General features: G+C 58.9%; 99 protein-coding genes and 3 pseudogenes (1 of these 102 running past the window's edge). 60 read left to right on the top strand and 42 right to left on the bottom strand.

Going from position 1 to position 115,343, the window contains the following annotated elements:
• The 3 genes from FNT36_RS24200 to FNT36_RS24190 form a co-directional block, all read right to left on the bottom strand.
• On the bottom strand, positions 1–131 hold the 5' portion of the coding sequence (locus tag FNT36_RS24200) for a helix-turn-helix transcriptional regulator (RefSeq protein WP_144853128.1). Its footprint begins 94 nt before the window's first position; 131 of the gene's 225 nt are visible here — the first part of the coding sequence; the start codon lies at positions 129–131; its stop codon lies beyond the left edge, outside the window.
• A 135-nt stretch (positions 132–266) separates the two neighbouring features.
• Positions 267–866, bottom strand: a complete 600-nt coding sequence (locus FNT36_RS24195) for a HipA domain-containing protein (RefSeq protein WP_144853126.1) — start codon at positions 864–866, stop codon at positions 267–269.
• Positions 867–918: 52 nt separating this feature from the next.
• On the bottom strand, positions 919–1,206 hold the full coding sequence (locus FNT36_RS24190) for a helix-turn-helix domain-containing protein (protein ID WP_144853125.1): 288 nt from the start codon (positions 1,204–1,206) through the stop codon (positions 919–921).
• A 428-nt stretch (positions 1,207–1,634) separates the two neighbouring features.
• Here FNT36_RS24190 and FNT36_RS24185 point away from each other — a divergent pair, with 428 nt between their 5' ends.
• The 4 genes from FNT36_RS24185 to FNT36_RS24170 all read left to right on the top strand — a co-directional run bounded on the left by FNT36_RS24185 (position 1,635) and on the right by FNT36_RS24170 (position 12,677).
• On the top strand, positions 1,635–3,083 hold the full coding sequence (locus FNT36_RS24185) for a phospholipase D-like domain-containing protein (RefSeq protein ID WP_144853123.1): 1,449 nt from the start codon (positions 1,635–1,637) through the stop codon (positions 3,081–3,083).
• 102 nt (positions 3,084–3,185) lie between these two features.
• Entirely contained in the window at positions 3,186–5,327 is a 2,142-nt protein-coding gene (locus FNT36_RS24180; RefSeq protein WP_144853121.1) for a KAP family P-loop NTPase fold protein, read from the top strand.
• Between the two features lie 257 nt (positions 5,328–5,584).
• Positions 5,585–12,064: an ATP-binding protein gene (locus FNT36_RS24175; protein WP_144853119.1), complete on the top strand. Its 6,480-nt coding sequence runs from the start codon at positions 5,585–5,587 to the stop codon at positions 12,062–12,064.
• Positions 12,006–12,677 (top strand): hypothetical protein, encoded by a 672-nt coding sequence (locus FNT36_RS24170; RefSeq protein ID WP_144853117.1) that lies wholly within the window; start codon positions 12,006–12,008, stop codon positions 12,675–12,677. The genes FNT36_RS24175 and FNT36_RS24170 overlap by 59 nt, the downstream gene beginning before the upstream one ends.
• Before the next feature lie 77 nt (positions 12,678–12,754).
• On the opposite strand, the gene FNT36_RS24165 is transcribed toward FNT36_RS24170, so the two are convergent.
• Positions 12,755–16,396 carry an NACHT domain-containing protein gene (locus tag FNT36_RS24165; RefSeq protein ID WP_144853115.1) on the bottom strand — a complete coding sequence of 1,214 codons (3,642 nt, stop codon included), beginning with the start codon at positions 16,394–16,396 and terminating at the stop codon, positions 12,755–12,757.
• A gap of 182 nt (positions 16,397–16,578) precedes the next feature.
• On the opposite strand from FNT36_RS24165, the gene FNT36_RS24160 reads away from it, so the two are divergent.
• Positions 16,579–17,742 carry an AlbA family DNA-binding domain-containing protein gene (locus FNT36_RS24160; protein WP_144853113.1) on the top strand — a complete coding sequence of 388 codons (1,164 nt, stop codon included), beginning with the start codon at positions 16,579–16,581 and terminating at the stop codon, positions 17,740–17,742.
• A 462-nt stretch (positions 17,743–18,204) separates the two neighbouring features.
• On the opposite strand, the gene FNT36_RS24155 is transcribed toward FNT36_RS24160, so the two are convergent.
• Positions 18,205–21,636, bottom strand: coding sequence for a class I SAM-dependent DNA methyltransferase (locus FNT36_RS24155; RefSeq protein WP_233636198.1), 3,432 nt, complete (start codon positions 21,634–21,636; stop codon positions 18,205–18,207).
• 151 nt (positions 21,637–21,787) lie between these two features.
• Between FNT36_RS24155 and FNT36_RS24150 the strand changes: the two genes are divergently transcribed.
• Both FNT36_RS24150 and FNT36_RS24145 read left to right on the top strand, forming a co-directional pair.
• The gene (locus FNT36_RS24150; RefSeq protein WP_144853109.1) at positions 21,788–23,533 is read left to right on the top strand and encodes a coiled-coil domain-containing protein; all 1,746 of its coding nucleotides are present in this window, start codon (positions 21,788–21,790) and stop codon (positions 23,531–23,533) included.
• A gap of 79 nt (positions 23,534–23,612) precedes the next feature.
• Positions 23,613–24,539, top strand: coding sequence for a hypothetical protein (locus tag FNT36_RS24145; RefSeq protein WP_144853107.1), 927 nt, complete (start codon positions 23,613–23,615; stop codon positions 24,537–24,539).
• Positions 24,540–24,697: 158 nt separating this feature from the next.
• Here FNT36_RS24145 and FNT36_RS24140 read toward each other — a convergent pair whose 3' ends face one another.
• The gene (locus FNT36_RS24140; RefSeq protein WP_144853105.1) at positions 24,698–25,750 is read right to left on the bottom strand and encodes a helix-turn-helix domain-containing protein; all 1,053 of its coding nucleotides are present in this window, start codon (positions 25,748–25,750) and stop codon (positions 24,698–24,700) included.
• Positions 25,751–26,178: 428 nt separating this feature from the next.
• Here FNT36_RS24140 and FNT36_RS24135 point away from each other — a divergent pair, with 428 nt between their 5' ends.
• The 10 genes from FNT36_RS24135 (at position 26,179) to FNT36_RS24090 (ending at position 38,292) form a co-directional block, all read left to right on the top strand.
• Positions 26,179–26,481, top strand: coding sequence for a hypothetical protein (locus FNT36_RS24135; RefSeq protein ID WP_144853103.1), 303 nt, complete (start codon positions 26,179–26,181; stop codon positions 26,479–26,481).
• A gap of 296 nt (positions 26,482–26,777) precedes the next feature.
• Positions 26,778–27,245 (top strand): Fic family protein, encoded by a 468-nt coding sequence (locus FNT36_RS24130; protein WP_144853101.1) that lies wholly within the window; start codon positions 26,778–26,780, stop codon positions 27,243–27,245.
• An 86-nt stretch (positions 27,246–27,331) separates the two neighbouring features.
• Positions 27,332–27,682, top strand: a complete 351-nt coding sequence (locus tag FNT36_RS24125; protein ID WP_144853099.1) for a DUF6660 family protein — start codon at positions 27,332–27,334, stop codon at positions 27,680–27,682.
• Positions 27,683–27,838: 156 nt separating this feature from the next.
• Positions 27,839–32,263, top strand: a complete 4,425-nt coding sequence (locus FNT36_RS24120; RefSeq protein WP_144853097.1) for a CusA/CzcA family heavy metal efflux RND transporter — start codon at positions 27,839–27,841, stop codon at positions 32,261–32,263.
• A 38-nt stretch (positions 32,264–32,301) separates the two neighbouring features.
• Positions 32,302–33,480: an efflux RND transporter periplasmic adaptor subunit gene (locus FNT36_RS24115; protein ID WP_144853095.1), complete on the top strand. Its 1,179-nt coding sequence runs from the start codon at positions 32,302–32,304 to the stop codon at positions 33,478–33,480.
• Between the two features lie 76 nt (positions 33,481–33,556).
• Positions 33,557–34,180: an HNH endonuclease gene (locus FNT36_RS24110; RefSeq protein WP_144853093.1), complete on the top strand. Its 624-nt coding sequence runs from the start codon at positions 33,557–33,559 to the stop codon at positions 34,178–34,180.
• Between the two features lie 53 nt (positions 34,181–34,233).
• Positions 34,234–36,336 (top strand): heavy metal translocating P-type ATPase, encoded by a 2,103-nt coding sequence (locus tag FNT36_RS24105; RefSeq protein ID WP_144853092.1) that lies wholly within the window; start codon positions 34,234–34,236, stop codon positions 36,334–36,336.
• A 19-nt stretch (positions 36,337–36,355) separates the two neighbouring features.
• Positions 36,356–37,201, top strand: coding sequence for a hypothetical protein (locus tag FNT36_RS24100; RefSeq protein ID WP_144853090.1), 846 nt, complete (start codon positions 36,356–36,358; stop codon positions 37,199–37,201).
• Positions 37,198–37,986, top strand: a complete 789-nt coding sequence (locus FNT36_RS24095) for a ZIP family metal transporter (protein ID WP_233636197.1) — start codon at positions 37,198–37,200, stop codon at positions 37,984–37,986. Before FNT36_RS24100 ends, FNT36_RS24095 begins: the two co-directional genes overlap by 4 nt.
• 39 nt (positions 37,987–38,025) lie before the next feature.
• Positions 38,026–38,292, top strand: coding sequence for a hypothetical protein (locus FNT36_RS24090; protein ID WP_144853088.1), 267 nt, complete (start codon positions 38,026–38,028; stop codon positions 38,290–38,292).
• Positions 38,293–38,325: 33 nt separating this feature from the next.
• Here FNT36_RS24090 and FNT36_RS24085 read toward each other — a convergent pair whose 3' ends face one another.
• The gene (locus tag FNT36_RS24085; protein WP_144853087.1) at positions 38,326–38,577 is read right to left on the bottom strand and encodes a hypothetical protein; all 252 of its coding nucleotides are present in this window, start codon (positions 38,575–38,577) and stop codon (positions 38,326–38,328) included.
• Positions 38,578–39,075: 498 nt separating this feature from the next.
• Between FNT36_RS24085 and FNT36_RS24080 the strand changes: the two genes are divergently transcribed.
• From FNT36_RS24080 to FNT36_RS24045, 8 genes and pseudogenes are all read left to right on the top strand, one after another.
• Entirely contained in the window at positions 39,076–39,411 is a 336-nt protein-coding gene (locus FNT36_RS24080) for a hypothetical protein (protein WP_144853085.1), read from the top strand.
• A gap of 351 nt (positions 39,412–39,762) precedes the next feature.
• The gene (locus tag FNT36_RS24075; protein ID WP_144853083.1) at positions 39,763–40,257 is read left to right on the top strand and encodes a hypothetical protein; all 495 of its coding nucleotides are present in this window, start codon (positions 39,763–39,765) and stop codon (positions 40,255–40,257) included.
• A gap of 685 nt (positions 40,258–40,942) precedes the next feature.
• A pseudogene (locus FNT36_RS26065) lies at positions 40,943–41,317 on the top strand (replication initiation protein); the annotation flags it as partial.
• A 31-nt stretch (positions 41,318–41,348) separates the two neighbouring features.
• Positions 41,349–42,122, top strand: coding sequence for a replication initiation protein (locus FNT36_RS24065; RefSeq protein ID WP_144853080.1), 774 nt, complete (start codon positions 41,349–41,351; stop codon positions 42,120–42,122).
• Between the two features lie 639 nt (positions 42,123–42,761).
• A complete protein-coding gene (locus tag FNT36_RS24060) occupies positions 42,762–43,814 on the top strand; it encodes a type II toxin-antitoxin system antitoxin SocA domain-containing protein (protein WP_144853078.1) in 1,053 nt (350 codons plus the stop codon).
• A 399-nt stretch (positions 43,815–44,213) separates the two neighbouring features.
• A complete protein-coding gene (locus FNT36_RS24055) occupies positions 44,214–45,428 on the top strand; it encodes a nucleotidyltransferase domain-containing protein (RefSeq protein WP_144853076.1) in 1,215 nt (404 codons plus the stop codon).
• 11 nt (positions 45,429–45,439) lie between these two features.
• A complete protein-coding gene (locus FNT36_RS24050; RefSeq protein WP_144853074.1) occupies positions 45,440–45,907 on the top strand; it encodes a hypothetical protein in 468 nt (155 codons plus the stop codon).
• On the top strand, positions 45,904–47,115 hold the full coding sequence (locus tag FNT36_RS24045) for an SAVED domain-containing protein (protein ID WP_144853072.1): 1,212 nt from the start codon (positions 45,904–45,906) through the stop codon (positions 47,113–47,115). The genes FNT36_RS24050 and FNT36_RS24045 overlap by 4 nt, the downstream gene beginning before the upstream one ends.
• 58 nt (positions 47,116–47,173) lie before the next feature.
• Here the strand turns inward: FNT36_RS24045 and FNT36_RS24040 are convergent, their stop codons facing one another.
• The 3 genes from FNT36_RS24040 to FNT36_RS24030 form a co-directional block, all read right to left on the bottom strand.
• Positions 47,174–48,016 (bottom strand): HNH endonuclease family protein, encoded by an 843-nt coding sequence (locus FNT36_RS24040; protein ID WP_144853070.1) that lies wholly within the window; start codon positions 48,014–48,016, stop codon positions 47,174–47,176.
• Between the two features lie 3 nt (positions 48,017–48,019).
• On the bottom strand, positions 48,020–49,282 hold the full coding sequence (locus FNT36_RS24035) for an AAA family ATPase (RefSeq protein ID WP_144853068.1): 1,263 nt from the start codon (positions 49,280–49,282) through the stop codon (positions 48,020–48,022).
• Between the two features lie 151 nt (positions 49,283–49,433).
• On the bottom strand, positions 49,434–50,456 hold the full coding sequence (locus FNT36_RS24030) for a DUF2235 domain-containing protein (RefSeq protein ID WP_144853066.1): 1,023 nt from the start codon (positions 50,454–50,456) through the stop codon (positions 49,434–49,436).
• A 50-nt stretch (positions 50,457–50,506) separates the two neighbouring features.
• Here FNT36_RS24030 and FNT36_RS24025 point away from each other — a divergent pair, with 50 nt between their 5' ends.
• From FNT36_RS24025 to FNT36_RS24005, 5 genes are all read left to right on the top strand, one after another.
• Positions 50,507–51,040, top strand: a complete 534-nt coding sequence (locus tag FNT36_RS24025; protein WP_144853064.1) for a hypothetical protein — start codon at positions 50,507–50,509, stop codon at positions 51,038–51,040.
• 240 nt (positions 51,041–51,280) lie between these two features.
• Positions 51,281–51,475: a YhhA family cyclophane-containing RiPP gene (gene yhhA / locus FNT36_RS24020; protein WP_144853062.1), complete on the top strand. Its 195-nt coding sequence runs from the start codon at positions 51,281–51,283 to the stop codon at positions 51,473–51,475.
• Positions 51,465–52,628, top strand: coding sequence for a cyclophane-forming radical SAM/SPASM peptide maturase YhhB (yhhB, locus tag FNT36_RS24015; RefSeq protein WP_233636196.1), 1,164 nt, complete (start codon positions 51,465–51,467; stop codon positions 52,626–52,628). The genes yhhA and yhhB overlap by 11 nt, the downstream gene beginning before the upstream one ends.
• Complete coding sequence (yhhC, locus tag FNT36_RS24010) at positions 52,606–53,199, top strand: cyclophane-containing peptide 2OG-Fe(II) oxygenase YhhC (protein ID WP_144853060.1); 594 nt, start codon at positions 52,606–52,608, stop codon at positions 53,197–53,199. Before yhhB ends, yhhC begins: the two co-directional genes overlap by 23 nt.
• 5 nt (positions 53,200–53,204) lie before the next feature.
• Positions 53,205–54,107 (top strand): aKG-HExxH-type peptide beta-hydroxylase, encoded by a 903-nt coding sequence (locus tag FNT36_RS24005; protein WP_144853058.1) that lies wholly within the window; start codon positions 53,205–53,207, stop codon positions 54,105–54,107.
• Here the strand turns inward: FNT36_RS24005 and FNT36_RS24000 are convergent.
• Positions 54,046–54,834 (bottom strand): HNH endonuclease family protein, encoded by a 789-nt coding sequence (locus FNT36_RS24000; RefSeq protein ID WP_144853056.1) that lies wholly within the window; start codon positions 54,832–54,834, stop codon positions 54,046–54,048. The genes FNT36_RS24005 and FNT36_RS24000 overlap by 62 nt on opposite strands.
• 10 nt (positions 54,835–54,844) lie before the next feature.
• Positions 54,845–56,230 carry an AAA family ATPase gene (locus tag FNT36_RS23995; RefSeq protein WP_144853054.1) on the bottom strand — a complete coding sequence of 462 codons (1,386 nt, stop codon included), beginning with the start codon at positions 56,228–56,230 and terminating at the stop codon, positions 54,845–54,847.
• 621 nt (positions 56,231–56,851) lie between these two features.
• Here FNT36_RS23995 and FNT36_RS26060 point away from each other — a divergent pair.
• Positions 56,852–57,343: pseudogene (locus tag FNT36_RS26060) on the top strand (DUF1016 N-terminal domain-containing protein).
• Here the strand turns inward: FNT36_RS26060 and FNT36_RS26055 are convergent.
• Both FNT36_RS26055 and FNT36_RS23975 read right to left on the bottom strand, forming a co-directional pair.
• Positions 57,333–57,587 (bottom strand): hypothetical protein, encoded by a 255-nt coding sequence (locus FNT36_RS26055; RefSeq protein ID WP_233636195.1) that lies wholly within the window; start codon positions 57,585–57,587, stop codon positions 57,333–57,335. The pseudogene FNT36_RS26060 and the gene FNT36_RS26055 sit on opposite strands and share 11 nt — an antisense overlap.
• Before the next feature lie 406 nt (positions 57,588–57,993).
• Entirely contained in the window at positions 57,994–58,110 is a 117-nt protein-coding gene (locus FNT36_RS23975) for a transposase (protein ID WP_144853044.1), read from the bottom strand.
• Positions 58,111–58,323: 213 nt separating this feature from the next.
• Between FNT36_RS23975 and FNT36_RS23970 the strand changes: the two genes are divergently transcribed.
• A complete protein-coding gene (locus FNT36_RS23970; protein WP_144853042.1) occupies positions 58,324–58,581 on the top strand; it encodes a ComEC/Rec2 family competence protein in 258 nt (85 codons plus the stop codon).
• A 76-nt stretch (positions 58,582–58,657) separates the two neighbouring features.
• Here FNT36_RS23970 and FNT36_RS25760 read toward each other — a convergent pair whose 3' ends face one another.
• A complete protein-coding gene (locus FNT36_RS25760; RefSeq protein ID WP_233636194.1) occupies positions 58,658–58,816 on the bottom strand; it encodes a hypothetical protein in 159 nt (52 codons plus the stop codon).
• Positions 58,817–59,023: 207 nt separating this feature from the next.
• Here FNT36_RS25760 and FNT36_RS23965 point away from each other — a divergent pair, with 207 nt between their 5' ends.
• The 5 genes from FNT36_RS23965 to FNT36_RS23945 all read left to right on the top strand — a co-directional run bounded on the left by FNT36_RS23965 (position 59,024) and on the right by FNT36_RS23945 (position 61,825).
• The gene (locus FNT36_RS23965) at positions 59,024–59,446 is read left to right on the top strand and encodes a hypothetical protein (RefSeq protein WP_144853040.1); all 423 of its coding nucleotides are present in this window, start codon (positions 59,024–59,026) and stop codon (positions 59,444–59,446) included.
• Between the two features lie 5 nt (positions 59,447–59,451).
• Positions 59,452–59,745: a hypothetical protein gene (locus FNT36_RS23960; RefSeq protein ID WP_144853038.1), complete on the top strand. Its 294-nt coding sequence runs from the start codon at positions 59,452–59,454 to the stop codon at positions 59,743–59,745.
• A 132-nt stretch (positions 59,746–59,877) separates the two neighbouring features.
• Entirely contained in the window at positions 59,878–60,384 is a 507-nt protein-coding gene (locus FNT36_RS23955; RefSeq protein WP_144853036.1) for a hypothetical protein, read from the top strand.
• Positions 60,385–60,498: 114 nt separating this feature from the next.
• Positions 60,499–61,437: a hypothetical protein gene (locus FNT36_RS23950; protein ID WP_144853034.1), complete on the top strand. Its 939-nt coding sequence runs from the start codon at positions 60,499–60,501 to the stop codon at positions 61,435–61,437.
• A 4-nt stretch (positions 61,438–61,441) separates the two neighbouring features.
• The gene (locus FNT36_RS23945; protein ID WP_144853032.1) at positions 61,442–61,825 is read left to right on the top strand and encodes a hypothetical protein; all 384 of its coding nucleotides are present in this window, start codon (positions 61,442–61,444) and stop codon (positions 61,823–61,825) included.
• Positions 61,826–61,929: 104 nt separating this feature from the next.
• Here FNT36_RS23945 and FNT36_RS23940 read toward each other — a convergent pair whose 3' ends face one another.
• The 3 genes from FNT36_RS23940 to FNT36_RS23925 form a co-directional block, all read right to left on the bottom strand.
• A complete protein-coding gene (locus FNT36_RS23940; protein ID WP_144853030.1) occupies positions 61,930–62,259 on the bottom strand; it encodes an STAS domain-containing protein in 330 nt (109 codons plus the stop codon).
• A gap of 151 nt (positions 62,260–62,410) precedes the next feature.
• Positions 62,411–62,638, bottom strand: coding sequence for a helix-turn-helix domain-containing protein (locus tag FNT36_RS23935; protein ID WP_144853028.1), 228 nt, complete (start codon positions 62,636–62,638; stop codon positions 62,411–62,413).
• 447 nt (positions 62,639–63,085) lie between these two features.
• On the bottom strand, positions 63,086–63,340 hold the full coding sequence (locus tag FNT36_RS23925; protein WP_233636193.1) for a helix-turn-helix domain-containing protein: 255 nt from the start codon (positions 63,338–63,340) through the stop codon (positions 63,086–63,088).
• Positions 63,341–63,450: 110 nt separating this feature from the next.
• Here FNT36_RS23925 and FNT36_RS23920 point away from each other — a divergent pair, with 110 nt between their 5' ends.
• Entirely contained in the window at positions 63,451–64,011 is a 561-nt protein-coding gene (locus tag FNT36_RS23920) for a hypothetical protein (RefSeq protein ID WP_144853024.1), read from the top strand.
• 75 nt (positions 64,012–64,086) lie between these two features.
• Complete coding sequence (locus tag FNT36_RS25755) at positions 64,087–64,254, top strand: hypothetical protein (protein ID WP_233636192.1); 168 nt, start codon at positions 64,087–64,089, stop codon at positions 64,252–64,254.
• A 175-nt stretch (positions 64,255–64,429) separates the two neighbouring features.
• Here the strand turns inward: FNT36_RS25755 and FNT36_RS23915 are convergent, their stop codons facing one another.
• A complete protein-coding gene (locus tag FNT36_RS23915) occupies positions 64,430–64,639 on the bottom strand; it encodes a helix-turn-helix domain-containing protein (protein ID WP_233636191.1) in 210 nt (69 codons plus the stop codon).
• Between FNT36_RS23915 and FNT36_RS23910 the strand changes: the two genes are divergently transcribed.
• The 3 genes from FNT36_RS23910 to FNT36_RS23900 all read left to right on the top strand — a co-directional run bounded on the left by FNT36_RS23910 (position 64,640) and on the right by FNT36_RS23900 (position 66,893).
• A complete protein-coding gene (locus tag FNT36_RS23910; protein WP_144853021.1) occupies positions 64,640–65,545 on the top strand; it encodes a hypothetical protein in 906 nt (301 codons plus the stop codon).
• 126 nt (positions 65,546–65,671) lie between these two features.
• Entirely contained in the window at positions 65,672–66,274 is a 603-nt protein-coding gene (locus tag FNT36_RS23905; RefSeq protein ID WP_144853019.1) for a hypothetical protein, read from the top strand.
• 70 nt (positions 66,275–66,344) lie between these two features.
• Positions 66,345–66,893 (top strand): SHOCT domain-containing protein, encoded by a 549-nt coding sequence (locus FNT36_RS23900; RefSeq protein WP_144853017.1) that lies wholly within the window; start codon positions 66,345–66,347, stop codon positions 66,891–66,893.
• Between the two features lie 169 nt (positions 66,894–67,062).
• Here FNT36_RS23900 and FNT36_RS25750 read toward each other — a convergent pair whose 3' ends face one another.
• On the bottom strand, positions 67,063–67,221 hold the full coding sequence (locus FNT36_RS25750; RefSeq protein ID WP_233636190.1) for a hypothetical protein: 159 nt from the start codon (positions 67,219–67,221) through the stop codon (positions 67,063–67,065).
• Between the two features lie 733 nt (positions 67,222–67,954).
• Here FNT36_RS25750 and FNT36_RS23895 point away from each other — a divergent pair.
• On the top strand, positions 67,955–69,046 hold the full coding sequence (locus tag FNT36_RS23895; RefSeq protein WP_144853015.1) for a TlpA family protein disulfide reductase: 1,092 nt from the start codon (positions 67,955–67,957) through the stop codon (positions 69,044–69,046).
• 390 nt (positions 69,047–69,436) lie between these two features.
• Here FNT36_RS23895 and mobV read toward each other — a convergent pair whose 3' ends face one another.
• The 3 genes from mobV to FNT36_RS23880 all read right to left on the bottom strand — a co-directional run bounded on the left by mobV (position 69,437) and on the right by FNT36_RS23880 (position 73,396).
• Positions 69,437–71,089: a MobV family relaxase gene (mobV, locus tag FNT36_RS23890; protein WP_144853014.1), complete on the bottom strand. Its 1,653-nt coding sequence runs from the start codon at positions 71,087–71,089 to the stop codon at positions 69,437–69,439.
• A 946-nt stretch (positions 71,090–72,035) separates the two neighbouring features.
• Positions 72,036–72,623, bottom strand: a complete 588-nt coding sequence (locus tag FNT36_RS23885; RefSeq protein WP_144853012.1) for a hypothetical protein — start codon at positions 72,621–72,623, stop codon at positions 72,036–72,038.
• A 29-nt stretch (positions 72,624–72,652) separates the two neighbouring features.
• The gene (locus tag FNT36_RS23880; protein ID WP_144853010.1) at positions 72,653–73,396 is read right to left on the bottom strand and encodes a ParA family protein; all 744 of its coding nucleotides are present in this window, start codon (positions 73,394–73,396) and stop codon (positions 72,653–72,655) included.
• 385 nt (positions 73,397–73,781) lie between these two features.
• Here FNT36_RS23880 and FNT36_RS23875 point away from each other — a divergent pair, with 385 nt between their 5' ends.
• From FNT36_RS23875 to FNT36_RS23855, 5 genes are all read left to right on the top strand, one after another.
• Positions 73,782–76,466: a hypothetical protein gene (locus FNT36_RS23875; protein ID WP_144853008.1), complete on the top strand. Its 2,685-nt coding sequence runs from the start codon at positions 73,782–73,784 to the stop codon at positions 76,464–76,466.
• A gap of 3 nt (positions 76,467–76,469) precedes the next feature.
• On the top strand, positions 76,470–78,026 hold the full coding sequence (locus FNT36_RS23870; protein WP_144853006.1) for a hypothetical protein: 1,557 nt from the start codon (positions 76,470–76,472) through the stop codon (positions 78,024–78,026).
• 488 nt (positions 78,027–78,514) lie between these two features.
• Complete coding sequence (locus tag FNT36_RS23865) at positions 78,515–79,732, top strand: DEAD/DEAH box helicase (RefSeq protein ID WP_233636189.1); 1,218 nt, start codon at positions 78,515–78,517, stop codon at positions 79,730–79,732.
• Positions 79,733–81,054: 1,322 nt separating this feature from the next.
• On the top strand, positions 81,055–81,888 hold the full coding sequence (locus FNT36_RS23860; RefSeq protein ID WP_144853002.1) for a ParA family protein: 834 nt from the start codon (positions 81,055–81,057) through the stop codon (positions 81,886–81,888).
• Positions 81,878–82,297, top strand: a complete 420-nt coding sequence (locus FNT36_RS23855) for a hypothetical protein (protein WP_144853000.1) — start codon at positions 81,878–81,880, stop codon at positions 82,295–82,297. Before FNT36_RS23860 ends, FNT36_RS23855 begins: the two co-directional genes overlap by 11 nt.
• A 113-nt stretch (positions 82,298–82,410) precedes the next feature.
• On the opposite strand, the gene FNT36_RS23850 is transcribed toward FNT36_RS23855, so the two are convergent.
• From FNT36_RS23850 to FNT36_RS23825, 6 genes are all read right to left on the bottom strand, one after another.
• The gene (locus FNT36_RS23850) at positions 82,411–82,896 is read right to left on the bottom strand and encodes a hypothetical protein (protein WP_144852998.1); all 486 of its coding nucleotides are present in this window, start codon (positions 82,894–82,896) and stop codon (positions 82,411–82,413) included.
• Complete coding sequence (locus tag FNT36_RS23845) at positions 82,889–84,145, bottom strand: AAA family ATPase (protein WP_144852996.1); 1,257 nt, start codon at positions 84,143–84,145, stop codon at positions 82,889–82,891. Before FNT36_RS23845 ends, FNT36_RS23850 begins: the two co-directional genes overlap by 8 nt.
• A 232-nt stretch (positions 84,146–84,377) precedes the next feature.
• Positions 84,378–84,857 carry a hypothetical protein gene (locus FNT36_RS23840; RefSeq protein ID WP_144852994.1) on the bottom strand — a complete coding sequence of 160 codons (480 nt, stop codon included), beginning with the start codon at positions 84,855–84,857 and terminating at the stop codon, positions 84,378–84,380.
• A 45-nt stretch (positions 84,858–84,902) separates the two neighbouring features.
• Positions 84,903–85,592, bottom strand: coding sequence for a hypothetical protein (locus FNT36_RS23835; protein WP_144852992.1), 690 nt, complete (start codon positions 85,590–85,592; stop codon positions 84,903–84,905).
• Positions 85,593–85,605: 13 nt separating this feature from the next.
• Positions 85,606–86,505, bottom strand: a complete 900-nt coding sequence (locus FNT36_RS23830; RefSeq protein WP_144852990.1) for a hypothetical protein — start codon at positions 86,503–86,505, stop codon at positions 85,606–85,608.
• A gap of 452 nt (positions 86,506–86,957) precedes the next feature.
• Complete coding sequence (locus FNT36_RS23825; RefSeq protein ID WP_233636188.1) at positions 86,958–88,160, bottom strand: replication initiation protein; 1,203 nt, start codon at positions 88,158–88,160, stop codon at positions 86,958–86,960.
• Between the two features lie 824 nt (positions 88,161–88,984).
• On the opposite strand from FNT36_RS23825, the gene FNT36_RS23820 reads away from it, so the two are divergent.
• Together FNT36_RS23820 and FNT36_RS23815 are read left to right on the top strand one after the other, a co-directional pair.
• Positions 88,985–90,076, top strand: coding sequence for an NHL repeat-containing protein (locus tag FNT36_RS23820; protein ID WP_144852986.1), 1,092 nt, complete (start codon positions 88,985–88,987; stop codon positions 90,074–90,076).
• Between the two features lie 970 nt (positions 90,077–91,046).
• Positions 91,047–92,171 carry a replication initiation protein gene (locus tag FNT36_RS23815; RefSeq protein ID WP_144852984.1) on the top strand — a complete coding sequence of 375 codons (1,125 nt, stop codon included), beginning with the start codon at positions 91,047–91,049 and terminating at the stop codon, positions 92,169–92,171.
• A 93-nt stretch (positions 92,172–92,264) separates the two neighbouring features.
• On the opposite strand, the gene tnpA is transcribed toward FNT36_RS23815, so the two are convergent.
• On the bottom strand, positions 92,265–92,693 hold the full coding sequence (gene tnpA, locus FNT36_RS23810; RefSeq protein WP_144852982.1) for an IS200/IS605 family transposase: 429 nt from the start codon (positions 92,691–92,693) through the stop codon (positions 92,265–92,267).
• Between the two features lie 821 nt (positions 92,694–93,514).
• Here tnpA and FNT36_RS23805 point away from each other — a divergent pair.
• The 6 genes from FNT36_RS23805 (at position 93,515) to FNT36_RS23780 (ending at position 99,449) form a co-directional block, all read left to right on the top strand.
• Positions 93,515–94,675 (top strand): replication initiation protein, encoded by a 1,161-nt coding sequence (locus FNT36_RS23805; protein WP_144852980.1) that lies wholly within the window; start codon positions 93,515–93,517, stop codon positions 94,673–94,675.
• A 276-nt stretch (positions 94,676–94,951) separates the two neighbouring features.
• Positions 94,952–95,629: a response regulator transcription factor gene (locus tag FNT36_RS23800; protein ID WP_144852978.1), complete on the top strand. Its 678-nt coding sequence runs from the start codon at positions 94,952–94,954 to the stop codon at positions 95,627–95,629.
• A gap of 8 nt (positions 95,630–95,637) precedes the next feature.
• Positions 95,638–96,909 carry a sensor histidine kinase gene (locus tag FNT36_RS23795; RefSeq protein WP_144852976.1) on the top strand — a complete coding sequence of 424 codons (1,272 nt, stop codon included), beginning with the start codon at positions 95,638–95,640 and terminating at the stop codon, positions 96,907–96,909.
• Between the two features lie 124 nt (positions 96,910–97,033).
• On the top strand, positions 97,034–97,762 hold the full coding sequence (locus tag FNT36_RS23790; RefSeq protein WP_144852975.1) for a phosphatase PAP2 family protein: 729 nt from the start codon (positions 97,034–97,036) through the stop codon (positions 97,760–97,762).
• 211 nt (positions 97,763–97,973) lie between these two features.
• Entirely contained in the window at positions 97,974–98,480 is a 507-nt protein-coding gene (locus FNT36_RS23785) for a PepSY-like domain-containing protein (RefSeq protein WP_144852974.1), read from the top strand.
• Positions 98,481–98,732: 252 nt separating this feature from the next.
• Positions 98,733–99,449 (top strand): sulfite exporter TauE/SafE family protein, encoded by a 717-nt coding sequence (locus FNT36_RS23780; RefSeq protein ID WP_144852973.1) that lies wholly within the window; start codon positions 98,733–98,735, stop codon positions 99,447–99,449.
• Positions 99,450–99,607: 158 nt separating this feature from the next.
• Here the strand turns inward: FNT36_RS23780 and FNT36_RS23775 are convergent, their stop codons facing one another.
• The 8 genes from FNT36_RS23775 to FNT36_RS23740 form a co-directional block, all read right to left on the bottom strand.
• Positions 99,608–100,225 (bottom strand): HEPN domain-containing protein, encoded by a 618-nt coding sequence (locus tag FNT36_RS23775; protein WP_144852972.1) that lies wholly within the window; start codon positions 100,223–100,225, stop codon positions 99,608–99,610.
• Positions 100,209–101,252, bottom strand: a complete 1,044-nt coding sequence (locus tag FNT36_RS23770) for a ParA family protein (protein WP_144852971.1) — start codon at positions 101,250–101,252, stop codon at positions 100,209–100,211. Before FNT36_RS23770 ends, FNT36_RS23775 begins: the two co-directional genes overlap by 17 nt.
• 84 nt (positions 101,253–101,336) lie before the next feature.
• The gene (locus tag FNT36_RS23765; protein ID WP_144852970.1) at positions 101,337–104,564 is read right to left on the bottom strand and encodes an efflux RND transporter permease subunit; all 3,228 of its coding nucleotides are present in this window, start codon (positions 104,562–104,564) and stop codon (positions 101,337–101,339) included.
• Positions 104,561–105,490, bottom strand: coding sequence for an efflux RND transporter periplasmic adaptor subunit (locus tag FNT36_RS23760; RefSeq protein ID WP_144852969.1), 930 nt, complete (start codon positions 105,488–105,490; stop codon positions 104,561–104,563). Before FNT36_RS23760 ends, FNT36_RS23765 begins: the two co-directional genes overlap by 4 nt.
• A gap of 28 nt (positions 105,491–105,518) precedes the next feature.
• A complete protein-coding gene (locus tag FNT36_RS23755; protein ID WP_144852968.1) occupies positions 105,519–106,871 on the bottom strand; it encodes a TolC family protein in 1,353 nt (450 codons plus the stop codon).
• 25 nt (positions 106,872–106,896) lie between these two features.
• Complete coding sequence (locus tag FNT36_RS23750; protein WP_144852967.1) at positions 106,897–107,112, bottom strand: hypothetical protein; 216 nt, start codon at positions 107,110–107,112, stop codon at positions 106,897–106,899.
• Between the two features lie 174 nt (positions 107,113–107,286).
• Positions 107,287–108,324, bottom strand: coding sequence for a sulfite exporter TauE/SafE family protein (locus FNT36_RS23745; protein ID WP_144852966.1), 1,038 nt, complete (start codon positions 108,322–108,324; stop codon positions 107,287–107,289).
• A 3-nt stretch (positions 108,325–108,327) separates the two neighbouring features.
• The gene (locus FNT36_RS23740; protein WP_144852965.1) at positions 108,328–110,742 is read right to left on the bottom strand and encodes an outer membrane beta-barrel family protein; all 2,415 of its coding nucleotides are present in this window, start codon (positions 110,740–110,742) and stop codon (positions 108,328–108,330) included.
• A 674-nt stretch (positions 110,743–111,416) separates the two neighbouring features.
• On the opposite strand from FNT36_RS23740, the gene FNT36_RS25745 reads away from it, so the two are divergent.
• Positions 111,417–111,596, top strand: coding sequence for a hypothetical protein (locus FNT36_RS25745; RefSeq protein WP_233636187.1), 180 nt, complete (start codon positions 111,417–111,419; stop codon positions 111,594–111,596).
• 69 nt (positions 111,597–111,665) lie between these two features.
• Here the strand turns inward: FNT36_RS25745 and FNT36_RS26050 are convergent, their stop codons facing one another.
• Positions 111,666–112,049, bottom strand: a complete 384-nt coding sequence (locus FNT36_RS26050; RefSeq protein ID WP_394343536.1) for a recombinase family protein — start codon at positions 112,047–112,049, stop codon at positions 111,666–111,668.
• Between the two features lie 75 nt (positions 112,050–112,124).
• Positions 112,125–112,280: a hypothetical protein gene (locus FNT36_RS26045; RefSeq protein WP_394340167.1), complete on the bottom strand. Its 156-nt coding sequence runs from the start codon at positions 112,278–112,280 to the stop codon at positions 112,125–112,127.
• A 174-nt stretch (positions 112,281–112,454) separates the two neighbouring features.
• Here FNT36_RS26045 and FNT36_RS26105 point away from each other — a divergent pair, with 174 nt between their 5' ends.
• The 3 genes from FNT36_RS26105 (at position 112,455) to FNT36_RS23725 (ending at position 113,960) form a co-directional block, all read left to right on the top strand.
• Complete coding sequence (locus FNT36_RS26105) at positions 112,455–112,649, top strand: transposase-like zinc-binding domain-containing protein (RefSeq protein WP_449404387.1); 195 nt, start codon at positions 112,455–112,457, stop codon at positions 112,647–112,649.
• Positions 112,650–112,821: 172 nt separating this feature from the next.
• On the top strand, positions 112,822–113,136 hold the full coding sequence (locus FNT36_RS26040; protein WP_449404386.1) for an IS1 family transposase: 315 nt from the start codon (positions 112,822–112,824) through the stop codon (positions 113,134–113,136).
• Positions 113,137–113,219: 83 nt separating this feature from the next.
• Positions 113,220–113,960, top strand: coding sequence for an SDR family oxidoreductase (locus FNT36_RS23725; protein WP_089334418.1), 741 nt, complete (start codon positions 113,220–113,222; stop codon positions 113,958–113,960).
• Between the two features lie 142 nt (positions 113,961–114,102).
• Here the strand turns inward: FNT36_RS23725 and FNT36_RS25870 are convergent, their stop codons facing one another.
• The gene (locus FNT36_RS25870; protein WP_262490745.1) at positions 114,103–114,231 is read right to left on the bottom strand and encodes a hypothetical protein; all 129 of its coding nucleotides are present in this window, start codon (positions 114,229–114,231) and stop codon (positions 114,103–114,105) included.
• Between the two features lie 182 nt (positions 114,232–114,413).
• A pseudogene (locus FNT36_RS23715) lies at positions 114,414–115,229 on the bottom strand (IS3 family transposase); the annotation flags it as partial.
• Positions 115,230–115,343 lie beyond the last annotated feature (114 nt).

Here is a 115,343-nt window from a genome sequence, read left to right as displayed (position 1 = left end):
AGGGTGGGCTTGCCCTGCTCCAGCTCGCGCAAAAAGCGCAGGCCCACCCCTGCTTTGGCCGCTAGGTCAGGTTGAGAAAGCTGTAATAGCTTGCGCCGCTGTTTGACGAAAGCAGAAAGAGAGTGCTGCATACGTTATACCCGTTCGGGTGCAATAAGAACTTAAGCGTAGTTTTAGTACCCGTTCGGGTGTAAATTTAGCTAACAAATCTTATAGTATACCTGAGCGGGTATAGCTATCAACTGCAAAGGCCTCGGCTAATACCGCTATGATTTGGTCAGGAGTGGCTTCCTGGCCCAATCAGACCGCGTGGCCATAGCCGCAGCGCCGCCTAGTGAGGAGCCGGACGCCACTAGCATAAATAGCCAGTTGAGATAGTCCAGGTCCTGGGGCGCATCCACCCGCTCCAGTTGCAGGCTGGCATGCTCCAACTCCCGCAGCGAGGTCCACGGCGGCGCAGTCATCGCCCGGTTGTCGTCGAGGAACGGACCCGCTAAGTCGGTCTTAAAACGCAACCAGCCCAGGCGGTGCCCGTCGAAGACGCCCAACAGGTAATCCGATTCCAGCAGCGGCCGCTCGCGGCGCTCCTGCTGCCGGGCCAGGGATGCGTCGCACCGACGCATGAGCAGTCGCCCCCAGCGGTCAGGTGAGAAGTCCAAAAAAAGGCCGAAATTGAACTGGTTTTCCGGTAAGTATTGGGGGCCGGCAAACAGCTGCAGCGAGGGGTCCAGGGCCTGGGCGTGCGGCTGGGCTAGCCACTGCGCATCGTAGGTGAAGGAAAGTACCTCTTTGCCCCGCACCGGCACGGCCGAAAGCATGCCCATCAGGTGCGGACCTTGGGGCAGGCCCTGCCAGTCGGCACACACTTACAGCTGGCGGCGTTCAAGGGTCTTGGCTATGAGACTACTAGGAGGGTGACTATTTAGGTGCCCGCGTGCTGACTAGCAGTTCGGCGTCCTGCAGCTTGCGCCCCAGCACGTCGTCGGCCGCTAGGTGCAGAATGGTCTTTTCCAGACCCAGCACGAACAAGACCTGTAAGTAAGCACCCAGACTCACCGTCGGCATACCTTGCTCGATGGCGTGCAGGGTATTGCGGCTAATCGCCGCCCGCTCCGCTACGCGGGTGGTGCTGAGCTTGCGGCATAGACGGGCCAGGCGAATATTTTCTCCTGCCTGCGCTAACAGCTGCCGTAACTGGGGCAGCATAACTACGGGGTATTTAGCCACAGTGCGCAATATATTACGCAACAATAGTAGCAAATGCTCAGCGTATTGCGCATTGAGTTACATCCTACATGAAAAAGTACCTCGGCACATTCCACTTATCTTACCTATCTAAGTTACCTGCTATACGCTAGGCTACTCGGTGGGTAAGGCGTTAACCTAGTGCCATCTCCGGAGCAACAATGCGGGCTAGCCGCCCATTAGCACATCAAAAAGCGCCCGGTAGTGAATGTCCTACGTTGCGTTGTAAAGTGACGCAGCTGGGACATTTTTATGCAAAAGGTCAGTGGCTACGCTTCTCTTGCGCAGCTTTTTGCAATTACAGTCTCGCCCGTTCGCCCGTGGTCAGCCTGCCCGACCACCTTCAGCGCTAGGCAGCTCGCCTCGCCGGGTGATACCTTGCTTACCCTATGCCCAACTCTACCCGCTTTTTTCCCAACTCCTGGTCCGATAGAAGCATCCACCACCAATTGGGGGCAACCATTTGCCGCGCGCAGGGGCTGTACGGGGCGGTAGCTTATTGGACGATAGGGCCCGAAGTGCTGCACGCCCAGCTGGTAGCCTTACTGAGCCAGCCCGAGTCGTTTTGCTGCGTGGACTTGCACCTGCCCACCGACGTGGACAAGCTGCACGCCTTCCATCGCCTGGGGGCGCGGCAGCTTTTTGTGCAGTGTCACGAAGTGCGCCAGCGCGGCGAACGCCATTTGCACCGCCACTTGCTGCATACCAAGCTGTTGTTGTTTGACCTGCCGCTCGGGCAGGCCGAAGTGTGGGTGGGCAGCTACAACTTCACCAAGCAGGCGCTCCTGGGAGCCAACCGCGAGGCCTCGGTAGTACTGACCACCACCCAGGGCTCGGACCTGTACCAGCAGGTGCGCGCCTACCTGGAAGCCATTCGGGCCGATGCGCACTGCCACCGCTTTGACCCAGCGCGGCTGGACGACTACAAAAAGCTGCAAGGCCTGCCCGACGATGAGCCCGAGCCCGAATGCCTGGTACTACCGGTGGCGTGGCACTCGGCCCGGATGCCCACACTGGCGCGCCAAACACTGCTGCTGCTAGGCCAGGCCCCCGACGAGCGCCGCGCCCTCGCCCAGGCCGATGCGGCGAATACGCCCGTGGTGCTGCGGGCCTACGACTTGTCTACCGGCCTTACTACCCACTACGGCGTTGTTATTCAAAACCAGGGCGCTATTGACCGGAACGTGCCCTCTTCCTACGACCTCTCGTTTGGCCAGCGGCACCTAGCCGTGCGCCCGCCCGAGACGCTGCCCTACGTGGCTCCCCAGCTCCATCCGCTGCCGCCGGCCGAGCTGCGCGAGTTCGGCTTCTGGGCCAGCCTGCTGGTGCTGGACAAGTTACCCACCTCCCTGCACCTGCTGCCCCGCGAACGCGATGACACCGCCCACTGGCAGCGCGATTGGGAAGCCACCGAGGAAGTACGTGCGCACTTGGAAGCTGCGCCGGAGGCCTTCAACCAGCAGCTTACCCTCCCTTTTGGGGAACGCCCCCCGGCCCCGGACATCCCCCGCGCGGTGCTGCCCGACCTGCCGGCCGAGCAGTGGCTAAGCTGGGCGATGGAAAGCTCGGTGCGCTACCGCCGCAAAGCCAAGCTGGGAAAGCTCGACGTATTCGGCGCCGCCTTCTGGGATGAGCGGGAGCCCGCCCCGCCCACCGCTTTCGAAGAGCTGGACAACCAGTTTTCTCCCTACAACCTGCGCTATCTGGCGGCGGCCTACGAACAGCCCCTGCGCCAGCGCTACTACGAGCCGGCCAGCATCGCCCAGCAACTAGCCCTGGATGGGGACCGGGTACCCCGGCTAAAAAAACTACTGGAGAAATACCGGCTCCGCTACTAATTTATTGATTATACCTGCCTGTTGCTCAACCGGTTGTTCATGGTGAAATGATTCTGTCATTCTGCCTCTGCAAGCGCTTCAGCAGCCAGTAAGCGCTTGCCCATGAATCAGTCTGACTTCTCGGCTGACCCGCCAGCCACCACCCAGGCCGAAGACTACTTCCAGCGCTATGGCTTCGCCAGCCGGATTGCGCAGGTGCTCCTCAACCGGCGGGAGAGCAGCAGCATTACCCTGGGCGTGTACGGGGCGTGGGGCGAAGGCAAGACTTCGGTCATGCGCTTCATCGAACAGGAGCTCGCGGCCCACAGCGACGCCATTGTCATCAACTTCAACCCGTGGCGCTTCTCCGATGAGCCGTCGCTGCTACTGGCTTTTTTCACCACGCTGGCCGAGCGCTTAAAGCCGCTGAGCCCAGATACGCGCTGGTACAAAACCCGCAAGGAAAGCATCGGGGAAGCCGTGCTCAAATACGCGAGTTACGCCACGGTGTTAAAGGCGACGCCCGCTTCCGGCCTGGCCGATGCGCTGCCGGGCCTGGGTAAGGCCCTGGCCGACGTGCCCCTGGAAAAGCTCAAGGCGCGCATCGAAGAATTTCTGCAAGCGGCTCAGCGTAAGATAGTCGTCATCATTGATGACATCGACCGCCTGGAGAAAACGGAGATTCACGCCGTATTTCGCCTTGTCCGGCTCACAGCTGACTTTCCCTATACGAGCTACATTTTGTGCTTCGACGACCGGGTAGTGGCCTCGTCCATCGGCGAGCGGTTTGCGGATGGCAGCCAGCAATCAGGGTACGAGTTTTTGGAAAAAATTATTCACGTGCCCCTGCGCCTACCCCAGGCCACGAAACGCGATTTGCGCGACTACCTATTTACCTCGCTGGCCAAAGCTATCGAGGAGGTCGGGGTAAACGTACCGACGGCCGACCTGGATAAATTCCGGGAAAGCTTTGGCAAATATTTTCTCGCCCGCTTCGCGACGCCCCGGCTGGCCAAGCGGTACGTCAACAGCCTGTCCTTCGTCTTGCCACTGCTGCAAAACGAAGTGAACTACCCCGATTTGCTGCTCATCGAGGCGACGAAGCTCTTCTACCCGAGCATCTACGCCCTTATCAGGGAGCATCCCGGGTATTTTCTGGGCAGCTTCGAAGTAAGGCACTGGTCGGCGCAGGATGAAAAAAAGCGCCATACGGTGTTTTTTGAGCAGCACTTGGGTTCTTTCTCGCCCGACAGCCAGGCTTCTGTAAAAGAGCTGCTGGCCGAGCTGTTTCCGAAGCTGGCCGAGTTGTGGCCGACCAGGTACCTCTACCCCGAGCACGAGGAGCTCTTCAACGAGAAGCGCATTGCCTCCGCGCACTATTTCGACCGTTACTTCTCCTACACTATTTTGAAGGGCGAAGTATCGGATGTGGTGTACGATGCCTTTTTCAACGCCCTCTCGGGCGACCGACTCAAAGCGGAGGAATTGTGGCGGCAGCTGCTCGCAGCTGGCAACCTGTGGGATTTACACTTTCGCTTCTACGCCAAACGCAACGAGTTTACCAGCGACCAGGCCAGCACTTTGATTTCCATATTAGCTGGCCACGAAGTGGAAATCAAGGCTAAAAAGCGGCCCGATGACTCATTTGACCACCACTTTGATACCGCCCGGCAAATAGCTTCGCTGCTTACTTTCAACGTGGCGGCGCCGCACCAGTTAGGGGTGCTCGAAGAAGTTTTTGCGGCTCCCGTCTCGTTTGAGTTGCTCTACCAAATGACGCACGAGCTACTCCGCCCGCAGCGGCGGGGGGAGCCGGTAAGCAAAGACCTCCAAACCCAGGCCAGCACGCGGCTCCTGGCGTGGGCCCTGCAGGAGGCCGGCCCGGTTTCGCTGGTTGCGCTGCACCAGACTGCCGTGCAGCTGCTATTTAAAATCTGGGCGGAGGTGGGCGAGGCCTCGCTAAGCGAGTATCTCCACCAGCACCTACCCGACGAGGCCAGCCTGCTGCAGTTGATTCGGGCATTCATCTATCCCACGAATAGCAGCTCGCAGCCAGCGCCTTATCTCAGTGATTTTGGCCAGCCGGAATTCACCTTCATGCAGTCGCTTTTCGACCCGGCGCCCTTCGCCCGGCTTTTATCGCCGGCTCACCAGCAGGTGCCGCCTACTTTTCCGAGCGCCGGCTACCGGCAGCCAGCCGCTGATGAGCTGCTGCTCCGCCAGTTTGCTTACTGGTGCCAGCATCCGCCAGCGTCAGCGAAATGAACTGGGGGTAAAGCGATAACTTGAGCCGGTTAAATAAAATGGACAGCGAAGGAGCGCGCCTTCCATTGCTACTATCCGACAAACCCTACCAGTAGCTTGCCGCTTATCCTTATAAAACATATCCCTACATTCAAGAAAGGCTGAGTGCGTGCGCCTAATGTAAGCTTTCAGTCTTTCTCCCCCGCAGTATGCCACCGCCGTCTCCTTCCAGGGCGCTTTCCAGTGTTCATTACTCCAACGCCGGCCATGATTTTCATGTGCTTTGGGCAACTCGACGCATCATCGAGCTTCTTAACCCTGCTAGCACCCTGCGGGCAGTTAAAATGGAGGGCGTTGCGGCAGAAGACATCGCCGCTCTTCCTGCGGATAAGGAACATTTTTTAGCCGCGGATTTAACCGAGTATTACGGCGGAGAGCATTTTGCCGCTGCTGACCGCGCTGTAATCGCCCAGTTAAAATACAGCACTCAGCATCCTGAAGAAGCATGGACAGCCGCTCGGCTGCGCGAAAGCAAAGGCAAAAACAACTCGGTTTTTGAGCGGCTGTTGGCCGCTTACCAGGACTTGCTGGCCGCGGGAAATTCCCGCGCCGCTGTACAGCGAAAAGCTACGATTCGGCTCATCAGCAACCAGCCGCTACATGTCAAGCTTCTGTCATTGTGGCGCGCTATTCAAGCAGCCCTACAGGCCGTAGGCTCCCCGCCGGTTACCTATTCCAAGCTGCTACGGCAGCTGCCACCCGAGCACCATGCCGAACTGGATAAGCTGTATGACCTGCTTGGGGTAGCAAGCAAGCAGGGCGCGAAAAGCAAGGAATTCACTGATTTCTGGCGAATACTCGACTTAAGCGGGTGCGGCGCTGATAGCCGGATGGGCCAGCAGTTGGCCTTAATGCAGGAATTAGCATCGTCTGTCCCGCACGGCGGGCGCGATGTTGCATTACAACTTACCGATTTGGTCCGCCAGCAGGCACTACCATCTGACGATGCCGGTGCCTCGCCTCGGCTGCTTACTCGTGCTAGCGTATTAGCGGCCCTCGGGATAGTTGACGAGAGTGAATTATTTCCAGAGCCATCGAAGATTAACGTTCCTGCTCAGCCAGTTCCTACGGCGGAGGCAGCGAAGCTCGCACAAGCCCTCTCAACCACTGACCAGCGGTTTTTAGCGCACGGCGAAGCTGGGGTTGGTAAAACTACTACGATTCAGCAATTATCATCGCACCTGCCCGCGAAGTCGGTGGTGCTGGTGTATGATTGCTACGGAGGGAATTACGGCGAGGGAGAATATATCAACCAAAGCAGTGGTCGCCATACGCTTCGGCGCGCTTTCTGGCAGCTGAGCAATGAGCTGGCGCTGGCCACTGGCCTACCTTTTCTCGTTGTCCCGCCTACTGATAAATATACCTTGCGCGACCATTTTCAGCGCCGGCTCACGGCGGCGGCGAAAGTAGTGGAAGCGGCGGGCGGGCTGCTGGTGCTGGTGGCGGATGCGGCCGACAACTCCGCGTTTAAAGCCCGCAAAGACCTGGGAAGCGACTGTTTTATTCCCTTTCTATGGGAGTTGGAGCTGCCCGTTAATTGCCGGCTGCTGATGACCGCCCGCACGCACCGCCTGGCCAGCCTGCAGGCCCCGGCCGGCACCCAAGAGATAGCGTTGACAGGGTTCGATTTGGCGGCTTCTACCCTTCGCTTGCGGCAGGTATTTCCTGCAGCAACTGCAACCCAGGCGGCCATATTTCACCAGCGCACCGGCGGCAACCCCCGGGTACAATACTATTGCCTGGACCCTAGTCCCCACGTACCCGGCTCCGAGGCAGCCCTCGCGCATACGCTGGCGCGGCCGGCTACCAGCGCCGCTACAATCATTGACGACATCCTCAACGCGGCCCTGGTAGAGGTAGCCGAGCCGGAGCAGGCCAAAGAACAGCTTGCCACCCTGGCAGCCCTGAATCCCCCCATCCCACTGGACATTTTTGCGGCAGCCTGTCGCATATCAGTAGCCCAGGCAACTACGTTTTGCAAATCATTGACCCCTGGTCTTCTGCTGCAAAACGGCTTTATCAGCTTTCAGGACGAAGATTTTGAAACCCAGCTAAGGGAGCGTAGCCGGGCCGATGGTCCGCTGCTGGCTACGCATCAACGACTCGGCGACTACTTTCGGCCCCTGGCAACTACCAGCGCTTACGCGGCCCAGGCCGTGGCCGAGCAGTATGCGGCCGCGGAGCGCCGCGAAGAGCTTATCGACCTGGCGCTGGAAAGCCCGCCCCTGACGTTCATTACGGACAGTGCGGAACGGGTGCGCATTGAACGGAAACGCCTGGAACTGGCGCTACAGGCGGCCGCTGAGTTGGGCGCTGACCTCGCCGGGGCCAAGCTGCTGGTACTAGCCGCCGAGCGGCTGCAGGCTAACCACGCGCTGAAGGCGCTGGTTACGGCCGACATCGCGTTAGCCGCGCACTTTGGCAACGTCGGCACCGTAACGGACTACTTCCGCGAGGGCACTGATGATGCCTGGCTGGGAACCGTGCATTATCAACTGGCTGCCTACTATGCCACTGACCCCGGGCAACGGGCGCGGGCCAAACACCACTTAATCAGCGGGCACAGCTGGGTCGACCGCTACTTCAGCGTTTCGGATTACGAGCGGCATAACTGGAAATTAGAAGCCTCGGATATTGCCTACGAGGCGGAAGCACACTACTGGCTAGGCGGCCCGGAGGCGGCCTGCCAGATGCTGCAGCGCTGGTCACCTGCTGAGTTTGCGGCGGAGGCGCTCTACTTGCTGCTACAGCGCCTGGCTAAGCGCGTAGCAGGGCCAGCGTTGGAAACGCAGCTGCGCTCCTTGCAGCTGCCCCTCATGGCGCAAGCGCTAGCCCAGGCAGCGCTGTGGGAAACGGGCTACGTAGTCAGCGAAGCCTGGAGCAGTGTCGTGGCCGCCCGTCTGCTACCGTTATTGCAGAAGCAGAAAATTAAATCCGCGCTTACCCACTGGTCAATGGGCTGGGAAGCCAGTGGCTGGCTACTCTGGCCTTTGCACTTAGCCGAACTGTTTACTCGCCGGCAGTTGGCGAAAGAAACTACGCTCCTGCTCCTGGGTTTGCTACCCTCCTTTTCGTTTCGGGAGGCATTCAAGGATTCAGGCTACGAAGAGATTGTAGCCCCTATCCGCATTGCCTGCCTGCAAGCCCATTTGCGTGCTCAGCCGCTTACGGGCCTGGACTTGTTGCCCCCGTTGAAACAGGGTGACTACCGATACAAAAGCTACGGTTATCACGAAGACGATTTGTACCGGCGAGACCTCGACCATTTTATTGCACTTTACACCCACTGGGCGCAATGGCTTAGCGAAGCGGTGCTGTCCGACGCCGTGCAGCAGCTGATTCGGACGCGCCTGCTCGACCTACGCCCCCCCCGCAGAACCTCCACGGCGGGCTTTCGGGGCCGGCAGGCGCAGTGGCTGCGCAGCGCTAGTTCGTTGCTGGTCCGGATTTCGGGTACCGAGGTCCTGCTTACCGCACTGATTGACCATGCTGCGCGCCTGACCAGTCGGCCTCTGGCGCGGAGACTTTGGGAGCACACCGCCTGCGAAATATTTCGTTTTTGGCCGGCTCCCGGGCTCGCGTTCCAGTGCCTGGAGCGGGTAGCTGCCGATGCCCGCGCCGACGAGCTGGCCGTGCATACCCGCTGGTCTATCCTGCTGAGCTGTGCGGCCATCAGCTTTCCGCACGACGAAGCCTTCAGCCGGGGCCTTTATACCGACGCTATTAATGCGGCCTATCAGGGCGTAGGCGACGATGTGGCTCATCGCCTGGCGGTGGGCGCGCAGGCGGCCACCCAGCTTGGTCACACTATGCCGCCGGCGGAGGGCCATGCTATTGCCACGCAGCTGGCTGGCCTCGTGGAAGCCTATCAGCCCTATTTGTCAGAAGACGATGCGCAGTTGCCCACGCACGCGGTACTGGCCGCGGCTACCACCCTGAGTTCGGCGGCGGGCGTGGCCCTGTGCCTGCGCTGGGATGCGCTGGATGTCGTTCGGCTACCGGAGGGCATCAGGCCGGCCGTGCAGGCCGCCACGGGGGCGCACTGCTGGCAGCCGGCGCAGGCACTCTGGCTCCTCAAGCTCCGGGGAGAATTTCTGGACATTTCCCACGACGCGCTAGAGGTACTAGCCAAGCTGCCCCATGCCACTGCGGCGCAGCGGCAGCAACTTGTCGGGCCATTGAGTGCGCTAGCTGATTGGGTAGCGCGGGATACGCCCCTGGCCCGCCGGCCGGCCGCGCTGCGACGGGTTGCCGCGTGGGCAGGCGACCGGCAACTCTCCCACCTGCCAGCCATTCGGGCCATTCAGCAAACCCTTGACTTTACCAACGCCCTGGCCCCTGCTGAGGATAGCGCTACGGCTGAAGAGCCGAGCTACTACGAACTAGAGCGCCAACAACGCCAGCAGCAATGGACCACTGCTGCTAAGCGGGGTGATGTTGCCGCTTTTGCCGAATGGCTGGCCACCAGCCATTCTTCTCAGGAAGCCATGGTACCGGCTTTGCTGCAACTAGGCTACGCCGTTCTGCCAGCTCGCCGGGTGGAAGTGCTTGATTTATTGCTGCGGGTGCGCAGCCACTGGGAAAGCCAGGGTTACGCCGTGCTGAATGCCCTCGCTGAACTGCTGGGCGCATGGCATACCCTTATTCCCGTGCGGGAATGGGCCGTGCGGGGCTTACCTGATTTCTACGGCGCTAATCTGGCGCGCCTGGTCGGCGACAGTGGTCAGCCCGCTCACCTGGAGCAGTTTTGCCAGTTGCCCTTGGTAAATCAATCGCGGGCGACCTTGCTGCTATCTGCTGTTGCCAAGCAATTAGACTCGCTCAGCTCGGCGGCCCTTTGCCAGGTTGCCACCACCCTCCTTAAGAATAGCCCCGCGACGGAGCTACTGTCCTTCATTCACTGGCTACTGGACCGGATGCAGGCGCAGTTGCAGGCTGAGAAAAAAGCGCTGCCCTTCGGCGAGTTACTGGCCTACCCGGACGCCGTAGTCTCACCGCCAGCCTTGCTTGCGCAGCTTATCTGGGCGGTGAGTGGCGACCCCGACAAACGGGTGCGCTGGCAAGCCGCCCACGCGGCCCGGCAGCTGATGAGCTTATCGGAAAATGACGATTTCAGTCAGCACTTCCTAGCCGAGCTGCTGGAGCTCACGCGCACCACTACCAGCTGGCTGCCCGCTACAGAAGAGTTTTACTGGCAAGGTGCGCGGGTGTGGGCCTTAGTAATAGTTGACCGCTTGGCCGACGAGCAGCCTAGTGCACTGGTGCCCCACGTGGCGATACTGAGGCACCATCTCTGCGACACCCAATTTCCGCACGCGCAGATTCGGGAGCTGGCCCGGCGCATTCTGCTTAAGGTCCACGTCTATGCCCCCACGGCGCTTTCACCCACCGATTTGGCGCGCGTGCAGGCGCGCAATCGCCCCGCCTCCTCACTGGTAAAACGCGGCTCATACGTGCAGGCACCCCCAGCTTTTCCGGAAGTGCATCGCACCAACCAGTTCAAGTTCAACGAGCTTGATACGGTTGACCACTGGTTTGAGTCGCTGGCCGAAACATTTGGCCAAACCACGGATAGGATAACTGCGCTGGTTGAGCATTGGATGCTGGAAAAATGGCATCGCACGGCGGCTGAGTGCGATGCAGACCGGCTCCAAGACCAGGACCGTTACCAATCGGGACTATTGTCGCACTACAAGATGGACGACACCACCGTGGATAGTCTTGAAATGCACCTGACGCATCACGCGCTAATGTGCGTGGCCGGTTCCTTGGTCGACAAGTACCCTATCCGGATGGATGATTATCCCGAGCCAACCTCTACCTGGGAAGAATGGCTGACGCGCTACCTGCCCCACAGCGGTTCGCCGGGCTGGCTGTCCGATTGGCGCGGGCCTGCTCCGCTGCGGCCCGAATGCTGGGGAGTACTGCCCAAGCCGTGGCGGCGGAAGCCCCTACGGCACTACCACGAAGCGCTGGGCTTCGGTGAGCCAAGCCGAACGGGATGGCTGGTGCTGCACGGGCGGCACAGTTTCAAGGAAGATGAATACGAAGGCGGTATCAGCGTGAGCAGCGTGGCCGTAACCGCTGAAGCTGCCCGGTCGCTGCTGGGGGCCTTGCAAACAGACTGGCGGTATGACTATGTATTTCCAACGTTCGGGCTTTCCGACAGAGAGCCTGAAATGCTGGATGATGTACCCGCGCTGTTTACCCTGACGCCGCTGTTGGATGAGGCAGTGGGCGGGGATGAACGAGGGGTGGAGCGCCACGACATGGCTGCTCGCAGCGTTTACACCTGCTATCCTACGTTGAGTGCTCATTTTGTCTCTCACGGCGGGCTTACGGCGGGCAAAGATGGCCAGTACTATCTTGACCCGGATGGGCAGCGGGCCGTTGAATACGAGGTCTGGGATGATAGTCTGCCCGGGGAGCGTAACAACCGTAGTGCCGAAGCCCATAGTTCTGGGCACCGCATCTGGGTGCGCCAGAACCTATTGTTGAGTTATCTGGCAGCTACCGGCCAGGTTCTCTTAACTCATGCCACCTTAGCACGTAACGTATCGCCCCGTGAGTATTCCCAAAAACAGCGCATCAGTGACCCCGGAACCCGACGCCTCGCCCTCCTCTACTCCGACGGCCGCTTTGAAACAGTGGCAGGACCATGTACGCCTCAGCCAACTGATAATTCGGGAGTTGGGTAACGAGGATAGAAACGGGGTGCTGGGGCGGTGGATGGCTCAGCGGGTAGCTGAGTTGCTGCGCCGGGCCGAAGCTTCCGTAGACCCGGTAGTGAAGGAAGCTGCCGAGCGCGAGTGCCAGGACTTAATCATTCGGCTATGGGAATCCCGAGAGAGCTGGCCAGCTGGCGGGCCGCTGGGGTCGATACTGCCCACCTTACAAACGCTACTCGCCGGCGAACCCGATTACCGGCCCTGGCGAAGCCGGCCAGCAGAAAACCAACTTATTGGCTGGATAACTAATCTCCTGCAGTTACAACGCAAGGAGCTGCGTTATTTCTGCCTGGCGATACGTGACCAAATTCCAGGCCTACTGCGGGAAGAGATGCGTCAGCTGCTCGTCGAACACCAGAGTGACTTATCCGAGGAGGAAGCTAATATTCTCTATTTCGTGACCAATGCCTCGCAATTGCCTTTCTTCAACCGAGAAGAAGCGGCGGAGATTGACGGGAATGAAATACCAGAAGAAACTACGCCCGCGTCCACGATGGAACCAGTTGACCGCCTAGCTGAATTTTTGGCATTTATTACGAGAGAACGGCAGCAGTTTTTCGCACGAGTTTCATCTACTAGCTAGCCCCCTGGCCGTATGTATCTCTGCTGACGGGCGCCCCTCAGCGTTGGGGCGCTCCCCAAACCTTCTGATGACGACGATTAATCAGTAGCCTGCCGAAGAAATCGAAAGAGCTGGGCGGGAGCCAGCGGCTCCCATTTACGCCGGCTATAGGTTTCGCGGGCCTCCTCCAGATGGTAGGTCAGCCAACTGGGGTATTCATATTCGTGGGCCAGCGCCGCCAGGGCCTCATAAGCCTCGGCAGTGGCGCGGCCAGCCAGTAGCTTGCTGAGCATGTTACGAAAAATGCGCAGCCGGTCAGCCCCCACCGGCCGACGCCCGTTTGGGGTCTTCGTTTCACTTACTCCGACCTCACCTATTACCCACCAAAGCAGGGAAACTACGTGCTCATCGGAAAGGTCGGGGGGCAGGGGCGTAATCCAACTTAGCCGACCAGACTGCCGCTCTATCAGGCTAACCCCTAACTCGGGGCTGAAGCTTAGCAGGTGTTGCCAGGTAGCCCACCAGGCCACGGTCGGTAGCTGCTTGACTACCGCTACGTTAAACAGCGACTCGTGGAACGTAGCAAACGTCGAAATGTGCCAGAACGGGGCCGCTGGCGACTGCGCAAACAGAAAATCGCGGAATAGCTCGGCGGACCTGAAACGCAGTGCCAGAAGCTTGCCCAGCGTTTCCTGGGCAAACAAACGGGGCCACCTGCCCGCCATCACGCCCTGCAACGCCCATCTCCAAAGCGCCTCATCGGGCACTTCGGTCAGTAGCTCACCCAATCGAGCGAGCCCATAGGCACTGGCTTGTAGCTGCTGCCAGTAATCGGACTGGGCAGCCAGGTACCGGAGCACAGCCCGCCGGTGATACCGCAAGGCAACCCCAAACAACTCGGTACGACGGGCCGCACTGACATGTCCAAACAACAGGGCTCGCAGCCACGGCTGCCACTGCTCCACCGTGAAGCTGGCAACCCGCTCGGGCTGCACATCCTGGCAGAACAACAACGCCGTGAGTGGAATGGAATCATCCTCGTAAAAGGTATTTATTGCCTGCCCGAACGCTATTTGCGGGGGCGCGGCCTCCACGGCCCGCCAGGCCAGCTCGCCTAGCCGCTGGCGCAACCGGGTTGAAGAGCGCAGCCAGGAAAGCCCCTTCCCTATTTCCGTTGTAATCCGCTCGCAATGGCCACTGCTGCTGCGAATAAGCAGTTTTCGGGCTATCAACCAGCTAGCCACCGGATTCGGTCGGGCGGGGTGCGAGAGGCGGATGAGCAGGCGGTAGGTGCGACTGTTCATCCGCCGCCGCAACTTGGCCTGCAGGCGCTGCTGCTGCCGCATTTCCCGCGTCTCACGGTAACTGGTGCCAGCGTAGCTGTCTACTTCACTAAGCCAGGCAAAGGCCGTATCCAGATGCCACCGTTGGCCCAACTCGTAGAGGATGGAGAACGTCAGTTGAAACCGGTCTTTTCGCCAGTGCCTACCGTCCTCAAATAGCAGCAGGGCCGTCCGGAAGAGGCTGGCTACAGTAGCTACGTGCGTAGTTGTGCATAGTAACGCGAGAATAAGCTCGAAGTCGGCAACATCTACCAGCGCCTGCCGGGGAATGCCTTGCTGGCCATACCGCTTCGGCTCGACTTGATAGGGCTGAATCAGCGCCGTTGGGCGAGGTAGCTGCCGGCGCTGCACCCAGCAGTTTAGCACGCGGTTCCGCAGGGCCGGGTCATGGGGGATATTGGGCACCTCCCCCCGCGTCAGCAACCGGCGCAGGGCGAATGCCAACCACGGCAGCACCGCTTCGTCATCAGTGTGTTGCCAGGCCCGGCTGATGACAATGTTCCGCACGAATTCGGCCATCTGTAAGTCGGTGCCATAATCCTGCCGGGGCCGGCGAACCAACCACCGCAGCAGCGCCGGCAAATGACTTACCGCCAGGCCATCCTGCAGGCCACCGGTATAAATCGGGTCAAGAAAGGAGTTGTAAGCACCAGTCAGGGAAGTTTTATTTTGCGGGGTAAGCAAAGGCAGCAACTCATCGGCCGCTAAGGCGCCTGGCCACAGGATGTGGAGCAGCGTCCCCCGAAACTCGTCGTCCGAGTCATCCGCCGGAATGGCCGTGCGCAATGGTCGCAGCTGCTGGTTGTCAGCGGCATTCCCCATAAATTGCAGCGTTTGCAGCGCCTCCACCCGAATAGCGGTAGCCAGGGTGGTATCCAGCGCCTGCTGCACCAGCAGGGGCGCCAGCGCGTGGACCACGCAGCTTACAGCCATCTTATGCGCCAACGCCCGGGCTTCGGGCGGCGCGCTGAAGTCCGCCAGAACCGGGGCCAACTGGCTGGCTAGGTGGGGGTGCGCCAGCCGGCTCATGTACGGTTCCGCCCGTTGCAGATACAGGTGGCGCTCCGTGGCGATAGCCAGCAGCTGGGCTACCAGGCTGGCCCGTTGGGCATCCGTCGCGGCCAGCACATCGGCGCGCATCGCGGTGAGCGGGTCTAGTTGCACCAGGATAGCTGCGAATTCCGGGGATAATGATGCCAGCCACACGGCCGCATCACGTAGTGCCGGCACCACGCCCGCTTCCGGCACGGCCGATTGAAAGAGCTTACGTAGCTGGGCGGGCGCGACTTCGGTTTTGTGCAACGCCCAGGCAGCCAGAAAATCAGCAAAAACCGGATGAGCCCACCGCACTTCCGTGACTAACCCATCTTTAGTCGATGGCACGAACAGCCCCGTATCCTGCACTACCTCCATCACTAATTCCTTGCTTAGCAACAAGTGGGGCTTATCCGGAAACAAGGTTAGAATGCCGGTCACGTCGCGCAGGGGCAGCCGCATTTCATCCTCATTCAGTTCATCAGCGGTGATTACCCGGCGGCGGCTGCATACCATGACGACGGCCAGCTGGGCGGCCACCCGCAGGCGCTGGTCGACATCGGGTAGCCGAAAGTGGCTCTGCTGCGGGTTCCAACCTTCTTCACACAGCAGCCGGCAGCCACTTTCCAGCAGGTTAATGCCTTTGCCGATAGCCGGCCCGAAGCGGCCAAACTCCCAAAGCTTGAACAGCAGGGCCAGCGTGACGGGCCGGGTGGCCAGGGGCACCGCCTCGGCCCGCTCCACCGCCGCAATCAAGGCGGCCGCGTCAATTTCTTTAATCTCGGCGGCCTGGGTTACCTGATACTTCGTGAGCGGGGCCAGTTGCAATACCAGCACCTGCTCCGGCTGCTCCGGCGACTGGCCGAAGTAGGCTTCGAGGTGTTCCGTAAATGAAACCGGCCAGGTGGCGGTGCGGCTCAAAATTCGCAGGTGCAGCCTCGCGCTAGGCCATTGTTCCAGCAAGCGGCCTATTGCATGCGCCAGCTTAGCCTCGTGCAGCAAAGCCTCGTCGAAGCTATCGAGCCAGAGCCAAAGCTCCTCTTCGCGCTGCCTTAACCAGCGCCGAATGCGTGGGTGGCCTGTCAGCTTGGCCTCTATTTCCTGCCAGCTGCCATACTCACCCAGGTTTAAGGATACGCTCATGCGGGGCGGCCCACTCAACTGCTGGTGAGTCCACTCGGCTGATTTTCCCATTCCCGGCTCGCCCAGCAAAATCAGGCACGGGGTCTGCTGCCACCGCTCCAGCGGCTCCGCCCCGGCAACACTGGTAAAGTAGTCGGGGTGGGTTAGGGCTTCGTCCACGGCCGGCCCCATGCCCGGCACCCACAAACGCTTCCAGGGATACTTTTGGTTATCAACCATACGTGGCTGGCAGTAGTCGAAACTACTTCCTAGAAAGATGAAGAAGAGGCGAAATAACGTCGCTCCCGGTTAGCTGAGTAGCTGAACTGCTTGGCTCAGCTGCGCTAACGCCCGCAGGAAGGGCTTGTTCCGCTGACCATCCGTTTATCTTTGGCCGGCGCACCTACACTTATATTTTCCGCATGAGTCCAGCCAGTTTGGAGCCCATTATCCGAGAGTTAATAGCCTCCAAGCGCGAGGGAGACTATTGGGATTTTAAAGCTAAACCGCACGAAAACAAGGGTAGCTTGCTGCATGACGTGCTATGCCTGGCCAATTCGCTCCATAAGGGCGACCGGTACCTGATTCTCGGCGTTGAAGACCCGATGAAGGGCGCTGCCATAGTAGGACTAGGCCCGACAGAAGCCGAGCGAAAAACTCAATCGAATTTCATTGATTTTTTGAGAGACCAGAAATTTGCCGGGGGCAACCGCCCGACAGTCAAGCTGGTAACGCTAAAGCTCGATGGCCTGGAGGTAGACGTGTTAGTAATAGCTGACGTGCCAGCTAAGCCTTACTGGCTGACGGAGAATTACACCGACGGGAAACGGCTGGGCCAGCAAGTATACACCCGCGTTGGCGACACGAATACCCCAGTTGATAAGTCGGCCGACGTCGCCTTAGTCGAAAAAATGTGGCGGCAGCGGTTTGGCCTAGACTTGTCGCCCACGGAGCGAATGAGGCAGTTGTTGCGCGAGCCTGCGGGCTGGGATGCTGACTTTGATACCAAACGCAACGCCTACCATCGGTCGTTTCCGGACTACCAGATTAAGCGTTCGGCTACCGAGCCTTTCTGGGAGCCCTACAGCCATTCTTTCCTTAACAAAAACTCCTTTCTGGGCACGGCTGAGTTCGTTTATAACTCCACCATTCTCTTTGAATTAGAGTATGTGTACTTGGATGAGATGCGGCTGTTGTTGCCAGCTCCTGAGACCGAGCAGATAGCCTTGCTGGGTCACGAAATGTATTACTATTATTATGACTTGAGTGAACCAGTCGGAGATTTTTTCACCTTTCTTACTTTCGAGAATCCCACGTTAGAGTCCCGAGGCTCGACAGCCCCTTTTCTGGTATTTCGCGACAAATCTGACCATCAGGCATTTAGAAACTATCTATTTACCAATCAAATGCAACTAGCTGATAGTGTTCCAGGCACGAGCGCGCAGTTGGCTGTCCAAGCGCTACAGCTAGATGGTCATTTCCCTTCCGTTGACTTACTCGAAATTGACCGCATCGGGCAGTTATATTCCGCCTGGCGCGGTAGCGCCTACCAGGTATATATTGATAATCAAATTTTTAGGGGGTAAAACGACGGTCATAGGTATTTTCATATTACCCCTATCCAGATAACCTAAAAGACGTGTGCTGGCGAAACTGAGCGGCACCCTTACTTACAAAGTCAACCCCTCAAACGCAGAAATCTTGCTACTTTCAATGAGCAACGATTTCTGTAGTGCTTATGTAACAGAACAAGCCGCTTAATCGGCCTACCCTGCGCTGACAGCTCAAAATCGGCTTTTCTTATGTAGCGCTTATGTAATAGTCGCCTTGGAGATAGGCTATTTTACTGGTGATTTCTTACCCCCATCCAGCTACACTATTAGCTTGTCATATTCCTGTTCTGAGCCTTTGCGGGTTTTCAATGCCGTCAGTATTTCACATTTAAATTGCTCTGATTACCCCTGGCGCTGTTTCAGCTCGGCAGCGTATGAGGTTGGAATTAAGAGCTTCGAGGACATCAAATAGCTCATTAGACACGGCTAGTCAAGTTAGGCGGCATATTTATTCTCCTCTTCCACAAACCGCACCAGCGCCATCAGGGCCAACGTATCGAGCAGGGGCTGCACTTTTTTGGCGCTGCTGCCCCTAAAGCGGGCTGCCACCTGGGTACTGCTCAGCGGCTGCCCGCCCTGCTGCACGAGGCCGCGCACGGCCTGCATTTGCTGGGCTAGGCCAACGGGCCAGGGCTGAAGGTCGGCAACGGTGGCCACGGCGGGCGCGGCAGCCGCCGAAGGGAGCGTGAGGGTGGCCTGCTGCTCATCGGGGGCCTGGTAGACGGGGCGCAGGTAGCGGATAGTACCAGCGGCTTCTTCCTGCTGGCGAGTGTGGTTAAGTTGTACCAACCGGGTGAGTAGGTCAGCCTCGGGCAGGTCGGCAGGCCAGCCATAAGCTTCGGCCACGGCCGCGTCGAGCTGCTGGTGCAGGCTGAGCACCACGGCGGCCAGGCCGTGCTCGTAAGTGGTTTGCTCCTTTGCGGTGAGGGGCTGACCAGCACGCAGCTTCTCCACCACGTTGTAGAGGTCGGTAAGGGTGAGGCTGGGGTGCTGGGCCTGCTGGCGCTTGCGGTGCGCGTCGAGGGCTTCGGCCAGCTCGCGGATGCGGGCTTGCTGGGCGCCGGTGGCGACGGGGAATGGGAAGGGCTGAAAACAACGTGAACTGTTGTAGCGCGAATCATTTCCTGCTCCCATCCTACCCCCAGCCGAGAATGCCCATACAGTATGGATTCTGCTAGACAAAACGCCCAGGTGCAATGCGTCATCTAAAGCCAGTGCCACAATCATATGGTCAGCCGCAGTGGTGGCGTCTAAAAACTGGAAAATCCGGTGCTTTGCCGTTTCAGGTGTTCCGATATAGCGCGTAAGACCTACCAATGCTTTGCGCAGCTCCTGGCGGGAGCGGCCATGCAGCCACCACCTTTCCCGTAGTGCTTTATCGCGGTTGCTATCACGCTCAGGCTTTACGCGAGTAAAAACCTGCTGATAAAGTGTCGGGAATCTGGCTATTACTTCTGCCTCGCTCAGCCCAAACAAGTCAATGACCATAACCCCGCGTGGCGTGGCGGCCAGGTCTTTGCCATTCCGGTAAGGCCGGATGTGCTGTTCGATTCCTGGAATGGAGCCTAAGCCCAACGCCTCCGCTTCAGCAGGCGTTACAATAAAACCAGCACCAGCCAGCATTAAGCCAAAGCTGCTGAGGCCTTCGTTGGCTCGCAACAGTTGCACCTGCGTCACATCGGCACCGACAGTCAGGTCTGCATTGATACGCCCCCTTCGTTCGGTCATTTCAACTGAAACAACCTCCTCCTCGGTAGTATCGCGGCTTTCGCTGATGACCAACGCCAGGGTTCCCTCCTCGCCTTTCGCCTTCTCGGCGGCGGTAAAGGCCACCCGGACAGCCGCACCAGTGGAGTTATCAGTCCATGGGTGGTCAGGGATGGCAAATATGACTTCCGCTGGCGCATCCGGCGCTTCCAAATGCGCTTGAATTACTCGGCGGTTAAAGGTTTGGGTGATGGAGTTCGTCGTGATAAAGCCAAAGCGTTGCGTAGCTCCGGTTCGCACTGCTTGAGCGGCTTTATCCCACCAATACAACACAAGGTCTACACTGTCCGGAATATGCGGATGGGCTTTGCGTAGGGCAGTAACATAGGCATCGCCGAGCGCTTCGCGAATGCGGCCCTTCCCAATAAACGGCGGATTGCCCACAATGAAATCAGCTTCCGGCCACACTGCCGGGCGGGCGTTGGCAAAGGCCGGCCCGTCATAACTCAGCACGGCATCCTGCTGCTGAATATTCTGGTAGTCGTCCAGCAGCGGCTCGCGCAGCTGGGTGAGGCCGTGGGTGCGCAGGTGCCACTGCAAGTAGCCGATACGCAGCACCACGTCGGCAATGGCGGCGGCGCGCGGGTTCAGCTCCAGGCCTAGTAGCTGGCGGGGGCCGACGGTGGTACCGTCACCCAGCTCTAGGCGGCCGCTCTGCCCGAGCTGGCCCAGGGCGGTCAGCACTTCGCCTTCGAGGCGCTTGAGGTGCTCCAGCGTCACGTACAGGAAGTTACCCGAGCCGCAGGCCGGGTCCAGGATGCGCACCGACGTGAGCCGTCGCAGGAAGCGTAGCAGTTCGGCGCGGGCTTCGTCCACGGCTTTTTTGCCTTTGCCTGCATCGAGCAGCTGGGTACTGGCGGCCTGGGCAGCTGCCCACTCCTGGCGCAGCGGCTCGATGACGGTGGGCAGCACCAAGCGCTCCACGTAGCGGCGCGGGGTGTAGTGTGCGCCCAGGCTGTGGCGCTCTTTAGGGTCCAGCGCCCGTTCGAGCAGGGTGCCGAAAATGGCGGGCTCCACCAGCGTCCAGTCGGCCGCGGCGGCCTGCTGCAGCAAGGCCACCTGGTCGGCGTTCAGCGGCAAAGCAGTGGCATCGTGAAAGAGCTTGCCGTTGAAGTGGCGCACTTTGGTGCGCAGGGCCGGCGAGAAGCCCCCCTTGTCCATGGTGGCCCACAGGCTGGCCAGGGCCTCGGGCAGGTAGGCGCGAGCCTCGGCCGTGTCGGCATATTCGGCCAGCAGCTTAGAAAACGATTTTTTGGGTATCAGCTCCACGTCCTCAGCAAACATGGTGAAGAGGCAGCGCATCAGGAACTGGGCCACTACGTCGGGGGCGTGGCCCGCCTTTTCGAGCTGGCTGCTGAGGCCGGCCAGGTGCCCCGCCAGCCGGCGCGTGACCTGGGCCGCCAGTCGGGCGGGGTCCAGCTGCTGCGGGTCGGTGAAAAGCAGCCGGAGCCGCACCCGCACCTCGGGGTCGGCCAGGGCAGGCAGCAGCACCCGGAACTTGCCCGAGTCCGGGAACGGCACGTAGCTGTCGCCCACCCCGGCAAAGTTGCTGTACAGGTCAATTGAGAATCCCACATCGACCACGACTACGAACGGCGGCCGCGGCTCGCTGGCGGGTAGGGCGCGCACGTAGCGCAGCGCCTGCTCGCGGGCGGCTTCTATCATCTGGCCCCACTTGGCGGTGCCGCGCACGGCGTGGCCCTTGCGAAGCACTCGGGCTGGTAAACCTAACTCAAGCCGTCGTGCGTCGTGCGTCGTGCGTCGTGCGTCGTGCGTCGTGCGTCGTGCGTCGTGCGTCGTGCGTCGTGCGTTTTTAATATCACCAGCAACTTCCCCTAAACGGGTAACGCCCTGTTTAGTTTCGAGCACGAAGCAGCCGCGCTTGTAGAGGTCGATGCGGCCGGTGCTGCGCTTGCCGGCCCCGTCGTCGAAGCTCACGCCGCGCTCGAACACGTAGGCATCCTGGGTGGGGTCGTCGGTGGTCGGGTCGGGCCGGGGCACCGCCAGCAGGTCGCACAAGTCTTGTAGGAAAAGGCCGTAGTTAGCGTGCTCGGCCCCGCCGGAGCGCACCCAGCGGGCTTCAAAATCGGGATAAGTCACGGAAATAGCGCGGGCCGGAAAATCAGCGTGGAAATTCAGCCTCGAACTTACTGCATTCTATCTCGGAACAGCGGGAGTTTGGCCGATAAATTGCCTTTAGCATAAAGGTTCCAAAAGGAGCCTGTTTTTTTATAGCGCACTTTTCTACTCAATGGCTGCCCGTATCAAGTTCGCGTTTGCCCACGATGCTCAGGGCAAGGTAGTGCGGGCCGACGAAGCCGACAAGCTCTGCCAGGCTTACACCTGCCGGGGCTGCGACAAGCCCGTTATCCTGTGCTACGGCGACATAAACCAGACCCGGCACTTTCGCCACAAGGTGCGCACGCTGGAGGAGCATTGCCGCTACCAGGACGAAACTCATGCTCACCGCCACGCCAAAGCGGTACTCCAGCAGCGGCAGTGGGTGCGGGTACCTCCCGTGGTGGCCCGGCGAGCGGAGGGTTACTACGGACCGGTACCCATCCTGCGGGAAGCCCGCACGGTGCGGGCCGTGCACGTCTACAACGAGCGTACCGTGTATGAAAATGTCGCGTGTGGCCTGGACTTCCAGCGGGAAGCGGGCAAGTTCGAGGCCGTGCCGGGGGAGCAGCGCGCGCTATACCGGCCCGACGTCATTTTCACCGATGCGGAAGACAAGCTGCTCCTACTCATCGAAATCCATGTTACGCACGAGGTAGACTACAAAAAACTCGTGGCCCTGCGCCGGGCACAGGTGGACACGATTGAAATTACCATTCCCTATTTCCTGTCGGCCCAGGAAATTGAAGATTTACTAGCCTCTCATGCCAGCACCGCATGGCTTTACAACCATGAGCGAGAAACTACTGACCCCATTGGACGTGATGCCGCCAGCCCTCCGGCACCTGGTGGAATCTATCCTGACGAAGCACCGGCCGACGAGCCAGAGTCCCTTGAATGCCAGCTCCACGAGATTAGAGAGGCAGCTCGCAGTCTTAGAAAGTTTGTGGGCGGAGCTGCAATGGCAGCCCTTCGTGACCGCTTTGCAGGCGCGGGAGCAGACCTTACGGCAGCGGAAGGCCGAGAGGACGACGCTTTTAGAGCAGCGCTTGCCGGCGCTGAGGCAGAAATATGCGCGTCGTTTGGAGAAGCAGCGGCAGAAATTGAGCGCGAAAAAGCTGAGCTGGTCGCAGAAAAAACAGACGTGGCGCGCATCTTTGAAAGCGAGCAAGCGCGACTTAGCGGCGAAATCAGCGCAGCTGACCTGGCCCTCGACGCAGCTTATCGAGCAGCAGCTCCTGACCTACGAAAACGAGTGGAAGAGCGCCGCACAGCGAATCGACGAACAATCCAGGCTCTTACAGCAAGCCGAGAACAGTTACGACGTAAGCTTGAAGCAGAAAAAGCAAACCTTGACCAGCGCTTTCAACGCGCTGCGGCAGAGCTTGAGCGACAGGCAGCAGCAAGCTCCACAGCTATTGACGCAGCTACGGCAGCAGAACACGCAGCGCAGGCGCGAATTGCCCGGCTTAGCAGCTACCTGGAAAGACGCAGCCACCGAGCGGGAGACGCGCTTGCACGACGAATTAGAAGCCTGGAAGACGAAACACCCGATATTATCCGGCGCAGTGCCGAGCTGGGACGATTTGAACGCGAGCTTGCAACAGCTGAGCGACTACGCGCAGAGCTTGAACGACTGGAGCCAGCAGTTGCAGCAGCGGAAGAGGCACTTGGCCAGCGCCGAGCAGACCATGCAAGCCGAGTGGCAGCGCGCGAACGCGAAGCCGAGCTTGTTGGCGCTGCACTGCGCCGAGCAGAGGCAGGACTGGCTGAAGAAGTCGCTGCCGCTACGACTTGTCTGGCGCGACTTACTCCCACTTATGAAGCGCTGCGCGCTGCTAAAGGTCGAGCTATTGACCGGCGGTTTTCTAGCCGCTGAAGCGTATTCAGAAGTGAACGTGCAGTGGGCCGAGGTTGACATTTACTAAAAAGCACACGCTACCGGCCAAGATTTATTCATGACAAAGGAAACAAAAGCAAAGCTACCGAAGCCCTTAGCTAACGCACAGTTAGCGCCATTGCTGGACCAGTATGCCGCTACCAATGCCTGCTGGTATCTTTCACCACGCTCGGACATTGGTGCTTCGCCAAAGCAGCCCATTAGCGCAGAACTAGTTGTTGAGCAAAATAACCAGGAGATAGGCCGGTGGCAGTTGAACCCCAGGACTTACGGCAGTATAGTGTTGCGGCACTTGCAGGCTCAGGAAGAGCTGTATGCGATTCCCCACATGCAGGGCTACGAATACGAAAACTACGAGCAGCTCAGAGTTTTGCAGCAGCAAGCGACGAGTCTGCTTATGAATCTCAAGTTCAAGCTTAATAAGCTGCTGTGGGCCCGTTATACCCTCGACGATACCGCAGGCATTGCTGTACAAGAAGCAGTAGCCTGGTGGGAACAGGCCGAACGAGTAGAAGCGGCTATTTCGCTGGATAAACTTTGGAAAGTGCTGCCAGGCGTTGGCTCTCCGCTTTTCAAAAGCCATTCCGACTACTTAGCCGAGCTGATAGTCCCGGTGCAAGCGGGCTACGAGGGATTAGTAGCCTTCATGGTGGAGTGCCCACCACCAACCAGAACGATACCTGCGGCTACTGAAGCCCTGACGGATGGGAAGGGCCAGCGCTACCAACAGCGCCACTGGTACACGAATGGTGAGTACGGAGATGGTCCCATTCTCTATAACTACTATTGCCCCTATAATGAATTAGAGCCTATTCCCGGGACTAAGGCGGGGGTTCGCGTGAAAGAGCAGTTTTATCCAAACGCGCCGGTTGATGCTGCAGAAGATGAGTTGGTGGACTATCCGCAAACTCAGGAATCACCCATTCGGGCGGAGCTTTTACACATCCGGCAACTTATTGACAACTTGCTTGGCCAGCTCGACTAGGGTAGCAAAAAGATGGGATGCGTTTCAGCAGAGTCCCACTTTTCTACAATAGCAAAAAAGCGCATGAAGCCGCTCACCAGCAATTGGTTGCGGCTTATTCGGTCACCAAATATTTCTGCTCAATCGCTCAGCCAGCCAGATTTCCGCTAGGGGCTTATCTAGCGGTAGGCCTCTCGATACCTGCTGGCAAATACCTCACAGGCGGCCTGAAACTCACGGGAGTATGGCTCGCCGGCCAGTTGCTTAGCCTCCTCCTGCAGCATGTCGATGGAGGTTACTGTTTCACTCGTGCTTTCTACTACCCACGCTAATCCCACCAGGCGAGCCAGGGTACGGGCGTATTCGGCAGGGTTGTGGCGCAGATGAGCAAACGCGGGGTTAGGGTTATAAAAAACCAGCTCTGCCAGCTCCCATGCCAGCAGGCGGGCATCCGAATCCTGAGAAATCTCCGTCCAGTTCACCGGTGGAAGCTTGCTGACCTGTTCCTGGATTTTCTCTTCTCCTTCAGCTTCTTCGGGGCCAAACAAGAGTGGCTCCGGCCAGGAGCTAATCATCGCAGCGTCGGCACCGGGTTCTGGCTCGGCGGCGAGCAGCGGCTTGGTTACCGCGCCAAACAGCTTGTCTTCGAACTCGAAGTAGGGCGCAGCTTTGGCTTTGAACACCTGCCAAAAGTCAAGGAGAAACGCTTCTTGAATGATGCCGTGCTCAAAAAGAGCGTAAATGCCTGGGTCACGTAAAATCTGCTCAAAAGCATGCTGACTGCTGCCAGCGACCGGCCGAGTAATGAGCCCATCAGTGGCCTCGTACTCTTCGCGGGTTTTAATCCCGCACAGGTCGAGGTAAACCCAGCAGTTTTCGTCTAGCTCGTCAAAGGGAATGTTTTCCTGAAAAGCCATGCCTGCGCGGATGTAAGCATCCAGTACGCTGTGTTCGGCAGCTGCCCGCAGGTATAATAGTTCTGCTGCGGGGCCACCAACTGCCGCCGGATTGGGCGTGGGCAAGGGTAGCAGCTCACTGACTGGAATAGCAAGAAATTGGGCAATTTGGCAGGCCCTTTTTACGGATAGCTCGGTCTGGTTGCGCTCCAGCTTACTATAGGCAGACCGGGTGATGTGTAGCACAGCAGCTAGCTGTTCCTGAGACTTCTGAGCGCGCTTGCGCAGTTCGCGGAGTGAGGTAAGGGGGGTGTACATCGGGCTGGCTTGCGGCATTCGACAAAGCTATTCGGGCACTTGCAGGCTAAAAAATAATGGTCTGAAAAGTCGCAAAAATCTGCTGGGTCGGTGCTTATGGTCTTCACGAAGGAGAAGTCCACAATCGCTCTGCATTGGTATATCTCGCACTACGCATTCGCCTGACGAGTATGTTCTGGCAACCCTAGCTACCTGGCTTCGCACCTGTGTTGCCAAGGCTCAGGCCGAGTTGGTGGCCGCCAACGCGGTCCTGATGCAGGGTTATGGGCAACCATTGGCTTCACTCATTTGACTACGACGCTACCCATAGCCGCAGAAATGAGAAGCTGCGTGGCAGTGAAGGCAGAGGGTTTACCCTAATTTATAACAAACCCAAACGACGGGTATCAGGGTAGATTTGTTACTTTTGGTTACTGTTCCAAGAGCTGGCCTTTCCCATTTTGCCCATGACCTCAGCCAGCCAAGCCGCTTACCAGGCGCTGCGGGACTACCTGAACTCGCTGCTCAGCCCCACCCACCCCGACCAGGCGCTGGCCGAAGTACCGGCGGCCCTACGGCCGGACCTGGAGGCCTTCATGCGCGGCAAAACAGAATATCAGGATGAGGCCGGCCGGCGCATGATTTACGCCTACGACCTGGCGGCCTGGGCCAGTGACCTGATTCACGGCGCGGGCCTGACCGCTCCCCTGCCCCTGGCCACGCTGAACGTGGCGGAGTTGCAGGCGGCCACCCTACGGCAGGCGGTATAACTGGGCCGAGCTTGAGCGCCTAACCTAGCAGGTGCGGCAGTTGCCGCCTGCTGGTAGCAGACCAGCCAGCAGTTGAGCCAGGTAATGGTGTCGGCCCACTCCACTAGGATAGAGGGTTCCGGAGTGACGGTGCCCGAAGCGATGAACTTCCTGCTCGGCGAAGCGCCGGCCCTGGGGCCGGGCAAGCCACTTGAAGGCTACGACATGCTCGGCGACCACGCCCGCGCCCTCGACCTGGTAGTGGCGCGGGCCGCCTGCCCGGCCCGGCCTTCCTGCGGGAACTGGCGGCGGCCGTCATGCGCAGCACCGGCCGGATTACGAATACGGCTTTGGGTACCGTAGACCCCACGCAAGGCGACCTGCGCCGCACCAACGTGTTTATCGTCAGGGCCACTTCGTTTCCCAATGCGCAAAAGGTGCCGGCGCTGGTGGCCGCCCTCGTCGGGGAGCTGCGCGAGCGAATGCCAACGGCTACCACGCTGCGTGAGCAGTTGGAACTGGCCTTCGAGGCGCACCAGCGGCTGGTAAGCATCCACCCCTTTAACGATGGCAACGGCCGTACCTCCCGCCTGCTTATGAACTATGTGCAGCGCTACTACGGCCAGCCGTTGACCATCGTGTTTCGCGAAGACCGGCAGGCCTATTTTGATGCTTTGGAGCAAAGTCGGGTAGCGGAAGATTTGACGGTATTTATGGATTTTATGCGGGGCCAGCACGGCAAGTCGCTAACGTATCAGCTTGCGGCGGCCTTACCCAGTCGTTAGCATTAGCAGCGGGTGGCGCGCAGGCCGCTGGTTACCCCCGGCAGCAAACTGCGCCTCTCATCTGAAATCCCTACCTTTGCCGGCACATGCGCCTGCTTGCCCTGTTTTTTGCCTGCTACTTCGCCTTCCTCTCGTGCCTCACCTGCACGGATGAGGCCCCCGTGTGCCAAGACCAGCAGCAGACCACTATCGGAGCTTCGCACTCGGACTGCGGAACCGGCACGCTGGGCGACTGGTGCTCCCCGCTCTGCCAGTGCCACTGCTGCGGCGGGGCCATTGTGCCGGCGGCCCTGACCGCGCAGGCAGCCTACCCCCCTGCCCACCGAGTGGGCAGCCAGCCCCCGCCACGCCCGCTTGGTCGTGGCCGCCCCCACGCGGGCACTCGGGGCCGTGTGGCAGCCGCCGCAGGCCTAACTCTTCCCCCTCTTTCCTGCTGACCCCCGCCGGGTGGCCGGGCGCTGCGTGCGCCCCAGCCACCTTCTTCGTGCGTTTCGCACGGGCCGGGTCATGTCGCTGCCGCTCCCGCCCGCCGGGCCGGGGCCGCCGCGCCGCAGGGTTTCTCGGAAGCGTTAGACCTAACCCCCAACCAGCGGATGTTCGACCGGCTGATTCATTTTTCTATTCATAACAAGCTCATTATCGGGCTGCTGACCCTAGCCCTGGTGGCCTGGGGCGGCTACTCGCTCAGCCAGCTCCCCATTGACGCGCTGCCCGACATCACCAGCAACCAGGTGGTGGTGTACACCGTGGCCCCCTCGCTGGCCGCCCAGGAGATTGAGCGCCTGGTGTCTTTTCCCGTCGAGCAGGCCATGGCCACCATCCCCAGCCAGACCGAAATCCGCTCGTTTTCGCGCTTTGGCCTCTCGGTGGTCACTGTCGTTTTTGAGGACAAAACTGACATCTACTGGGCTCGCACCCAGGTTTCGGAGCGGCTGAAAGAGGCCGAAAGCCAGATTCCGGCCGGCACCGGCCGCCCCGCGCTGGCCCCGCTCAGCACCGGCCTGGGCGAAGTGTACCAGTACCTGGTGCGCGCCAAGCCGGGCTACGAGAAGCAGTACGACGCCACCGCGCTGCGCACCATTCAGGACTGGCTAGTGCGTCGCCAGCTGCTGGGTACGCCCGGCGTGGCCGATGTGAGCAGCTTCGGCGGCCTGCTTAAGCAGTACGAGGTGGCCCTCGACCCCGAGCGCCTGCGCTCGCTGGGCGTCACGGTCAACGAGGTGTACCAGGCTGTGGCCGCCAACAACCAGAATGCCGGCGGAGCCTACCTCGACCAGAACCCCACGGCCGCCTTCATCCGCACCGAAGGGCTGGCCACAAGTCCGGCCGACATTGGCAACATCGTCATTCGCAGTACCCGCGCCGGCCTGCCCGTGCTGGTACGCGACGTGGCCGAGGTGCGCTACGGCGCGGCCGTGCGCTACGGGGCCATGACGCTCAACAACCAGGGCGAAGTAACCGGCGGGCTGGTGCTCATGCTCAAAGGGGCTAATGCCGCTGAGGTCATCAAGGACGTGAACACGCGCATGGCCACCATCCGCAAGACCCTGCCCGAGGGCGTAACCGTGGAGCCGTTTCTCGACCGCTCCAACCTAGTAGACCGTGCCATTCACACCGTTACCAAGAACCTGCTGGAAGGCGCGCTCATCGTAATTTTCGTGCTGGTGCTCTTTCTCGGCAACTGGCGGGCGGGGCTGGTGGTGGCTTCGGTCATTCCGCTGGCCATGCTCTTTGCGGTGAGTCTGATGCGCCTGTTCGGCGTGTCAGGCAACCTGATGAGCCTCGGGGCTATCGACTTCGGGCTGATTGTGGACGGGGCCGTGATTATCGTCGAGGCCATCATCCACCGCCTGCACGGCGGGCAGCTGCAAGTACCCGGCAACCGGCTGAATACCGCGCAGATGAACGACGAAACCTACCAGGCGGCCAGCAAAATCCGCTCGTCGGCCGCGTTCGGGGAAATCATCATCCTCATCGTGTACCTGCCGCTGCTGGCCCTAGCCGGCATCGAGGGCAAGATGTTCCGGCCGATGGCCGAAACCGTGGCCTTCGCCATTCTCGGGGCCTTCATCCTGAGCCTGACCTACGTGCCGATGATGTCGGCGCTGGCCCTGAGCCGGTCCACGGTGAACGAAAAGACGCTGTCCGACCGGATGATGGCCTTTTTCACGCGGGTTTATCATCCCCTGCTCAAGGGCGCGCTGCGCCACCAGGCCGTGGTATTGCTCACCGCCAGCGGCCTGCTGGTGGGTGGCTTCTTACTGTTTCGCACGCTGGGCGGTGAGTTTATCCCCACGCTCAGCGAAGGCGACTTTGCGGTCGAGATGCGCGTGCTCACCGGCTCCTCGCTGAGCTACACCATCGAGCAGGCCCAGCAGGCCGGGGCCATCATCAAAAAGCAATTCCCCGAAGTCAAGGAGGTGGTAGCCAAAATTGGGTCGGGCGAGATTCCCACCGACCCCATGCCGGTAGAGGCGGCCGACCTGATGATTATCCTCAAGGACCAAAAAGACTGGACCTCGGCCCCTGACCGCGAGGCGCTGGCCGACAAGATGGCCCAGGCCCTAAGCGTGATGCCCGGCGTCACCTTCAGCTTCCAGCAGCCCATCCAAATGCGTTTCAACGAGCTGATTTCCGGGGCCAAGCAGGACGTGGTGCTCAAAATCTACGGCGAGGACTTGCAGCAGCTGGCCGACTACGCCCAGCAGGCCGGCCGCCTCGTGCGGCAGGTTAAGGGGGCCGAAGACGTGTACGTGGAGCAGGTGACCGGCCTGCCCCAAATCGTGGTGCAGCTCGACCGCAACCGCCTCGCGCAGTTCGGCCTGAACGTGGCCGACGTCAACCGCACCGTGCAAACGGCCTTCGCGGGCGAAGTGGCCGGCCAGGTCTTCGAGCAGGAACGCCGCTTTGACCTCGTGCTGCGCCTGCGCCAGGATTTGCGCAAGGATATTAACAGCGTGCGCCGCATCTTCATAGCGGGTCCTAACGGCCGGCAGGTGCCCCTGGAGCAGGTCGCTAACGTGGAATTGCGCGAAGGGCCCAACCAGATTCAGCGCGACGATGCCAAGCGCCGCATCAGCGTGGCCTTCAACGTGCGGGGCCGCGACGTGGAAACGGTGGTGAAGGAGTTGCAAGGCAAAATTGATAAGCAGGTGAAGTTCGCTCCCGGCTACTACACCACCTACGGCGGCCAGTTTGAGAACCTGCGGCTGGCCACCGAGCGCCTCAGTATTGCGGTGCCGGTGGCGCTGGTGCTCATCTTCGTGCTGCTGTTCTTCACCTTTGGCTCGCTGAAGCAGTCGGTGATGATTTTCACGGCCATTCCGCTTTCGGCTATCGGCGGCATCGCGGCGCTGTGGCTGCGCGGGATGCCGTTCAGCATCTCGGCCGGGGTGGGCTTTATTGCCCTGTTTGGGGTGGCCGTGCTCAACGGCATCGTGCTCATTGGCTACTTCAACCAACTGAAAGCCGACGGGATTACCGACCTGAGCGAGCGCATCCTACGTGGCACTGAGGTACGCCTGCGCCCCGTGCTCATGACCGCTACCGTCGCCTCGCTAGGCTTCTTGCCGATGGCGCTGGCCACCTCGGCCGGGGCCGAAGTGCAGCGCCCGCTGGCCACCGTTGTTATCGGCGGGCTGGTGTCGGCCACGCTGCTCACCCTGCTGGTGCTGCCGGTGCTGTACGCGCTTTCGGAGCGAAAAAAGGCCGTGGAGCCCGCGCCCGAACCCCATGCGGCTTCAGCCAAAGCCCTGCCCGTGGCGACGCTATTCCTGCTACTCCTGCCGCTGCTAGGGCACGCCCAAGGCCCGCTTACCGCGCCCCAAGCTGTGACGCAGGCCTTGCAAACCAACGGCACGGTGCTGGCCGGCACTCGGGCGCTGGAAGCCCAGCAGGCCGTGCGCCGTACTGCCTACGACTACGGCCGCACCACTATCACCGGCAGCTATGGTCAGTATAATTCGCAGAACCGGGATAATCAGTTCACCATCACCCAGGCCCTGGCCCTGCCCGGCGTGTACCGCAGCGCCGCCAACCTGGCCGATGCCCGCATTGCTGGCCAGCAGGCCCAGCTGGCGCAGGTGCAGGCCGAGTTGCGCCGCCAGGTGCGCTTGAGCTACGAACAGGCCGTGCACGCCCGCCACCGCCTACGGGTGCTGCGCGGGCAGGATAGCGTGTATACCGAGTTTCTGCGCTCCGCAAATCTGCGCTTCAAAACCGGGGAGGCGGCCCGCCTGGAGCCCGCCACGGCCCTGGTGCAGCAGGGCGAAATCCGCACCCAATTACTGGCCGCCCGCACCGACTTCCGGGTGGCGCAGCGCCAGCTGCAAGCCCTGCTGCAAGTGCCCACCGCCATCGTTGTGGCCGATAGCTTGTTGCACCCGCTGGCCCTGCTGGGCGCGACGGCCCTAGCCGACACTATCGCCCCCGCCTTGGCCGATACGCTGCTGAGTCGCACCAATCCCCAGGCGCGGGTGCTGGCCCAGCGGGTAGTCGAGCGCCGGGCCGAAACCCGCGTGGCCCAGGCCGCCGGGCTGCCCGAGTTCACGGTCGGCTACTTCAACCAGAGTATCATTGGCTACCAGCGCCTCGACGCGGCCGGTACCGAAAGCTATTTCGGACCCGGCTCCCGCTTCCAGGGGGTGCAGGCCGGCGTGGCCGTCCCGCTGTGGCGACGGCCCCAAAAGGCGCGGGTGCAGGCCGCCCGCCTGCAAGAGCAGGTAGCCCAGGCCGGCTTCGACCGCTACCGCGCCGAAATAGCTGGCCGGCTCGATGAGCTGCTGGCCCGCCGTCGCGAGCAGCAGCAGCGCCTGGCCTACTTCGAGGCCACGGCCCTGCCGCAGGCGGCCGTGATTACCCGCCTGTCCACCATCGGCTACAAGGCGGGCGAAACCGGCTACTCCGAATACCTGCTCAACCTGGAACGCGCCCGCCGCCTGCGCCTCGACTACCTCGACGCGCTGCTGCAACACAACCAGACCGTTATCGAGCTGGAATACCTCCTAGGCGGGCAGTAGCCGACTGGCTATCCTGCCTCTCCCTCATCTTCAGAATCATGCGAATACTAGCAACTTATCTGGTGCTACTCAGCCTGCTGGCTGGCTGCGGCGCGAAAGAAGCCGCCACCGACAAGGAATCCGCCAACGCTGCGCCCGTCGGCGAAGCGGGCGAGCAAGCCGCCCCCGACCGCGTAACCCTCACCACGGCCGAGCAGCAGGTAGGCGGCGTGCGCCTGGGCACCCTCACCCAGCGCCCCATGAGTGGCGGCCTCAAAGTGAACGGCGTGCTGGACGTGCCGCCGGAAAACCTGGTGTCCGTCAGCGCCCCGCTCGGCGGCTTCGTGGACCGCACCGACCTGCTGCAAGGCTCGCGGGTGCGCGCCGGCCAGGTACTGGCCGTCATCCGCAACCCCGATTTCGTGCAGCTGCAACAGGACTACCAGGAGGCCCGCAGCCAGCTCAAGTACGCCCGCGCCGAGTACGAGCGGCAGGGCGAGCTGTACCGGCAGGAAGTCGCCCCGCAGAAAAACTACCAGCGCGCCCAGGCCGAGTACGAGGCCCTGCAAGTGAAAACCAACGCCCAGGCCGCCCGCCTGCGCCTGGCGGGCCTGCCCATCGGCGGGACCATCGTCAGCACGGCCACCCTGCGCGCTCCGCGCAGCGGCTTCGTGAAAGCGGTGAACGTGAGCATCGGCCAGAGCGTGACTCCCACCGACGTGCTGTTTGAAATCGTGAACCCGCAGCACCTGCACGTCGAGCTAACCGTGTTTGAAAAAGACATCCCGCAGGTGAAGGAGCAGCAGCTGGTGCGCTTCTCGCTGGGCAACGACTCGGTGAGCCGCGAGCGCACGGCCCACGTCTACCTTATTAGCAAGACCATCAGCGACGAGCGCACCGTGCGCGTGCACGCCCACCTCGACCGCGAGGACGAGCAGCTGCTGCCGGGCACCTTCGTGCGGGCCGTCATCGAAACCAACCGCGTAACCGTGCCCACCCTACCCGAAAAGGCGGTGGTGCAGTACGGGGCGCAGGCCTTCGTATTCGTGACAGCCGATTCGGCCGCCAAAGCCGGCACGGCCGCCTACCGAATGGTGCCCGTGACGCGGGGCGTGAGCGAGGACGGGTATACCGAAATCCACCTGCCCGCCGCCGAGCAAGGCAAGCCCCTGCGCTTCGTCACCGAAGGCGCGTATGCGCTGCTGGGCAAACTCAAAAATGCTGAGGAAGAAGAGTAAGAAGCAGCACACTATGGCTAAGCAACTGAAACACGCTACCGTTCGCAAACCCGCAGGCATTGGGTTTCCGGCCCGTATGAAAATAAACCGCCTGAAGCTCTCCCTGAATCGGTCGTTTATCAATACCATCGTCCCGGAAATTCGACCCACGGCGGCGCAAGAAGCCACCTGGCGGACCCATTTGGGTATTGCTTCGCCCGCGGTCGACTACGTCGCGTGTGTTTACTGCGGGCAACAACGCGCCACGCAGCTCGACCACTTTCGCAGCCTCGTCGGGAAAAGCAACCCGGCGGAAAGAGGCCGCCCCACCGGGTGGGTTACCGATATTTTCAATCTGGTGCCCTGCTGCGGCACCTGCAACTCCTCGAAAGCCGGCCAAAACTGGCGCGTGTGGATGAACGGTAATGCCAAAAACTCTCCCAGGCAACTGCTCAGTGCGGACAAGCTGGCGAAAAGAATGGCCGCGCTAGCCCGATTCGAGGAATGGTCGACACCGCTAGCCACCCGCCTCGATGTGCTGGCCATCGTCGGGCCGGACGAATGGGCAGCCTATGAGGCGGAGATGGCCGCCGTGGACGTGCTGCTGCAAACGGCCCGGCTGCGCAGCGACAGGTTTCACCGCCACTTGCAACAGGCTTATAAGGAAGCTCAAGCCTCTACAGCCATAGCAGCCCCAACCCCAGGCGAGCCTGCTCTTTAATAACATAACCTGTAGCTATTCAACTTACCCGGCTCTTACTTGCGCTTCCCTTTATGCCTGCCCCCTCATCCGATAACCTTGACGAGGAACTGCACACCGCCAAGCAGGTGCAGTCCGAAAACGTAGGCGCGCTCACCCGCGCCCAGCTCACGCCCGCTGCCGCCATCGCGCCCCAGGGCCACGACGTGCCCGGCCACGACCACAGCGACGCGGAACACGACCACGCTGGCGACAGCAGCGAATCCGATGAGCACGCGGGCCACGACCATGACCACGGCGACCACGACCACGGCCCGGCCAGCGACAACCCCTACCTGGCTCCGACCATTAGCCTGGGACTGATGCTGGCTGGCATTGCGCTGGACTACTACAAAGTCGGCTTTTTTACCGGCTACGTCCGCTTCGGCTGGTACTCGGTGGCCTACCTGCTGGTTGGCTGGAAGGTGCTGCGCTCGGCCGTGCAGAGTATCCCCAGCGGCAACATTTTCAACGAATTTCTGCTCATGGGCATCGCCACCATCGGCGCGTTCGCGCTCGGCGAGTACGCCGAAGGGGTGGCCGTGATGCTGTTCTACACCGTAGGCGAACTGTTTCAGGACGCGGCCGTGAACCGGGCCAAGCGCAGCATCAAAGCCCTGCTCGAAATTCAGGCCACTGAAGTGGGCGTGCTGCGCGGTGGCCAGCGCTTGGTGCTCGACCCCAAGGCCGTAGCGGTGGGCGACGTAATTGAGGTGAAACCCGGTGAAAAGGTGGCGCTCGACGGCACGTTGCTATCTGAGCGCGGCACTTTCAACACGGCTGCCCTCACCGGCGAGTCGGTGCCGCAAACTATGCATCGGGACGAAACCGTGCTGGCAGGCATGATAAATCAGGACACGCTGAGTCAAATCACCGTTACGGCTGCCTTCCAGGACACCAAGCTGAGCAAGATTTTGGCCATGGTGCAGGATGCCGTGGGCCGCAAGGCCAAAGCGCAGCAGTTCATCACCAAGTTTGCGAAAGTCTACACGCCCATTGTAGTGGGGCTGGCCGTGCTGCTCACGCTGCTGCCTTACTTCTTCGTGCATGACTACGTGTTTCGCGACTGGCTTTACCGGGCGCTAGTATTCCTGGTCATTTCCTGCCCCTGCGCGCTGGTTATCAGCATTCCGCTGGGCTACTTCGGCGGCATCGGCGCGGCCTCCAAGGTCGGGGTGCTTTTCAAGGGCTCCAACTTTCTCGACGTCATGCGCGAGATTGACACCGTGGTGATGGACAAGACTGGTACGCTCACCAAGGGCGTGTTTGCCGTGCAGCAGGTAGTGGCTGCCCCTGGCCAGGACCCAGCCCGGTTCACGGCCCTGGCTGCCGCGCTCGAAGCCAAGTCCACGCACCCCATCGCGCAGGCCCTGGTGCAATACGTCAAGCCCACTGGCCCGGCCCTGGCCGTGGAAAACGTAGAGGAAATAGCTGGCCACGGCCTGCGCGGCCGGGTCGATGGCCAGAACGTACTGGCTGGCAACACTAAGCTGCTCAGCAAATTCAGCGTCGCCTACCCCACCGAAATCGACCAGTTGATTGATAGCATCGTGGTAGTGGCCGTGGGGGGCCAGCACGCCGGCTACCTCACCGTGGCCGACGAAATCAAGGAAGATGCGGCCCAGGCCGTGCGGGAGCTGAAAGCGCAGGGCATCACATCCATCGTCATGCTATCGGGCGACAAGGATGCCATTGTGCAGCGCGTGGCCAAAGAGCTGGGCATCACTGAAGCGCACGGCGGGCTGCTGCCCGAAGACAAAGCCGCCCACGTCGAGCGCCTGAAAGCCGCCGGCCACCGCCTGGCCTTCGTGGGCGACGGCGTGAATGATGCCCCCGTCGTGGCCCTGGCCGACGTGGGCATTGCCATGGGCGGCCTCGGCTCGGATGCCACCATCGAAACGGCCGACGTGGTGATTCAAACCGACCACCCCAGCAAAATTGCCACCGCCCGCCGCATCGCCGTGGCCACGCACGCCGTGGTGTGGCAGAACATCTGGCTGGCCTTCGCCGTGAAAGCGGTGGTGCTGGCCCTCGGGGCCGGCGGCCTAGCCACCATGTGGGAGGCCGTTTTTGCCGACGTGGGGGTAGCTCTGCTGGCTATCCTCAACGCCGTGCGGATTCAGCGCATGAAATTTTAAGCTTAACTCAACCTAAACCATGATTCACGGCGATAAGAAAGACAGTGACGTTCTGCGACATTACTGCCAAGTTCTAACCGAAAGTATTCAGAGCGCTGGCCAGCCCTTCACCGAAGCAAACCAGATTCAGCACACCTACCTGGACCTGCTCCGGCGGATGCGTTGCAGCTTACTTGGGGTTGTTGTCCACCTGGAGCGCTGGCCGGAAATAATCGAGCTGAAGCTGCCCATCTCCCTGGCATTTCGCACGGCGTTGACGGATGCCCTGACGGGGCTCTACCTGGCAACATTCAACGACGATGCGCAGGCATTTCAGCATGAGCTGATGGTACTTGATATCGAGTACTTCAAGTACGTCAAAACCATTTTTGAAAATACAGCGCTGGAAATGCCCACTGCCAGTGCCGCGGAGATAGCCCAGGAAGAGCAGACCCGGTGGACCACTCTGTACCAGAAAGCGGAACACCTGCTGCGTGTTCCTGGCGAACCTCAGTTGAAAAGCCCGGAAATGCTGCGCGAGCCCCGGCATCATCACCTGTTTCAGGTGCCCAACGGCCACACGCGCCCGCTATCTGAGAAGGATATGTTTAATCAAATCAAGGCGCACCCAGCTACGCAGCATCTGGCCCGGCTCTACATCGTGCAGCGCCACTTATCCCAGCAGCACCACTACGCCCCGGCTAACCGTGACTTTATTCAACTGCCACCGGCAATTGACTGCCGCTATTGGTTTGAGGCGTTGGTGTATGTCATTGAAATAAGCGGAATGCTCATGGCCCTGCTAGGTGTCCACCAGCCAGTACGCCAGGAATTAGCGGAGCACCAAGCTGCGCTACTGGATTGGCTAGCCGACCGTGCCGAATGATACCTGCCGCTTCTCCCGCCTGGCCAACCCTGCTTGGCTTTTCGCTCCTACCGGCCGTAGTTATGATTGCCGGCGCGGCGCTGGCCGTGTGGTGCGCCCCTGGCCCCAAGCTACGCAGCGCCATCCTGCACTTTGCGGCGGGCGTTATCTTCTCCGTGGTTGCCGTGGAGCTGCTGCCCGACATCGTGCAGCACCATGCGCCCTACGAGGTCGTCTTAGGCTTTGGCCTCGGTGTAGCCACCATGCTCGGGCTGCGCTACTTCACCCAGCGCCTGGAAAAGCAGTCGGAAACCGACCCGGAGCTGCCGGCCGGGCCGGACGCGGCCCCGATAAATTCCGCCGGCACCTCGCCGCTGCCGTGGGGCCTGCTGGTGGCTATCGGCATCGACATTCTCATTGACGGGCTGCTGCTGGGCATCGGCTTCGCGGCGGGCGCGAAGGAGGGCACCCTCTTGGCCATCGCGCTCACCATTGAGCTACTGTCGCTAGGTCTAGCCACGGCTGTGGAGCTGCGCGATGGCGGGCACGGCAAGGGCCGGGCCGTGGCCATCGTGGCGGGTACCTCTCTGATGCTACTCGTTGGGGCGGGCATCGGCACCACCGTGCTGCGCGGGGCCACCGGTAACCTGATCGAAATAGTGCTTTTCTTTGGCCTGGCCGCCCTGCTGTTCCTGGTCACCGAAGAACTGTTGACCGAAGCCCATGAGGAAGCGGAAACGCCACTGCTCACGCTAGCTTTCTTTGTGGGCTTTCTCCTGTTTCTGCTATTGGGCATGGTTGCCTGACCCATATAGTAGCACGTCCACACAGCTTATACATGTTTTATGCACCCCGTCAAAATTGACCTCACCCTGACGCCGGAAGGCCGCCACCTAGCCTTCTCCAAAGAACTGCTGGAAGTGGCCCACGTTTTCCGCCGGGTGGGCGGTGCGGCCGGCCCTTGGCAGCAGGTGGCCGTGAACACCCGCTCGCCTTACCTGGATACCGATGTCTTCGCACCGGGAACGCAGCTGGAATATTACGTGCAGCACGAAACGCAGCAGGGCGCCGCAGAAGCTCGTAGTCATCTGGTCAGCACCACGCTTCCCTGAGTGTCCACCCCGGCCTATATGCTGCGCGCTCACCTACTTGTGGCGGCGGGGAGCGCGCCGAGGTACTGCAACCGGCGCAGACGGCACCACCACCTCCCGAACGACCGAAAAGGTGTAGGTCGTAACCTGCTTTCCCGGTTGCACGGCGGGGGCCGCTGCATTTGCAACCAGCACCGGAGGCCGGGCAACTTCGTGGTAGAGCTGCACTCCTCGGTAGCAGGTGAATAGCATACCGGCCGCCAGGGCAAACAGCGCCGTGTAAAGGGCAATTTTCTTCGTGCTCATTGGGTTGCGTTTGTATAAAGCCGGGCACCAGCCCGGTGGTAGGAGGTGGAAAATCAGTTTATGCGAAGGGGCGTTAATCCGCCCCGACACGGGTAAGTAGTCTCTAGGCAGCCTCGCCGGCAGGGTTCGAGGGAATAAAAGGCAAACTTTTTTTTGGATAGCAGAAAAATGGCCGGGCCAGCCAGCAGGGCGCTTACAAAGGTGAGCCAGCAGCAACGGCGATTTGTTAGATACCCACAACTACGTAACTATCCTTACAGCAATTACTTACTGATAAATAACGCCTATTACCCACCTTATTAAGGGGGCTGCAAGCGCGGTTTAGCAGGGGGAGCAGGCGCAACTCTATCAGGAGCTTGTCGGAAGGCAGCTCGCCAGCGGGGCGGGGCAGAAACTCTGTGTAGATTCATCGCCACAAACCTGCGATGGCCGCGCAATGAATCATAGGACACCATTTGCGTTTTCGTTACTTGCAATTGGTATTAACGCTAAACACCTTTGTCACTCCTCGACAACTCCCAAATTGCCTGTGAATACTGCCGGCGAAAGTTTGTTCCCAAGAAGCGGTGGGTGCAGAAATACTGCGGCAGCCCCTGCCGGGTAGCGGCCTGCAACCAACGGGCGGGGCGGGCCCATCCGCTCGAAAGCCAGTCGGCCACCAAAGCCCGCCGGCGCAAAGAGCGCGGGCGCACGCCCACCGCCGTAGCTGTCAATCAGCCGGTTCCAACGAATGAGGAAGTACTCGCTGCTATCGGGCAGCTAGCCGAGCGCCTGACGGCGATGGAACAGCTGCAGCAGCAGTTGCTGGCCTTGCTTCGGCCACCGCCCGTGTAGGCGGTGGCCTTACCTGATGGGCACAGAAAAAGACCTTGCCGAAGCGACAAGGTCTTTTTGCATGTTGCTAGTGCTTCACTACTAGGATGAGGCGCACTGGTTCAAATTTAATCCTCGAAGCCGTCCCCAATCGAGCTACTCAACTCATTGCATAAGGCTGAAGAGCCCGCCGCTCTCGCGATGATAGTGCTCGGTGGCTCGGGCATTGTTTGCTTTCAGTTGCTGGGCTATTAATTAAACATCCGCCAAGTTGCCCTTGACGTAGCCCAGCAACCAAGCTTCTAGGAGCCGAGGTTGCAAACCCGCCTGCCTATGCCTTCTTTTACTACGCCTACTCAAATTTCCTTTTCTATGGAGTTATCCTTACTCGACGGTGAGCGCCTGTTGCACCAGTCACCCAACCAAGTTGTCAGTCTTACTACGCACCGGGTGCGGCTGCACCGGGCCAGTGGCTCGGCCGCACATATTGTGTCTATGATGCTGGAAAAAGTCAGCTCCTGTGAAATTCGCTACCTCAGTCACCCGTGGCTAGTGCTGGTTGGGGCACTGCTAGCGGTGAGCGGCGTACTCGCGTTGTTTCAGCGGGTCGAGCCGGGCATCGTAGCCTTGCTGCTACTACTTGGTGGCGTGTTGCTTATCGCCTATTTCGCCTCGCGATATCATGTGGTCAGCATTGCCTCCGACGGGGGAACCCGCCTAAGCTTCGAAACCAAGGGCATGCAGCGCGAGGTAGTGATTGGCTTCATCGACAATCTGGAACAGGCCAAAAACCAGCGAATGCTTCAGCTAAGTCAGGGTGGGCATTCTCAAGCTGGCCAACCGAATGTGCTGTACGCTGCCCGCTAACGAACCGTGTGTGGTGAGGAACTACTATCAATCGTTCCGGTACTTGAAGCGGCCATCGTTTCTGATTTACCGACCTCGTTACGGGAATGCAAACGCACTTTGCGGCTGAGTGATGATGCTTTCAGAAAATAGCGAATAGCTTTTGCGCCTTGCGAAAAGAATCTGCGGACAGGTACCCCTTCAATTTAGAAGTCCAAGCGGACGGGCAGAATGAGGTGATTATGAGGAGAAAAAGAATTGGATACCAACAAAATTCTTATTGAAAAATCGCAAATAATGTACATACATCAATCCGCCACCTTACGAAGCTCTCGCCTGCACTATCATTCTGCTTCGCAACACAACTTGTCTGAAAGTCCTTGATTATCACCTTAAAAAAAATCGACTCGCCCTGTTTTGGGTTTTTATAAATTCTTTACTTGTTTAAGGGTATCATAACTTACTTATCTTCAGATAATTGCCGGCATTGAAAGAGGAATGAATGCCGCGCTACTAAGGAAGGAATGCCGTGAGCTAAGGAAAAGATGCCGTTGAAGTAAGGAAGAAATGCCGTGAACTGAGGAAGAAATGCCGTTGAGTAGGGAAAGATGTTAATTTTTTCCTTAGTCTGCGGCATTCCTTCCCTAGTTTGACTCATTCACCCATGAAAGGGTTCTAGACCACCAAGCTCCACGAAGTCGCATTTCTGAGCAATACTATCATTCGCTTTCCGCTATACCTCAGCAACATCGAGGCCCGGTTGTTTGCGCTGGCACTGGGGTGCCTGCACCAGAAGGAGGATTCGCTGGAGTTTTCCGTGCATTTTAATGATGTGACGACCAGCTCACGCAACGGGGGTAGCCAATACACGGTGCTGCACGAAGCTCGCGCCCGGCTTACCCAGCCGCTCATCACGCACGATAAGAGCAAGGGGAAGCGACGTAGTGATGCCATTCCACTCTTCACCATCATCACCCTGGATGAGGGCACGAGCCTGGTCACTGGCCAGTTCAACCCTATTCTGAAGGAGTATTTGCTCGGCCTCGCCGGCAAGTTCACCACCGTAGAGCTGGAATCACTACTAACACTTACAAAGTGCCCACAGTCAGCGCCTGTTCTGGATTCTGCGCAGCTACCACAACCAGACCTGGCAGGAGCCTATTTCGTTCGAGCAGCTGCGCGAGTGGTTGTTTGGGGAAAATTCCGATATCTATCCCCTTTGGAACGACTTCAACCGCTACGTGCTGAAACCCGCCCTCCTGGAGTTTCAGACCATTGGCTGGGCAGTGGATGTGACCGTTGAGAAGCGGGGCCGCCGGACGGACACGCTTTTGTTCAAAATGACGAACACCCAGGGCAGTGCCGAGACGCCAGAACTGAGCAAGTCCAAAAAAGCGCTCACCCTAGGCGAAATTACCGAGTTTCGCGAGCTTCTGGCGGCTAAATACAAGGAGCTGCCCGCGCTTTACGACCGGCTGCGACTGGACTTTGAGCTCAAGGAATACCAGGCCCGCGAAGTAGTCAACACTATCTCGGACCTGACGGCCTATCAACTGGTCACCAAGGTGCTCTACGAAGTGCGCCTCGCCCTCTCCGACCGTAAGCCCCTTAAATCGCTGGCGGCCTACACGCTCAGCCAATTAAAAGCCGTATTGCCCGTGTATCAGTCACTGGGTGAGGTAGTAGGGAATCCGGCTGAGCCAGCCTCGCAGGGCAAGGCTACCAAGAGTCCGCAGCAACAGCAACTCGAAGAGGCCCGGCTGCGGCTGCAATTCGTGCAGCAAGAGGCCCCGGCGACCCTTTTTTCCGAGCAGGATAAAGCAGCGCGAACAGTGGAGCTGGAAGCGGAAATTGCCGCCCTGACGAAACAGTTGGAACAGAGGTAGCCTCAGAAATTCAGAATGAAAATAACGAGCGCTCTAGAACCGCGTAGCACTCAGATGACCCAGCAGTGCTTTTCAATCAGGTACTGACAATACTCTGCGCCGCAGTGGTAAGCAGGATGGCGGTGTAAGGTCGTCGGATTTGCCACTGGTCACAGCGAACAGCGTTTGGTGAGCAAATAGATACAACTGCTAGTCCCCAAAATGTGCCACTTGCAATTGCGGGTCGTCAACTATGACCTGCGTGCGGGCAATATCCTCCGAGTGGGTCCAGAATTGACAACGCTTCTGGTGAGCCGTATTTTTAGTATTATCTGAGCAGGCTAGCGGCAAGTAGTTTCAGGAAACATCTTATTTGTTAAATTATATCATGGCAATGTGCAATATGAAGACATAATACTGACACGGTAACGTCATAGATAACATGTGCGCAATATGCTTTTTCTCATGATATATGATGTACAATTAAAGCGTTTTAAAAAATATTTGACTGATAATCAGTAATTAACAAGGCATAATCACATAACATCCACTTTTTAGTGGATGTTTATCGGTAGCAGTTACATATCTTTGTTAAGTACAGAATAAAGGCAACACGTAGCAACCAACAACTGGTTAGCTGTTTCCCAATGTAGCCACCATATGCTTGCTTCTCAGATTCCTGCTCCTGCCCCAGATAATGTGGCAATGCTCCGTCAGGAAGCTGATAGGCAGACTTTTCGCAAGGAGCAGTTTTCGCTCACCCGCTACTATTATGAAGGCCGGGTAACGCGACAACGCTTTACTACCCCGGCGCTGGATGAATTGCACGCCACGCAGGTCTACAACCAGTATCGAGAAAAATACCAATTCATGTTTCCCGAGCAGCTTGTTCGGATGCGTGAGCGCTACGGATTGACGGCTGCTCGCATGGCGCTACTGCTTGATATTGGCCCCAATCAGTACGGCAATTACGAAGCTGGCGAGGTGCCTAGCGCCTCAAACGCTAAAATTTTGCGTCTTGCCAGTGACCCAGTTACTTTTCTAGGCATTGTGCGCGATAAGCGCGAGGAGTTGCGGCTGACTGAGTATGAGAAGCTGCGTCGCCACATTGACGCGCTACTCGACGCACAGACGCCGCGCCGGGTTGCTGGCTTGACTGTAGCGCCCACGTTCTCTGTGGCCGAGACTGACCCGGACCAGTATACTGGCTACGTGGTGCCGAGCCCGGAAAAGTTTGCCGAACTGGTGCTTTACTTTTTTGGGCACTTAGATAATTTATTCAAAGTAAAGCTACTCAAGCTGCTGTTTTACTGCGACTTTCAGCATTACCGCCTGTTCGGCCGGGCTATTACCGGCCAGCGTTACCGCGCTATTCAACATGGCCCCGTGCCGCAGGAATACGGACAGCGTCTGCAGGAAATGGTGCAACAAGACCTATTGCAAGCCAGCTTTCACAGCAGCCTGGTACAAAGTTCAGACGGCAGCCCGGTACTCGTACACAAAGCCACGCGGGCCGCTAGGCTTGAGGTGTTCACCGACACCGAGCGGCAGATTATTCAACAGGTGTTTCATCGCCTGGGCCGCAAGACCCGGGTTGAACTGGAAAACCTAAGCCATACCGAGCGCGCCTGGCAGGAAAACAATGCGCAGCACGGACGAATCAGCTACCAAACCTACGCTTTCGATTTACAATCGCTGCCGCTGGGCCAGTGATTCTCACGCTAAAAAAACCTGATTAGCACTATAAAAAACCAAAAACCAGTCATCGCAGGCCGCGACGACTGGCAAAGAGAAAAGTAATCAACGATTGGACCCGTAGTTACGTGGCCGGGAGTAGTGTCCCGGCAGCTTCTCTCTTCCTATTTTAAGTGAGGGTGCAAAGGTAACGGCTTCCCGTTACGGAACAAGACTTTGCCCTGTTGCGAGGCCCGGGCTTTTGCTCACCCCCCGTTGCCGGGTGGGCACCTCCTTATTGCCTTTGCGCAGGTGGCTTTCGGAAGCTGCCCTACCTTGCCATGCCTGTCTGCTAGAGGTAGGCACGACAGGAACACGGTGGCCCCAGCTGCCTGCGCGACAGGATGAGTACTCACTCTGTAACAACCCGTCGCTTTTATGTCTTATTTAGATTATTTAACGGTTAAAGAAAGTCCGGCCGAAATTTACGCGCGCAAAACGGCGCTCTATTCCATTTTCGACCGCCTCGGCCAGGAGCTGGAAATGCCCTCTTCGCGCTACGAGGAAGCCAAGAAACGCTACACTTCCGTCAGTAGCTGGTTGCAGGGCTGCCGGAAGTTGGGGCCGCTGGACCCCATCATGTTTGGGCAGGGCTCCTTTGCCCTGGGCACTACCGTGCGCCCGCTGCACGGCGATGAGTTCGACGTAGACTTTATCAGCCACCTGCAACTGGCGCATCCGCAGCTCTACACGCAGGAGCAGGTATACGAGATGATTTTGGGCCGCTTACGGGCCAATGGCGACTACGTCCATATGGTGCAGCTCATGAAACGTTGCGTGCGCCTGTGCTACGCCAATGAGTTTCACCTGGATATTACGCCAGCGGTGAGCAATCCGGCCTGCCCACGGGGCAGCCTCTACGTGCCCGACCGTAAGCTCGCCATCTGGAAAGACTCCCACCCAAAGGGGTACGCCGAGTGGTTTACGGACATCGCCAAGTTAAAGCCTCGGTTTACCACCCTGAGTAAATCATTTTCAGAAACCCGCCACGTGGCCCTCGGCACCACGGAGCCCCTGCCCGAGCAGCAGGCTTACCGCGGCGTCCTGCGCCGCGCCGTGCAGGTGATGAAGCGCCACCGCGATACGTTCCGGGAAAAGCAGCCTCGCCTGGCTGACTATGCCCCCATCTCCATCATCATTACCACGCTGGCTGCGCACGCTTACGAGCTGGCGGTTGGGCTGGGCGAGTACGACTCGGAGTTCGATTTGATGAACGCAGTCATTACCCTGATGCCCCGCTTTATTGAGGGGCCTGACTGGAAAGGCTGCTACCAGGTGAAAAACCCGAGCAACGACAGCGAGAACTTTGCCGACAAGTGGAGTGAGCCGCAGTACCATTTAGTATTCACGCAGTGGCACCACGCCATGCAGCGCGACTTGCAGACCTTGGAGAAGCTCCACGGTCAGGATGAGCTGCAGAAATCACTGCGCGATTCGCTCGGGGCGCCCGAAGTAGACCGGGTGTTTAGCAATCAGTTGCAGCAACTCAACCAGCAGCGGCAGCAGGGTCGCCTGAGCATTACCGCACCCGCCGCCGCTCCGGCCGCCGCCAGCATTCCGCTGGCTCGCAACACGTTTTTTGGTCGGGCTTAATTCACCTACGCATGGCTTACCAAGGAATACGACCCTTGACGCTGGCGCAGCAGTATGCCGCGTTGCGGGTGGACTGGCCGGAAGGCGAAGCGCAGCTTGACCAGCACGGGCTGCGGTGGACAGGGCCGCTGCAGCCCACGGCATTGGGCCGGCGCTACGTGGTGCAGGTGAGCTACCCTTCCCTGGCCCACGAGCCGCAGGTCCACGTGCTGGGCCCTTCACTGAAGCAACTAGCCCCGGGCCGGCGCATTGAACACCTCTACTGTCAGAAAACGGAGCGGTTGTGCCTGTACACCCCCAAGCAGCACGAGTGGCGTCCGCAGCTGCGCTTATCGCGCACGTTATTACCCTGGGCCACGCTGTGGCTGCTTTATTTCGAAGATTGGGTAATCACGGGTGAGTGGCAAGGAGGCGGCACGCACCCTACCCCCCGCCCGGCGCGCACTTTCAGTCGCACCATTTTACGTCGCTTAGCATGAAACACACGGAAGAACTGGTAGCTAAGCCACCGAAAAAGGCGCAGCGGCAAAAACCGAAACCAGAAGTGGTGCGCGCTATCTACGCCCGCGCCGCCGGCCGCTGCCTGCTGTGCAGCAAAGAGCTGACTATGAGCCGAGAACTGGGGGAGTATGCGTTTAACATCGGGGAAATGGCCCATATCGTGGGCCAAAGCCTGGATAAGACATCGCCCCGGTCGGATTTTGAGCTGCCGAAGGAACTGCGCGACGAGGCCGATAATTTTTTGCTGCTCTGCTCCGGCTGCCATAGCATCATCGATGCTGGGGCCACGCGCAAGGATTTTACCGTGCAGTGGCTGCGGGACTGGAAAAGAGACCGCGAGGCACACATCGCGCACGTGACGGGGCTGCCGCAGAGCCACCGCACCTGCATTGTGCGCCTGGTCGGGCTTATTCGGGGGCAGGCAGTGCAGATAACTACCAGCGAGTGCAATAGTGCCACGCTGCATCACTCCACCCCGCGCTTTGCCTTTTTTCCGTTGGTGTACGGCCGGCAGGAGGTGGAAATAGACCTGACCAGGCTGGGCGAGCCGGAGCACAACCCGCAGTACTGGACTAGTGTGCAGTACCAAATGCAGACGGCGCTGACGCAAATCCGCACCGGTATTGAGCGTGGCGAACTAGACCATTTATCTGTTTTCGGCTTTGCCCGCATCCCCGTGCTGGCCTACTTTGGCTTCGCCCTGGGTAACAAGGTTGCCACTACGCTTTTCCAGCGGCGACGCACCGACGACAAGCCCTGGCACTGGCTCACGGCTGCTGAGCCGAGAGGCTTCGAATGGGTTTGCCTACAAGCTGGCACCGATGCGCAGTGCGTAGCGCTGGTGCTCAACATCAGCGGCACCATCCAGCTGGCCGAGCTACCCACCCTGATTGACGAGCGGTACTATGTTGTCGGAATCAAACCCATTGGCTGCGACCCGCAGCCCGATGCGCTGCTCTCGGAGGCTTGCCTGCAAGCATTCCGGCGGTGCTACCGACAGGTGTTGGCTCACTTGGAAGCCCACTATAAGCTTGCCCGCGCCGTGCACCTGTTTGCGGCCGTACCGGCCGGGGTAGCCTTATTGCTCGGGGCTGACCTGCTGCCCGACGTGCAGCCGGAAATGATTTTGTACGACCGCCAGCCCCGCGAATTCAGCCCGGCCCTGCGCCTTAATTCACCTCGCTAATTGGCGGCTACTGCAGAAAAAGTCGTTCCTGTTCTTCACCACGTGGTCCTTACCTACATCAAGCTGATAGTGACTGCCTGGCAAAATAGCGGTTCATGCCGGCAAATAGATAGTCGGCCGCCTGCATTTCCTGAAGCTGCTGCGTGATATCCGCTCGTAAGTCAGCTTCGGGTACGGCAAGCAAGGCTCGCTGCAACAGGCGAAACGCCTTGTAAATTTTATAGCGCAGCGTCTTGAGCTCGACCCGGTTTAGGCCGTAGTATTGCTCCGCAGCCGTTACGTAGGCGCTGGCCGCCGGATGGGCCGCTACCAACGTTACTTCTTGGGTTACCTCGTCGGCCTCGTAGGCAAAGTACTGGGTTGGGTCATCGAGGTAAGGGTTGAGTAACAGGGCCTGCTCCCGCTGGTGTTCCTGCTCGTAATGCGTCAGCTCATATCCAGCGGTCGTGGCCAGGGGGTCGGGAGATAGCCGCCCCACCAGTTGCTGCAGGTCAGCGTCGGTAGCCTGGGCGTCAACTACCGGCGCGGCCAGGGGCGCTGGCCCAGCCGTGGGAAACGCATCATTCTTGTACGATTGATTGCAAATCTGACAAGCGTACAGATAATTATCGTACGTATAGGCTAGCCACCAATATACACTTTTTGGTCGGAAGTGCTCCACGTCGCCGTGCGCTACGATAGCCGTGGTGGCCTCGCAGTAGGCGCACTTATCCGCGCTTTCCTTCCTGAGCTGGGTTTTAGCCTCCTTCCAAAACGCGGCCCGGAAGCTGTGCTGCGTTAGGGTGCCACGTAGAATATCACGTTGAATTTGCAGCAGCTCCAGGTCGCGGGCGTGCTTGCCCTTGCCCCGGTACTTGGCCGCAACGGCCTGGGCGGAACGCTCTCGCTCTAACGGAATCATAGCTTAGCGGGCATTCAGGCTTTCCTCGATGCGCTGGAGGAGCGCCATCTCCGGGTCGCTTACCAGCGGGGTAGTGCGCTGGGGCAGGTTCGCCGCCAGTTTAGCTTGCACGCGCGTTAGCTCGCGCTGCTCTTCGGGGGAAATGCGCTTCCCCTGGGCCTTGAGCGCGGCGTACTGCTGCTTGGCCGTTTCTACCTCCAGGCTCTCATCGGTAGCCAGGCCAAACACGGGCGACATCAGCAATTGATTAATCAGCAGCTGCTGCGGTGAGCCAAGGAAGGGTATCACTTCTACCGCTTGGCGCGCATTGCGGCGCAAGGCAAATAACTCGCCCTCCTGGGCCTGTTGCGCGGTTAGGGCGGAATGGGTTGTCGCTACTACTTGGAAATTGGGCAGCTTAGCGCTCACAAAATCGTAGAGTAAGCGCTGCCATTTTGGGTGCAGGTGCAGGTCGATTTCATCGAGCAGCAGCAGGCCGCGGGCGTGCAGGGGGCGGCGGTGGTCCTGAAAGGTTTCGGTGATGCGAAACAAGAGGTCGCCAATCCACGCGGCCATGTTTTGGTAGCCGTCGCTGAGCTGTTCCAGCGGCATCAGCCCGTCATTGGTTTCGAACAGCACCTGCTTCTGGCGCTTGTCGATGGAATGAAACGAGATACCGGGCAGAAAGCTGTTCAGGGCCTCCCGTATCACGTTCAAGCCATTTTTGCCGCCCCGGTAGTCGAGGTCCATAATCCACGTAGCCAGCGGATGCAGGGTTGCTCCCGCGTCAAACAGGTTGCGAATATTACCGACCCGGCTACCGTACCGACCGGCCTCGGCATAACCGGCCGTACTGCCGGCTTCACTCACCAACCGCCGACTGGCCCCGTACCCCACGGTAAAGTAGTTGCGCTCGGCATTGTCAATGGCATCGTCAATAAGCTGCAACGCTTTCTTATTGCTGGCAATCAGACGCGAAAGTGAGTCCCCACGCTTGATTTTCAGGGCTAGCTCGCGCTCCTCGCCCTTCTTGGTGGTCAGGCAGGCCTCAATGGTGCAGGAGGACTTCCCCAGCGTAATCCAGCTGTCCGTGTTACCGATGATTTCACCCAGCGCGTTGCTGCCGCAGGTAATCAGGGCAATCGCTTTTAGCAGGTTGCTTTTGCCGGTACCGTTTTCTCCCAGCAACAGCGTCCATTGCCGGTTCTGGGTAGGCGTCGCGCTAAAGTCCAGCTCCAGTTTAGTGAGGCATTTGAAGTTGTGTAGCGTGAGCTGGCGCAGGAACATGGGTAAGGCAAAAACGGGTACGATGGCAAGCTAAAGCTAACCGCAGAAAAATAGGCAAGCGCGCAAGCACCCCGCCGCCAGGGTGCCCCCATCGCCAGCTTAAGCTAAGCGCCGCCAGCAGCGGGCGTTCAGCCTAAGCGTCGTGCGGAGGCTAAGCAACCGGGGGTACGTTTGCCGGCTGGTAAGCGGCGGCCGCGTGCTGCTGGCGACGTCGCACGCTCTGGTCCACACTTTCGTGGGTAGTATGGCCCACGCTGATAGGCCGTAGCTGCCGGCCCAACAGGCGGTAAAACCAAGTCATGGAATTGCGCAGCTCGTCGCCAAACCAGGGCCGGTAGAAGCCGAGAAATTTTTCATCCACGCCCAGGCCCAGGGCCACCGCTTTTTCCTTCATCCAGTGCAGCGAGCAGTTGGCCAGCCCGTCGTGCTCATAGCCGCCGCCCACGTTGGTGTGCACCCCGGCAAACCAGCGCTGCTCCAGCACCTGGTCGGAAGCCGGATTTTCCCAGAGCGACGGCTGAAACGTGCGGCGCTGCTCATCAATGGCCAGGGCATGGTACGCGTGGCGAATAATCGGACTGAGGCGGGCATCGTGAAACTGGTAGCGCCGGCGGTTGAAGAGCGTAAACAGGCTGAGCGGCAAGCCCAGCGCCCCCACTGTATCCCACACGCCCACGAAGTCAATGGCAATGGTGCGGGCCTCATGCTTGGCTCGAAAAGCGGCTACCCGTTGCTGCCAGGCGGTTTGGTCGGCCTCGGCGGGTGGACGCTGACGGTAGAGGGCATAGGCCTCCGGCACGAAGAAATCATGCGTCTTGGGTAGCAGCCCCAGGTGTTGAATAAAACCGGCCAGGCTGCGCACCGTGTAGGCTCCCCGACTAAAGCCGAAGAAGAACACCGTATCGCCCGGCGCGTAGTTATAAAGCAGAAAGCGGTAGGCCTCCCGGATGTTACGGTCCAGCCCCGCGCCGACCCCGCCCCCCAGCCAGCGGTCGAAGCCGGGATTATTACCTACGCCTTCGTCGTAGTAGGTAACTTGCACGGTGCCATCCGGCGCCACTGGCTGAATGGCCCGCACCATTTTCACTACGTTGGTAGGCTTCCGCTTGCGCCGGTCCAGGTTTTCGGCTTTGTTCCAGGTGCCATCACACAGCACAATCAGGCGTTTGCTCATGGAGAAAGTTGGCTTCCGCCAGTTAGCCACTACTAAAGAAAGTAATCAGGATGTTCCGCTTTGAAAATCTAGACGAGACGACGCGCCGCTACATGCTTATCGAAGTAGAGCAGGCCATCAAGACCAGCCAGCTGCACTTGAGCCAACGCTTTACGGCGCAAGGCCGGGAGCGCTACCCAGACCTGCTGCGCGAAGCCGTGCGTACCGGTAGCGAAGATAGCCTAGCTGCTGCGCTGCACCAGCAGCAGTGCTTCGCGGAGCGCGAGCCGTATGGCACGAGCACGCGCCGGGTGCCCGCCAACGCTGCCCGTACCTTTGCGGAGGGGGAATTTAATACGTTTTACATGCGGGGCGTGTGCCACCGCGCCATTCAGGAAGGCTGCCAGGTCGAAGTGTACCGGGCAAAGGAGGGGGCCACTGTGCGGCCGGCATCTAAGCTGGTCGAAGGCCAGCGACACGAGCCGAGCCGGGCGTTGCTGTTATTTCGGCACAGCCCCAATGGTCAGCATCGAGGACCGAGCATTCCCGCTGGTTCTAATTCGGGGTTAAGCTTACGATTATGCAGCCCAGCACCCGGCGGGTAATTATAACGCACTAAGTCTGTCGCTATTTTTGAAGATAGAACGCAGTGTAGGACATGCTTTTAGGGCTATTTATTTCCTTGAAAATCAATGAAATATTCGACACGTGCACAATGGAGGCACGTCTTACTACCGCGTCAACACATCGGGTTAAATATCTAATAGTTAGCACTTTATTTATAATTCAGATGGCTCCTATTTTTACGCTTACCTTTGCCCGATAAAAAAGTCCGCCGACGCTCTATGAATCAATCCCTTTCGCTGCCGCCTACCTCCCTGCATCAGCCTATTAGCGCTTTGGAAGAAACGCTGGTTATTTCTGCCCAGCAAGTACCTAACGCGCTGCTGGCTCGCTTGATACAGGAGGTAAAGCACGAAGCGCAGTCCACGCTGACTGCCTACAACCGGACGCACAACCGGCACAACCGTGGCCGCTAGCCCGGTACTGGGGGCGGTGCTCGACACGGTACTCATCAAGGTAGCCAGCCGCTGCAACATCAATTGCAGCTACTGCTACGTGTACAACATGGGCGACGACAACTGGGCGCGGCAGTCGAAGCTCATGGCCCCCGAAACGGTGGCGGCCATCTGTACGGAGCTGGGAGCGCTCGCCCAGCACCAGCTCACGCCATTCAGCGTGGTACTGCACGGTGGAGAGCCCCTGCTGCTCGGCTCCCGCCGCCTGCACGAGCTGCTAAGACAGCTGCGGGCCGTGCTGCCGGTCACGTACCCTATCAGCTTGCAAACGAATGGTATCCTGCTGTCGGAAGAGTTACTGGATTGCTGTGCCGCGCACCACGTGAGCGTGGCCGTAAGCCTGGATGGCCCCGCCGCAGTGCACGACCGGTTTCGCCTCACGCACGGCGGCGGCGGCACCTTTGCGCAGGTGATGGCCGGTATTGCCCGCCTGAAGGCGCATCCGGCAGCGGACTTCCTTAATGCCGGACTGCTGGCAGTTATCGACCCCACCTCTGACCCCGCGGAGGTGTACGAGTTTTTCAAGTCGGTAGGGGCCCCCAGCGTCGACTTTTTATACCGCGACGGCAACCATTCGAAGCTGCCCGAAGGCAAGACCAGCCTGCACTCGCTGGAGTACGGCCGCTGGATGGTCGGACTGCTCACGGCCTATGCCGCCGACCCTAATCCGCTACCCATCCGGGTACTCGATGACATGCTGAAGGTACTACTGGGCGGTAGCGTGTCGAAAGAAGGGCTGGGCCTGACCGATTTCGGTATTTTGATTATCGATACGGACGGGACGCTCATGAAAAATGACACGCTGAAAAGCACCTATAACGGGGCCGACCAGTTTGCCCAGCCTCGTACTATTCGGGATACGAACTTGTTGGCCTTCCTGGAATCAGCCGAATTCACTCATTACCGGGCCATGCAGCAGCCTACCAGCGCCAAGTGCCTGGCCTGCCCGGCCCTGAATGTGTGCGGTGGAGGGATGATTCTGCACCGCTACCACCCCGATAACGGGTTCGATAACCCTTCCGTTTACTGCGCCGACCAGTTGCATCTGGTAGCGGCCATGCGCCGTATGCTCGGCGCTTATTCCCTGGACTATGCGCTCAGCCAATCTGCTTGACTTCTCGGCCAGTCGGTTTGAAACCCAGCCGTTTCCGCACTTCTGCGCGTCTGCGGTGCTGGCCCCGGCGCTGGAGCGCGGTCTGTATGAGTGGCTGGAAGATGCGGCCACTTGGGAGCTTACTACCACTGACTTCTACGAGCAGTACGAGTTCAGTTTGCTGCACATCGAGTTGCCGGTGCACTTGCGCTGCCTGGTGGAAGGGGAGGTAACGCGCTTGGCCATTGCTGAACTGGAAAGCGCCTTTCACGCCAGCGACCTGGAGCTGGTTGGCGTGACGATTCACAAGCTGACCGACGGCCAGCGCATCGGGGTGCACAACGACTTCATCGGCCCGGCCGAAAGCCACCGCCTGATTATACAGGTAAACCAGGGCTGGACCGAAGCCAACGGGGGCTACCTGCTGTTATTCAATTCGGCCAATGCCGAGGATGTTAGCCAGCTCGTGTTGCCGGTAAGCAATTCGGCGTTCGCTTTTGCCATCTCTCCAAACTCGCATCACGCCGTGTCCACGGTCTACGCCTTCCGCCGCTACACGTTGGTTTACACCTTCGCGTCGGCCGCCGTTTAGCTTCCATGACTGTTTCTTCCCCCGCGTTTGCCCACGCGTACTTGCAAGCTCCCTTTTCGATTTTTGATAAGGCGACGGCCACCACCCTGGCGCAGGTCGGCTGGCAGCAGCTAGCGGCCGGGCGGCAAATCGACGCAGCGCACTACAGTATTGCCAACTGCCTGGGTACCGAGCCGGCCCGGCCAAGATTGCCCACTCAATCTGCCTTGACGGTAAATGACACCCTCCTGCTGGAAGAGCCGGATTTCGACCGCTTGCAGGCATTTTATGACGAGCACGGGCTTGAGCCGCTACCCGTCGCGGAGCTATTTACTGGCCAGGTCCCGGCCAAATTACGACGGGCGCTGGCTGTGCTGGCCGAGGTAGCTCCCGCCCACGCCTGCGTGCTCGCGCTGGCGCAGTCGGTGCAGGTATTGCGTCAGCCCGACCCCGAAATCGACGTCAGCTACAGCCACCCGGCGGTGCCGTTTTCCATTTTCGTGACGGTCTGCGAGGAGGATTCCGAATTAGCTGCCCTGCGCGTAGCCGAGGCCGTGCTCCACGAAACCATGCACCTGCACCTGACCCTACTCGAAAGCGTTGTGGACCTCGTGCAGCCCGGCAGCTTAGCCGTGTATTATTCACCCTGGCGTGAAGAAGACCGCCCGGTGCGGGGGGTACTGCACGGGCTATTCGTGTTCCGGGCCGTGCAGGTTTTTTACCAAGCGCTCATTGCCCAGGCCGGCTGCCCGGGTGAGGCAACAAATTTTGCGTCAGAGCGCCTCTTGTCTATCGCGCAGGAGGTGCAGCTGGTGGCTGATTTTGCGCGGGCTGATGGGCTAACAGCAGCCGGCCGGCAGTTGGCCGCTAACTTACTGGAATACCGCGTTGAAGCAAGTAATCCGAGAAGTTACGCAGGTAATCAATAGCCACTGCTGAAAATGGCGCAGTAGGTTGCTGACACTGAATCAGGAACCGTTGCGAGCGCAGAAACTTGGCATCTGTCGGATTATCATTAACGTAGATTTCCCCAAGGTGTATATCAATGATATTTAGCAGTTCTTGCCGCTTATCATTCAACTCCGGTCGATTGAGTTTACAGATTTCAATAGTCTTTTTACCAAATTCGGTAACCCCCTGAATCAGGTTTTTATCGAATCTTATGTGGACGCGCGGGTCCATGGTCCCTCCCGGGTCCAGGATATAGGGTGCTTCCGCAGCAATATTATTATGATGTGATTTCGCCCTGGTAGTTTCATCAACTAAGGGGAATAAACTGGATTTTACCGTATTGCAGCGGCAACAGATAAAATACAGGTTGCTCCATTCGTAGGCCAGCCAGTAGTAACCCGGCTTAGTGGACGACCGCTCGGTGCGCAACAACTTATACCCGCCCTTGGGACGATAATGCTCAACAGCTCCCGCCTCGTCTATCTGCTCCTTTTCGCAGTAGCAGCATTTACCGTGTTGCGCCTTTCTTAAGACCTTTTTTATGGTTGGGCTGCCATACAAGGCTTTCTTAATTAGAAAAACTATTTTTCCCGTAAGATATGCTTGCGCGTCAGCATCGTAAGAATTTTGATTGAGCAGCTTCTCCTGCTGGCCGACTTGTGCTAGGTGACGGGGTATAGTAGTTGGTTTAATAACCCTAATCATCCTTGAAGAATTATTTGTTTCTCATTTTTTGAACTAGTTCCGCTAACTGTCTTCTGTTATTTACTTCCTCAATATTTTCACTCGTTGGCGGTTGCGCTAATTGCGCATTGATAGCTTTTAACCGGCGCTTATCTGGTTCAGTTAACCGTTTTTTAGCTAAGAGAGCATCCCGGTCACTGAGCAATTTATCGAACGCCGTCCCCCGAGCCGACTTGAGGTCGAAGAAGTCGCTAGTCAGTATCTGGTCTACCCGCCAGCCATCAACGCCCTCCGGACGATTGGTAATGCTGACGCTGCCGAGTGCTTTATCATAATGCAAGACAGCATAGTTTAAGTCGAAAGCGGCCTGCACCATCAGGGGACTATGCGCCGTAGCAATGAATTGAATATTAGGAAAATGGAGAGACAAATTCGACATTATCTGCTGCTGCCATTTAGGATGCAAGTGTAAGTCAATTTCGTCAATCAGCACGATAGCCGGCTCTTCTAGAGGATTTTCGCTAGTGAGATGGTGCTTACTGAACAGACGCCACGCCAAGTCAACTACCCAAGAGGTAATGGTCTTGTAGCCGAGGCTAAAATCATTAAAAGGGATTTTTTGGCCGTGTCTGGTAGTGATTACGAGCCCGCCGGTCGAATATTGAGAAAATACTGTTGGCGGATTAATTTCAATGTTCTGAATTTGCTCAAAATCTGGCAATAGCGTTACCAGCATTTGCTTGATGCGCTTGATAAAGGAACGGTATTTTTGTCTTTCTTCTGTTTTCTTAGAACCCAATGCGGCGTATTGCAGCGTATGCAAAATTTCTTCCGCATCATAAAGCTCCGTTTTCTCTCGAATGAAATTCGGAATTGTATCCAGCAGCTTGGGATTATTTAGATTCAATTTACCCAACTGTCGGGATGCGCTGTAACCGTAGACCGTTACATCCTCTTTGTAAAAAATCCCCTGTACATCCGCATCTAATGTTGGGTCAACTCTTTTTAGCTTACCCAAGCTATCAATACCAATAATTATCTCAGTTTTGCACTCACTAGTACGTGAAGTGGACTTTTTATTGAGTGACTGGTTAGCCACAAAGAGTGCATTAGCAACCGCTTCCTGACTTCCATTTTGGTCTTTATGCACCAACCGCTCTAACACCTCATTTTCCTCATCGTTAATTACGGGTGCCGGGTCCAGATTATTAGTATCATTGGCATCATACGGCAATTGTGGTTTCATCCAGGCAATAAACTGGAGTAAATTAGATTTACCTATACCATTATCGCCAAGTATCAATGTCCAGCGCGAAATAGTATCGTCCGCCTTCAAGAATTTTAATTCTACTTCTTCGACGAAGGTTTCTATATTAGTCAGCTTGATACTTTTCACATAAATAGGGCTCGTTTTCATAAGACAGAGAATTACAGCAAGAGGCTAAATTTTGGCAATTTTTAAATGTGGGCAGCAACGTAGCGCTGGGTTAGCATCCGCTACATACTCTACATGTTGCCGGATGAACAGGATGTACGCCCTAACCTGCCATATCATTGGCGTACTGGAAAGTTCAGCGCTTTTACTTGCTAACTCTAGGTGCGGAATACAGGCATTCTGTTCAGCAGAAATGGGCTAGGTTTAGGGTTTTTAACTTTCCTTCACCGTCCCGACTATGCACGAACAGACCTTTGCAAGATACTGCTTGCCGGAAGATATCATTCGTTTCAGCCGCCCGGTGAATACGTCGCCCGCCACTGGCAGCCGGCGTCTGACCGACGCGCAGATGCTGTCAACTTTTTTTAGAATCGGACAACGGTCAACTTAATTTTCGGAGGAAACAACCCTTGGGATTTAGTGTACAATTTCAATTACACAATGAAATTCAGGAACACAACGGACTTTCGGCCAGTGTCCTGGATTGCCCTAGCTGGTAGTTGGTGCTAGACGTTAAATACCACCTTGAAAAATATAGAACATACTTTACAGTCGGCAGCAGAAATGGTAGGGTAAGCGGCAGACAGTTTTCTTTGCCTTTGTATGGGCAACACATCTCCGACCACCACGTTGTTTAGCGACGTACGAGCACTGGTTGAGGCTACCAGGCAGCGGGTAGCCTTATCAGTCAACGCGGAGTTAACTCAGCTTTACTGGCAGATTGGCCCCCGCATCAATACTGAACTGCACCAAAGCGGTGGTACCGAGTAGGGAAGGCAAACAGTACGAGGGTTAGCTCAACAGTTGAAAGCGGAATACGGCCGCAGCTACGCCAAGAAAAGCCTGCGGCGGATGATGCAGTTTGCGGTGGTATTGGCTGAATCCGTGATTGTCGCTACGCTGTGGCGACAGTTGAGCTGGAGTCATTTCAAGCTATTAATGGCGGTAACTGAACCATTGAAGCGTGATTTCTATACCCAGTTGGCCACGCTGCACCATTGTAGTGTGCGCGAGTTGACAAAGCAACAGACACGCAGCTTTACGAGCGCACAGCTATCAGCCGTAAGTCCGAGGCGACTATTGCTCAGGAATTAGCCGCCTTGCGCGTCAGCACCTGCACGACCCGACTGGCAGGCAAAGAGAAATCAATTTCCACACCTAGCAGTTCGCGGTTGTAATCGTCGAGCACGTTGAGCGTGCGAAACCGGCGGCCGTCAGTCAACACGTCGCTCGTAAAGTCGAGTGACCAGCTCTTGTTGGCGGCCTCGGGCACGGCTAAGGGCCGCTTGACGCGGGCTAGCACCCGCTTTTTCAGACGCCGAGGCAGGTTCAGTGCCAATGCTCGATAAATACGCAGTGTGCGTTTATGATTGATTACCAGCCCATTTTTGCGCAAGCGGTAATGCAGCTTCCAGAAGCCCCAGCCCGGATGCCGTCCACTTAACGCCCGCAGAGCCTGCTGCAGGGGCTCATCATTCCGCCCGTGCGCTACCGGGTGATAGCTGCCACGCGCCAGCCCCACCAGGGCGCACGCCCTACGCTGGCTCTAGCCTTTGCTCACTAAGCCCTGCGCTGCCTGCGCCGCGCCGCAGGGCTACTTACTTTTTTCGCAGTATCTCCTTGATAGCCTGGTTTTCTAGGCTCAGGTCCGCGAACATCTACTTGAGCTTGCGATTCTCTTCTTCCAGGTGCTTGAGGCGGGTGAGCTCGGCGACGCTGGCCCCAGCGTATTTGCTTTTCCAGGCCTAAAACGTGGCCTCGCTCAAGCCGTGCTCGCGCACAATCTGGGCCACGGTCTGCCCGCTGGCTTGCTGGTGCAGAATGGCCACAATCTGGGCCTCGCTGAATCGTCCTTTTTTCATATCTCAGTCGTCAGGTAGGGAAAATTACACCTTCCTCTACTCACTACTGGCTGCCGATTTGGGGAAGCATACAGTTTACTCCGGCGCGCTTACCACGCCGGTGCCCTGCTGCACAAAGGGACTCCTTGTACATGCTGGCACCCCTACCATTACGAAGCAGCTAATCCCGGGTGCCTCTATTTAGGCAATGCTGACTTGAGTATCTCGTTTATCGTGCCTGACCTGCGAAAGCGGCTGGGCGACCGGTGGCCAAAAATCCAGACCATTCAGGTACCGCACCATGGCGCGGTTAGAAATTTCAACCCAGCCATTGTGGAAGCTGGCATGCAGGCCGTTATCTCTTTCGGTACTACCAATACCTATGGCCATCCTTCCGCCTACGTTATTGGTCAACTCCATCGGTTGCGGGCAAACCCAGTACTCGTGACTGAGCAGTTGGAAACTGGACTATACTCGCACTCTTACCGGTAGCCGGGTATTTTTTTTTGTGTGCAAGTAGCAACTAGCTTACTTGGGCGAGAGGCGTACAAACGGTAAGAGACGGTTACTACTTATTGATATCCTGTGAAATCAAGAAGCGCACGTAGGCCGCAAAAGACAAGCCCAACGATTTTGCCTTAGCCATAGCAGTGGCGTAAAGCTCGTCTGACATCCGAACCTGATAAGGCGGCTTCACTTTTTTCTCCATCTGGCAAATATAAAACATACAGACGACAGACGTTTTTTGTATGTTGTTTGTATATTTGCAACACTCCGTACGGAGTACCCGGCCAGTAGTAAGCAAAAAGAGGCCACCCCCGGCAAGGGGTGACCTCCAATTATAGCACCTGTTTACCGCAGGCACTACGGGTTGGGTTATTGCAAACCCTTCACACTCCAAAATTACATGAAAAATCATGTAAACGGGCAGGTTATGGCTAGTGCCGAACCTCCCACCTCTCTGGGCGAACTGCGCCAGCACGTCCTATTGCCCCTCATCGGCAACTCCCTCTTTAGCGAAGCGGAGCAACTGCGGGCCAATCACTTCGTCCACGAAAGTGATGACATCGCCCGCCTTACCCGCTGGGGCGCGAACGTACTGGCCGAAATCGCCCGTCGCCAAGCCGAAGCGGCCCGTCAACGCCGCCGCCTCGCCATATGCAACGCGTTGCGCCGGTTGCGCCTTGATAGTTTCCGGTGCCATCGCCCGCGCAAACGCAAGCCCAGGCTCACTTGGGTACCCAGCGCCTTCTTTCCTGACCGCGCCGACCGCCGGGCTGGCACCTTCGACCGCTTGGCGGCAGCGCTGTTTCAACCGGTCCACACCCTTTCTTACGCACAGTTGCTGCACCGCTAACCGCTATGTGGTACCGTAAGCAACTGCGTCTGATTCGTCGCGCCCGCCGCGTCGCCCGCGCCCAGCAGCACCAGCTGCTCATCGTGGAACTAGAGGGTCTAACCGCTATCACGCTGCACACCCACGCCCGGCAGCTCACGATTTCTATCGAGCGGGAAGAGGCTGGCCAGCTTGTCGATACCCTCCGGGAAGCGCTGCGTGACCGTCGCCGCGCCTGGAAGCAAGAGGCTCGCCAGCTACGCCAGGACTGGCAGGAAAGCCAGCGCCTGCGAAAGCAAGAGCGGTCAACGTCTCCTTGACCCTCAGTCCAATAAGCTTTCAGCCGGCGGTCGGCAAGCTACCCCGTCTCGGTTGGCCCGAGGCGAGCTGGCTCGGCACACCTCCCTTACTCCCACTATCTACAGTATTAGCCTGCTAAGGAGCAGTTTTTCATGTCCATCTTATTTCCTATTACCCCTAATCCAGCGGCCAGGTACCTGCCCTACGCCCAGGCCTCGGTAACCCAGCGGGAGCAACTCCTGACGTTCGTGCGCCAGCGTCTGCGCTACCATTTCCCTACCCTCTCCCCCGCCACCTGGCTGCGAGCGCTCTTCGAGTTTCAGCCCACACTCGTGCTCACCGGTCTGGACACAGTTACGCTGGAAGAAGGCGAACTGAGGCAGTTGGTGCAGCACGTGGCCAGCTCGCCCGACCTGCCACTACTGGACCCACCCATTTATGGGTTACCTACCCTTGAGATAGCCCAACGCTGGCTGCGTGGTCAGGAGTTGCTGGCGGCCGCGCGGGCCGAGATAGGAACAAAGCACTTGAGTCCTCGACTCAATACCTTGTTAATTTACCTGGGCCAGCCTTATCCCCTGGCGGAGCAGGTAATACAGGCGTGGCGTTGGGACTTGCCGAGCAGTCCGCCCCTGCCAGCGGGCTTGCCTGGAGAATAAAGCCAGTCCGCCCGCAGGACAACCGTACTGGTTGTCCTGCGGGCGGACTAGCTGCTTACCCACCTACCCGGCGCGGGTTGTTATTTAGGCGACGCAACTGTTAAGGCGCTTTTTATGGCGAACATTACCTTTCTTTATTGGAACACGGCGAACAAAGGCTTCACGCAGGAAAAAGTCCTGAACGCATTGTTTCGCACTCGTCAGCCAGCCGATATTCTGTTACTGGGCGAGTGCCCGAGCGGCTTATCACCAGCATTTCTGGCGCATTGGGGCCTGACTGAATTGCCTATTCTGGCCAAGAATGGTCAACCATTGCAACAACGGGCTTACTACCAGGCCGCCAAGCTATCGCTCACACTGGCCGCCGCAGTACCCGTCGTTAAGCGCATTCAGAACAAACTGCTTAAACGCCAGCAGTTTGGCAATGACTACGAAGAAATTATCCGTCGTCTGCGCGTCAGCATTACCCGGCTGGTGCAGATGCACCTCGTGGTAAACGGCCAGTCCTACTTGCTGGCCAGCGTGCATTTTCCCAGCAAGCTCGCTCAGGATGAAGTCAGCCAGTTGCAGATAGCGCGGAGCTACAAGGCCAAACTGCTGGATACCGCGACCCACCACGCGGCCACCTACGGCAACCGCCTTATTGTTGTCGGCGACTTCAACATGAATCCCTTCGATGCCGGCATGGTAGAACCGATGGGCTTTCACGCCCTGGGCAATCGTGACCAGGCCAATCCTGCCACGGCACGGCACTACGACCAGACGCCCATCTTCTACAATCCCTGCTGGTCGCTGCTGGGTGACTACCACCCCACCCACGTAGACCGACGTATGGGCGGCAGCTTCTACTACGCGAAAAGCGCCTCCCGGCGTTTGTTCTGGCACCTCTTCGACCAGGTTATCGTTTCCCAGGAAATGGCCAATGCGTTTGTGCCTTCTTCCTTATCTTTCGTAGAAGTACCCACGCTGCGTCGGGAAATGCTCAGTGGCGTCGAGCGCCGGCAGGCCAACTTTTCGGACCACTTTCCCCTTACCTTCACCTTAGCGCTGTAGCCTCATGGCCTTGACCCTGGATTTACCTTCCGCTCGCCTGGCAGAAAAACCTTATCAGGAAATTGAGAATGTGCTGGCGCAGCTGCGTCGACAAGTGGAGGGGCGCTATAATGATAAGCTAGCTGTGTTGCTACTGACCGCCAGCGAAGAGGATGCGGACGGGCAGCCCACCCGGCACCGCTACGTGGTAAAGCTCAGCTTCGTGTACCGCAACTATGCGGAAACCCTGCTGGAGCTGAACTGTCGGGTAGGGCACGGCTATCCTGTGGACGTGAGTGCATTTCGCAGAGTGGTTGGTCGGGCAGGTACTAAGGAGGAGTTGGAAAAGCTGCTGGAACAGGTTTTTGCCGACCCGCGCACCCGCAACCTTATTCTAATCAACTACTAGGCTGTTCTGCAAGTAGCAGAAGGCATTTACTCCCGTGGCCGCGCCCGTGGGGCGGAGCTAACCCCGGCTCCGACTTACGCATCAAGAGCGCGGTGGCAATTAGGTTACGCAGCCAGGGCCTGTTCCTGAGTGGACACAATCTGTATCAACACGTCGAGTCCCAGAATCTCGAAGATATTAAAGACCTTCTCCTGCATCTGGAAGAAGATTAGCGTCACGTCCAGGTCTTGCAGGCGCTGCAAATGCGCGATAAAGACGCCAAGGCCAGCCGATGAGATATAACTCAAGCCGTGGCAATCAATGAGCACCTTCTTGTAAGTCAGCAATTCAGGATTAAGGAGGGCGGTGTCGAGTACAATAGCGGAGGAGGCATCCAGTTCTCCATCCAGTACAAGCGTAAAGGCAGCAGAGGTAGCCAGCGGAGTTACTTTCATGAAAGGGGTCACACGCAGGGAGAGCAGTGCAGTTGTAGCGGGTAGGGGCGAAAATCTAGCACAGGTAAAGATAGTATTTTTCCTCACCTACCATACTGCTGGAGTAATTACCTGGGTGTAAGCCACGCTTTCTCAAACTACTGCCGCCCCGCTAGGTAGCCGCCGGAAACGTCACCAGCTCCGCCAGCGAAATCTCTAGCCCCTCGGCCAGACACACGAGCACGTCCAGCGTGGGCACCGTCTGGGCCGTCTCCATGCGGTAAACCGTTTTCTTGGTAATGTCCGCCGCGTCGGCCAGCGCCTGCTGACTCCAGCCCCGGCCTTCCCGCAGTCGGCGCAGGTGCTGCCCAAAAGCCTGCACGCTGGCTGGTTTCTTCATCGTCGCAAGCTCCGGCCAAGCAGTCTGAACTTTGTGGACATATAGTTCCCCCTTTTGTAAAAAAGCGCGTAAGTTTGTGCGGTCGTTGCTTCCAATACCCGCAGCCTGTTGCCTTTATGCGCTACCGTAAACACTTGCGCCAATTGCGCCGGGCCCGCCACCGGGCCAAGGTGCAGCAGCGGACAGCAGCGGACGCTACTTACCCTAGAGTTGGAAAGCTTGGTGGCCCTCACCCTGCACACCATCCCCGAAATACTGACCGTGTCCATCGAGCGGGAAGTGGGCACTTAAGTAGCCTAACCCTGCGCGAAGCCTTACGCGAGCGCCGCCAGACCCTCAAGACCGAGGCGAGTCAACTGCGCCGCGCTGAGGGTGAAAACGCCTACCGACGGAGCAGAGCTCCGGCAGAACCAGTTGGCCAGTATCCGACGCGGACCACGGCAAATGCTACCGTCCAGGCTCCACCGCCGGGCGAGGAGCGGGTCCCACAAAGCTGACGAGCTCCGCCAGCGAAATTTCCAGGGCCTGGGCCAGCGACACGAGTATATCCAGCGTCACGGAATAACGGGCCGTCTCGATGCGGTAAATCGTGGGCTTGGACACATCCGCCACGTCGGCCAGCGCCTGCTGGCTCCAGCCCCGCGCCTCGCGCAATTGGCGCAGGTGCTGCCCAAAGGCCAGCAAAACCACCTCATTTTTCACCCCGGCAAGCTTGACCTAAAAATCAGCTTCCTTGTAATCATATGTGATTACAATCTTCTTTTTCCCCCTTACCTTGCAGCCGCTAGCGCCTCACTGCATTACCTGCATCCATGACCCCTTCGCCCGACCCAACTCCCCTTTGCATCCCCTACGCCCAGGCAACGCCGCACCAAATTTGCCTGGCCCTGGCTTACACGATGGTGGCCCTATCGGAACAATTTCCGACGCTCAGCTTTGCCGCCTGGGCCGATGCGCTGCTCCAGCTTAAGCCCGATTTGTGGCTGGAGGGCGATGCCGTGTCCATCGACGACGAGAACCTCCAACACCTGACGCAGCGGCTGGCGGACTCCCCAGAGCTGCCCGAGCTCGACCCGCCCATCTCCCCGGACCGCGCCGCCTACGTATTCAAGCGCTTATTCAACTACCAGGACGAGGCCCAGGAAGCCCTGCCAGATATCGCCGCGAACCCGCGGGCCTACGGCAGCCGCGTCTTTACGCTAGTGACCAATCTGGCGCTGGGCAACTCCGTAGTTGATGAACTCTTCCACGCCACGCACCGGGGGCCGCAGGGGCGCGCCAGCACCGTGGCCCCGGCGCTGGCGCGCGCTACCGTACACGAGCAGGTACGCGAGCTGCGCCGCGCCCGCGGCGAGATGGGCTATACCGGCTAGCCGCTGCCTACTCAGCTCGCGGGCGCCCTACCACCCTGCCTCCGGACGCTGGGGCTTGGCATCCTGGTAGCCAACGTGGTGTTCTCGTCAAACGCGCTGCCGGTGCTGGCCAAATACCTCGTCATGCTCGCCACGATGGGCTGGCTGGCCCGGCTTTGCGAATCGGCGGGCCAGCGCTGGGCGTGGCTGAGCCTAAGGGGGTTCTTGGTGCTGGGAGCAGGCTTAGAGGTGAGCGCCTGGTGAATGCGCTAGCATCCGGCGCACGCAGAGGGGCCGCCGGTAGCTACTTCAACCCGCAAGCCGGCGCACTTCGGGAAATCCGCTGGTGCTGACGCACAGCCTTGCCCGTTTGCCTGCTGGCAGCGAAGCTATGCTCACCAGCTGGCTTACTCAGGCTATTGCTTCCGCTAATGCCGGGCTAGGTCGGCCCTACCGCGCTGCTTTCGGCATCGGTAAAATCCATCAGTTCGCGCAGCGGTAGCTGGAGCGCCCGGGCCAGCGAAACCAATACATCCAGGGTGGGTGCTCCCTTGGCGTGCTCAATCCGCTGCACCGTGAGCTTGGCCACATCCGCATAGTCCGCCAGGGCTTGTTGGCTCCACCCCCGCGCTTCCCGCAGCTTTCTCAAATGCACGCCGAAGGCCTCGACACTGGCCGGATTTTTCACGGCCGCAAACTCACCTCTGCCGCCCAGCCTGCTGGTATAACATACTTATCCAAAACCAAATTATTTACTACCTTGCTGCCCCAACTCCGGAACGCCGCTTTGCTTCCCACAGCCCCCACTATGCCCGCTCTACCCCTCGGCGAACGCTTCCACCAGCTCCGGACTACACTGGCCGCGGAAGCGTACGACCCGAAAGCCTGGCCCCGCGCCCGCGTGGCCCGCGAGGCCGGCGTGTCAGGCGCGGCGCTCGCCCAGCTGGAAGACACCGGCCGCAGCACGGCGGCTAACCTGGCCGCGCTGCTGCGCTTCTACCAGGACCAGGGCTTTAATCTGGCCTGGGTGCTGGCCCCCGACAACGAGGGGATTCCGCTCCATGCTTTCCGGGACATCTTCGAGGATGAGGCCCAGCGGGAAGCCGGCTACCAGCTGAACCGCGTGCACCGCCTGCTGCAACCGGCCGCCGCGGCGCTCGACGCGGGGCAGCCGCCCACCCCCGAAGTCCTGCGCCCGCTCCTGGAACAAGTCCAGCAGGGGATTCACCAGGCGCTCGTTCACTTGCTACCCCCCATCCGGTTGGTCCTCAGTGCGGCCGATTTACGCGAATACCAACGGCGACTTCCCCCCGTGCGGGCGGCCGCAGCCGGGTGGCGCTCGGCCGCAGTGCACGTGGTACCCTACCATTATTACGAGGCCGGCGAGTCCCTCCCGCGCTGCGGCATCCCGGCTTATTACCTGACCTATGACCCAGGGCTGGAGCTGGTATCCGACTCCCTTAAATGCCCCTACTGCCGGGTGCAGGTGAGCGAGAGCCGGGAATATTCCAGCTTAGCAAGCGCGGCAGTACGGAACGAGCAGGGGCTGTTCTAGCTGACGGGCCACCCCTTCAACTAGTCGTCTTGCTTCTTCGCCCCTAATGCCTTACCCCCTGCCATCAGCACCTGATAAGCTGCTATCAAGTAATTCTCTCACTTCCTTATTCCCTTTACGCACCTGATGCGCCTACCCCTTTACGCCTACTTCCCGACCCTGGCCGTTCTCGCCGGGAGCCTGTTCAGCAGCTGCTCCTCCGCTGACTCCAACTCCACCCCGGAGACCCAGGCGGTGCCCCCTAAAACCGCGGCAGTCCAGTTCCCGTTCGGGGCCAAAGTTGATTCGCTCAATGGTATCGCCGGCCACACCTTCGGCCAGCCGGTAAGTGCCTTTCCTAAAATGCGGCTACTGCCGGTTAGCCCCGGGGAACTGACGCGCACCTACTCCGACGAGGGAGTTGCCGGCGCCAAGGCCACTGGCTGGTTTGGCAAGCACCGTCCCCAGGTACCGACCCAACTCTACTGGTTTTTGGACAATAAATTCTCCCAGTTTCGGGCGGTGGGCGACGCGGCCACGCTGCGGGCCGAGGCCATCTACTTACTGGGGCCGGGCCAAGCCCAGGGCCAGTATCAACTCTTCTGGGAAGGCACTCGGGCCCGGGCCGTGTTTTCGGAACAAGCCCGGGGCTTTGGGCGGGAGGGCACCCTGGACGTGCTCAGCAAGCCCCTGGAAGCTGAGTTGGCAGCCAAGAAACAGGCCTTACTCAAAGCCGAGAATGCCCAATAGGGTTCCCCACGGGTCCGGATTCAGGCCACGCAATTCCTTTCTTAATCTACTATAGCTCTACGCCTTTTTCATGCAGCGTTCTTACTCCTCGGGTCTGGTTGCGCTACTCCTTCACCTGGCCTGGCCGCAGACCGCCCGGGCGCAAATCGTGGGCAAGTCCGTGCCGACCTTTACCACGGCCGCCGGCACCCTTATCCGCCCCGGTGATACCCTGCGCCTGGGCCGTGGCACGCTGCCCAATGGCGACTTCCAATACGTGTTCGTGCCCGACAACGTGTTTACGGGCAGCAAGCAGCAGAACTTCACCTCCCAGCTGAGTAACCTCTGGGTGCGGGTAAAGGATATCCGGGTGCAGCGCTCGCGCAATTTCGGCGAAAAGACCGTCGCCGTCGTGAAAGCTAACACGCTGAACGGCTGCGTGGATTTGAACGCGGCCGAAGCGGCGGGGGAAATCATCACGGCCCACACGCGTACTGCCGCGGTCTCCGCCGCCGCGCCCGCCAGCACCGCCCCGCCCCTGAGCACGGCCGACGAACTGCTCAAGCTCAAAAAGCTTTACGACCAGAAGGTGCTGACCAAAGCCGAGTACGACGCGCAAAAGGCGAAGCTGCTGAAATAGCTCCGGTGGTCCAGCCCACCGCGCCGCTGACTCTGGCCTCGGTTAAAAGTTTGGTACAGACCCAGCACCAGCCAAGCTAAGGTCGCTCAAGTCGGGTAGGCAGTGGCCTTCCACCCGGCTTCTTCCTCCATCACCCAAGTCCGCTAATCAGCCTGTTGGGGCCATAACCCTAGCTGATAGGCGGCTTGGTTCCGGTTATCGATTTCGATTTGTGGGCCGCTTGTTTTTCCTTATGCTGCTTAATCCACTCGCTGATGCGGGCAAATTCCTGCTCCGAAAGCTGCCGGCCAGTTGTGTAAAAATCCACATTTTTGGGTTCCTTAATCATGGCTGAAAGGTAGTGCTTTTGGGAAAAGTACTGCTTAAGGCGCTTCTCGGCGGCTTACAGGTTTAGTGCCCTAACGCCTCCAAAGAGGCGCGCCCAGCGCTTTTTGGAAGCGTGCCAGGAGCTTGTTTTTATTTTCGAAGCAGACGTAACTACCGTGGCTCCTATTAAACGACTGTTTCTAAACGGAGGTCACTAAATTACCAGGTACGCCTAGCTATACTTTTATACTTCCTCGGGGGTACGATTAAATCTATTACGCTTGAGGAGACGTCGTGCTAAACACCCGGTCACTAGGGCCATGCACCCTAACGAGCCTTTGCCTGATAGTCGCCTTATCAGTTATCACCAACTGCTAAACAATCTGGGAGCGCATCAACAGGTGCGGGGCGCCCCCAATTTTCGGTTGGCCCAGGCAACAACCGAGCGAATCGCCGCTCAACCCAGGAATTGCCTGCCCTATACTTCTGGATGTGCTTCCAACATAATACCTGCCCGCTAAAAGCCCGCTTTCAGCAGTTTTCAGGGCTGTTTGTTTAGTAAAACGTCCGTATACAAATGCTGCCCTAAGCAACCTCGCGGCGCAGCAGCAGGACGTCGCCGCTGCCTGCCGCTACTACGCGGTAGTAGTGGACAAGGCCGGCAAGCACGAGCCCCAATACCAGGAAGCCCGCGCTTATCTACGCCGGCATGGCTCCGCCAGAAAGTTATTATAACCTATCTCTTTCCTTCTTTTATGCGCCCACACTTACTCTTTTCACCTCTGCTGTGCCTGCTACCAGCTTTACCGAGCCGAGCCCAACAGCCCCAATCGGCAGCCGCGCCCGGCTACACCATCGAGGGCCAGGACTCGCGCCTGGCCGGCCGGCACGTGTACCTATTGGCGGCCGAGCGTCCCAGCCATACCCAGCCGTGGCCCGCGCTGGACTCAGCCCAGGCCGATGCCACGGGGCACTTCGTGCTACACGGCCGGGTGCCCGCCCCCGATGTGTACTGGCTGCGCCTTGACAAGCAGCGCGTGCTGCAACCCGTGCCGCTGGCAGGTCGGCAGGAGCACCTCAGCGGGTTAGTAGAACTCGCCCCCAGCAGCACCCGCCAGGCCCCGGTCTACCAGCTGCACCTGAGTGGCTCGCCGGAAGTGGAGTGGCTGCAAGCCCTGCTGCCCTACGGGCTGCTGCGCAATCAGGCGGCGACCGCCAGCGACAAGCACCTGCGCCAACTGCAAGCCCAGCTGCGCCACCGGGCCAGTTCGTACCTGGCCCCCTACGTGGCCTTCCACTACCTGCGCCTGCACCCCAGCGCCCGGCCCCTGCTCGATTCGCTCACCACGCGCTTTGCCCGCGAGCAGCCTGCCTCCCCCTACCTGCCCCGCCTGCGCGAGCTGCTCGACAAGGCCCCTACGCTGGCCGTCGGGGCGCTGGCCCCGGACTTCACTCTCACCGACCTGCACGGGCAGTCCGTGACTCTGAGCAGCCTGCGGGGCCGCTACGTGCTGGTCGACTTCTGGGCCTCCTGGTGCAAGCCCTGCCGGGCCGAGAATCCGCCGGTGCTCGCCGCCTACCAACGGTTTCGTGACCAGGGCGTGGGCTTCACGGTGCTCAGCGTCTCGCTCGACGAGAAGCCAGCCGCCTGGCAGCAGGCCGTGCAGCAGGACGGCCTGCCCTGGACGCAGGTGGCCGACCTGCAAGGCCTGCGGGGCTCCACCGGGCACCTGTACCAGCTGGTGGGCATTCCGGCCACTTTCCTGCTCGACCCCGAGGGGCGCATTGTGGCCAAGGACCTGCGCGGGTCCGACCTTAAGCAAGTGCTAACCCGCCACCTGAACTAGCGGTAGCTTTCTACCCGCTGCCCGCCAGTAGCTGAGCTCGCTCCACCCGGGCCTAAGCCCTCCTGGACGAAGCGAAACCAGTACTTGTGTCGCCTTGCACCAGCTGCCAGCAACGTGCAAAAGCCAGCTTAAGCAGTCGATTTCAATCCCGCTGCACATACACAACAAATATAACTTTACCACTAAACAGCTCGCTGCTTAGCCGATTTCTGATTGTAAACTAATCAAGAATTTGGCAACTGACTTCGTATCTATTGTAGGCGTCCTTTTGACGCATGATACAGGTAACTAGCTGCTAGTCGCAGCGGGTTAGAAGCTGAGCCGTGCAATGCAACAAGCCCGGTGCTGCGGTAGCACCGGGCTTGTTGCGCAGCCCTAATAAAGTGGGTTCTAATACCAATCTATTTCCTCATCCTTGTCTTGACTTGGCTGGTCGATGATTTGCGTGGGGAATGCACCGGCCTGGGGATTCTGCTCCCAGCTGCCAGCGTCTTGCGGCCGCTCAGCTGTTTCGTTTTTAGCAGCGGCGGCGTCAGTGGCCGCCTGTTGAGTCTTTCTCGCTTCTTCTTCCTGGACCGCCTGTTCCTGCGCGGCCCGCTGCGCGCGCGCTTGTTCAGCAGCCTGTTCCCGAGCCAGGCGCTCCTGCTCGGCCACGCGCTCCTTTTCACGGGTCTCGGCGGCTTGCTGTGCTTCTACCTGCTTCTGGGCCTCGGCTAGTGCTTTCCGGTCGGCCTCCTCCAGTTCCGCTATCAGAGCCCGACCAGCCGGCGTGACCTGCACCTGCTCCCGGCAAAGCGCCACTTGCTGTTCCGCCTCCAGAACTTTACCGTAGCGTAGTTCCGCTACCAAGCCGTAATCACCGGCTTTCTCCGCCTGCTCAGCCTGCACGCGCAGAGCCGCTGGTACTGGCCAAGCCTGGCGCAGGTCGTCCATCTGCTGGGCCACCAGGTCCTGCCCCCGTTGCAACAAGTCGGCCGGCAGCGCACCCTGCGCGACCTGAAGCAGCACCTTGTCAAGCTCGGCGGCGTGACGCTCCCGCTCGGCCTGGGCCTGGCTGGCTTCCTTCTTCACTTCGTCTTGCGCGTTCTTCGCTTCATTGCGTGCCGCATCAGCCTTCTGGAGCGAATCGCCCGCCCAGGTGCGCGACCGCTCCGACTCCTCGGCAGCCCCCGACGCGGCTACAGCTACCGCACCAACCGTTCCTAGCCGCTTGTTTGCGGCCTCCACCTGGCGGGCGATTTCTGCATTGATTTCTTCCTGCTGTTTAGCTCGCCACTCTTCGAGGCCCTTACCGAACAAACTTCGGGGAGGGGTAGCCAGCACGAAGGGCTGCGGCTCAATGGGTTCAACCAGGGGGGCTATTTCCGCCGCTTTCTCGCCTCCTAGGGCGTACATCTGCCGCATCGTTTTGTGCTCTGCCCGACTGCCCTTGATACCCCGCTCCAGGCCAAACGGCTGCATGGCTTCCGCAAAATCCGTTTGCAGCTGCGAGAGCGTCTGGGGAGAAAACATGTCGCGGGCCGACAGCCTGGCCCCCTTGCTATTCTCCAAATTTACTTCGCCGGCCAGTCCCCCGCCCTTGCCCAAAATGGGCACCACGAAGCACTGAAAATGCGGGGTCTTCTCATCCTGGTGCAGCTTCATGGCGACCAGATTATCGCCCCATTCCCGCTTGGCCCAGGCCAGGGTTTCCTTTTCCCACTCGCTGCCCCGCATGTCGGCCGCCTCTCCCGTCTGCTTGTCCCGCTGCCAGATTTCCGCCTTTGGCCCGGCCGTTATCAGTACCTCCACGCACAGTACCGCCCCCTCCTTGGGCTTACCCAGTCCGGCTGCCTCCATCCGCTTATCCACCAATTTTACAATTGCCTGGTTTTCGGTGTTCAGATATTCCTGGTTCAGATGACTTCGGGACTCGTCCGCATTAGGGGTGTATTTGCTGCGGTCGTTGTGGGCTTGCCGCTGCCCGATGCCTTGCCTGGTTTTTATCTTTTCGATGCGAATGATTGCGTGGGCCACGTGAGCAGCAGGAGTGGTTGTAAGCATGATAAAGTGTGTTAATTAAGTTAATGCTAGTGGCAGAGGGGCGAGCAGAGGGCGAAAAGAGGGGGGCGAATTTTTGGCCTTTGTATAGTGTGTTACATCCCCCTTCACCCAGAACCGACTAAAATCCGCCGTTCTGCCCCAAAACCCTTTGTTCTACCCAAGATATGCCCACTAACCTGAATTACCAAATCATCCCGCTCAGCTACCTATTCTTAGTCACCTGCTCCATCACCCTTACCCAGGCCTAACATCCTGTATTATGCTCTGCCCCGTCCTTTCATCAGTGCTCATCCACCCTAATTCAGCTAACTCAAGTACCCCTCAAGAATCTACCAATACCTAACGAGACTACTCCTTGAAATCTGTTAAGTCCTAAATACTAGTAGCCGCCTTTGAATAGTCATCAAGCTAAAAACGCATCCTATTAGCTACCCCCTAAAAGCTGGCAGTCAGAAATCGTACTTTTAACCAGCCCCTCCCCTGCCTAATCGTTATCCCTACCAAGTCTTCGTCACTCTTTCTGCCAGCCGTTCTCACTTACTCCTCTCGCCGAACTTATGACTTGTATATGCAGCAAAATACATTAATCTATTTATATCTAGAAAGCCCGTCACTTGTCTTTAAACACGCATTAGCCTTCACCCGCTTTTTACTTGGTATTATACAATTTATATCGCTTAATCACTCACCGGCCTTACCCTGTATCGACTAGGCATAGAGCCAGCCCTAACGCCTAAACCTGGTACCCGACCCGGTAAAAAATTTGCCTTTTGCTCCGTTAGATTCCCTTCCCGCTACTCCAACAACCTGCCTTACTGTCTGTGTTTGCCCCCCTCACCTTTCACTACCCACCAGAAAAATAGTTACCCGTACCATGCCCCATTTTCAGGATTTACTTCCTCCGGGCACCACCTTTTCCATCGCTGCCTGGTCCTCCCCACTGCCTTTACGCTCGTGGTAGCCGGCCCTGTTGAATACGTTGCCGCCGCTCCTGCTCCCGCTCCTTCACCTGGTCTGGACGAGTCTCCACTGGGTCTGTACCGGCAAAGAGCAAGTCCAGCGCTTCCTGTAGTGCCTGCTTTTGAGAATAGGTATAGTCCCCCCCGGCCCGACGAGCATGCACATAATCCCGCAACCGCTCCAAATGATGTCGACTCAACACAAAGGTTTGGCGAGCATCCCCCGTTAGAGTAGCCGCGCCCGTGTTGTCCAAATCCTCCGAAGAGGTCGTGTTACTGTTTTTACTACCGTTACCAATGACACCTGGATTATCAGTATTATTAGTGTTACCTTTTTTTTCAGCACGACCAGTTTTTAACTTGGCCTCCCTACTATTCGTACTACCTGCGTTACTAATGTTACCTGGTAAGTAAGGATTATCAGTGTTATTAAAATCAGGGGCAACAGTAGGTATTACGACAGGAATAGTTGCGGGCTGGGGGTCATCGCTTAGGTCGAAGAAGTCCCGTTCCGAAGCTGGTTTAGCTGAAGCAACTGAGACGGGCGCGGGCAAATTTTTAAAGGTCTTAGCCATGAGTACTAGTCAGCATAAGGTGGAGTAAGTTAGCGGGTCAGCAGCTCGGTTACCAGCGCCGCATAGTCAGTTGCCCCAGCACTATGACTGGCGTAGGTAAAGATGTCCTTGCCGAAATGCGGCGCCTCCCCCAGCGCAACACTCTCCCGAATGACGCCCTCTAACACCAAGTCAGGGTACTGGCCACGCAACGTTTCGGTCGTCTCCCGGTGCAGAATTTTATGCTTGTTGTAGCGGGTAAAAAAGAGACCGCCAATGGTAAGTTCCGGGTTTAACCGCCGCTGCATCCGCTTGACCAGGTTTAGAACTTTTTCCAGACCATCGACCCCGTACATCTGGGCTTCCAATGGAATATAAAGGACTTGGGCGCAGGCGTAGGCATTGAGCGTAACCAGCCCCAGGCCAGGGGGGCAGTCCAGCAAAATGTAGTCGCTCTGCTTCCGCAGTGGCTCCAGTAATTCTTTGAGCAGAAACTCCCGGTCTACCTCATCCCCTTTCGCCTTATCAAAGCCTGACAGCGCGGGTGAGCCGGCTACCAGCGCCAGATTCTTCTGGAGCGGGTACACTTCCAGTTCGTATTCGCCCAGTAAAGCGCCGTACACGTTCTTTTCGGCGGCCACTATTCCCAAACCCTTCGTCAGGTTAGTCTGCGGGTCCAGGTCGACCAGGATGACCCGCTTACCCGTCCGGGCAAGCCCTGCCCCAATATTGGCCGTGGAAGTAGTCTTGCCTACCCCTCCTTTCTGATTCGTAATTGCGAGAATCTTGCTCATAGTGCAAAGATACTTTGGGGCTAACTAGATAAGTGTTACCTATGTTATCAATATTACCTGGATTATTTGCACTACTAGTATTATCAGTTCACCCGCGCTTAACTAGCTCCGTTGCCAGGGCCTGGGTTGGCAGCCTATCCGCTGGCTCACCCCCCTAAAAGTGGGGCAGTTTTACATGGGGGCCAACGCTTCTACCACAAGTCACGACTGCGTTTTACCCGGCTGAGAGTCCTCCCTGCCTGGTACTCCCAGTAGAGTTGTCAGCTTACTCCCTGTCCCTGTGGACTGGCAAAAGAACCCACGCTGAATTCATAGGATAGGCGCCGGTGTTACCTTCAGCTCCATCGGCAGCTACTACCTTTCCGCTCTCTTTTCCTTCTTTGGCATGGCTCAAAACGACACGACTGCGCGGATGGTGGAGGAAGCCACTGCCTCTGGGGAGCGCAACAAAGCGCTCATCCCATCGCTGCGTAACTGGTGCCAGCACCTACGCCTGGCGGACTGCTCCGGCGGCTTAGTAGCCCAGATAGCCCAACTGCCTACCGAAGTAGAGCTTTCCTGCTCTCACGCCCCACACACAGTCCGCTCTACCAACCTGGAGCGGAGTGCCCGCGCCTTTATCCTGGACTGTTGCGTTGGCTGCCCCTCGCACCAGGAGCTATTTCCGAAAAACTTTGGGCGGACCGTACTCGCGCAGCAGGCACGGGACCAGCAGCAGCAGCGGCAAGAAGGGCAGCAGCAGACGGCGCGCCAGCAGGAACTCCAGGCGGAAATCAATGCCCTGCTTGCCCAGGAGCAGTCGCAGGCCGATACGAAGACCTTATCCATTCTGCACCTGGTGCAGGAACTGGGTACTGGGCCACGGGACGCGACGGCCGCTACCGTGCGGGAAGCTGCCGGCCTGTCGCCGCAGTTTTTCAGCCCGGCGGCGCTTAATTACTTGTCCCTTTTCCTGGAAGACCCCGCCGGCGCCACCCTGCTCGACGCCCTCCGCCGGGCCGTGGTGGGCGGGCAAGCCTTGCCCGTCTTTGCCCGGCAGCAAGTGCTCCGCATCCTGCAGCAGGGGCCGCACCTGGATGCAGCAGCCAGCGTACTGAACGTAGCGTTGGCCCCGGCTGAATTGCCGGCTTACGCAGCTGACTTTTCGACCCTGCTGTCCCGGCTGGCGTACGGGCAACGGGCCGGGCGCGGCGAGGCGGCGCCCGGCTATCCCCACGTGCTGGAGTTGGTGCAGCGCCTGGCCCGCGCCGACCCGGGAGCTGCGCAGCGCTTACTGGCAGCGCAAGTGAAGCTGCCCAGTCAGCCGGACCGGCTCCGGGTGCAAGCCCTGCTACTGGAGCTGCTGGCCGTAGCCCCAACGCTCGTCCTACCGCTCACCGAGCTGGTGGTGCAGTCGCTGGATTTTGTGGAAGACGGCTACGGCGACTCGGCCGACCAGGCCACGCTACGCACCCTGGCCGCCTGCTACCGGCAGGCCCCGGACCCCACGCTGGCGGCCATTCAGCGGGTGCGCCCCACGCTGTCGGAGGCTGGCCAGGTGGCGCTGCTGGGTTTCAGCGGCCGGGCCCTGGCCGAGGAGGAATTGCTCCTGCCGGCCCACGCTACGTTGCTGGCCGGGCAGCTGGTATCCGACCTGGCCAAGGCTGCCCTGGCCGTACCATTACAGCAAGCGCTGGTCAAGGCCATCGACCGGGCCGCGCACCGCGCACCGGCCCACTTCGCGCCCCATTTCGAAGCCTTGTTGGGCCTGCTTATCGCGGCCAGCGACCAGTACCACGCGTTTAAGCAGCACCAGGCCGCCTTGCAACCGGCTACGCCGCCCCTACTTCTTACTTCGGTGGCGGGTAATCTCCTGGCTAGCAATCCCCTGGCCGGGCTGCCGGTGCTGCAAATAGAGCAGTTGCGCCTGCGTCGGCAGCGGCACCTGCGGGAGACGGAGCACATCGTGCGCCAGGTCCTGCGCGCCGACACGACTACGCTGCACCTGACGGTGCTCCAGGTGCTGCGAGGACTTGCGAGTGAAACGCAGGGCTTTACCAAATCCCGGCTGCTGGGGCTGCTCCGGGACGCCCTCCCCGACCCGGTGCGCACGGCGGCCGTAGTACCCGCCATTTACACCTATTTATTTGAGACGGCCGACACGACGGGCAATCTGCGCCGCGAAGCCGTGCGCTACGTGGAATACCTGCTCACCGAGCAGCCGGCCTGCGTCACCACTACCCTGCTGGAGGCAGTGAAAACCCTGCTCAATGACCCGGAAGCGGCTATTCGGGGGCAGGCCATCCGGGCCTACGGCACCCTGCCGGAGAATTTTGCGGAAGAAGTAGCGCCCGCCGACCTACCCGGCCTAGTCACGGCGCTCACCGACCCCCGCAAGGTGTTGCACCAGGCAGCGGTGGCAGTGCTCCCCGGCTTGCTTCCCTACCTGACGGGCGCGCAGCGACTGGCGGGGTTAGTGGCCATGCAGGCGCTCGAAAAGGCCTATTACGAGACGCAGGAGCTGGAATACGGCAAAGAGCTGGTAACAGCAATTCTTACGCTCACCCGCGATACCCGCGAATTGTACCTGCGGCTGGTGCCGTACTACTTTACCAAATACGGCACCTGCGGCGAAGAGTACCTGGAGCAGGAATTCGTCCGGCGTTTAACCCACCTGTTGCCTGCCTATCCGGAGCTGCGCGGGTACTGGCTGGCGCAGGCTCTCCGCTACCTGGAGCGGACGCCCCCCGAATATGCCTCCTTCGGGGACTTACGGACAGAGCTGCTCGAACAATTGCACCAGCTACCTTACACGGAGCTGCTCAGCCAGCTGGCGCTGCTGACGAGCTTTGTCCGCACGCAGCTTGAGGCCGGCTCCTATACCGATGCTTTTACGGTGTACGCGGTACTGGGCGCGCAAGGCCTGCACGCCGAGCTCTATGACTTGACCCAGCACTTCGCCCGCACCGTGCCCGCGACGAAGTCCATTGAATACGCCACCCGCACCAACCAGGCATTTGCGCAATTTTCCTGCCTGGAGCACCTGGTGGCCACGGCCCAGCTCGATGCCACCCGGCTTGCCTCCCTTTAAGCTATGTTCAAGCGCCATCACTACCACGCCGACCTGGTAGCCACCCAACTCCTGGTTCGCCGCGAGCTGCTGCGGCAGCTTCTACTTTTTGACGAAGCCAACCTGGCGCCTTTGCTGGCCGGCGAGGCGCTGGTCATGGAACCCTTGCGGCAGCTGGAAGCGGCTACCCGCGCTACGGCCGCCGCCGTATTTTTTACGAATTATCGCTTGCTGGGGAGTGCCGTTTATCAGCTGCTCCGCTGGTCGCACGAGGAGCTACAAGCGGGCCCCGGGGCCGAGGCTCACCTACGGGCAGCCCGGGCCAATATCCGGCTCCTGCGCCTAGAAGAAGCGGGTTACCCCGACCCGTTCAAAGTCCAGCTGACGCAGTGCCTGGCGCTGGTTGGCACGCCCCCGCAGGTACCGGTGGTCGGCGCCGTGGTGCAAGGCCTGCTGAGGCTACCTTTCCCAACTAAGTACGCCTTCGAGGAAGACCCCCTGGCGGAATTGCGTCAGGCGGCTGCCCCCCCGCCCCCAGCGGCGGAGTCGGCCCCGCCGCTCCTGCTGTCGGCCGAATTTTTCATCGACGACGAGCCGTGGGCCAATCCACAGGTGCTGGAGCCCGCCGCCATGTATGCCGTGCGGGGGCTGCTGACGCCCAACTACTGGCCGGCGGGCTACGACCGCCTGCTGCTGGGGCCGGTGTCAACGACGGACAGCAGCCTGTATAGCCTGGAGCTAGCCGAAGTACGCTCCTCGCCAGTCGCCACCACCTACCCGGTCAGCGGGCGGGTAGCCTTTAAATTTCCGCAGCACCGCCCCGAGGATGCCTATGCCATCAAGCTGCTGGCGTATTACGAGAACCCGGCGAAGGAGCGCCTGCCCGTGCCCCTTATCGGCTACCACCAGCTCCTGGCCCGGGTGCTTAGTCCGGACGCGGCCTATTTCCCGACTGGGTTCAGCGCCCTCAACCGGGTAGCCCTGGACATAGTGACCACCCTGCAATCGCTGCCCCGGCTGGCCAAGCAGGAATTAGCTGATTTCACCAAGCTGCTGCGGGGAATCCTGAACTACCAGGGAGTCTGCTTGCAACAGGGTATTTACAAGGCCCAGGACAACGTCAGCGAGCAGGCCTTTCGGGACCAGCTCATCCAGCACCTAGGTGGGCTGACCTACCTGGGCGAACACGTCGTCAAAGAAGCCGAGGTAGCCGGTGGGCGGGTAGAAATCAGCTTTCAGGGACTGGTAGCGGAGCTGAAAGTGGAAAAAACCATTTCCGACCGGGGCAAACTACTAGCCAAGTACGGCCCGCAGGCGACTACCTACGCTTCGGCCAATACCAAGCAGCTATCCATTCTCTGCGTGCTGGACCTGACGAAAAAGACCCGGCCCCCTGCGCCGCCGCAAAACAGCGTCCTGCTCATTACGCCTACCCTCCACGGCTTTGAGGAGACGGAACCCGCCTATCCCTGCCGGCAGGTACTGGTGGTGCTGGAGGGGAATACCCAGAAGCCAAGCGCCTACAGCCGGGCCGGAAAAGCTCCCCGCAGCCCTAAGACCAGCAGCACGGACGACGAGTAAAGCCGGTGTGAATACCCCAGCCGCATCGGCAGGCTGGCCCACATTCAGCACCCGATTTAGCTTGGTAGACTAAGGCTGGTTTCTGCTGCCCAGCGTTGGCAAAGTCACTACCTGGCTTACCAGTGGCTGTTGCTGACAAACGCTACTAGAGCTGGGCGCGACGACTGAGGTGCGCAGGCAGCTGCTGGGCATCCGGGAGCTGCCTGCGCCTGGCTAACGCCTTCCACCCATTTTTACCCCACTGCCTTACACCATACTGCCTTCGGATGGGGGGAAATGGCCGCCGCCAGCAAATAATCGGGGGCGCGCTACCCGAATTAGTCGCTCGCCGGGGTAGCTTACTTCCCAGGACCTGCACTGGCGGCGCGCAGTCGGCTTGTTTACTTGGTTGCGGCATCCCTGACTGCTCGCTAACTTCACTTCCCTGTCAAGACCTTTCCCTACCGGGCTACTACCTGGTGGTCCGGCTCCTTTCTTTCTGCTCCCTTATGACTTCTTCTCCGGCACCCGCGGTCATTAGTTCCGCACTGGCGCAAAAACAAGCGCTCCAGGACCAGGTATTGGCGATGATAAAGAAACCCCGGCTAGCTGGGGCGGCCGTCGCCATGGGGGTCGGCAAGACCCTCATCGGGCTGCGTGACATGGACCGCCTGCTGGCGGGTGCCCCCCTCAGCGGACCCGTCACGAAGCTGTTTCTGGTGGCGGCCCCTACCCAGGCCATTCTGGATTCCTGGCCCCAGGAAGCGCAGAAGTTCGGCTTGACCCACTTGCTCGACCACATCGACTTTACGACGTACCGCTCCCTGAGTAAAATGCTGGGTAGTGGCCACTACCACAAGCTCTACCTCGATGAGTGCCACGCGCTCAAAGACTCGCACGAGCCGGGGCTGAAGGCCCACGCCGCCCGCAAGAAAAGCATCCTGGGTTTGACGGGCACCCCACCGGCTCAACCAGACTCCGAGAAGGGCCGGCTGGTGGCCACGTACTGCCCCATCCTGATTGACTATACCACCGACGAGGCCGTGCTGGCGGGCCTGCTCAACGACTACCGATTAGTCGTGCACCGCCTGCCCCTGAGCGCGGTGCGCGACTACCAGCTCACCTTCAAATCGGGCAGCCAGCTCACCACCAGCGAGCGCGAAAACTACCTCTATTGGACTAATCGGCTGGCCAACGCGGCTCAAGACCAGCTCCCCGTCGAAACGCTACGCATCCTGCGGATGCAGGCGCTGATGAACTACCCCAGCAAGGGGCGCTACATGGCCCACCTCGCCAACCAGTTTTCGGAGAAGGTGCTGCTCTTCACCTGCAACCAGCAGCAGGCCGAAGAGCAGGCCGACCATACCTACCATTCCAAGAACAAAGAGAGTCAGGCCAACCTGGAGAAATTTAACGCCGGCGAGATTCAGCGCCTGGCCTGCGTGGCCCAGCTCTCGGAGGGGGTCAACATTCCTAACCTGCGGATAGGCATTATCTGGCACGCCTTCGGCAACGAGCGCAAGGCCGCCCAGCGTATCGGCCGGCTACTGCGCCTCAACCCCGACGAGACGGCCACGGTGCACCTGCTCATGTACCAGGGTACGATTGATGAGCATTGGGTAGCCCAGGCCCTGGCCGCGTTTGACCCCGCCAAAATCAGCTACGTGGATGCTATCAGCTATGACCTGCCAACAGCACTTGCGCCTCCCGGCAGTGTAGTCCAGTAGTCCAGGGAGCCCTCTCCCCTATTAGGTAAGCGCCTGCTGGTCACGGCGTAAAATGGGGAAATGCTTGTATCGGCAGCCGTTTCAAGTAAAAAACAGGTTCTTATCTAAAGTTTAACTATCTGCATCATACGTACAATAATTTTGATATGTGTAATACGTACGGTACGTATTACTGCAAACAGCTACTAGATGCAGCTGGTAGCCACCTGCGAGCTTGGCTACCAGCTGTACTTGGTGAAGAGTTACGTGCGCCGGTGCTCCTGTTACCAGGCTGCCCAGTTACAAAAGCAGCCGGGGGGAATTACCGAGGCGGCAGTACAACTACCCTGTAATGCTGGGGCCGTGCGATGGTCTTGCTACCAGTGCAAAGAACTGGTTCAATGCTTACCTACTGGCCCCGCTGCTACCCGCGCAGGGTAAAAAAGCCCTAATCAGGGTAGCGCACCTCGATACCCTTCCCACGCTGTTGGGGGCTCAACCAGTGCCGTGGATTTTTCAGTCTGCCAGCGGGGCGCGGAAAACCGGGCTGCTGACGCGCTACCCTGGCTAGGTTAGCGCCGTAGTCAGGACTGCTAAAGTGGCAAGTAGAATCCTGTCGCTCTATGGCGGGTTGGGTCTAGTTTCCAACGTGCCTTCCTGCGTCAGAGCCCGGTCTTAGCAGCGGAGCCCATCAACCGCACCTACGCTAGCGACGCCTTATACTGCATCGCTTCTTTGGCATAGCATACGGCGTGCCACACCATTCCACGGAGCGGCTTTCTAGTCGATGCCGATGAGTTTACCACTTTGATAGGAGCGCTGATAAAGCCGCGTATTCACTGACGCTTGTACGGCTGGCAGTTGGTCTGGCTGGCCAACGCGACCGTTACTTTTTCCTAGCTTAAGGCGGCACAATGAACCTGATATTATTTTTATACGTATGATATTTACGATAAGTATTGTACGTATTAAACGCAAGATACGGTCGGTACTTATAGTAAGCATAAAAATATGTTGCTCACCCTGCGCACAACATATCCACCTATTCAGTATCATATATTCAGTATTACACATATTATACGTATCACACTAAAAATATATTTACTGTGCATTATTTCAGTAAGTTATAATTAAAGTGACGGCTGAATCCCAGGGATATGGGACCAAGCCTGTTCACTAAATTTAGCACAATAGCTGTTTATAATACGTATGAAAAAAGGATGCTATACTTATGGCACGTACCGTAAGTATATTACGTGTAACACTTTTCATACTTGCAGTAAGTATGACCAACATGGTATTTATCGCTTACATTTGTTTCTAAACCAGTTCTCATCGTTTTTATGCGAATTATTACGTTTGCCAACCGAAAGGGAGGCGTGGGCAAAACAACTTCCGCCCTAGCCATTGCGCACCGGCTGGCGCAGCTCGGTTACCAGACCTTATTGATAGATGCTGACCCGCAGGGCAATGCCAGCTCAACTATTGCCGACTTGCCCGCCGTGCCAGGGTCGCTGGCCGCCGCGCTAGCCACGGCCAATGGTTTAGGCCCGCAACTCAACGCCGCGGCGTCTAACCTGTACTGCGTAACGGCGGGAGAGGACCTGACGAGGCAGGAGAAGCTGCTCGGTCAGGAGATGGATTACGGCTGGTTTTTTCGCAATGCGCTCCAGGACCTCGTTACCGCGCTGGCGGGGAGCCAGGCCCTGGGGGCGGGGGATAAGCGCTTGCCGGTGAGCTTTGATTTTGTGCTTATTGATACCTCGCCCTATCTGGGTACCCTGGCGGTGTCGGCGATGGTCGCCAGCGAGGCAGTATTTATTCCCTTGCAGCCAAACTACTTCAACAGCGAAGGCCTGACTAAAGTAGTGGAGATGGTGGGGGTTATTCGACGGAATTTCAACCCGCACCTGCGCATCGGGGGCATCTTCTTTACCAAGTATGCCCGCACCTACCGCAAGGCGCTGCACCACCAGTACGCGCGGGCGCTCGAAGCGGACCCCATGCTGGGCAAGCTGGTTATGCAGCAGACCATCCGGGAAAATGTCGCCCTCGACGAATCCCAGGCGGGCCAGCAGGCCATCTACGACTGGGCGCCGACTTCCAACGGCGCCGCTGATTACCGTGCGCTCACGGAAGAGTTTCTCACCCGTCTCAACGTACCCCATGCCGCCTAAGAAAATGCCCCCCGTTCGGTTAGCTTCGTCCGCGACCAGCCACGATGATATTCTGCACCCTCCGGTAGCACGCGAGCCAGCCCTGGTGCCGTCAGCGGCGGAAAACCAAGTAAAAAGTACAATACGTACGGAAAGTATCGTACATACCATACGTACGGAAAGTCCGGATGAAGAAAAGCCGCTGCGTATTCCCTTCACGAATAACCTGCCGCCGGCCGTATTCCGGGAGTGGTTTACGTATGCCTACATGGCGCGATTACCCCTGCAGGATGTTTTGGAGCGCGCCTTAACCACTTACCTGCACGACAAACCCCAGGCGCGGGAGCCACTGCCTCCGGAACAGGAAAGTATCCTGGCCGCCAAGGAAGAAGCGGAACTCAACCGTCGCCAGAAAAGGCGCACGAAGTAGCCGGGCCACCGGGCGCGTCGGGCCGGCAAGGTAGGGGAGAGGCGGACGGCGTATGGCGGAGTGAATAATTACCTTCACACCAGCTCGATTGTACCTTGCACCCGCAGCACAACCTACGTTGCCTTAAAGAAATTGTTTAACACGCTGAAATGCGCTTGCTGCGCGTTGGGCTGAATTCTGTTGGCGACGTAGGCCCTCAGGATTTTGCCCGTGGTATCGTGCGCGGCTTTGAAGTCCTTGATAGTCTGCTTCACCTGCTCGGAGCCCTCAAAGGCCCACTTTTTGCCGGGGTCTCTTTGTTCTTTCAGCTCCACAAAAATGATGGTGGAGTTGTACAGCAGCATCCCATCGCAGCGGCTCTGGAGCTGGCCACTGCCCTTAAGAATCAGAATGCACTGGTCAACCGCCTTGAATAGTACCTCGTAACCGGCCCTGTTCTCGACTCGCGCAATCCAAGTGGCCGCTGCTGCTACGCTCGTGCTGACATAGGCTGGCTCGGTTCGCCGGGTGGCGTCGTCGCAGATGCCGAATAGCTGCTCGTTGAGAAGCGTATCGGAAGGCTGACCGCTTTCGCAAAAGCCGGTAAAGAAATCAGGCATTGAGAGCGGCCAATTCTATTTCCAGCAAATCGGAGAAGTGGGCATTGGCCTCGCCGAGCGCGTTGTTCAGGTCGTTTTCGTCGGAGGGGATGCCGCCATCCATGGGTAAGCGCGTGATGGTACCGGCGCTGGTAAGGGCGTACACCACGGTGCTGCCGGCCGCCAGGGTAGCCTGGTCGGGTACTATCGTATTCAGTTGATTACGAAGCTGGGCGTGATGTGGGGCCGCTACCACTTCGTTTTTTACCTCGTCCGCTTTGATGGCCAGCGTAAGGTAGTTAATGATGTAGGGACTATGCGTGGTGATAACTAACTCGTTGCCCGGCGTCGTATTGGCGTAGCTGAGCAGCTCATACAGGACCACCCGCTGCGAGGCTGGGAACAGATTCTGCTCGGGCTCTTCCACTACATTCAGGAACGTCTCGCGACGAAAGCGTGCGGCCAGCGACTCCAAGGCCTCCTGTTGCACTTCGAGGGGTAGGTTAGCTTTTAGAATCGCATCGACCTGCTGGCGCAAGCGCCGCCGCTCCTCACCGCTCAACTCGCTGCGTGAGGCATCGTGTTCTTTGTGAATGGCCAGGGCCAGATTACGTGACACCAGCAGCAGGGGAACCAGCGACTGGAAGCCGCTGGAAGCCTCCGACAACCGCAGCCGAAAGTCTACCTGGCCGGCCGTCTTGCCGCTAAGCCACGGAATCTTCTCCGACTTATCGTAGTCGAAACGGAGGTTGCCGACGGGCAGCGGCAAGCTGTTCGTGGTTTCTCGTTGGGCGCGGCGCAGTTCCTCCCAAAACTCCAGTAAGGCGCTCGGCAGCCCTTTTAGTTTATCCGGTTCATCTACCGCACTCAAAAAATTGCGCTCGGCTGGTACGTACATGATTTTCGGCACGCGATACCCAGTGCTTTCCTGATGCAGCTTGACCGTCAGCTTCTGCTGCTCATACCGTAATACGCCAACCCTGCCCTGGTACTCGATAAGGGTATCGGTCCGGAAGTAGCTTTTCAGGTTCATGTAGGCGCAGTACTCATTCACAAACAAATTATCCCGGGTAATATAATCTGCCGTCACCCGCCCCTGAAACAGGGCTTTTTCCAGCCAGCTCATGGTTGAAAAAAGCTTGGCGACACTGCTTTTACCACTGCCCTGACTACCGATGAAAACCGTCACCTTGTGGAAGTCCATAAAGCCGTCTTCGCTGGCATAGCCAGTGGTTATCGGCCCAAAATTCTTAATTTTCAGCTTGCTCATATACCCGGCATCTAAGGGGCCAAAGATACGGCAGCCGACACGGCAGCTTTTTCGGCGCAATGCTACCCGTAACGGGGTAGCACAAGAGCAGGAACAGAAATTTCCGCTAAGCTTATAGCGACTACTTGCTTACCTACCAGCAGGCACTGGTAGTCGCAGATTCCTGCTTTATTACCAGCGCAGCAGGGTTTGCTTGCCTCCCGCTAGCTTCGGGTAGGACCTAGGCCGACTCTCAGGGCAAGGTACTCTGAGTCCACTCCAACTCGTTCAGGAAGAGATAAACGTAATCTTGGGGCCTGAGGTACGGGGGCATGAGGAGCCGTTTCGTGACCACATAATGCCCGCGCCAACTTAACTCGTCATCCTGGGCGGACGTAGCCTTGACGACGAACTCGTCACCCGGCAGCGGCAGCTGGCCGGTTTTGCGGCAGTACGACTCGATAAGGGCCACTAGCTGCGCTTTGAGGGCATCGCGCAACCCATTCAGGGCCCACAGCTTGCGCAGTGAATCAGCAGGGGCTATGGCCGAGCCACCCGCATACGGCCGGCGCTGGTCGGACATCACAAAGAACTTCTCCGGCTCATGCGGCCAGTCGGTCACCTGCAAATGCAGAAAAAACTCGGCCGTTTCGCCAGACTCTCCTTTCGGAATTCCAGCCAGATGCGATTCCCAGTCTTCCAGAATGAGTGGTAAAACACCCGGAATTTCCATAAGAACGAATGGTAAGATATTTGCAAAAGTGCACCCGCCTGGCCGTTACTGCGCCTGACGCAGCATGTAGGGCCAGTCAGCCTTGAATGCGCAACCCTTGCAGTAGGTTGCCGTGTGGGTCAGCGAGCGGTAAGCCAGCGACTGGCGCAGGCTGCGTAGGGTGGCTTCGTGCTGAATCTGCTGGTCATACTCCCGCAGCCGCGCAATCGTGGCCACGCTGGCCAGGAACTCACGCGCCAGCTTCATGGCGTAGGCCCGGTCCGTCGTGCGCTGCTTGATATAGTATGCCACGGCAGTAGGCTCATCAAAGCCCGCCCCTCCCGGCCCGTATTTGCCGCATACGTAATGCGGCGCTATTGTCAGGCGATGGCGAATACTGAGCGCCCCGCAGTGGGGGCAGGCCTTACGCGACTCGCCGGCGCCGATGTGGGCCGCCACCTCCGCGTCGGGGAGTGCGGCGTTGACTTGCGGTAGGAGTTGTTGGCGCAACTCGTATTTAACCACCTGGCACATCTCTTTAAACGAAAGCGTGGGGGTCAGATGCTGCAACACAAACGGTCCCTTGGTCGTCGCGCACACCGCGCAATTATCCTGAATGAGGGCCTGCCGACGCGCTTTCCACTCGGCGGTTTGCCAGACCTTAGGCAAGCTTGTTACCTGCCGCAGGGCTTGCTCCCACGTGATGGCGCCCGTTTCTAAATTTTCCAAAATGTCGGTAATCCCGGCAATATTCATGGGGTAAGCCTACCTAGTCAAGGATAGCCAGCAGAGTATCGACCTGCCGGCGAATCTTCAGCAGCTGCTCGCGGACGGGGTTTTCCGCCGCGGGTGGGCCTGCCACCGACTCGGATGGGGCGCCCGCCCCGGCCGCGGCACTCCCGAACGGGGCTACTCTTGCCTCCACCTCGGGCAAATACCTGAACTTTTCCCACGCCAGCTCGGCTGAAACGCCCCGCTTATCAAGTTGCAGCTCAACCCAATCCCATTGGCTGTATTCCGCGCCCGGGGTTGTCGGTTCCCCCGGCTCCGCTGGGGAAGTAGGCGGCAGGGCGTGGGCCAAAAACGCTATCGCCTGCCGCCTGCCCTGCTCCACGCTGGGAAGTAAAGCGTTGAGCTGGTGGGAATGCGCGGCAAAGCGCGGGGGACCCACCGCGCGAAGGAGCTGCCGCAGCGCTACGCCCTGGGTCGCGGCCAGCGCCTGCTCGGCCTGGCTGACCCAGCTGGCCACCTGCTTGGCCGATAAGCCCGCCGCCCGTGTCGTGTAGCTTAGCCGGTACAGCAGCGCGTTATAGGGCGGAATCAGGTCGGCAAGCACGCGCCTCGCCTCGGTGAGGCGCGCCTCGAACTCGGCATACTCATCATACGCAAAATCGCGGGCGTGCGGGATGGCAAATGGGCCGGCTGGCTGCTTGATGAGCTGGCTCACCAGGCTGCCGTAAGCCATTGCGTGCAGGGGCCACCGGGCCAGCTCCTGCCCATTCAGCCACACGATTACGGTCAGCGCCGGAACTTCTGATGCCGGTAGTAGTGAGCAAGCCGCCGTTATGAACCACTCGGCCCCACTGCTGGCATAGGGCCGTAGCAGTTCTCTTAGCCGAGTGGTTCCAACCAGAGTAGCGGGACGGGCTTTTGCGGAGTCGCGGGCCATGGACGGTGGGCGTGCACAAGCCTAGTCGAGAAATTTCGCCCAGGCCTGCGAAATTATGAAGGTAACAGCTTCCATCACTAAGCCCAGGACAACACCAGCTCCGCCCCACGGGCCGCCACGGGAGTAAGCGTTTCTTTTTGCTACTTACTAACTGCGCTTGGGGTCGATAGTGAGGGCGTGCGCCGCAGCCTGGGTCGAGCAACCTTCAGCGACTAAGCGCAGGGCCTCGGCCCGGAAGGCGGCATCCTAGCGCCGACGTTTGGTGGGGGCAGGGGTTGGCATTCATGACGTGCGAAAGGTAAGACCCTATTCTGTCCACATTTACCCGACCACCTCACAGCAGGTGTTCCGAGGCCCTGGACCGTGCTGGAAGTTTCGGGGCAACTACGCCGACCTGTAGGGGTAGGGGACACACCACACACTAGCTAGATTCAGTGATTGCAGATGGCAGACTACTGCGCTAATTTTTCGGTCAATTCCACGATTTCAGCTTTAATGGCGGCTATGCGGGCCGCTTTTTCCTGCTCGGAAAACAGGTTCGTCGGGGCCTCTTTTTGCACAAACTTCAACCGCTCCTGCACTTCGTGGAGTTGCGCGCGTAGCGCTTCCTGCACAGCAGGCGCTTTCTTCGTAGCCGGGGCGGCTGGCGTCGCCCCCAGCGTTTGGTAAACGGGGAGGACGGCTTTTAGCTGACTGAGCGTGTAGGCAGGCAGCGACTTAATCGGCTTGCGGTTGGCCAAGGCTATCCGCACGTCGTGGAGTACTTTGGTGACCGACCGGTAGGCCGTCAGGTCCTTGATATTCTGCACTACTTCGCGCGCCTGGTATTCCTTCAGCTCGAAGTCAAGTCGCAGTCGGTCGTAAAGCGCCGGCAATTCCCGGTAAGTTGCTTCCAGCATCTTCCGGAATTCTTCAATCTCCGTCAGCGTCAGCGCTTTCTTGGCTTTCGCGACCGGCACCAGCGTCTCCCGGGTGCTAGTCATCTTAAACACCAGCGCCTCGACCCGCCGGCCGCGCTTCTGCATGGTCACGTCCACCTGCCAACCAATGGCCCGGAACTCTTCAATCGCGGGCTTGAGCACGTAGCGATTAAAATCCGTCCAGTCGGCGTACTGTTCGGAGTTTTCCCCGAACAGCCACTCCCGCAGCGTCTCAAATGGCAGTGGTTCCTCCCAGGTCTGGTTATGGTAGCTGCGCATAATCCAGAACAGGCGCTGGCTATGCGCGTTTTTGAGCGTGAGCAGTGACTCTAGCTCAACGGTCGTGAATTTACCCGTCAAATCCAGCAGGTGCTCCTTCAGCCGGGAATTGAATTCCCCGGTTATTAGATTAGTCCCCTCATCCAAGCTCAGGATGTTGAACAGGGAGATAGCATCACGGCGCTTCTTGCCGTTCTTGAGCGAGGTGTTGATGATGGGTTGGGTCAGGCGCGTCTGGGCCGCGGCCAGCTCTGCATATTGCTTGCCCCCGGTGCTGCCGCCACGCGTGATGTCGTTGAAATGGATGCGAAAAGCCAGCGTATCCTGCTTCTGGTGCAGGCAGCCCAGGGCCAGGGCAAAAATGCGGGCCTCGACATTGTTGAGTGCCAGCGGGGAGCGGACGAAAGTGTTGCTCAAAAAAGCTACTTCGTGCAGCCTCGTTTGCATTGCATCCATGGGTAAACCGGAAGATTGGCCGTTGATACCGGAAAAGATACGGATTCCTTCCGGTCTTGTCGGCCGTTCTTCCGGTTCCATCGGCCGATTTTCCGGCGTCCAACGGCCGTTCTTCCGGTCTCGTCGGCCGATTTTCCGGTGTATAACGGTCGATTTTCCGGCTATATATTTGCAATAATCTGATAATCAGTTAGTTTTTTGCCTCTAAAGAATAAAGAGTGTATTAATAATCTTTAAAGACTTCAAAACAAGCCGAGTCGATTTTTTTATTTTTTAAGTGGCTTTTAATAGTACTAGCTGTTCGTGGCCCTGCCCAGGCATAGTGAACGGAAGCTGCGCAAGCTGGCGGATTCATGTAGCTACATTATTTTGCCTGAATAGCATCATCACCAATGACATGTCCCGAGTCCCGACTGGTGGGTTTGTTTATTTTCTGGCTGCTAAGTAATTCCCTCACCCCTGGGGCGTCTGTATGCGTGGCAAATTGTGCCACATCGGCTACGCATAGGCTGTTACAATGTGCAGGCAGCGCAGGCTCCACTATCACCAACTGGCGGATGGCCACCTCACGGAAGCCAGATTTTAGCATTGGGTGGCCGGATTGCCGTCCCGTATGCGTCAGGTGGTAACTACCGCCGGCTTCACGGCTGCTGGCAGCAACCAGCCTTTCGCCGTTGCGTGCTTGAACGCCGTGACCTCGGTTACCTGGCTTTTATGCAGCCGTGCCTGACCCGTTCTACGAGCCCGGCGCAAGCCTGCCCCAGACTAGGCTTAGCCTGCGCTCCCACTAGACACGTATCCTTTCATTCTTATACCCCTTTTCAATGCGTCACGTCGCCATTGCTTTGTTGTTGACCGCTGCCCTGCTAGGCTGCAGGAAGAATGATGACCCTACTATCAGTGGTGCCTCCGCGCCAGCCTACGTCGTCAGTACGCTGGCTGGCACCGGCACCAGCGGCCGCGCCGACGGGCCGGGCGGCACGGCCACTTTTACCGGGCCAAATCAGGCTGCCCTCGACGCGCAGGGCAACCTCTACGTAACCGATAGCGACAACCACTGCATCCGCAAGGTGACGCCGTCCGGGGTGGTGAGCACGCTGGCCGGCCGCGGAACCGCCGGTTATCTTGATGGGCCAGCCGCCACTGCCGCCTTCAACTACCCCACCGGCGTAGCCGTAGACGGGCAGGGCACCGTGTATGTGGCTGACTATAACAACAACTGTATCCGCGCTATCAGCCCGGCCGGGGTGGTGAGTACCTGGGCCGGCACCACAGCTCCCGGCTTCCAGGATGGCCTGGCTGCCACGGCCCGTTTCTGGGAGCCCATGGGCTTAGCCTGTGACCAGCAGGGCACCGTGTACGTGGCCGACGCGCGCAACGAGCGTATCCGCCAGATTAGCGCCCAAGGGGTGGTGAGCACACTGGCCGGTAGCGGACCTACTGATGTGAAGTTCGTGCCCGGCAATTTTGCCGACGGTCCCGCCGCGGCCGCCCTTTTTTACTACCCCACCGGCGTGGCCGTGGATGGGCAGGGCACCGTGTACGTGGCCGATTACAATAATCACCGGATTCGTAAAATCGCAGCGGGTACGGTAAGCACCGTGGCTGGCAGTGCTGGTGGCTATGCCGACGGCCTCGGGAGCCAGGCCAAGCTTTATTTGCCCACTGGTCTGGCGGTAGATGCCAGTGGTGTACTCTACGTAGCTGACTGGGGCAACGGCTGTCTGCGCCGCATCGAGACCACCGGCCAAGTAAGCCTACTCGCCGGTAACCCCCGTACGCTGGGCTACCTCGACGGGCCGGCCACCACTTCGCTCTTCAGTCGCAGCGCAGGCATCACGGTGCTGACCTCGGGTGCGGTACTATACGTGGCTGACTCCAACAATCGGCGTATCCGTCAACTTACCCGGCAATAGGGGGCTATCCTGCGGCTACTGGCGTTTTGGCAACGTGGCAGGTAGCTTTTCAGCCACTGTACTGAAACACCCTCTGAGTGTCCAGTCTTTTTCTGGCGTGTAGCAGCACGGATTGCTATCAGAGGCCCCCATGCCTATCTCATGGTATTCCGTGGTCACCTTGCCCCCTATTTTGACCTTTAGTGTCGATTATTAGGATGGTCAACAGCTGTCTGGACGTTGTGTTCTTCCTTGTAGCATCGTTAATCCACCGATTTGGCTTGGAATTGGAGCAGTACTACCATCGTTTAGTTGGAGCAGTTGCTTCTTCCCTTCAGTCAGCTAGGGGATAGAACGGACAAGCCACGCTTCTTGGCTTGGGCGGCTTGAGCAGTGAGCGTGATTTTAATGTGGAGCTATTCTCTGCGTTACTGCCTTACTTATACTGGTTGAGAATTTATAATCAAGCGCTTAAGGCAGCTTAGGTACGAAAGCTGAATTAGGGGGTAAAACTCGTTTTTTTAAGTGTTACTCCCAGCAGAACGTTGAGGTGGTTATTGCTCTGGCGGACTCTTTATCGGGTGATAACTCCCTTTTAATTGCTTATGTTATACTAAATCTTTATAAAGTGCAATCACTTTTTTTGCGTTCGGGTTGTAGCAATGCGGGTTTGTTCCTTGTAGACGTCATAGGTTTTCCACAGCTTTTGAAAGCTAAATTTGGGCGCCCACTAAATAGTAGGAATAATTACAAGCTAGTACTTACTCTACACTACCTAGTTACTCTATAAGGAGTAAACGGAATAAAGCGAGTTTTACCCCCGATTTTGACTTGAATAAAGCGAGTTTTACCCCCGAATTCAACCGGAATAAAGCGAGTTTTACCCCTGGTTCCCGAATGAATAAAGCGAGTTTTACCCCGGCAAAAAGCGAGTAGGTTATCAACAACCCGCTTTTTTGTGATACATTAGAGGTAATCTTTACTCTTTACCATGGCCGACAAACGCCGCCCTACCGCCACTTCGGCGCTGCCCCTGACGCTCGTGTATGAGCCGCAGCATAAAGAATTAGTCAAGCAGCACTGGAACGTCACTTTTGCGCGCCAAATCAAGATGAGTGTGGCCGCTAAGCGCATTATGGCGCGGGTGCTGGACCAAATTCGGGATGATGACTTCCAGTTGCGGGAATACTACCAGCTGGCCCTGGGTGATATCACCGACAGTGTGGGTATCAGTCGGGAAAATGCCTATCGGGAAGTGGAAGTAGCCTTACGGGAGCTGGTGGCGACCAGCTGGGAGTTTAAAGACGTGGAAAATGAGAAGTGGCAGATTCGGCACCTGCTCGATACCACGAAGGAGCAGCCGGTGGGCTACCAGAACGGCGTTATTACCGTGCTGCTGAATCCGCAGTTGGCCCCGTACTTCATTCAGATTGCGCACTACACTACCTACCGACTTGATAGCTACCTGAAGCTACGCAGCTGGTACTCGATGCGGCTGTATGAGATTCTGGCGGCATTTCGCGACACCGGGGTCTGGGAAGTGGGACTAGACGAGTACCGGCAGCTCCTGGATTGCTGGCACCAGACGGACAAGCGTGGGCGGGTGCTGAAGGATAAAGACGGGCAGCCCCGCCTGAAATACCCTAGTGTCAACGACCTCATCAGCTACACCACCACTGAGCCGCTGGCGGAGCTGGCCGATACCGAGCTGGCTTTTCGGGTACTTCCGCGCTACGAGACTGCCCGTACCGGTCGCGGCCGGCGAAAAATTGAGGGGCTGCGCTTTGAGTTGCTGCACCCGCAGGCCACGACCATTCCCGTCGCGTGGCTGAAAAACCCGGTAACCGGGCCGATTATTGAGAAGCTGCGCGGCTGGAGGGTATCGGATAAGAATATTGCGCTTTACGCGACCACGCTACAGCGGGCCGGGATTGCCAAGCTTATTCGCGAGTGGGAGCTGAAGGAGAACTCGGCCCGGCGCATCGATAGCCGTGATAAATATTGCAACGCGGCCTTTGTGCGAGCTGCCAAAGCTATTCTGGAGGAACAGAAAGCCGAAGCGCTGCAAGTCAGGCAAGACCTGCAGCTAGGCTTATTTAGCGGCGATAAGGACTAAACGACTATGGACTATAAGTCCATAGGTTTGCTTTCCGACTGAAAGTCGGTAGTTTCGGCTAAAGCCGACTGAAAGACGACTACTGTAAGTGGGCTACTCCAGAATAAAATTCTCGTCCCCATTAGGTTGGTCTTTGTGATGATTCAAATACGACGCCAATAATTCGTCCGTGATATTGCCCACACTCCAAGCGCCGTACCCAATTCCCCAAAAATGCCCGCCCCAGTACCGACGTTTCAACTCCGGGAATTCTTGGAGCAAGAGCTTGGCACTGCGCCCTTTCAGACGGCGCATTAGCTCACTTAGGGCTAAGGAGGGCGGATACGACACGTGCAAATGAATATGGTCTTTGCTCACCACGCCCTTCAAAATCTGCACATCCAGCGCATTACACGTTTGGCGTAGCAAGTCCCGACAGCGCAGTTGCACGTCCCCGGTCAGCACGTGGTAGCGGTACTTCGTACTCCACACCAGATGCACTTCCAGCTTATGAACCGAATGGCTGCCTGTTCGCTGCTTCATCCCACAAAGCTACCCAGCGCCCGCAGGTGAGTAGCAACTAAAGTCTTGCCCTAAAGGGCATAGCTTTAACTAGCGTGCTTGAAAAGTAAAGAGGTGGTTGGTCAGTGCGTGACGCGTTTCTCTTAAGTTGGTAAGGTGGGTATCGCGCAGTAATAGTTTAGTAGGGAGGCAATGGCTCGTGGCTGGGGTGTCAGCCAGGTGACCAGTGTTAGGTGGGTAAAGTACCGACCCGGATTTGATTCGAAGCCGGGGGCCGGCCGGCTAGGTAGCGGCGGTTAGGTGCGGCCGGCTGGCCTAGGTGGTGCCCGGTGCTCGGTAACTGCTGGAAGCGGGCGTAACCAGACGTTGGCTGTAGTGGCTAGTAGGGGGTGGTAATACGTGCCGGGCCGCTAGCCGCCGGCTAGTAGGTACAGGTTTGACCGCTAACGAAACAGGGGCAAGCTTACGATACGGGTCATAGCTTCTCTTGTGCCTAATTATTCTTTAAAATATGCAATTCATCAAAAGCGTCTGACTTCGTCAGAACCTCGTTGGTTTTGTCTGCTGATGGTGGAATTATGGAAAAATTATTCCACCTCTGAATGCCCTTTGCCTGTGGGTACTAAGCTAGTGTTTTTTTAACAGGATAGTATTTTTCTTAACAAAGTAGTTATAATAAGGAGTGGAGGCAGAATTACGACAGATGCCCCTGTTGCTGGCAAATCTTCTGCGACAGATACCCCCACCGTTCTACGACAAATACCCCCGGATTCGGGAATCGAATTGCGACAAATACCCCCAGAAAAAGCGGGTGACTTATTCACAAATCTTTTTTCTAAAGTTTGTGGGGCAACTTCCTCTATCCTTACCTTACAAAGGATGGAGGGTTTTTGTCATGGTCTCGGCCAGTTGTTCGTTTGCCTACCGTCATAGGAAAATTAATTGCTATACCTATTCACTTCCTTGTCGTGTCTGGTTTTCCGTCCGCTCGTACTTACACCGCAGTCCACCGTAACTTCATCAGGCAGCATTGGAACATCACGTTTGCCCATCAACCCCGGACCGGGGTAGTGGCCAAGCGTATTCTGGCTCGCGTGCTCGACCAGATAAATCATGATGGCACCGAACTGCGTCCGTTTTTTCAGCTTTCCTTGGAAAGTATTATTTCCCCTGGTCAGTTGACGCGGGAGAATGCCTACGTTGAGGTGAAAGCTGCCGTGCGCCAACTGGCTCAGGTAGTGTGGAAGCTAGAGTGCCCGCCTGGTGGCCAGCGGCAGCCACGCCACCTGCTGGATACGACGAAAAAGGAGGCCGTAGGGTATCACAACGGCGTTATCACGGTTATGCTAAATCCCCAGTTAACAACTTACCTGGTGAATCCCGCGCATTATTCAACGTTTCGGCTTGAGGAGTATCTCAGGCTCAGCAATTGGTACTCGATGCGGCTGTACGAGCTATTGGCCGCATTTCGCGATACCGGAGTCTGGGAGGTGTCGGTCGAAGAATATCGTAAGCTAATGGACTGCCATCACCAAACTGATAAGCGGGACCGGGTGGTGAAAGATAAAGGCGGTCAGCCCAAAATGAAATATGCCAACGTGGCAGATTTGATTAAGCGCACGACCGAAGTGCCGCTGCTTGATTTGGCCACGACCGAGCTGGCTTTTCGGGTAACCGGCTTAAAAGCGGACTCTGGGGCCCTGGGGCGCCGTCGCATCGTGTCCCTGCGGTTTGAGTTGCTCCAGCCACAGCCTGCAAAGCGTATACCTGAGGCTTGGTTGGCGCATCCGGTTACCAAAGATTTAGTTGAAAAGCTGCGTGGTAAGTGGAAAATCAAGGAAGTAAGTATTGCGCGCTATGCCCCCGTGCTGGGGCGGGAAAATATTGCCAAGCTGATTGTGGAATGGGAACGCAAGGAAAATTCTATGCTTCCCATTACTGACCGCGAAAAGTACTGCAATGCAGCATTCGTGCGAGCTGCCAAGGCATTAAAGGAAGCTTAGTACAAGATACGGACGCAGCATTCAGAGTACAAAAACGGATGAGTTGTAAGTATTAAAAAGCACAAGTTCATTAATGATTTTTGTACCTTTTAATGCCTAGATTTCAGCGTATTAAGTTTTTAATTGTTATTTCTACAGGGGCTTTCACTAAGTACATGCTGCAGAGCCGACCAAACCAACAAAAGCAGCGCACAATCCTGAGCAAGCGCGTTGTTTCTCCAGAATCACTTTAGAATTGCGCGGCTTCTTTGCTGCCAGCCAATTTGCGATTTCTGTATGAAAGTGCTTTTAGTAGAAGATGAGGCGGCGCTACGCCAGGCCGTGACCGAGTCGCTACGCCAAACAGGATACGTAGTAGAGGTGGCGGCCAGCTTTGGGCAGGCCCAGGAGAAAATCGCGCTCTACCGCTACGACTGCGTGCTGCTGGATTTGACGCTGCCCGACGGGGATGGCTTGGATTTGCTGCGCGAGCTGAAGCTGGATAACTCCCCGGCCGGGGTACTGGTACTCACCGCCCGCGACGGGCTGGACGACCGCATCAAGGGGCTCGACCTGGGGGCCGACGACTATTTGGTGAAGCCGTTTCACCTCTCGGAGCTAAATGCCCGGTTGCGCGCCATCATCCGGCGGCGGCAGTTTCAGGGGCAGCACCACCTGGTATTTCGCGACCTGCTCGTGTGGCCCGAGCAGAACGAAGTCCTCGTGCGCGGCGAGTCCCTGACGCTCACCCGCAAGGAATACGACCTGCTGCTGTACTTCCTGGCCAATCCCGGTCGGGTGCTCACCAAGGAAGCCATCGCCGAGCACCTGTGCGGCGACCAGGTAGATGCTGCCGACTCGCTCGACTTCATTTACACGCACCTCAAGAACCTGCGCAAGAAGCTGCAGGAGCGCGGGGCTGACAACTACATCCGCACCTTGTACGGGGTGGGCTACAAGCTCAGTTCCGAATAGGCCTGCCCATGAACCTGCTCACGGCTACCACCCGCTACTACCTGCTGCTGACCACCGGCCTGTTTGTGCTGGCCAGTGCCCTGCTCTACGCGGGCCTGCCGCAGGTCTTGCGCCACGAAACGGACGAGCAGCTGCTCAGCGAGCGCCTGACCTTGCAACGGCGCGTGGCCCGCGGCCAGCCCCTGCCCACCGATTTGCTGTTTGCCTACCAGCTCGGCCGCAGCCGCCAGCCCCGCCGCCTGGGCTACTCCGATACGCTGCTGCTCGACGAGCGGGAGCAGGAGCTGGTGCCCTTCCGGCAGCTCACCTTTCGGCTCGATGCCGGGCGCGGCCCCGAGTGGCTGACCCTGCGCCAGTCGCTGGTGGAACGCCACGACCTGCGGCGGGTGCTGCTGGAAGTACTGCTCGGGGCCCTGGGGCTGCTGCTGCTCGGGGTGGTAGGGCTGAACCGCTGGGTGGCGCGGCGGCTCTGGCGGCCCTTTGAACACACGCTGGCCCGGCTGCGCAGCTATGACTTGCACCAGCACCGGCCACTGGGCCTGCCCCGGCCGCCCATCACCCAGTTTGCCGAGCTCAACCACGCCCTCAACCAGCTGAGCGAGCGCCTGGTGGCCGATTACGAGAGCCTGCGCCAGTTCACCGAAAATGCTTCCCACGAAACCCAGACCCCGCTGGCCATCATCCAGGCCCAATTAGAGCAGCTGCTGCAAGCCCCCACGCTGGCCGCCGACGAGGCCACGCTCACGCTGGTGGGCGAGCTGCTGAAAACTACGCGCCGCCTCTCGCGCCTGCACCAGTCGCTAACCTTGCTCAGCCGCCTCGAAAACCAGCAGTTTGCCCCCGCCGAGGCCGTGCCCGTGCACCTGGAGCAGGTGCTGCGCGACCGGCTGGACCTGTTGGGGCCGCTGCTGGAGGCCCGTGACCTGCACCTGACCCTGGACGTAGAGCCCGGGCTGCCGCCCCACCTGCTGCACCCTGGCCTGGCTGACTCGCTGGTGCAAAACCTGCTGCAAAATGCCATTAAGCACAACCACCCGGGTGGTATCCTGGCCGTAGCGCTCAGCAAGGCGGCTTTGGAAGTGAGCAATACCGGGCCAGCCATCGCGGGCGACCCCAACCGGTTTTTCGAGCGCTTCCGCAAACACAACGCTGCTTCCGACTCGCCGGGCCTGGGGCTGAGCATCGTGCAGCATATCTGCTCCTATTATGGCTTTCGGGTGCGGTACGACTACGTGGCGGGTACCAGCTGGCACACGCTCCGAGTGGAGTTTACTACCTAGGCGTACGGCCTGCCCGGAAGCAGCCCGCCCAGTCTTACCGCGGTAGCCGGCTAGCAGGCACCCCAGTTATGCAACCACCCCCGGCAGCGCAGCCGTGCGTGCCGGGACACTACGCTTTTTCGCCATGAATCTCCATTCCGCTTTCCTTTCGCTCCGTCGTCACCGGTTGCTTTGGCTGCTGCTGGCCGTTATCGTGGGCTCGTGGGGCTTGTTTGCCGAGGTGGCGCACGAGCTGCGCGAAGACCGCCTGCAACCCGACCACGGCTTTCCCTTCGACCGCCCCCTACTCGACTTCCTGCACCAGCACGAGGGGGATGGGCGCTGCCTGCTGGCCAGCCAGCTCAGCGCCCTCGATGGCCCGGTGTGGCTGGCCGTGTACGCCCTTGGGGCGCTGGGCGTGTGGCAGCTCATGCGGCAGCGGCGCTACCGGGCCCTGGGCTTCAGCGTGGGGGCGGTGGGCGGCACCATGGCCCTCAACCTGCTGGCCAAGTACCACTTCGACCGCCTGCGACCCGATTTCTACCACCAGGTATGCAGTGCGCCGCCCCTGCAGCTGCCCGACCCGAGCTTCCCGAGTGGGCACGCCATGGCCTCGCTGGCCCTGGCCTGCACGCTGGGCATCGTGTGCTGGCCCACGCGCTGGCGTTGGGTGGCCTGGGGCGCCGGGCTACTATTTGCGCTGGGCGTGGCCTGGTCACGCCTTTACCTGGCGGCCCACTATCCCTCCGACGTACTGGCGGGCTGGTTGGCGACCGGGGCCTGGGTCGGGACGCTGTATCTGGTGTCGTCGCGCTATCTGGGGCAGCTCCGCCGGCTCTGGCAGCCTGTGCGGGGCAAGCGCAGCTACTCCTAAGGCACTTCGCAACAGGCCCGGCTCGCCGGCCTGTCTACGCATGGGCCACCAGCAGCGCGCAAGTCCTGCTGGGGGATAATTCGGGGCGGCTGGTCGATGATTTGGGCGGGATTATCAGCATTATACCCACCAAGGAGCTTTTATAGGAATTATCCATATTTTCTGGCAGGTTTTTTCCTATGCATGCTTCCTAACCTTTCTTATCCCACTCATGCAATATCCCTTGTTTTTCCTGGCTGCATTGTTTGTTGGCTCCACGGCGGCGCACGCTCAGAAAATCAGTTTAACGCAGGTTCCGGCCCCTGTCAAAGCTGCGTTCGAAGCTCGTTTTCCGACGGTGAAAACTGCCACCTGGGAAAAGGATACGCAACAGATTAAGCAGGCGTATGACTACGAAACCCACAACGATTTCTGGGCCCGCGATGCTTTTCTGACCCAGGATGTTTACGAAGCTGACTTCCAGCTGAATGGCCAGCAGATGTCGGTCGTTATCACCCCCTCCGGGCCAGTGCAGGAAACCGAAATTGTTCTGAATGATAAGCAGTTGCCGCCCGCAGTGCGGGCTACGCTGACCCGTGATTTCAAGGCCTATCAAGTGCAGGAAATCGCTACCGTTACCAACGCTGACGGCCGTATACTGTACGAGGCCGAGCTAGCACAAGCTGGCAAAAAGCAGGAAATACTTTTCACCGCCGACGGCCAGCAAATTCTTCCGTAGCCAGGCGCAGTAAAGTGGCTTGTGGGCAACCCCGCCGGCGGTGTCTTCCAGGCACTATCGGCTAGTCACGTAGTGGGCTAACCCGGGTAAACAGGGTGCTGACACATCGATTAAAAATCCTTGCCTTTTAGTGCAGATTTCAGCAAGTCAGCGGCAGCACAGATTCTAAACAGAATCATATTTTAACCTTGAGGCAATGATAGCTTCAATACGGAGCAAATTACGCTTAATCAACTAGTTACGTTTTTAACAATGGAATATCTCATTCTTTTTGTGGTTGCCTACCTGGCGGCCACGGTTTCAGCCTCGGTTGGCTTTGGGGGAGCGCTGATTTTTTTGCCTATTCTGGCTGGCATCGTGGGAATAAAGGAGGCCGTGCCGGTGCTCACCGTAGCGCAGATATTTGGCAATGCGTCCCGCTTCTGGTTTGGCCGGCACGAGTTGCAATGGAAACCGGTGCTGTACTTTCTGGCGGGCTCCCTCCCCATGGCCATCCTGTCCAGTAGCCTGTATTCGGGGATGAAAGCCGACTGGATATTCAAGCTGGTGGGCGGCTTTCTGGTACTGGTGGTCGCTTACCGGCACCTCAACTTTGCGAAAAAAGTGGAGTTGGGCAACCCGGGCATGGTGCTGGGCGGTGCGCTGACGGGCTTCCTGTCGGGCCTGACGGGTAGCGCGGGGCCTACCGGCGCCCTGTTTTTTCTGGGCCTGAACTTACCGCCCGTGGCCTACGTGGCCAGCGACGCCTTCGCCTCGCTGGTGCTGCACCTTACCAAAACTATTGTGTACAGTAAGTATGCGCTCGTCACGACCAAAGGCCTGCTGGTGGGCACCTTCGCGGGCGTGGCCATGATTGGCGGTAGCTACACCGGCAAGCTGCTGCTGAGCCGTATTTCCAAAGAGCGGTTCCTCATGGTTGTGGAAGGCCTGATTGTAGTCTTCGGCCTTCAAATGATGTTTTTTGCGTAAGCGAGAGCACTCACCAGTATCCGGCTAACACAAAAGGGCCGCCCCCAACTTGGGGGCGGCCCTTTTGTTATACCTACTATGCTTGACCTGCTTGGCAAGCATAGTAGGTATTATGCAGGTGAAGACAAGCTAATTTGCCATGCCAAAGGCAACATCAATCATTTAACCGCATTATATATTTCAGTGGCAATTTGCTCAATAAACGTTGTTACGAAATCCGTATCAGCTTTACTTATTGCATTTCTCTGGCCATTCAATAAACCTAAATCAGACTCGTGCACTATTTGATTTCTTCTAGCAACAATATTTTTCAATCGCGTGGTTAAGTCTTCATGGCTCAAGGATAAAGCAAGCGCTATCTTCTGCCATTTATGCTTCTCATCCCATACCAGGCTTAACCCATCGGCAATCTTAACCGGGTCTTGAAATGACAAGGCTTTGTGCCGATTCACTATTTCCTGCTCAAACCAGTACTCCGCCGGCGGCAACGTAGTCGGGGTAGTATTCACTATTGCATAGTGAGTATCTAGCGATAAGCCGAACGCCATGAATTTGCTTGTCCTGACCCGATTTCCGTGGAATGCTTCCAACATTCCTATTCTTATTAACTCATGAATAAGTTTATCCAGCGCGCTGACCGCATACACCCACTGAGCCCGGAGTAAATCACTTAAATCAGATGGAATTCTGACGACATCAGTTAAGTAAACATACAACGCGTCTAATTCCTTTATTGGCCGCAAATTCTCCTGAAATTGATTAAATGCTCGGTGCATAGTTGCAAAGGGCTATAACTTTTTCAGAAAGACTCTCGAAAAGCTCGTTAACCGAATTACGCTTTTCCATCATGCCAGCGAGAATAGGACCAGTTTCATGAATCTCAGTGTCTTGCAAGGCAAAGACAGGTACGCCGGCTACGCTCGCTTTAGGCAGCAAGCCTTGGAAATCCGGTATCTCAGCCAGACAAAGCGTTTGCTCGACATGTGCAGTTGAATAAGCTTCAGCCGGCAACACCATCTTCTTAGCCGAAAGCGCCGGGACTAGCTTACTAATAACAACGTCGTTTATTTCCGCAATATTTTCTCTATACGGCTTGGCTGGTCGACCATTACGCACATTAAAGCGCTGGATAAGTGTTCCCAGCATTTTAGGCGTCGTTTCGGGCAGCGGATAGGATGCATCACGAAAAGCATCCCGCATTCTCTCCACCCAATCAACCCATCTGGGCAAAATAGACACCAGCGTGTTTATAGCCATAATAGAAAATGGGTCAGGATTGGTTGGTATTATAAAATAATCTGATAAAACGAATAGGTTTTGATTTATAGCGCTTAACCCTGGATTTAAGTCAATAAACACAAAGTCCGCCTGGTATTTCGCGGCAGTCTTAGAAATTAAAGCGTTGAATGCTCCAGGCAGGTTTTGCAGGGTTGCGATGGCATTATTGGAATTTTGAGCGAAACTTAAAGCGGCATCGTATTCCGACAGATTAGCGTGACCTGGTAATAGAAACAGATTGCCGTTTCTATCCGCCACGGGACAAGTGATAGCCGAAATTTCTTGCGGCTTGGCTTCAAACGCTACTTTAACGCCATCCTTAATATTATTAAGCTTAGTTGCCTCGTCCGTGTAATATTGCTCGAATCTATCGTTAAGAATCAAGGAGGTTAAATTGCATTGCGGGTCGGCATCCACTAGCAATACCTTATACCCTTTTTCGGCAATCTTCCAGCCTAAATTGAATGCGGTAGTAGTCTTACTTACGCCCCCTTTGTGATTAAAAAAAACTATTTTCTTATTCATGAGATTAGTTTTTAAACAAATTAATCTGTAGTCCCCAACAGTGAGTGTTCGTGCGTAAAGCTACTGGCTAAGCCCCGCTTGCCCCTACGTCATCGGCTCCGTTTCTTCCCCCACTGCCTCGGGGGGGCGCACGTGGTGGTAAATCAGGCGCATGCCGGTGGGCAGCACGAAGAGCAGCATCGGCAGCGCCACCACGAAGCCGCCGATAACGGCCACGGCCAGCGGCTGCTGCATCTGGGCGCCCAGGCCGATGCCCAGGGCCAGCGGCGAAAGCGCCAGAATAGCCCCGATGGCCGTCATCAGCTTGGGGCGGATGCGCAGGGCAATGGCGTAGCGGATGGCCGTGTCCACGTCGCCCGTCTCGCGCAGCGACTCGTAGAACTGGTGCACCGTGAAGATGGCATTCTCCGCAATGATGCCCACGACCATGATGATGCCCGTGTAGGAGCTCACGTTCAGCGGAATGCCGGCCACGAACAGCCCCAGCAGGCAGCCCGTGATGCCCATCACCGAAATGAACAGCACCAGCAAGGAAATCAGCCACTCGCGGAACAGAAACAGCAGCACCGCGAACACCAGCAGCGAGGCCGTGAGCAGAATCAGCTCCAGCTCGCGAAACGAGGCCTGCTGCTCGGCGTAGGCCCCGCCGTAGACGATGGTGTAGCCAGGGGGCAGCGCCACCTGCCGGCCCACCTGCTGGCGGATGGTTTGGATAGCGGAGCCCAGGTCCACGCCGTTGAGGCGGGCCGTCACCAGGGTCACCGACTTGAGGTCCTCGCGGCGCAGCTCCACGTTGCCGGGCTCCACGGTTACGGTGGCGAAAAAGGGCAGGGGCCGCACCGTACCATTGGGCAGGGCGATAACCTGCTTTTGCAGCTGGGCCAGCGAGTTGTGGCTGAAATCGACGTAGCGCAGCAGCACCTGGCGCAGCTGCTCGCCGTCCTGCACCTGCCCCACCTGCAAGCCGCCGAGCGAGCCGGCCTGGGCGGGCGAGATGCTGGCCTGGGTGCTGCCGCTGGCCGCCAGCGCCTGCCCGCCCACCAGGTCGGCGAGCTGGTTCTGGAAATCGAGCGGGGTGAGGCCGTAGCGCGCGAGCTTGGCGATGTCGGGCCGGAACACGATGCTGGGGCCGGAGGGAATGAGGCCGTTGTTGACGTCGGCCACGCCGGTTACTTTTTCCAGTACCTGCCCCACCCGGTTGGAAAGCTTTTCGAGCGTAGCCTGGTCATCGCCGAAAATCTTGATTTCGATGGGCTTGGCGCTGCTCATCAAATCGCCCAGCAAATCGGAGATGCGCTGACCGAAGTCCACGGTGAGGGCCGGCTCGCTGGCCTCGATGCGCTGGCGCAGCTGGTCAATCACTTCGGGCGTGGTCAGCTGGTGGTCGCGCCGGAGCTGGATGAGGTAGTCGCCGTACTCGGGGGGCCGGGTGTCGAAGGCCAGGCCAATGCCGGTGCGGCGCGAGTAGCTCTGGATTTCGGGGTGCTTGGTGATGATGTTTTTTTCCACCTGGCGCAGCACGCGGTCGGCTTCGGCCTGGCTGGTGCCGGGCGGCAGGTGGTAGTCGAGCACGATGGAGCCCTCGTCGAGGTCGGGCAAAAAGCCCGTTTCGAGCCGGCCCGCTACCAGGTAGGCGCCCACCCCCAGGCCCAGCACTAGCACCAGGGCCAGCAGCGGCCGGGCAAAGAGCCCCGTGAGCCAGCCCAGCTTCGCGGCCTGCTCCTGGGCCGCATTGTGGCTGTGGGCGTTTTTGCCCGCCCGGTAGCCGATAAACAGGTGCAGCACCGGCAGCAGCAGCCAGGTCACCAGAAATGAGCAGACCATGGTAATCTGCATCGTGTCCGATAGCTCCTTGAAGAAGCTGCCCGCCAGCCCGCTCATCAGCCGGAAGGGAAAGTGGATGACAATCGTGCTCAGTGACGAGGCCACCATGGCCGGAAACAACCCGGCAATGGCCGCCCGCACCACCTGAATGTTGCTGTGGTTGGGATTTTCCTCGTGCTGGCGGTATATCTGCTCGATGATGACAATGGCATCGTCAATAATCAACCCCACCGAGGCCGCAATGGCCCCCAGCGACATGATATCCAGGGTGATGCCGAACAGGTAGAGCACGAGCAGCGTAAAGCACACCGTGACCGGGATGGTGAGCAGCACGGCCAGGCTGGCCCGCCACGAGCGCAGAAACACGACCATTACCAGAATGGCCAGCGCCAGCCCCTCCACGATGCTGTGAATGACGCTGTCGATGCTGTCGGCCACGAACACCGACTGGTCGTAGTAGGGCTTGAGCGTCATGCCGGGCGGCAGCAGGCGGCGCAGCTCGGCGGCCTTGCCATGTGCGTCACGGGCAAACGTGGCCAGGTCCACGCCCTGCTGCTTCACCAGGTCGATGAGCACCGCGGCGTGGCCGTTGGCGTTGATGAGCACGAACTCCTGCTGCTCCTGCACGTCCACCGTGGCCACGTCGCGCACCCGCACTACCCGGCCCGAATCGGCGCGCACTACTACTTGCTTCAGGTCGTCGAGCGACCCCAGGCGCGTGTCGGTGAGCGTGAGGTAGAGGCGGCGGAAGCTGCTCAGGTTGCCGGCCGACTGCACGAAATTGGTGGTGGCAAACGCGGCCTGCAGCTGGGCCGGGGTGAGGCGCTGCCCCGCCAGCTTGGCGGGGTCGGGCGTCACCACGAATTCCTTGGCCTTGCCGCCGCGCACCACCACGTTGGAGGCGCCCGCCACCTGCGAGAAGAGGGGCCTAGCCAGCAGGTTGCCCGCGTCGCGCAAAGCGATGGGCGAGCGCGAGTTGCTTTCCAGCGAGTAGCCCAGCACCGGAAACAGCGACTGGTTCATGGCCTCGGTGGCGATGGTGACGCCGGCCGGCAGCAGCCCCTTTATCTCGTTGACGCGGCTTTCAAGCTGGGCCTTGGTGCTGTAGACGTCCACGTTCCAGTTGAGAAACACCTGAATCACACAGGAGCCGCGGCTGGTGCTGCTTTTGACCACCGTCACGCCTTTCACCCGCTTCACGGCGGCTTCCAGGGGCTTGGTCACGGTTATCATCATCCGGTCGATGGGCTGCTGCCCGGCGTCGGCAATGAGCGTAATTTTGGGGAAGGTGACTTCCGGGAACAGCGCCGTTTGCATGCGCGAATACGCAAACAACCCCACGGCCAGCAGCAACAGGCCAATCAGCACGATGGGCTTACGCAGGGTGTGGAAGTAGGAACTGTCGGCCGGCTCGGCCGGGGGCGGGGTGGGGGCCGGGCGGCGCGGCGCGGGCGCGGCGGGCGGGCCTAGGGTGGTGGGCTCGCTCATCGGGTCACGGTGACTTTCGCCGTATCGGCCAGGCCGTAGTTGCCCGCGCTCAGAATCCGGTCGCGGGGGCCGAACAGCGGGCTTTTGATTTCAATCTCCTGCGGGTTTTGCACCCCTAGGGTCACGGGCACCTTCACGGCCGTCGAGTCGTTGACCAGCTTCATCACCCAGAAGTTGTGCAGCGTCTCGTCGGCCAGCACGCAGCTGGCGGGCAGGGTCTGGGCGTTGGGCTGGCGGGTCTGGGTGAGGCGCACCTGCACAATCAGGTTTTCCGGAATCACGCCCTTGGGGTTAATTGGCCGCACCAGGTATACCTCCGACTGGCCCGGGCTGACGCTGGCCAGCGGCGAGAGCACCTGGCCAGCGAGGCAGGTGCTGTCGGGCAGCACGATGGTGCAGGCGGGGCGGCCCTGGGCCAGCTGGTGGTACTCGTAGGGCAGGTTGAGCTGAAACACGAGCTGGCTGCTCTCGGCCACGGTGCACAGCGGCGAGCCTTCCAGCAGGTAGTCGCCCGGCTGCTGGATGTTGAGCACGCTCACGATGCCCGGCGAGGGCGCCGTCACCGAGACCAGCCCGAAGCCCTTGAGCGAGGGGTCGATGCGGGTGATGGAGCTGCCCAGCGCCCGGCGCTCCTTGGTTTCGAGCGTGAAGAGCACCTGCCCGGCTCTCACCCTATCGCCGATGCGCACGTTCACGCCCGTGACGTAGCCGGCCACGGGGGCCGTCACGGCGCTTTTGCGCGGGTAGGTCGAGGTGGCCGGGAAGGTGCGGTACTGCGTCAGGCTCTGGGTGGCGGGCTGCACCACCTGCACCTGGGCGCGGGGCGGGGGGGCGGGCGCCTCCTCGCTCGGCGCGCTGCCGTGGCAGGCGGCCAGCAGCAGGCCCAGGCTAAGCGCGGGCAAACGGGTCAGGAGGGAAAAGCGCATGTCATTCGGGGGGTAAGCTGGCCGGCGGCTACCACGTCCAGTAGTTATAGGCATTAATGAGCAGCAGGCGGCTGTTGTCGAGCAGCACCAGGTCGCGGGCCGCGGCGGCGTAGTTTTTGAGTACCAAGACGTAGGCGACGATGGAGAGCTGACCGGCAATTGCCTCGCGCTTGTAGGAGTCGAGCACCAGGCGGTAGTTGGCAATCTGGGCGCGCGAGAGGCGCTGGCGCTCCTCTACCTGGCGCAGCTCGTAGAGCAGGCGCTCCTGGCGCACCGGGTTCACGGTGGCGAAATTCTGCTGGTAGGCCCGCGTGGTGGCCAGCAGCACGTTGGTGCGGTCGCGGCTGAGCTGGCGCTGGTGCCCGTCGAAGAGGTACATACTGAACTGCAGCCCGGCGCTCACGCCCAGGCGCTGCGGAATATCGCTGAACGTCACCGCCTCCAGCCCGCCGTTGGCGAAGGCATTGACCAGCGGCTTGTAGCGCAGCTCGAATACCTGCTGGTTGGCGGCCAGCACCAGGCTGTCGAGGCGGTAGCGGGCCGTGAAGCCCGAAAGGCCCGGCGCGGGGCCGCCGCGGCGCAGCGGCAGGTCGGTCGTCGCCAGCTGCACCTCGCTGGTATCGCCGATGCCGCAGAGCACGTTCAAGTCGAGCAGGTCGCGGTGGTAGGCCGTGCGGTAGGTGTTGAGAAACACCTGCTGGGTTTCGACCTCGATTTGCAGCAGCAGGTAGTCCGACTGCTTGAGCAGGCTGGCCGCCACCAGCTTCTCGACCAGCAGGCGCTGCCGGCCCAGAATGCCGAGCAGCTCGCGCACGTAGGCCAGCTGCCCCAAATCCTGCTGGCACAGAATGTACTGGTCGCCCACGAGCTTCTCCAGGTCGTGCAGCGACAGCTGGGCGAGGTTTTGCTGGCTCAGCGCCAGGCCCTGGGCCTGCTGGGCAAAGGCTGCCAGCCGCTTCTGATTGAACAGCGGCTGCGTGAGCTGGGCGTAGCCCTGGTAGAGGGCCCCGTTGCTCAGGGCAACGTCGTAGCCCACGTAACGGGTACTGTTGTCGGCCGAGTAGCGCAGCCCGGTGTTGCCGTTGTCGCGGCTGAACACGGGCACGGCGATGTAGTTGGCCACCAATGTGCCGGTAGCCTTGGTATAGAAGGCCCGCAGGCGCTCGGTTTCGAGCTGCACGGCGCGGCCCTGGTTGCGCGCATCGGCGCTCAGCGGACTGTTTTGGCGGGCCTGCGCCAGGTAGTACCCTAGGTCACGGGTGGTCCCGGCCGGCGCGGCCGGGGGCACGGGCGCTTGGGCGGTCGCCGGCCGGCTCATCCCCAGCCCCCAAATCAACAGCCAGAGCCATTGGCAACCAGGCGCTCGAAGCAGTTTACGCATACTGTGGTTAGTAAGAAAATAGCCGCTAGCGCGCAACGGAGTACCCCAGCTCGATGCACTGAGAGCAGCGAACCCGCGTGTCGGCCAGCCGGGTGGGTTTGTAGGGGCGCCACTCGCCGCTACGCTTCACTTCCTGGCCTATGGGGCACGCATCGTCATCGTGGTAGGGGTAGCGCACCGGTTTAGCGGCGGGCGACTCCGTGGCCGGCGGCGACAGCCGGAAAAAAGGAGAGGTTTTCATGTTTAGTACCCGGCGCCACCTGCAGCGCGGAGCTGAGCGTAGCACGGGTTGGCGAAGCAGGGGGCAAGCTATCCGGCAATTCTGTGCAGAATTTGTTGCGACACCTTATGTGTCAGGAATTACGGCTGCTTACCGGGTAGATGACTGCGGCCAAAAATCCCAACGAGCAGGTAGCTAGTCCGGTATGTCCACGGAGTATACCCGGCCTTGGTCGTTCAGATACACCTCATAGTAATGGTGGTTAAGCTTCCATACTTCCTCTACCTTGACGATGGGCCGCTGCTTTGGCAGGCGGCCGATGGCCGCCCGCACGGAAGCCGGCAGGTCGGCCAGGGGCACGGGCTGCTCGATGGCGGGGCTCTCATCCATTTCCAGCTCCAGCGTCAGACTGGTGCTGCGCCACCAGCCGGTTATTTCCAGGTCGCCGCCGAAGACGCGGGTACTGGCCCGCAGGTTCTGGGTGCTGCGCAGCTCCTGGGTAGCCGAACCCAGCATGAACACCCCGCTCAGCACCATGGCCGCGTAGCCGATGCGCTGAAACAAGCTTTCCGACAAATACTTGACCAGTCGCTTGGCCCCGGCCGTGGCTAGCACCGCCGCCACCGCTACCACGGCCCCCGCCCGCCAGACCGGCCCCGTTAGCAGCCCCAGGTAAAGATAGAGCCCAAGCTTAATGCCGTGCAGCAGCACCTCATTGGCCGCCCGCGTGGCGATTACTTCGTCACGGCTCAGCCCGTAGCGAAAGTAGAACTTGTTGAATAGCAAGCCCACCGCCCCGGTGAGGCCCGACAAAAAGCCGGCTAGAAAGCCGATGATGCTCAGCTTCAGCCAGCCGGCCCGCTCGGGGGTGGCGCCGGCCTCGTCGGGGGCGGAGCGCCGCAGCGCGGCCGGCAGGTTGGAGAGCAGAAACAGGCCGATAAAAACTTCCAGGTACAGCGGGTTGAGGTACTTGAGCAGGTAGGCCCCCAGCAGCACGCCCGGCACCGCTCCTGGCACGAAGCGCCGCGTCACGGGCCAGGCGATACGGCGCCAGAACAGCGCCAGCTTCGACACCGTGCTCGTCGCCGTACCCACCGTGAGGGCCGCCGGCACGCTCGACGCCGGCAGCACCCGCGCCAGCACCGGCAGCAGCAGCAGGCCCGCGCCCCCGCCGCTCAGCGTGCTGAGGCCAAAGGCCAGCAGCGCGACCACAAAAATCAGGAGCAGACCCATGGGCTAGTTGTCGGCGCCGCCCTCCTCGTCGGCATTTTTACGCCGGGCGCGGCTTTCCTGGCCCTGGCCGAAGCGGTAGGTGAAGCCCAGGTAGGCAATGCGCGACTCGCGCTTGAAGCGGGTGACGGTGGCAAAATCAGCCCCCCCGTCGCGGGAGTCAAAGCGCAGCGTGTTGAAGATATCGGCCACGCGCAGCGTGAAGGTGCCGTGCTCGCCCAGCACATTGTAGCGGGCGGCCAGGTCAATGTTGAAGTTCTCGCCCCGCGTGCCCTGGGCCGAGTTGATAGGCGAGCGGTAGTTAAGGGCCAGTTGCGCATCGAGTCGCTTGCTGAGGGGAAACGTGTTGTTTAGGCGGCCCGTGAAGGCCAGGCTGGCCGTGTTGACGGCCGTACCGCTGGTATTGCCCCGGATGGTGCGCCGAAACGCCGAGGCCGTGCCGTTGACCTTCCAAAAGGCGGCCAGGGGCGTGGCGCCCACCACTTCCAGGCCGTAGGAGGTTTCGTCGCCCACGTTCAGACGGGTAGTTAGCGTCACCAGGTTGCCAGTGAGCGGGTCAGTGATGACTTGGCGAAAGGGCTTAAGGGTGGCCGTTTCGAGGCGGTAAAAGGCCGTGGTGCCCAGGCTGCGCCCGCCGGCCCAGTCTACCTGGTGGCCCAGCTCGAAGGCGTTCACAAACTCGGGTCGCAGCTGCGGATTGCCGGCTTGCAGATTGAGCTGGTCGGTACGGTCGAGAAAGGGATTCACGTCATTGGCTTCGGGCCGGCCCACGCGCCGCGAGTAGCTGAGCTGCACGCGCTGGTCGTGGGGCAGGTCAAGGGCTAGCACGGCGGTCGGAAACAAGCTCAGGTAGCGCTGCGTGAACTGCTCGTTGGTGGTGCGCTGGTCGCCGGTAATGGTGGTGTGCTCGGCCCGCAGCCCGGCCTGGTAGCTGAGCTTGCCACGGGCGCCCGAATACAGCCCGTAGGCGGCCTGAACGTACTGGCTGTACACGAAGCGGTTACTGGGGTCAAAAGCCAGCGCCGGCGTGCTGGCAAACTGGTAGTCGAGGTCGTAACGTCGCAGCGTGCTGCGGGCGCCGGTTTCGAAGCGGCTTTTCTCGCCCAGCGGGTGCACGTAGTCGACCTGGGCCGTGGCCTGCGCCGTGCGGTTGCGGGTTTGCTGCTGCTGCGTACGCTGGCTGTTGTCAAGGTAGGCTAGGCGCGAGTTCACCGCATTGTTGTTTAGCAGCGGCGTGTACACGGCGCTGGCCGTCAGCTCGCGGCCTTTCTGTGCGGCCCACTCGCGGCGGTAGTCCAGGCTGATGTCAGCCGCCCTGAAAGTACCCGCGCCGATGTTATAGCGGTTGCTGGTGCCGGCCAGCACGGGCCGGTTGCCCGCCGTGCCATTTACTTGGCGCGAAAGCAGGGTTTCGTCGGTTGTGTTCAGGTTCAGGCGCGGCTGCACGGCCAGCGTCAGCGTCTGCTCGGGCGTGAAAGCATAATCTACCCCTAGACGCAGGGCGTGGGTATTTTGCAGGCTCACACCGGCCCGGTCCTGGTGCAGCAGTAGGGTACTGTCGCGGCCCATAGTGGTCTGGTCCACGGTGCCCACGAAACGCCGCCGGTCGCGCCGGTAGTCGTACTGCCCGAAGGCATTGAACTTCCCCTTCCGGTAATTGAGCAGCAGCGAGGCATTGGCCTTGTCGCCGGTGCCGCCGGTGGCATTTACCTGGCCGTTCAGGCCCTCGCGCCGCTCTTTCTTCAGGATGATGTTGAGAATGCCGCCTGCCCCACTGGCGTCATAGCGGGCCGAGGGGTTGGTGATGACCTCTACGCTTTGAATGCTGCTGGCCGGAATCTGGTCGAGCGTGGTACCGGTAGGCTTGCCGTCAATGAAAATCGTGACGTTACTGGCCCCGCGAATGCTCACGGCCCCGGTCTGGTCTACCGTCACGGAGGGCACGTTCTGGAGCGCGTCGATAGCCGTGCCACCAGTGGCCGTCAGGTCTTTGGTTACATCTACTACCTTTTTGTCGAGGCCGCCGCTCACCACCGGCCGCTCGGCCGTCACCACCACGTCAGTGAGCTGGGTGGCCGCCGGGCGCAGGGGCAGCGAACCCAGCGCCAGGGTAGGGGCGCCGGCCGTGAGGCTGATAACCCGCCGCCCGGGGCGGTAGCCCACGGCCGTAGTTTGCAGGATGTAGGTGCCCAGCGGCAGCTTGGTCAGCTCAAACGCGCCCGCCTCGTTGGCCTGCGCGCCCGTTACGAAGGTGGAATCAGGGCTGTGCAGCAGCACCACGCTGGCAAATGAAACGGGCTGGTTGGTACCCGCTTCCTGCAAAGTGCCGCGCACTGCTCCCTGCTGGGCCTGGGCCGGGGCGGCGCTGGCCAGTGCCGCCGCCAGCAGCCCTAGCCGCCAGCTACTAGATACTATTGACATAATTCTTAGCTGTATCCCTGCTTAGTCCGAGCGGCCCGAACTTACCGGCCTTGCTGATTTTAAAAAGCGGAGGAGCCGGAGTAAGCAGGACTTGGTGCAGGCCGCGCCAGGAGTAAGGCATCGGTTGGCTTGCGGCGCGCTCAGCACGTGCAACCCAACTGAACAGGATGGTTTTTCGCCAAACCTACTGGCTAATTCTGGCGCCACTCTGTAGCTGCTACACTGTAGCGCGACTGAGAAGCGCCACTGAAAAGGCCCTGGGCAAGCAGTAGCCAGCGCAGGGCAAGTCTTTACGCACCCAGTCACGCCGCTTGAAAGCTGGCAAAGTCACTTGGTACTAAAAGCAGATAAAACCAGATTTGCGCCAGAATCAGCCGGTAGGTTTGGGGGTGACTGAGCGAACAACGCCTCACTCACTTCCCGCGCAGTAGCTATCGCTCAGCCACCTGAATCATCGTAATCCTTTTGCAGCCGGCTACAGCTACTACTAGGGAGTGGGCTGGTGGTACTGGCAGCCGATACTTAGGCGTAGTGCCCACTTTATACGGCGTCACGCCGAGCCTCAGCACCCCGTGGCGACCGCAATAAATTACTCTGGTACTGCTAATCGGCAAATAAGTACTTGTCGGCAACCGGGTGAAGCGCCCGGGTCGACCGCCTATCAGTTGCTATTTATGATAAAGACCTGCACCGCACTGCTCCTGATTTTCCTGCTGCCGGGCCAGCTGTGGGCGCAGCACGTTGCTGCTGCCAGGCTGCCCGAAGCCGTACGGGCAGCCTTTAAGAACGCGCAGCCACTGGCTACGAAAGTGAGTTGGCACCAGCGTGGGGCAGTTTACGAAGGGTGTTGTTAAACAAATAGGGTAAAACCTCCGAGTCCATGGCTAACAGGGGTTCTTCTTCCCAAAGGGCGGATTTACACGCTAAGCACTTTTTAGCTTCTGGGCGTAATTGTAGACGGTGCCATAGGCCAGGTCTAACTGCTTGATGACTTGATTCATAGATAAGCCTTCGCGCAGAAGCTGCGCAATGGCCTCCTGCCTAACCTGCGCCAGCGGGGGGCGGGCCACGTGTTTGCCCTGGGCTTTGGCCCGGGCCATGCCGGCGCGCACGCGCTGGCTGATGAGCGTGCTCTCAAGCAGGGCCAGCGAGGCCATGACGTGGAACCCCAACTCGCCCGTGGGCGTGGTGGTGTCGATATTTTCCTGGTAGGAGACGAAGTCCACCCCTAGGCTCTGGAATTCCTTCGGCGCGTTGACCAGCGCCTGGGTCGAGCGGGCAAAGCGGTCGTAGCGCCGGACCAGCACCGCGTCGAGCTACCGGTTCTTGGCCGCCACCATCATCCGTTTGTACTGAGTTCATTCCTCGCTGGTACCCGAGGCCTAGTCCACGTATTCATCGACAACGGCAAAGCCGCGGCGCTGGGCGTACTCGCGCAGGGGGCGCAGCTGCGTCTCCCGGGCCTGCCCTTTGTCGAGGGGGGAGACGCGGGCATAGAGCGCCACGCGGGTGGGCTGGTCGGTCGGGTTGGCGGGCATCGGAGGTTATCAAAAAGGAGTTCCTTGTTGATAGGCAGCACGCACCCGCTCTACAGCGTAGAATCAGTCTTTCTCAGGCAGTACTATAACCCTTTTTGCTAACCGGGCTTAGCGTGTAAATCCGCCCTTTTGGCAAAAGAACCCCATTAAGAGGTGAAAAGCGTAGGAGGGATTATGGTTTACACGCAACATCTATGTGCCCAATGTGGCAGCGAACCTATTCGGCGCAATGGTACGAGCCAAGGGCATGCCGAATATCAGTGTAAAGCCTGTGGCTACCAAGCGCGTTTTACGCCCGCTGCTGTCGCCAAAGCCGCCCAATATGCCCAGGTGGAAAAACTGTTACGTAGAACGCAACTCCCAACGTAGCATTGTGCACGCCACGGGCGTGGCGCGCGTGACGGTGGCTAAGCTGCTAAAAAAAGCGCGGGCAGCTTCGCCCCCGCTGCCCCGACTGCGGCGGAAGAAGTTTTAGAAAAAACGCTGTAAAGCGCATAAAGTCTGGCTCTGGCTTGCGGTCGAACGCGCCAGTCGGCGCATCGTGGCGTGGGTTTTGGGCAACCGCAGTGCTCAAACGGCGCAGCGGCTGTGGCAAGCCTTGCCGCGTCGCTACCGCCGCCACTGCTGGTATTTTACCGACCGCTGGAATGCCTATACAAACGTGCTGCCCCGCTGGCGACACTGCCCGTATCTGAAAGGCGAAGGGCAAACCAGTATTGTCGAAGCTAGTAATTGCTCCTTACGGCAGCGGTGCGGTATGCTGGTGCGCAAATCCTGCTCCTTTAGCAAAAGTTTGGCAATCCATACTGCCCGCATTAAAATCGTTATCGATAACTACACTCCCACCTTAAATTAGACCACCACCCAAGAAACAACTGCTGTAGCTACCGGTTATCCCCCACATCGCCTTAAGTAAAGCGAGGCCAAACGAGGAACATCATGGAGAATATCGAAAATAAAGTAGTCGTCATCACGGGCGCTAGCAGCGGGCTGGGCGAAACTACGGCTCGCCATTTGGCCAGCAAAGGTGCCGCCGTAGTGCTAGGCGCGCGCCGCCTCGAAAACCTGGAAAAAATTGCTGCCGATATTCGCGCCGCAGGCGGAAAGGTAGAGATTCTGCAAACCGACGTAACCAAAGCCGAAGAAGTAAAAGCCTTGGTTGATAAGGCTGTAGAAGCGTTTGGTCGCCTCGACGTTATCATCAACAATGCCGGCCTGATGGCCATTGCGCCCATGAGTGCCACCAAGGTGGACGAGTGGAACAGCATGATTGACATCAACATCAAAGGCGTGCTCTACGGTATCGCGGCCGCCTTGCCCGTGTTCGAGCAGCAAAAGTCCGGGCACTTTATCAATATCTCGTCGGTGGCGGGCATCAAAGTGTTCAGCCCCGGCGGCACCGTGTACAGCGGCACCAAATACGCCGTGCGGGCCATATCCGACGGGCTGCGCCACGAAGTAGGCGGCAGCATTCGCGTCACCAGCATCGAGCCCGGCGCGGTAGAGTCGGAGCTACAGCACGGCAGCTCGCACGAGGAAAGTGCCAAGGGCGTGGTAGAGTTCTACAAACAGGCTATTCCAGCGTCGTCAGTGGCCCGGGCCATTGCGTTCGCCATCGAGCAGCCCGCCGAGGTAGATATCAACGAAATTGTGCTACGCCCCACGGTGCAGGAGTTTTAAGCACGTCGTCCATATCTGGTAGCTCAAAGCGCCTGTCAGGTTGAGCTGGCGCAGCATCTTCCGTTAGAAATATGATTTCTCACGCGAAAAAATGCTGCGCCAGCTCAGCCTGACAGGCGCTTTAATATAGTAGGTAGGCTGGCTATTTTAGCAGCTCGTGCAGCGCGGTCTGCATCGAGAACGTCCGGTTGCCCGCTTCCTGAATGATAAGTGAGCCCGGCGCATCGAGCACCGCGTCCGAAACTTGGCCTTGGGTAAAAGGTTGGCACAAAAGCTAAACGGGCTGGCCAGTTCGTGCTGAGCATCACCGGCGTGACAAGGCCCGGTCCATACATGTCAGTCATGAGGAGCATTCTCGAGCGCATTCCAGTTCGCGGGTGGCGACGCAGTCTGTTGCGTATCGCTTCGGCAACTGACCTGCTCCCATTTACTGGGCCGGTTGAAAGTGGAGCATCAGGCATTCTGAAGCTCGACAGTAGTAGCCGCAGCCACTACCTCATCGGGCGTTAAATTCTGTAGCGAGCTGTGCGGTCGGAAGCCATTGTATTCTTGGCGCCACTGCTCAATTTTATCTTGCGCATCGGTCAGCGATAGAAACCAATGCACGTTCAGGCATTCATCGCGGAAGCTGCCGTTAAACGACTCAATGTACGGATTATCGGTCGGTTTGCCCGGCCGAGAGAAGTCCAGCGTCACGTGCTGGTCGTAGGCCCAGCGGTCGAGGGCCTTGCTGATAAACTCGCTGCCATTGTCGACTTGGATGCGCTCAGGTACTACGCCTAACTGCTGCTGTAAGCGCTGCATCACGGCCACGACATCTTCACCTTTCAGCGACTGCCCCACGTGAATGGCCAGGCACTGGCGACTAAAATTATCGACTATCGTTAAGGCGCGGATTTTGCGGCCATCGAAGAGGTTATCGGCCACAAAATCCATGCTCCAGCTCTGATGCAGGCGGCCCAGTGGGAGACGTTCTAGCCGGTGGGCCGCGGCCCGATTGCGCCGTGGGCGCTTGCTACGCAAGTTCAAGCCTTCCAAGCAGTAAAGACGATGCACGCGCTTATGATTGTCTAGCCAGCCTTCCCGGCGTAGCAGGATATAGAGGCGCTGACTGCCGTAGCGCACTCGCACTTGCGCCAACTCCCGCAAGCGCTGGCGCAAAACGGTATCATCGCGTCCACGTGCTTGATAGGCGAAGCTCGCGCGCTGCAAACCAATGACTCGGCAGGCGCGCCGAGCGGAAATGCGGTAAGCGTCGATTAAGTGGTCAGCTAAAAGTAACCGTATACTCAGTTCCGACTCTGGGCATGAGGTAGTCGAGCTTGTCGCGTAGGGTTTGCTCGGTGCGATAGTCGTCCGGGGTGAGCCAGTAGTGCTTGCAGC

It is taken from the genome of Hymenobacter setariae, from assembly GCF_007713685.1.
In the GTDB taxonomy this organism is placed as follows: domain Bacteria; phylum Bacteroidota; class Bacteroidia; order Cytophagales; family Hymenobacteraceae; genus Hymenobacter; species Hymenobacter setariae.
The sequence above is the reverse complement of the archived record's forward strand: the minus strand, read 5'-3'. Positions and strand labels throughout refer to the sequence as shown.

Excerpts from the sequence above, each read along its gene's own strand:
- FNT36_RS24190 (WP_144853125.1), bottom strand. The coding sequence starts at position 1,206 with ATGCTGCCCCAGTTACGGCAGCTGTTAGCGCAGGCAGGAGAAAATATT.
- FNT36_RS24185 (WP_144853123.1), top strand. The coding sequence starts at position 1,635 with ATGCCCAACTCTACCCGCTTTTTTCCCAACTCCTGGTCCGATAGAAGC.
- FNT36_RS24180 (WP_144853121.1), top strand. The coding sequence starts at position 3,186 with ATGAATCAGTCTGACTTCTCGGCTGACCCGCCAGCCACCACCCAGGCC.
- FNT36_RS24165 (WP_144853115.1), bottom strand. The coding sequence starts at position 16,396 with ATGGTTGATAACCAAAAGTATCCCTGGAAGCGTTTGTGGGTGCCGGGC.
- FNT36_RS24160 (WP_144853113.1), top strand. The coding sequence starts at position 16,579 with ATGAGTCCAGCCAGTTTGGAGCCCATTATCCGAGAGTTAATAGCCTCC.
- FNT36_RS24150 (WP_144853109.1), top strand. The coding sequence starts at position 21,788 with ATGGCTGCCCGTATCAAGTTCGCGTTTGCCCACGATGCTCAGGGCAAG.
- FNT36_RS24145 (WP_144853107.1), top strand. The coding sequence starts at position 23,613 with ATGACAAAGGAAACAAAAGCAAAGCTACCGAAGCCCTTAGCTAACGCA.
- FNT36_RS24140 (WP_144853105.1), bottom strand. The coding sequence starts at position 25,750 with ATGCCGCAAGCCAGCCCGATGTACACCCCCCTTACCTCACTCCGCGAA.
- FNT36_RS24135 (WP_144853103.1), top strand. The coding sequence starts at position 26,179 with ATGACCTCAGCCAGCCAAGCCGCTTACCAGGCGCTGCGGGACTACCTG.
- FNT36_RS24130 (WP_144853101.1), top strand. The coding sequence starts at position 26,778 with ATGCGCAGCACCGGCCGGATTACGAATACGGCTTTGGGTACCGTAGAC.
- FNT36_RS24125 (WP_144853099.1), top strand. The coding sequence starts at position 27,332 with ATGCGCCTGCTTGCCCTGTTTTTTGCCTGCTACTTCGCCTTCCTCTCG.
- FNT36_RS24120 (WP_144853097.1), top strand. The coding sequence starts at position 27,839 with ATGTTCGACCGGCTGATTCATTTTTCTATTCATAACAAGCTCATTATC.
- FNT36_RS24115 (WP_144853095.1), top strand. The coding sequence starts at position 32,302 with ATGCGAATACTAGCAACTTATCTGGTGCTACTCAGCCTGCTGGCTGGC.
- FNT36_RS24110 (WP_144853093.1), top strand. The coding sequence starts at position 33,557 with ATGAAAATAAACCGCCTGAAGCTCTCCCTGAATCGGTCGTTTATCAAT.
- FNT36_RS24105 (WP_144853092.1), top strand. The coding sequence starts at position 34,234 with ATGCCTGCCCCCTCATCCGATAACCTTGACGAGGAACTGCACACCGCC.
- FNT36_RS24100 (WP_144853090.1), top strand. The coding sequence starts at position 36,356 with ATGATTCACGGCGATAAGAAAGACAGTGACGTTCTGCGACATTACTGC.
- FNT36_RS24095 (WP_233636197.1), top strand. The coding sequence starts at position 37,198 with ATGATACCTGCCGCTTCTCCCGCCTGGCCAACCCTGCTTGGCTTTTCG.
- FNT36_RS24090 (WP_144853088.1), top strand. The coding sequence starts at position 38,026 with ATGCACCCCGTCAAAATTGACCTCACCCTGACGCCGGAAGGCCGCCAC.
- FNT36_RS24085 (WP_144853087.1), bottom strand. The coding sequence starts at position 38,577 with ATGAGCACGAAGAAAATTGCCCTTTACACGGCGCTGTTTGCCCTGGCG.
- FNT36_RS24075 (WP_144853083.1), top strand. The coding sequence starts at position 39,763 with ATGGAGTTATCCTTACTCGACGGTGAGCGCCTGTTGCACCAGTCACCC.
- FNT36_RS24060 (WP_144853078.1), top strand. The coding sequence starts at position 42,762 with ATGCTTGCTTCTCAGATTCCTGCTCCTGCCCCAGATAATGTGGCAATG.
- FNT36_RS24055 (WP_144853076.1), top strand. The coding sequence starts at position 44,214 with ATGTCTTATTTAGATTATTTAACGGTTAAAGAAAGTCCGGCCGAAATT.
- FNT36_RS24050 (WP_144853074.1), top strand. The coding sequence starts at position 45,440 with ATGGCTTACCAAGGAATACGACCCTTGACGCTGGCGCAGCAGTATGCC.
- FNT36_RS24045 (WP_144853072.1), top strand. The coding sequence starts at position 45,904 with ATGAAACACACGGAAGAACTGGTAGCTAAGCCACCGAAAAAGGCGCAG.
- FNT36_RS24040 (WP_144853070.1), bottom strand. The coding sequence starts at position 48,016 with ATGATTCCGTTAGAGCGAGAGCGTTCCGCCCAGGCCGTTGCGGCCAAG.
- FNT36_RS24035 (WP_144853068.1), bottom strand. The coding sequence starts at position 49,282 with ATGTTCCTGCGCCAGCTCACGCTACACAACTTCAAATGCCTCACTAAA.
- FNT36_RS24030 (WP_144853066.1), bottom strand. The coding sequence starts at position 50,456 with ATGAGCAAACGCCTGATTGTGCTGTGTGATGGCACCTGGAACAAAGCC.
- FNT36_RS24025 (WP_144853064.1), top strand. The coding sequence starts at position 50,507 with ATGTTCCGCTTTGAAAATCTAGACGAGACGACGCGCCGCTACATGCTT.
- yhhA (WP_144853062.1), top strand. The coding sequence starts at position 51,281 with ATGAATCAATCCCTTTCGCTGCCGCCTACCTCCCTGCATCAGCCTATT.
- yhhC (WP_144853060.1), top strand. The coding sequence starts at position 52,606 with ATGCGCTCAGCCAATCTGCTTGACTTCTCGGCCAGTCGGTTTGAAACC.
- FNT36_RS24005 (WP_144853058.1), top strand. The coding sequence starts at position 53,205 with ATGACTGTTTCTTCCCCCGCGTTTGCCCACGCGTACTTGCAAGCTCCC.
- FNT36_RS24000 (WP_144853056.1), bottom strand. The coding sequence starts at position 54,834 with ATGATTAGGGTTATTAAACCAACTACTATACCCCGTCACCTAGCACAA.
- FNT36_RS23995 (WP_144853054.1), bottom strand. The coding sequence starts at position 56,230 with ATGAAAACGAGCCCTATTTATGTGAAAAGTATCAAGCTGACTAATATA.
- FNT36_RS23975 (WP_144853044.1), bottom strand. The coding sequence starts at position 58,110 with ATGAAAAAAGGACGATTCAGCGAGGCCCAGATTGTGGCCATTCTGCAC.
- FNT36_RS25760 (WP_233636194.1), bottom strand. The coding sequence starts at position 58,816 with ATGTTTTATATTTGCCAGATGGAGAAAAAAGTGAAGCCGCCTTATCAG.
- FNT36_RS23965 (WP_144853040.1), top strand. The coding sequence starts at position 59,024 with ATGGCTAGTGCCGAACCTCCCACCTCTCTGGGCGAACTGCGCCAGCAC.
- FNT36_RS23960 (WP_144853038.1), top strand. The coding sequence starts at position 59,452 with ATGTGGTACCGTAAGCAACTGCGTCTGATTCGTCGCGCCCGCCGCGTC.
- FNT36_RS23955 (WP_144853036.1), top strand. The coding sequence starts at position 59,878 with ATGTCCATCTTATTTCCTATTACCCCTAATCCAGCGGCCAGGTACCTG.
- FNT36_RS23950 (WP_144853034.1), top strand. The coding sequence starts at position 60,499 with ATGGCGAACATTACCTTTCTTTATTGGAACACGGCGAACAAAGGCTTC.
- FNT36_RS23945 (WP_144853032.1), top strand. The coding sequence starts at position 61,442 with ATGGCCTTGACCCTGGATTTACCTTCCGCTCGCCTGGCAGAAAAACCT.
- FNT36_RS23940 (WP_144853030.1), bottom strand. The coding sequence starts at position 62,259 with ATGAAAGTAACTCCGCTGGCTACCTCTGCTGCCTTTACGCTTGTACTG.
- FNT36_RS23935 (WP_144853028.1), bottom strand. The coding sequence starts at position 62,638 with ATGAAGAAACCAGCCAGCGTGCAGGCTTTTGGGCAGCACCTGCGCCGA.
- FNT36_RS23920 (WP_144853024.1), top strand. The coding sequence starts at position 63,451 with ATGACCCCTTCGCCCGACCCAACTCCCCTTTGCATCCCCTACGCCCAG.
- FNT36_RS23910 (WP_144853021.1), top strand. The coding sequence starts at position 64,640 with ATGCACGCCGAAGGCCTCGACACTGGCCGGATTTTTCACGGCCGCAAA.
- FNT36_RS23905 (WP_144853019.1), top strand. The coding sequence starts at position 65,672 with ATGCGCCTACCCCTTTACGCCTACTTCCCGACCCTGGCCGTTCTCGCC.
- FNT36_RS23900 (WP_144853017.1), top strand. The coding sequence starts at position 66,345 with ATGCAGCGTTCTTACTCCTCGGGTCTGGTTGCGCTACTCCTTCACCTG.
- FNT36_RS25750 (WP_233636190.1), bottom strand. The coding sequence starts at position 67,221 with ATGATTAAGGAACCCAAAAATGTGGATTTTTACACAACTGGCCGGCAG.
- FNT36_RS23895 (WP_144853015.1), top strand. The coding sequence starts at position 67,955 with ATGCGCCCACACTTACTCTTTTCACCTCTGCTGTGCCTGCTACCAGCT.
- mobV (WP_144853014.1), bottom strand. The coding sequence starts at position 71,089 with ATGCTTACAACCACTCCTGCTGCTCACGTGGCCCACGCAATCATTCGC.
- FNT36_RS23885 (WP_144853012.1), bottom strand. The coding sequence starts at position 72,623 with ATGGCTAAGACCTTTAAAAATTTGCCCGCGCCCGTCTCAGTTGCTTCA.
- FNT36_RS23880 (WP_144853010.1), bottom strand. The coding sequence starts at position 73,396 with ATGAGCAAGATTCTCGCAATTACGAATCAGAAAGGAGGGGTAGGCAAG.
- FNT36_RS23875 (WP_144853008.1), top strand. The coding sequence starts at position 73,782 with ATGGCTCAAAACGACACGACTGCGCGGATGGTGGAGGAAGCCACTGCC.
- FNT36_RS23870 (WP_144853006.1), top strand. The coding sequence starts at position 76,470 with ATGTTCAAGCGCCATCACTACCACGCCGACCTGGTAGCCACCCAACTC.
- FNT36_RS23865 (WP_233636189.1), top strand. The coding sequence starts at position 78,515 with ATGACTTCTTCTCCGGCACCCGCGGTCATTAGTTCCGCACTGGCGCAA.
- FNT36_RS23860 (WP_144853002.1), top strand. The coding sequence starts at position 81,055 with ATGCGAATTATTACGTTTGCCAACCGAAAGGGAGGCGTGGGCAAAACA.
- FNT36_RS23855 (WP_144853000.1), top strand. The coding sequence starts at position 81,878 with ATGCCGCCTAAGAAAATGCCCCCCGTTCGGTTAGCTTCGTCCGCGACC.
- FNT36_RS23850 (WP_144852998.1), bottom strand. The coding sequence starts at position 82,896 with ATGCCTGATTTCTTTACCGGCTTTTGCGAAAGCGGTCAGCCTTCCGAT.
- FNT36_RS23845 (WP_144852996.1), bottom strand. The coding sequence starts at position 84,145 with ATGAGCAAGCTGAAAATTAAGAATTTTGGGCCGATAACCACTGGCTAT.
- FNT36_RS23840 (WP_144852994.1), bottom strand. The coding sequence starts at position 84,857 with ATGGAAATTCCGGGTGTTTTACCACTCATTCTGGAAGACTGGGAATCG.
- FNT36_RS23835 (WP_144852992.1), bottom strand. The coding sequence starts at position 85,592 with ATGAATATTGCCGGGATTACCGACATTTTGGAAAATTTAGAAACGGGC.
- FNT36_RS23830 (WP_144852990.1), bottom strand. The coding sequence starts at position 86,505 with ATGGCCCGCGACTCCGCAAAAGCCCGTCCCGCTACTCTGGTTGGAACC.
- FNT36_RS23825 (WP_233636188.1), bottom strand. The coding sequence starts at position 88,160 with ATGGATGCAATGCAAACGAGGCTGCACGAAGTAGCTTTTTTGAGCAAC.
- FNT36_RS23820 (WP_144852986.1), top strand. The coding sequence starts at position 88,985 with ATGCGTCACGTCGCCATTGCTTTGTTGTTGACCGCTGCCCTGCTAGGC.
- FNT36_RS23815 (WP_144852984.1), top strand. The coding sequence starts at position 91,047 with ATGGCCGACAAACGCCGCCCTACCGCCACTTCGGCGCTGCCCCTGACG.
- tnpA (WP_144852982.1), bottom strand. The coding sequence starts at position 92,693 with ATGAAGCAGCGAACAGGCAGCCATTCGGTTCATAAGCTGGAAGTGCAT.
- FNT36_RS23800 (WP_144852978.1), top strand. The coding sequence starts at position 94,952 with ATGAAAGTGCTTTTAGTAGAAGATGAGGCGGCGCTACGCCAGGCCGTG.
- FNT36_RS23795 (WP_144852976.1), top strand. The coding sequence starts at position 95,638 with ATGAACCTGCTCACGGCTACCACCCGCTACTACCTGCTGCTGACCACC.
- FNT36_RS23790 (WP_144852975.1), top strand. The coding sequence starts at position 97,034 with ATGAATCTCCATTCCGCTTTCCTTTCGCTCCGTCGTCACCGGTTGCTT.
- FNT36_RS23785 (WP_144852974.1), top strand. The coding sequence starts at position 97,974 with ATGCAATATCCCTTGTTTTTCCTGGCTGCATTGTTTGTTGGCTCCACG.
- FNT36_RS23780 (WP_144852973.1), top strand. The coding sequence starts at position 98,733 with ATGGAATATCTCATTCTTTTTGTGGTTGCCTACCTGGCGGCCACGGTT.
- FNT36_RS23775 (WP_144852972.1), bottom strand. The coding sequence starts at position 100,225 with ATGCACCGAGCATTTAATCAATTTCAGGAGAATTTGCGGCCAATAAAG.
- FNT36_RS23770 (WP_144852971.1), bottom strand. The coding sequence starts at position 101,252 with ATGAATAAGAAAATAGTTTTTTTTAATCACAAAGGGGGCGTAAGTAAG.
- FNT36_RS23765 (WP_144852970.1), bottom strand. The coding sequence starts at position 104,564 with ATGAGCGAGCCCACCACCCTAGGCCCGCCCGCCGCGCCCGCGCCGCGC.
- FNT36_RS23760 (WP_144852969.1), bottom strand. The coding sequence starts at position 105,490 with ATGCGCTTTTCCCTCCTGACCCGTTTGCCCGCGCTTAGCCTGGGCCTG.
- FNT36_RS23755 (WP_144852968.1), bottom strand. The coding sequence starts at position 106,871 with ATGCGTAAACTGCTTCGAGCGCCTGGTTGCCAATGGCTCTGGCTGTTG.
- FNT36_RS23750 (WP_144852967.1), bottom strand. The coding sequence starts at position 107,112 with ATGAAAACCTCTCCTTTTTTCCGGCTGTCGCCGCCGGCCACGGAGTCG.
- FNT36_RS23745 (WP_144852966.1), bottom strand. The coding sequence starts at position 108,324 with ATGGGTCTGCTCCTGATTTTTGTGGTCGCGCTGCTGGCCTTTGGCCTC.
- FNT36_RS23740 (WP_144852965.1), bottom strand. The coding sequence starts at position 110,742 with ATGTCAATAGTATCTAGTAGCTGGCGGCTAGGGCTGCTGGCGGCGGCA.
- FNT36_RS25745 (WP_233636187.1), top strand. The coding sequence starts at position 111,417 with ATGATAAAGACCTGCACCGCACTGCTCCTGATTTTCCTGCTGCCGGGC.
- FNT36_RS26045 (WP_394340167.1), bottom strand. The coding sequence starts at position 112,280 with ATGCCCGCCAACCCGACCGACCAGCCCACCCGCGTGGCGCTCTATGCC.
- FNT36_RS26105 (WP_449404387.1), top strand. The coding sequence starts at position 112,455 with ATGGTTTACACGCAACATCTATGTGCCCAATGTGGCAGCGAACCTATT.
- FNT36_RS23725 (WP_089334418.1), top strand. The coding sequence starts at position 113,220 with ATGGAGAATATCGAAAATAAAGTAGTCGTCATCACGGGCGCTAGCAGC.